The 115343-nt window shown below is 51.2% G+C and carries 96 protein-coding genes, 3 tRNA genes and 1 pseudogene (1 of these 100 running past the window's edge); 76 read left to right on the top strand and 24 right to left on the bottom strand.

What is annotated here, in order from left to right; translation table 11 throughout:
* Positions 1-389, top strand: partial view of a TlpA family protein disulfide reductase gene (locus tag M0651_RS16590; RefSeq protein ID WP_248552847.1) — the 3' portion only. It extends 190 nt beyond the left edge of the window; the window shows 389 of its 579 coding nt (coding positions 191-579); its start codon lies beyond the left edge, outside the window; it ends in the stop codon at positions 387-389.
* A 71-nt stretch (positions 390-460) separates the two neighbouring features.
* Here the strand turns inward: M0651_RS16590 and cimA are convergent, their stop codons facing one another.
* Complete coding sequence (gene cimA / locus M0651_RS16585; RefSeq protein ID WP_248552846.1) at positions 461-2080, bottom strand: citramalate synthase; 1620 nt, start codon at positions 2078-2080, stop codon at positions 461-463.
* 176 nt (positions 2081-2256) lie between these two features.
* On the opposite strand from cimA, the gene M0651_RS16580 reads away from it, so the two are divergent.
* The 4 genes from M0651_RS16580 to M0651_RS16565 all read left to right on the top strand — a co-directional run bounded on the left by M0651_RS16580 (position 2257) and on the right by M0651_RS16565 (position 6506).
* Positions 2257-3594, top strand: a complete 1338-nt coding sequence (locus M0651_RS16580) for a DNA polymerase IV (protein WP_282577958.1) — start codon at positions 2257-2259, stop codon at positions 3592-3594.
* Positions 3595-3716: 122 nt separating this feature from the next.
* Positions 3717-3959 (top strand): ferredoxin, encoded by a 243-nt coding sequence (locus M0651_RS16575; RefSeq protein WP_178021827.1) that lies wholly within the window; start codon positions 3717-3719, stop codon positions 3957-3959.
* Between the two features lie 136 nt (positions 3960-4095).
* Entirely contained in the window at positions 4096-4836 is a 741-nt protein-coding gene (locus M0651_RS16570) for a Bax inhibitor-1/YccA family protein (protein WP_248552845.1), read from the top strand.
* A 230-nt stretch (positions 4837-5066) separates the two neighbouring features.
* Positions 5067-6506, top strand: coding sequence for a L,D-transpeptidase family protein (locus M0651_RS16565; RefSeq protein ID WP_248552844.1), 1440 nt, complete (start codon positions 5067-5069; stop codon positions 6504-6506).
* 1 nt (position 6507) lies between these two features.
* On the opposite strand, the gene M0651_RS24120 is transcribed toward M0651_RS16565, so the two are convergent.
* The gene (locus M0651_RS24120) at positions 6508-6639 is read right to left on the bottom strand and encodes a hypothetical protein (RefSeq protein ID WP_282577957.1); all 132 of its coding nucleotides are present in this window, start codon (positions 6637-6639) and stop codon (positions 6508-6510) included.
* Between the two features lie 196 nt (positions 6640-6835).
* Here M0651_RS24120 and M0651_RS16560 point away from each other — a divergent pair, with 196 nt between their 5' ends.
* From M0651_RS16560 to M0651_RS16535, 6 genes are all read left to right on the top strand, one after another.
* Complete coding sequence (locus M0651_RS16560; protein WP_248552843.1) at positions 6836-7930, top strand: quinone-dependent dihydroorotate dehydrogenase; 1095 nt, start codon at positions 6836-6838, stop codon at positions 7928-7930.
* 50 nt (positions 7931-7980) lie between these two features.
* A complete protein-coding gene (gene yjbM, locus M0651_RS16555; protein WP_248552842.1) occupies positions 7981-8796 on the top strand; it encodes a GTP diphosphokinase in 816 nt (271 codons plus the stop codon).
* On the top strand, positions 8786-9277 hold the full coding sequence (locus M0651_RS16550; RefSeq protein WP_248552841.1) for a DUF309 domain-containing protein: 492 nt from the start codon (positions 8786-8788) through the stop codon (positions 9275-9277). Before yjbM ends, M0651_RS16550 begins: the two co-directional genes overlap by 11 nt.
* Positions 9278-9363: 86 nt before the next feature.
* Positions 9364-10905, top strand: coding sequence for an RsmB/NOP family class I SAM-dependent RNA methyltransferase (locus M0651_RS16545; protein WP_248552840.1), 1542 nt, complete (start codon positions 9364-9366; stop codon positions 10903-10905).
* 1 nt (position 10906) lies between these two features.
* Positions 10907-11680, top strand: coding sequence for a pseudouridine synthase (locus M0651_RS16540; protein WP_248552839.1), 774 nt, complete (start codon positions 10907-10909; stop codon positions 11678-11680).
* A gap of 606 nt (positions 11681-12286) precedes the next feature.
* On the top strand, positions 12287-13099 hold the full coding sequence (locus M0651_RS16535) for a Cof-type HAD-IIB family hydrolase (protein ID WP_248552838.1): 813 nt from the start codon (positions 12287-12289) through the stop codon (positions 13097-13099).
* A 54-nt stretch (positions 13100-13153) separates the two neighbouring features.
* Here the strand turns inward: M0651_RS16535 and M0651_RS16530 are convergent, their stop codons facing one another.
* The 4 genes from M0651_RS16530 to M0651_RS16515 form a co-directional block, all read right to left on the bottom strand.
* Entirely contained in the window at positions 13154-14419 is a 1266-nt protein-coding gene (locus M0651_RS16530) for an MFS transporter (RefSeq protein WP_248552837.1), read from the bottom strand.
* 142 nt (positions 14420-14561) lie between these two features.
* Positions 14562-15146: a DUF2087 domain-containing protein gene (locus M0651_RS16525; RefSeq protein ID WP_248552836.1), complete on the bottom strand. Its 585-nt coding sequence runs from the start codon at positions 15144-15146 to the stop codon at positions 14562-14564.
* Positions 15147-15289: 143 nt separating this feature from the next.
* Positions 15290-15385, bottom strand: coding sequence for a sporulation protein YjcZ (locus M0651_RS16520; RefSeq protein ID WP_193415011.1), 96 nt, complete (start codon positions 15383-15385; stop codon positions 15290-15292).
* A 119-nt stretch (positions 15386-15504) separates the two neighbouring features.
* Complete coding sequence (locus tag M0651_RS16515; protein WP_248552835.1) at positions 15505-16923, bottom strand: RsmB/NOP family class I SAM-dependent RNA methyltransferase; 1419 nt, start codon at positions 16921-16923, stop codon at positions 15505-15507.
* Positions 16924-17107: 184 nt separating this feature from the next.
* Here M0651_RS16515 and M0651_RS16510 point away from each other — a divergent pair, with 184 nt between their 5' ends.
* From M0651_RS16510 to M0651_RS16500, 3 genes are read left to right on the top strand one after another with little or no spacing between them, the layout of a single operon-like run.
* Complete coding sequence (locus M0651_RS16510) at positions 17108-18229, top strand: glycosyltransferase family 4 protein (protein ID WP_248552834.1); 1122 nt, start codon at positions 17108-17110, stop codon at positions 18227-18229.
* A 19-nt stretch (positions 18230-18248) separates the two neighbouring features.
* Entirely contained in the window at positions 18249-19601 is a 1353-nt protein-coding gene (locus tag M0651_RS16505) for a metallophosphoesterase family protein (protein WP_248552833.1), read from the top strand.
* Positions 19598-22795 carry an AAA family ATPase gene (locus tag M0651_RS16500; RefSeq protein ID WP_248552832.1) on the top strand — a complete coding sequence of 1066 codons (3198 nt, stop codon included), beginning with the start codon at positions 19598-19600 and terminating at the stop codon, positions 22793-22795. Before M0651_RS16505 ends, M0651_RS16500 begins: the two co-directional genes overlap by 4 nt.
* 49 nt (positions 22796-22844) lie before the next feature.
* Here the strand turns inward: M0651_RS16500 and M0651_RS16495 are convergent, their stop codons facing one another.
* The gene (locus tag M0651_RS16495) at positions 22845-23891 is read right to left on the bottom strand and encodes a YkvI family membrane protein (protein ID WP_248552831.1); all 1047 of its coding nucleotides are present in this window, start codon (positions 23889-23891) and stop codon (positions 22845-22847) included.
* Between the two features lie 863 nt (positions 23892-24754).
* Here M0651_RS16495 and xpt point away from each other — a divergent pair.
* From xpt to M0651_RS16475, 4 genes are all read left to right on the top strand, one after another.
* Complete coding sequence (gene xpt, locus M0651_RS16490; protein WP_248552830.1) at positions 24755-25327, top strand: xanthine phosphoribosyltransferase; 573 nt, start codon at positions 24755-24757, stop codon at positions 25325-25327.
* A 101-nt stretch (positions 25328-25428) separates the two neighbouring features.
* Complete coding sequence (locus M0651_RS16485; RefSeq protein WP_155605071.1) at positions 25429-25761, top strand: hypothetical protein; 333 nt, start codon at positions 25429-25431, stop codon at positions 25759-25761.
* A 189-nt stretch (positions 25762-25950) separates the two neighbouring features.
* On the top strand, positions 25951-26166 hold the full coding sequence (locus tag M0651_RS16480; protein ID WP_155605072.1) for a hypothetical protein: 216 nt from the start codon (positions 25951-25953) through the stop codon (positions 26164-26166).
* A gap of 66 nt (positions 26167-26232) precedes the next feature.
* Positions 26233-26577 (top strand): carboxymuconolactone decarboxylase family protein, encoded by a 345-nt coding sequence (locus M0651_RS16475; protein ID WP_248552829.1) that lies wholly within the window; start codon positions 26233-26235, stop codon positions 26575-26577.
* Between the two features lie 21 nt (positions 26578-26598).
* Here M0651_RS16475 and M0651_RS16470 read toward each other — a convergent pair whose 3' ends face one another.
* Positions 26599-27030, bottom strand: coding sequence for a YhjD family protein (locus M0651_RS16470; RefSeq protein ID WP_248552828.1), 432 nt, complete (start codon positions 27028-27030; stop codon positions 26599-26601).
* Between the two features lie 161 nt (positions 27031-27191).
* Here M0651_RS16470 and M0651_RS16465 point away from each other — a divergent pair.
* Positions 27192-27276: transfer RNA gene (locus tag M0651_RS16465), tRNA-Leu, on the top strand.
* Positions 27277-27493: 217 nt separating this feature from the next.
* Here the strand turns inward: M0651_RS16465 and M0651_RS16460 are convergent.
* Positions 27494-29815 (bottom strand): helix-turn-helix domain-containing protein, encoded by a 2322-nt coding sequence (locus M0651_RS16460; RefSeq protein WP_248552827.1) that lies wholly within the window; start codon positions 29813-29815, stop codon positions 27494-27496.
* A gap of 134 nt (positions 29816-29949) precedes the next feature.
* Here M0651_RS16460 and M0651_RS16455 point away from each other — a divergent pair, with 134 nt between their 5' ends.
* From M0651_RS16455 to M0651_RS16415, 9 genes and pseudogenes are all read left to right on the top strand, one after another.
* On the top strand, positions 29950-31458 hold the full coding sequence (locus M0651_RS16455; protein ID WP_248552826.1) for an extracellular solute-binding protein: 1509 nt from the start codon (positions 29950-29952) through the stop codon (positions 31456-31458).
* Between the two features lie 118 nt (positions 31459-31576).
* The gene (locus M0651_RS16450; protein WP_248552825.1) at positions 31577-33133 is read left to right on the top strand and encodes an extracellular solute-binding protein; all 1557 of its coding nucleotides are present in this window, start codon (positions 31577-31579) and stop codon (positions 33131-33133) included.
* A 196-nt stretch (positions 33134-33329) separates the two neighbouring features.
* The gene (locus M0651_RS16445; protein WP_372490976.1) at positions 33330-34298 is read left to right on the top strand and encodes an ABC transporter permease; all 969 of its coding nucleotides are present in this window, start codon (positions 33330-33332) and stop codon (positions 34296-34298) included.
* Positions 34298-35173: a carbohydrate ABC transporter permease gene (locus M0651_RS16440; protein ID WP_248552824.1), complete on the top strand. Its 876-nt coding sequence runs from the start codon at positions 34298-34300 to the stop codon at positions 35171-35173. The genes M0651_RS16445 and M0651_RS16440 overlap by 1 nt, the downstream gene beginning before the upstream one ends.
* A gap of 52 nt (positions 35174-35225) precedes the next feature.
* Positions 35226-36353, top strand: a complete 1128-nt coding sequence (locus M0651_RS16435) for a glycoside hydrolase family 88/105 protein (protein WP_248552823.1) — start codon at positions 35226-35228, stop codon at positions 36351-36353.
* Positions 36340-37713, top strand: a complete 1374-nt coding sequence (locus tag M0651_RS16430; RefSeq protein WP_248552822.1) for a glycoside hydrolase family 28 protein — start codon at positions 36340-36342, stop codon at positions 37711-37713. Before M0651_RS16435 ends, M0651_RS16430 begins: the two co-directional genes overlap by 14 nt.
* Positions 37714-37858: 145 nt before the next feature.
* A complete protein-coding gene (locus M0651_RS16425; protein ID WP_248552821.1) occupies positions 37859-39475 on the top strand; it encodes a glycoside hydrolase family 5 protein in 1617 nt (538 codons plus the stop codon).
* A 90-nt stretch (positions 39476-39565) separates the two neighbouring features.
* Positions 39566-39650, top strand: a tRNA-Leu gene (locus M0651_RS16420).
* 110 nt (positions 39651-39760) lie between these two features.
* Positions 39761-40011, top strand: a pseudogene (locus M0651_RS16415) (response regulator); the annotation flags it as partial.
* 92 nt (positions 40012-40103) lie between these two features.
* Here M0651_RS16415 and M0651_RS16410 read toward each other — a convergent pair.
* The gene (locus M0651_RS16410) at positions 40104-40898 is read right to left on the bottom strand and encodes a lipase family protein (RefSeq protein ID WP_248552820.1); all 795 of its coding nucleotides are present in this window, start codon (positions 40896-40898) and stop codon (positions 40104-40106) included.
* A 123-nt stretch (positions 40899-41021) separates the two neighbouring features.
* Between M0651_RS16410 and M0651_RS16405 the strand changes: the two genes are divergently transcribed.
* Positions 41022-41219, top strand: a complete 198-nt coding sequence (locus M0651_RS16405) for a hypothetical protein (protein ID WP_248552819.1) — start codon at positions 41022-41024, stop codon at positions 41217-41219.
* Here M0651_RS16405 and M0651_RS24200 read toward each other — a convergent pair.
* A complete protein-coding gene (locus M0651_RS24200; protein WP_248552818.1) occupies positions 41202-42161 on the bottom strand; it encodes an amidohydrolase family protein in 960 nt (319 codons plus the stop codon). The genes M0651_RS16405 and M0651_RS24200 overlap by 18 nt on opposite strands.
* 82 nt (positions 42162-42243) lie before the next feature.
* On the opposite strand from M0651_RS24200, the gene M0651_RS16395 reads away from it, so the two are divergent.
* The 6 genes from M0651_RS16395 (at position 42244) to M0651_RS16370 (ending at position 49960) form a co-directional block, all read left to right on the top strand.
* Positions 42244-43146: a GNAT family N-acetyltransferase gene (locus M0651_RS16395; protein ID WP_248552817.1), complete on the top strand. Its 903-nt coding sequence runs from the start codon at positions 42244-42246 to the stop codon at positions 43144-43146.
* A gap of 90 nt (positions 43147-43236) precedes the next feature.
* Complete coding sequence (locus tag M0651_RS16390; protein ID WP_248552816.1) at positions 43237-44808, top strand: response regulator transcription factor; 1572 nt, start codon at positions 43237-43239, stop codon at positions 44806-44808.
* Between the two features lie 3 nt (positions 44809-44811).
* On the top strand, positions 44812-46602 hold the full coding sequence (locus M0651_RS16385; RefSeq protein ID WP_248552815.1) for a sensor histidine kinase: 1791 nt from the start codon (positions 44812-44814) through the stop codon (positions 46600-46602).
* A gap of 191 nt (positions 46603-46793) precedes the next feature.
* A complete protein-coding gene (locus tag M0651_RS16380) occupies positions 46794-48146 on the top strand; it encodes an ABC transporter substrate-binding protein (RefSeq protein WP_248552814.1) in 1353 nt (450 codons plus the stop codon).
* Between the two features lie 100 nt (positions 48147-48246).
* The gene (locus tag M0651_RS16375) at positions 48247-49143 is read left to right on the top strand and encodes a carbohydrate ABC transporter permease (protein WP_248552813.1); all 897 of its coding nucleotides are present in this window, start codon (positions 48247-48249) and stop codon (positions 49141-49143) included.
* On the top strand, positions 49136-49960 hold the full coding sequence (locus M0651_RS16370; RefSeq protein WP_248552812.1) for a carbohydrate ABC transporter permease: 825 nt from the start codon (positions 49136-49138) through the stop codon (positions 49958-49960). The genes M0651_RS16375 and M0651_RS16370 overlap by 8 nt, the downstream gene beginning before the upstream one ends.
* A gap of 14 nt (positions 49961-49974) precedes the next feature.
* Here M0651_RS16370 and M0651_RS16365 read toward each other — a convergent pair whose 3' ends face one another.
* Positions 49975-51273 carry an alpha-glucosidase/alpha-galactosidase gene (locus tag M0651_RS16365; RefSeq protein WP_248552811.1) on the bottom strand — a complete coding sequence of 433 codons (1299 nt, stop codon included), beginning with the start codon at positions 51271-51273 and terminating at the stop codon, positions 49975-49977.
* 158 nt (positions 51274-51431) lie between these two features.
* Between M0651_RS16365 and M0651_RS16360 the strand changes: the two genes are divergently transcribed.
* Positions 51432-52298 carry an AraC family transcriptional regulator gene (locus M0651_RS16360; protein ID WP_248552810.1) on the top strand — a complete coding sequence of 289 codons (867 nt, stop codon included), beginning with the start codon at positions 51432-51434 and terminating at the stop codon, positions 52296-52298.
* Positions 52299-52323: 25 nt separating this feature from the next.
* Here M0651_RS16360 and M0651_RS16355 read toward each other — a convergent pair whose 3' ends face one another.
* On the bottom strand, positions 52324-53574 hold the full coding sequence (locus M0651_RS16355) for an anaerobic sulfatase maturase (RefSeq protein ID WP_248552809.1): 1251 nt from the start codon (positions 53572-53574) through the stop codon (positions 52324-52326).
* A 196-nt stretch (positions 53575-53770) separates the two neighbouring features.
* Positions 53771-54961 carry an ROK family protein gene (locus M0651_RS16350; RefSeq protein ID WP_248552808.1) on the bottom strand — a complete coding sequence of 397 codons (1191 nt, stop codon included), beginning with the start codon at positions 54959-54961 and terminating at the stop codon, positions 53771-53773.
* Positions 54962-55238: 277 nt separating this feature from the next.
* Here M0651_RS16350 and M0651_RS16345 point away from each other — a divergent pair, with 277 nt between their 5' ends.
* Together M0651_RS16345 and M0651_RS16340 are read left to right on the top strand one after the other, a co-directional pair.
* Positions 55239-55874, top strand: coding sequence for a chromate transporter (locus M0651_RS16345; protein ID WP_282577956.1), 636 nt, complete (start codon positions 55239-55241; stop codon positions 55872-55874).
* 15 nt (positions 55875-55889) lie between these two features.
* Complete coding sequence (locus M0651_RS16340; protein WP_248552806.1) at positions 55890-56423, top strand: chromate transporter; 534 nt, start codon at positions 55890-55892, stop codon at positions 56421-56423.
* 83 nt (positions 56424-56506) lie between these two features.
* Here M0651_RS16340 and M0651_RS16335 read toward each other — a convergent pair whose 3' ends face one another.
* Positions 56507-58045, bottom strand: coding sequence for a sulfatase family protein (locus tag M0651_RS16335; RefSeq protein WP_248552805.1), 1539 nt, complete (start codon positions 58043-58045; stop codon positions 56507-56509).
* Positions 58046-58171: 126 nt separating this feature from the next.
* On the opposite strand from M0651_RS16335, the gene M0651_RS16330 reads away from it, so the two are divergent.
* From M0651_RS16330 to M0651_RS16290, 9 genes are all read left to right on the top strand, one after another.
* Complete coding sequence (locus M0651_RS16330; protein ID WP_248552857.1) at positions 58172-59026, top strand: AraC family transcriptional regulator; 855 nt, start codon at positions 58172-58174, stop codon at positions 59024-59026.
* A gap of 84 nt (positions 59027-59110) precedes the next feature.
* Entirely contained in the window at positions 59111-60904 is a 1794-nt protein-coding gene (locus M0651_RS16325) for a sensor histidine kinase (RefSeq protein WP_248552804.1), read from the top strand.
* Between the two features lie 3 nt (positions 60905-60907).
* Positions 60908-62506, top strand: a complete 1599-nt coding sequence (locus M0651_RS16320) for a response regulator (RefSeq protein WP_248552803.1) — start codon at positions 60908-60910, stop codon at positions 62504-62506.
* A gap of 124 nt (positions 62507-62630) precedes the next feature.
* Positions 62631-64202, top strand: coding sequence for an extracellular solute-binding protein (locus M0651_RS16315; RefSeq protein WP_248552802.1), 1572 nt, complete (start codon positions 62631-62633; stop codon positions 64200-64202).
* Between the two features lie 33 nt (positions 64203-64235).
* Complete coding sequence (locus M0651_RS16310; protein ID WP_248552801.1) at positions 64236-65195, top strand: ABC transporter permease; 960 nt, start codon at positions 64236-64238, stop codon at positions 65193-65195.
* 15 nt (positions 65196-65210) lie between these two features.
* Positions 65211-66107, top strand: a complete 897-nt coding sequence (locus M0651_RS16305; protein ID WP_248552800.1) for a carbohydrate ABC transporter permease — start codon at positions 65211-65213, stop codon at positions 66105-66107.
* Positions 66108-66127: 20 nt separating this feature from the next.
* Positions 66128-68143: an alpha-L-arabinofuranosidase family protein gene (locus tag M0651_RS16300; protein WP_248552799.1), complete on the top strand. Its 2016-nt coding sequence runs from the start codon at positions 66128-66130 to the stop codon at positions 68141-68143.
* A gap of 14 nt (positions 68144-68157) precedes the next feature.
* Positions 68158-69924 carry a glycoside hydrolase family 2 protein gene (locus M0651_RS16295; RefSeq protein WP_248552798.1) on the top strand — a complete coding sequence of 589 codons (1767 nt, stop codon included), beginning with the start codon at positions 68158-68160 and terminating at the stop codon, positions 69922-69924.
* 181 nt (positions 69925-70105) lie between these two features.
* Positions 70106-70190: transfer RNA gene (locus tag M0651_RS16290), tRNA-Leu, on the top strand.
* Positions 70191-70196: 6 nt separating this feature from the next.
* Here M0651_RS16290 and M0651_RS24110 read toward each other — a convergent pair.
* The 4 genes from M0651_RS24110 to M0651_RS16280 all read right to left on the bottom strand — a co-directional run bounded on the left by M0651_RS24110 (position 70197) and on the right by M0651_RS16280 (position 73101).
* The gene (locus M0651_RS24110; RefSeq protein ID WP_282577955.1) at positions 70197-70403 is read right to left on the bottom strand and encodes a hypothetical protein; all 207 of its coding nucleotides are present in this window, start codon (positions 70401-70403) and stop codon (positions 70197-70199) included.
* A gap of 13 nt (positions 70404-70416) precedes the next feature.
* Entirely contained in the window at positions 70417-71463 is a 1047-nt protein-coding gene (locus tag M0651_RS16285; RefSeq protein WP_282577954.1) for a tyrosine-type recombinase/integrase, read from the bottom strand.
* A 53-nt stretch (positions 71464-71516) separates the two neighbouring features.
* Positions 71517-71714, bottom strand: coding sequence for a helix-turn-helix domain-containing protein (locus M0651_RS24305; protein ID WP_372490978.1), 198 nt, complete (start codon positions 71712-71714; stop codon positions 71517-71519).
* Between the two features lie 733 nt (positions 71715-72447).
* Positions 72448-73101 (bottom strand): GntR family transcriptional regulator, encoded by a 654-nt coding sequence (locus M0651_RS16280; RefSeq protein WP_248552797.1) that lies wholly within the window; start codon positions 73099-73101, stop codon positions 72448-72450.
* A gap of 162 nt (positions 73102-73263) precedes the next feature.
* Here M0651_RS16280 and uxuA point away from each other — a divergent pair, with 162 nt between their 5' ends.
* From uxuA to M0651_RS16265, 3 genes are read left to right on the top strand one after another with little or no spacing between them, the layout of a single operon-like run.
* On the top strand, positions 73264-74340 hold the full coding sequence (gene uxuA / locus M0651_RS16275) for a mannonate dehydratase (protein ID WP_248552796.1): 1077 nt from the start codon (positions 73264-73266) through the stop codon (positions 74338-74340).
* A 4-nt stretch (positions 74341-74344) separates the two neighbouring features.
* On the top strand, positions 74345-75952 hold the full coding sequence (locus tag M0651_RS16270) for a mannitol dehydrogenase family protein (protein WP_248552795.1): 1608 nt from the start codon (positions 74345-74347) through the stop codon (positions 75950-75952).
* Between the two features lie 45 nt (positions 75953-75997).
* Positions 75998-76636 carry a bifunctional 2-keto-4-hydroxyglutarate aldolase/2-keto-3-deoxy-6-phosphogluconate aldolase gene (locus M0651_RS16265; protein WP_248552794.1) on the top strand — a complete coding sequence of 213 codons (639 nt, stop codon included), beginning with the start codon at positions 75998-76000 and terminating at the stop codon, positions 76634-76636.
* 180 nt (positions 76637-76816) lie between these two features.
* Here M0651_RS16265 and M0651_RS16260 read toward each other — a convergent pair whose 3' ends face one another.
* The gene (locus M0651_RS16260) at positions 76817-77692 is read right to left on the bottom strand and encodes an AraC family transcriptional regulator (protein ID WP_248552793.1); all 876 of its coding nucleotides are present in this window, start codon (positions 77690-77692) and stop codon (positions 76817-76819) included.
* A gap of 181 nt (positions 77693-77873) precedes the next feature.
* Here M0651_RS16260 and M0651_RS16255 point away from each other — a divergent pair, with 181 nt between their 5' ends.
* The 3 genes from M0651_RS16255 to M0651_RS24105 are packed head-to-tail and all read left to right on the top strand — an operon-like array spanning position 77874 to position 81668.
* Complete coding sequence (locus tag M0651_RS16255; protein ID WP_248552792.1) at positions 77874-80273, top strand: hypothetical protein; 2400 nt, start codon at positions 77874-77876, stop codon at positions 80271-80273.
* 1 nt (position 80274) lies between these two features.
* Positions 80275-81237, top strand: a complete 963-nt coding sequence (locus M0651_RS16250; RefSeq protein WP_282577953.1) for a glycoside-pentoside-hexuronide (GPH):cation symporter — start codon at positions 80275-80277, stop codon at positions 81235-81237.
* Positions 81219-81668 (top strand): MFS transporter, encoded by a 450-nt coding sequence (locus M0651_RS24105; RefSeq protein ID WP_308195529.1) that lies wholly within the window; start codon positions 81219-81221, stop codon positions 81666-81668. Before M0651_RS16250 ends, M0651_RS24105 begins: the two co-directional genes overlap by 19 nt.
* Positions 81669-81776: 108 nt before the next feature.
* Here the strand turns inward: M0651_RS24105 and M0651_RS16245 are convergent, their stop codons facing one another.
* Positions 81777-82880 carry a GntR family transcriptional regulator gene (locus M0651_RS16245; protein ID WP_248552791.1) on the bottom strand — a complete coding sequence of 368 codons (1104 nt, stop codon included), beginning with the start codon at positions 82878-82880 and terminating at the stop codon, positions 81777-81779.
* A 270-nt stretch (positions 82881-83150) separates the two neighbouring features.
* On the opposite strand from M0651_RS16245, the gene M0651_RS16240 reads away from it, so the two are divergent.
* The 5 genes from M0651_RS16240 to M0651_RS16220 all read left to right on the top strand — a co-directional run bounded on the left by M0651_RS16240 (position 83151) and on the right by M0651_RS16220 (position 88697).
* Positions 83151-84767, top strand: coding sequence for a xylulokinase (locus tag M0651_RS16240; RefSeq protein ID WP_248552790.1), 1617 nt, complete (start codon positions 83151-83153; stop codon positions 84765-84767).
* Position 84768: 1 nt separating this feature from the next.
* On the top strand, positions 84769-85464 hold the full coding sequence (locus M0651_RS16235; protein WP_248552789.1) for an L-ribulose-5-phosphate 4-epimerase: 696 nt from the start codon (positions 84769-84771) through the stop codon (positions 85462-85464).
* Positions 85465-85500: 36 nt separating this feature from the next.
* Complete coding sequence (gene araA, locus M0651_RS16230) at positions 85501-86925, top strand: L-arabinose isomerase (RefSeq protein WP_248552788.1); 1425 nt, start codon at positions 85501-85503, stop codon at positions 86923-86925.
* Positions 86926-86967: 42 nt separating this feature from the next.
* The gene (locus M0651_RS16225; RefSeq protein ID WP_248552787.1) at positions 86968-87222 is read left to right on the top strand and encodes a hypothetical protein; all 255 of its coding nucleotides are present in this window, start codon (positions 86968-86970) and stop codon (positions 87220-87222) included.
* A 203-nt stretch (positions 87223-87425) separates the two neighbouring features.
* Positions 87426-88697, top strand: a complete 1272-nt coding sequence (locus tag M0651_RS16220; RefSeq protein ID WP_248552786.1) for a family 16 glycosylhydrolase — start codon at positions 87426-87428, stop codon at positions 88695-88697.
* Positions 88698-88776: 79 nt separating this feature from the next.
* Here M0651_RS16220 and M0651_RS16215 read toward each other — a convergent pair whose 3' ends face one another.
* Positions 88777-89658, bottom strand: coding sequence for a helix-turn-helix transcriptional regulator (locus tag M0651_RS16215; RefSeq protein ID WP_248552785.1), 882 nt, complete (start codon positions 89656-89658; stop codon positions 88777-88779).
* Positions 89659-89814: 156 nt separating this feature from the next.
* Between M0651_RS16215 and M0651_RS16210 the strand changes: the two genes are divergently transcribed.
* The 15 genes from M0651_RS16210 (at position 89815) to M0651_RS16145 (ending at position 110655) form a co-directional block, all read left to right on the top strand.
* Positions 89815-90861, top strand: coding sequence for a LacI family DNA-binding transcriptional regulator (locus tag M0651_RS16210; RefSeq protein WP_248552784.1), 1047 nt, complete (start codon positions 89815-89817; stop codon positions 90859-90861).
* Positions 90862-90952: 91 nt separating this feature from the next.
* Positions 90953-92530 carry an extracellular solute-binding protein gene (locus tag M0651_RS16205; protein ID WP_248552783.1) on the top strand — a complete coding sequence of 526 codons (1578 nt, stop codon included), beginning with the start codon at positions 90953-90955 and terminating at the stop codon, positions 92528-92530.
* Between the two features lie 51 nt (positions 92531-92581).
* Positions 92582-93484 carry an ABC transporter permease gene (locus M0651_RS16200; protein ID WP_248552782.1) on the top strand — a complete coding sequence of 301 codons (903 nt, stop codon included), beginning with the start codon at positions 92582-92584 and terminating at the stop codon, positions 93482-93484.
* A 316-nt stretch (positions 93485-93800) separates the two neighbouring features.
* Positions 93801-94391 (top strand): carbohydrate ABC transporter permease, encoded by a 591-nt coding sequence (locus M0651_RS16195; protein WP_248552781.1) that lies wholly within the window; start codon positions 93801-93803, stop codon positions 94389-94391.
* Between the two features lie 46 nt (positions 94392-94437).
* On the top strand, positions 94438-96402 hold the full coding sequence (locus M0651_RS16190) for a glycoside hydrolase family 127 protein (RefSeq protein WP_248552780.1): 1965 nt from the start codon (positions 94438-94440) through the stop codon (positions 96400-96402).
* Positions 96403-96567: 165 nt separating this feature from the next.
* Entirely contained in the window at positions 96568-99063 is a 2496-nt protein-coding gene (locus M0651_RS16185; protein WP_248552779.1) for a DUF5695 domain-containing protein, read from the top strand.
* Positions 99064-99154: 91 nt separating this feature from the next.
* Positions 99155-99544, top strand: a complete 390-nt coding sequence (locus tag M0651_RS16180) for a hypothetical protein (protein WP_248552778.1) — start codon at positions 99155-99157, stop codon at positions 99542-99544.
* An 8-nt stretch (positions 99545-99552) separates the two neighbouring features.
* Positions 99553-99894 carry a carbohydrate-binding protein gene (locus M0651_RS24300; RefSeq protein WP_372490974.1) on the top strand — a complete coding sequence of 114 codons (342 nt, stop codon included), beginning with the start codon at positions 99553-99555 and terminating at the stop codon, positions 99892-99894.
* A 319-nt stretch (positions 99895-100213) separates the two neighbouring features.
* Positions 100214-101176, top strand: a complete 963-nt coding sequence (locus tag M0651_RS16175) for a carbohydrate ABC transporter permease (RefSeq protein WP_248552777.1) — start codon at positions 100214-100216, stop codon at positions 101174-101176.
* Positions 101173-102021: a carbohydrate ABC transporter permease gene (locus M0651_RS16170; RefSeq protein WP_248552776.1), complete on the top strand. Its 849-nt coding sequence runs from the start codon at positions 101173-101175 to the stop codon at positions 102019-102021. The genes M0651_RS16175 and M0651_RS16170 overlap by 4 nt, the downstream gene beginning before the upstream one ends.
* 81 nt (positions 102022-102102) lie before the next feature.
* The gene (locus M0651_RS16165; RefSeq protein ID WP_248552775.1) at positions 102103-103854 is read left to right on the top strand and encodes a sensor histidine kinase; all 1752 of its coding nucleotides are present in this window, start codon (positions 102103-102105) and stop codon (positions 103852-103854) included.
* Positions 103832-105130: a response regulator transcription factor gene (locus M0651_RS16160; protein WP_248552774.1), complete on the top strand. Its 1299-nt coding sequence runs from the start codon at positions 103832-103834 to the stop codon at positions 105128-105130. The genes M0651_RS16165 and M0651_RS16160 overlap by 23 nt, the downstream gene beginning before the upstream one ends.
* Positions 105131-105265: 135 nt before the next feature.
* The gene (locus tag M0651_RS16155; protein WP_248552773.1) at positions 105266-106609 is read left to right on the top strand and encodes an ABC transporter substrate-binding protein; all 1344 of its coding nucleotides are present in this window, start codon (positions 105266-105268) and stop codon (positions 106607-106609) included.
* Between the two features lie 91 nt (positions 106610-106700).
* Positions 106701-108764: a glycosyl hydrolase 115 family protein gene (locus tag M0651_RS16150; protein ID WP_248552772.1), complete on the top strand. Its 2064-nt coding sequence runs from the start codon at positions 106701-106703 to the stop codon at positions 108762-108764.
* A 331-nt stretch (positions 108765-109095) separates the two neighbouring features.
* On the top strand, positions 109096-110655 hold the full coding sequence (locus tag M0651_RS16145) for a histidine kinase N-terminal 7TM domain-containing diguanylate cyclase (RefSeq protein WP_248552771.1): 1560 nt from the start codon (positions 109096-109098) through the stop codon (positions 110653-110655).
* Between the two features lie 74 nt (positions 110656-110729).
* On the opposite strand, the gene M0651_RS16140 is transcribed toward M0651_RS16145, so the two are convergent.
* Positions 110730-111635 carry a D-isomer specific 2-hydroxyacid dehydrogenase family protein gene (locus tag M0651_RS16140; RefSeq protein ID WP_248552770.1) on the bottom strand — a complete coding sequence of 302 codons (906 nt, stop codon included), beginning with the start codon at positions 111633-111635 and terminating at the stop codon, positions 110730-110732.
* Between the two features lie 148 nt (positions 111636-111783).
* Between M0651_RS16140 and M0651_RS16135 the strand changes: the two genes are divergently transcribed.
* The gene (locus M0651_RS16135) at positions 111784-112518 is read left to right on the top strand and encodes a phosphotransferase family protein (protein ID WP_248552769.1); all 735 of its coding nucleotides are present in this window, start codon (positions 111784-111786) and stop codon (positions 112516-112518) included.
* On the opposite strand, the gene M0651_RS16130 is transcribed toward M0651_RS16135, so the two are convergent.
* Positions 112515-113123 carry a hypothetical protein gene (locus M0651_RS16130; RefSeq protein WP_248552768.1) on the bottom strand — a complete coding sequence of 203 codons (609 nt, stop codon included), beginning with the start codon at positions 113121-113123 and terminating at the stop codon, positions 112515-112517. The two genes, M0651_RS16135 and M0651_RS16130, sit on opposite strands and share 4 nt — an antisense overlap.
* Positions 113124-113282: 159 nt before the next feature.
* Here M0651_RS16130 and M0651_RS16125 point away from each other — a divergent pair, with 159 nt between their 5' ends.
* Together M0651_RS16125 and M0651_RS16120 are read left to right on the top strand one after the other, a co-directional pair.
* Positions 113283-114242 (top strand): LacI family DNA-binding transcriptional regulator, encoded by a 960-nt coding sequence (locus tag M0651_RS16125; protein ID WP_248552767.1) that lies wholly within the window; start codon positions 113283-113285, stop codon positions 114240-114242.
* Positions 114243-114275: 33 nt separating this feature from the next.
* Entirely contained in the window at positions 114276-115253 is a 978-nt protein-coding gene (locus M0651_RS16120) for an aldo/keto reductase (RefSeq protein WP_248552766.1), read from the top strand.
* Positions 115254-115343: the final 90 nt, after the last annotated feature.

Raw genomic sequence — 115343 nt, 5'->3', positions numbered from 1 at the left:
CTTTACCGGGACTAGACGGGAAAACATACGAGGTTGGAGGCAAGCGGGACAAGGTGCTGCTGCTGAACTTCTGGGCTTCCTGGTGTGATCCGTGCAAGGAAGAAGCGCCTGAGTTAAAGGCATTGGCTGAGAAATATAAAGACTCCCTGGATATTTATGCTGTCAATGTCACGTTATACGATAAGCTGGATGAGGCGAAGGCTTTCGTCAAGGAATATGGCTACACTTTCCCGGTACTGTTGGATGAAAAGGAAGAGGTTTACCGGATGTTTAACGGTATTGCTTTCCCGACCAACGTATTGATCGACGAACAAGGTGTCATCCGCGAGGTAATCGTTGGGGTCATTCCGCCGGAAGAACTGGAAGCCAAAATCAAAAATTTGATTTAACGCAAGAAGGCCCGAATCACCAAGCAGTAGCGGTGGTTCGGGCCTTCATATTATTGCGGCGTTTGTTGGTATCAGTGGTTAACTAATCCCCAACCGGCGGAAGGAATTTCTTCATATCCCTCTCGTTTGGTTTGCCCCAGGAGAGCATATCGAATACTGTCAACGAGCGCTTCCCAGCTGGCTTCGATTACGTTGCTCGAGACGCCGACAGTGTTCCAGGAATTATGGAAATCCTGAGACTCGATCAGCACGCGCACTTTTGAAGCAGTGGCGTCTTTGTCATCGAGTACGCGCACCTTATAATCGGACAAGTGCATGTCTTTCAAGCCGGGATAATACGTGATCAGCGCTTTGCGGAGCGCGTTGTCCAACGCGTTGACCGGACCGTTGCCTTCGGCCGCGGTATAGATGCTTACCCCGTCAATTTTTAGTTTGACGAAGGCTTCGGATACGACCGGCCGGTCGGCCGTTTTCTCTACCAGCATCTTAAACGATTCGAAGATGAAGAGCTCCTTCAAATCTCCGTTAGCCTGGCGCAACAACAATTCGAGGGAAGCGTCTGCGCCTTCGAATTGATATCCCTGATGCTCCAAATCTTTGATTTTGGCGATGACCTGCTTGGTGTCCTCATTTTCTGGATCGAAGTCGATCCCCATCTCCTGGGCTTTGGAGAGGATATTGCTTTGTCCCGCTAATTCAGACACGAGCACACGCTGACGGTTGCCCACGAGTTCGGGAGCGATGTGTTCGTACGTCCGCGAATCACGAAGGATGGCAGAGACATGAATGCCGCCTTTGTGAGCGAACGCGGCGTTACCAACATATGGCTGATTGACCGGCATATGCACGTTGGCAATTTCACTGATGTAGCGGGCGGTGTTGGTGAGTTGCTTCAACCGGTCCGCTTCGAGCACTTCGTAGCCAAGCTTCAGTTGTAGATTCGGTATGATCGAGCAAAGGTTGGCATTGCCGCAGCGCTCGCCGTATCCGTTTATCGTACCCTGGATTTGCGTAGCTCCGGCACGAACGGCGCTCATTGAGTTGGCAACCGCCAGCTCGCAATCGTTATGCGTATGAATGCCCAGTTTAGAGCCTGGGATCGCGCCGGACAACGTGCTGACGATATCGTAGACCTCATGTGGCATCGTGCCGCCGTTCGTATCACACATTACCAGCCAGTCGGCGCCGGCTTCTTCCGCTTTGCGCATAACGGAGAGGGCATATTCAGGGTTGTTCTTATACCCATCAAAGAAATGCTCCGCGTCAAATACAACCTCAAGCCCCTTCCGCTTCAAATAAGCGATGGAATCGTAGATCATGGCGAGGTTCTCTTCCAGAGTCGTCTGAAGGGCGGTGTGGACATGGAAATCCCATGATTTCCCGACCAAGGTCGCCGCCTGAACGCCGGCTTCCACCATTCGATGAAGGTTGGCGTCGTGCTCGGCCAGGCTGTCCTTTCGACGCGTGCTGCCAAAAGCGGTGATCTTGGCCTGCAGGTGCAGTTCCTTGACCCGCTTGAAAAATTCAATGTCTTTTCCGTTACTGCCCGGAATTCCACCTTCAATATAATGGACCCCTAGATGGTCCAGCTTTCTGGCGATCTTCAGCTTGTCGTCCGCCGACAGACTGATGCCCTCGCCTTGAGTGCCGTCGCGCAAGGTGGTGTCGAAGATGGATATTGGCTTTGACATGATTGAAGTATCCCCCTTTGGCAATGTATGAGGGTGGTTAGCTCTCACCGTGTGTTTGGTTTTTAATTAATAATTATAACACTTACATTTTAAATGTAACACGCTTTTTTACGAAATTGGTAGGCTGATATTGACCGTCTTTCTGGGGACGGGTATGCTGAACTTAGGAGTAACGTATGATAAACGAGGGGAAGAAAGTGAAAGATACCGCTGATTTTTACCCTACCCGGGGAAGAGTCATTTTGCATGTCGATATGAACGCGTTTTATTGCTCGGTTCATGAGGCGGAAGAGCCTGACAAATATCGGAACCGATCAACGGCGGTAGCTGGAAGTGTGGAGCTGCGCAAGGGCGTGATTGTTACCTGCTCCTATACCGCGCGCAAAATGGGAGTATCGACAGGGATGACCGTTAGCCAAGGGTTGAAGAAATGTCCCGAGCTCATCGTCATCCAGCCGGACTTCCACTTATATCGCAAGTATTCCAGGGCGTTTATGGATATTGCATATGAATACACGCCGTTGCTTCAGGCCGTCTCCATTGACGAATGTTATCTGGACATCACCGGCTCGAAGCAATTCGGCACCCCGCTTGATATCGCAAACGAAATCCAGCAGCGGATTCGTCAGGAGCTGGGCCTTCCCTGCTCGATTGGCGTTGCCCCGAATAAGCTGCTCGCCAAAATGGCTTCGGATATGAAAAAGCCAAACGGCATAACGGTTCTGCGGATACGTGATGTACCGAATTTGCTCTGGGATAAACCGTGCAGCGATTTGTTTGGTATCGGTCGGAAAACCGCCGATAAGTTAAAATCGTTGCGCATCTATACGATTGGCCAGCTCGCCGCCGCTGAGGAACGAAAGCTGACCGAGCGTTTTGGAGTGGCCGGATCATGGATGAAGCGGGCGGCGAACGGGATCGATGATTCCCCGGTTAACGATGAACGTGAGAAAAACAAGTCGATCGGCCATACGACAACGCTTCCGCGGGATATTAGCCGGATGGAGGATGTGCAGCGAGTGCTGTTGAACGTCGCTGACCAGGTCGCGCGACGGTTACGTCGCCAAAATCTGATGGCGCAAACGATCCAAATTACGATCCGTACCCCGGACATGAAGACGATCACCCGATCGCAGAGCCTGGAGACGGTAACCGAGCAGGCGGAGGAGATTTACCGGGAAGCCTGCGAGTTGTACCGGCGCCATTGGAGTGAAGATAAGCCGGTCCGGCTGCTGGGGATAACCTTGCAAAATCTGGTTCCCAAAGAGGAGTCCGCGCTTCAGTTGGATCTGTTTGATTATGAACGACAGCCTAAAAAGGAGTCGCTAACGCGTACGATGGACATGCTAAGAGACAAGTTCGGTGAGAACGCGGTGCTGACCGCCGGCATGCTGACCGACGATCCGTCTGCATTGATCCGTAATCATCGGATTCGCGGGACTTCACTGCAAACGGATTTCCTTCGCGAGGAGCGTGACGATGACGCGGGCGGCCCTCGTTCCGTCAAGGAATGATCACCTTTTTGAATTGGAATAATACGGAAAACGCATTGAAATTGCTAACTATTTATATTATATTGGTCATGGTGATATAAAAGCACCGGACTCGTACCGTTTATTCAGGAGGCAGATAAGAGATGGCGAAATATACTTGGGTTGAGAAAGACACTTGCATCGCTTGTGGCGCTTGCGGCGCGACAGCACCGGATATCTACGATTACGACGATGAGGGTTTGGCCGAAGTGATTTACGGTGAAGACGGCAATCGCGGAAATACAGAGATTCCGGAAGATTTGTACGACGATCTCCAGGACGCTTGCGACGGCTGCCCGACAGACTCCATCAAAATTGCGGATGAACCGTTTAATAAAGAAGGTTAAACCTTGGAATTACTGGTTCACGGAGCGCCCTACGCCGATTTCGGCGGGGGGCGTTCTTTTTTTTATTCTACCGCGGAGTAGAATGTGATATGATCATAGGAATGAATAAAAATTCATCAAACGAGGTGGTTATTCCTTGATCGGTAGAAGCGGTAATCCTACTCTTCGCGATTCATCCTTTGACCGGCCGGACGCATACTCTGGTATGCAGCAAATGACAATTGAAGGCACGGTCAATAAAGCGTTTATCACGCTGATTATCCTGCTGGGCAGTGCGTTCAGCACGTGGATGCTTTATTTTGACGGTTACAGCGTGGGCGGTATGGCGGTAGCCGGTGCGATTATCGGTATGATCTTGGCCCTGATCGTCAGCTTTGTGCCCCGGACGTCGCCCTATCTGGTTCCTCTTTACGCGATAGCGGAAGGGATGTTCCTCGGAGCGATCTCCGCGACCTATGAGACGCTGTACAACGGGATTATCCTGCAGGCTGCTTTATTGACGATGGCTGTCTTTCTGGCTTTGCTCTTGGCTTACAAGACACGTTTAATTAAAGCAACGGAGAATTTTAAGCTAGGCGTGTTTGCGGCAACTGCGGGGGTCGCGCTGGTGTATCTGGCCAGCTTTATCCTTGGTTTCTTCGGGATTAACATCCCGTATCTGCACAGTAACGACTGGATCGGTATCGGCATTTCATTGGTGATCGTGATCATCGCGGCGCTGAACCTGGTGTTGGACTTTGATTTTATTGAAAGTGGTGCCGAGCGGGGCGCTCCGAAATATATGGAATGGTACGGCGCTTTTGGCTTGATGGTTACACTGGTCTGGTTGTACCTGGAACTTGTTCGCCTGTTGGCGAAGCTGGCAAGCCGCGATTAAAATTGATTCATCTAAAGAGGACAGGGATGGCATGGGGAGAGGGCGACAGCTCGACTCGTTGACTCGTGCTACCCTGTCCTCTCTCTTTACTCGATTATCCCTTTGCTTGCTAGGTATTAAGTCGCAAAATTGCGTAATTGGCGAATATTGGGTTAGAATCCCTGATCTCTTTGCCGATATAAGTAAATATTGGTGAATTCTCGACTCGACTACCTGGCATGGAGGAACTGATGGGGAACTCGGCTTATCTCAAAAAATACGTAGAAAACCACCCGAATAATAAAATGGCCTGGTATCTACTGGGCAAGGAATATGAAGCGAACGGGCAAGCGGGAAAAGCCCACTATTGCTATATCCAGGCGGGCAATGTGTACGAAGCATTCGAATCCAGCAAAATCCCGCTTCCGGAAGAGGTGCTGTCCGGATATAAGGAAGGGCTGATGAAGGAGACGCACCGGCGGGAGAAGCGAAGCCGGTTCCTGCGCAAGCTCAGCCTTGCGCTGTTGATCGCGCTGCTGGTGTGGATTCCATCGGCCCATGCGCCGGGGGATCGGCAGGCCATGGCGCCCGCGCCCGCCGGCGCCGAGCTCGGAGAGGCGCCGGATAAAGCGCCGCCGCTCGCCGAGGATGAGGCGGGCGGCGGTGCGCCGCCGGTGGCGCCGGCCTTCTCGGGGCCGGCGTTCACCGCCATCGGCTACGCCGGCGATCCCGTCGGGACGCAGGCGGAAGCCGTGGGCGGTTTGCTCGCGCTGCAGCGGCAAACCGATTTTAGCCCGCTCCATGCGGCGGCACTTGGCATGGAGCGGGCCGGCGACTGGCTGGTCTGGTCGGACGACCTGCCCGTCGTGTTCGGCTTGGAGAAAAGTCCGGCTGACGGACGGACGACGCTCCAAGCTTATGATCCGGCGGCCTGCGAATGTACGCCGCCGGATCCGGCGGAGCTGAAGCAGCACGCGAAGCAGTGGATTCCGCAGCAGGAATCCCTAGGCGTGCTGGCCTCGGCGATGACCCACTACAAGCAGGCCAAGGGAGCATGGCCATCCAGCCTGCAGGATCTGGCCGGGCCGTATCCCGATAACTGGATTGCCGGGACCGATCCGACGATGGTGCAGGGGTTCGGCCCGCTGCTGGCACAGTTGAATAGGAACGATGCCTCCGCGACGGGAAAAGAGAACGCGAAAGCAGTGCTTGCGGATGGAATGGCTCCGGGGCAGCGGCCGTATTTTGCCGAGCCGTATGAGATTATCGTCGATACACAAGCGCATGTACTGGCTGTGGTTAGTGGGAATGTGATCGTTCGAAGTTATCCGGTTGGCTTGGGCGGTGACAAAACACCGGAGGGCACATTTGTAATTTCCGAGAAAGTGATGAATCCGAATGGAAGGGATAACGGGGAATTTGGCAGCCGCGGCATGCAGCTGTCGGATACGAATTACGCGATTCACGGAACAAATGAGCCAGACAGTATCGGGAAGGATGAGTCTCTGGGATGCATCCGGATGGGGAAGAAGGATGTGGAGGAGCTGTTCGATCTCGTCCCGAAAGGAACGAAGGTGAGGATCGGAAAGGGGATTATCCCGAAGCTGAAAAACGTCCCGGCGGAGCGTTTCGCCTTGGGCGATAGACAGGATCAGACCAATCCCCACCGCACATACCATTGGTTGGACTAGTTTAGGTTACGATCAAAAGGACGGCAGTCACGAGGACGAGCGCGGCTACGATGGAAATCGACCAGATGAGCGCTTTCTTGTTGACTTCGTCCTTTTTTTGCTGGAGTGTAGGCGGTTTGCGTTTGGTTGACATGGATATTTCCCCTCTCTAACCTAGTCTGAAACGATAATAGAGGTGCATTCCCCCTTATTGTAACGGCTTTCATCATAAAATTCCATCACCTTGTTGTGTTGTTCACGTACCGTTTAACTTTTCTTTTCCAACGGAAACGGCTAAACTGATAATAGCAAAATCATGCAAAGCGTCGGATCGGAGTGAACTGAAAAACGTGTTGTATCGTGCATTGGGAAAACCGGTGTTTTTCCGGATGGATCCGGAGAATGCCCATCATCTTGTGATCAATGGATTACATACTGCCGCTGCTATTCCCGGAATGACATCGATGTTGCGCGGGATGTACGGCGTGCCGGAGGCGCCGGAGCTGGCGACGAACTTATTCGGAATTCATTTTCCTTCCCCGGTGGGGTTAGCCGCCGGACTTGATAAAAATGCCGATGCGGTGCCTGGTTTCTCCGCCATCGGATTCGGATTTATGGAAGTTGGCACAGTGACGCCGTTAGGGCAGCCTGGTAACGACCGGCCCCGGTTATTCCGACTGCCTCCCGAGGAAGCGCTGATCAACCGAATGGGGTTCAATAACCGCGGGGCGGAGGCGATGGCGGAGCGCCTGCAAGCGCTAAAAGCTCGTTCGATTCCGGTCGCTGTTAATATTGGGAAAAATAAATCAACGCCAAATGAAGAAGCTTTCCGCGATTATGAGAAATGCATCTCGGCATTATACGAACACGCTGATTTTTTCGTCGTAAACATCAGTTCACCAAATACGCCGGACCTGCGTAAATTGCAGCATGGTGATGAGTTGGCTGCGCTATTGACCGCTGTGATCCATCGGATGGCAGAGGAGGCGGAGCGGCACGGTAAATCGAAGGCAGTGCTGGTCAAAATTGCGCCAGACGTCAGCTTTGACGAATTGGAATACATGGTCGATACGATCCAAAACAGTGGAGTTTCGGGTCTAATTGCCACAAATACGACGTTGTCCCGAGATGGGATTAAGCACAAGAACGCCAAGGAAACCGGGGGCTTAAGCGGTAAACCGCTTGGCGTGCGATCGACGGAGATCATCTCTCGTGTCTATCGGCAAACGGGCGGTCGATTGCCGATCATCGGCTCGGGCGGAATTTTCTCGGCGGAAGATGCCTACGACAAAATCAAGGCCGGCGCCAGCCTGGTTGAAATCTATACCGCGCTGATTTACGAAGGCCCGGAGATCAACCGCAAGCTTCACCGTGGACTGCGGGAGCTGCTGCGGCGGGATGGCTATCGCCATATAACCGAGGCGGTTGGAGCGGACCACCGATAAGCGGGCCGGCTGAAGTGAAGCCGGGGGGACAGAAGACAGGAGGCATAAGGATGGACAGTAGAGATTGGGGAACATTTTTGCTTCCATATGAACAAGCCGTAGAGGAGCTAAAGGTCAAATTCAAGACGATGCGCTCTGAACTGAAGAAACGCGAAGAGTATGCGCCAATCGAATTCGTGACCGGACGTGTCAAGAAAATATCCAGCATTCTGGACAAGGCGAAACGGTATAACGTTGCTCTGGAGGATCTGGAGACCGGGATCGAAGATATCGCCGGCATCCGGATCATGTGTCAGTTCGTGGAGGATATCCGCCGGGTGGCGGAATACATTCGCATGCGCAAGGACCTTAAGGTTCTTTACGAAAAAGACTATATAACCAACTATAAAGAAAGCGGGTATCGCAGCTTTCATATGATTGTGGAATACCCGGTTCAAACCGCGCTGGGACAAAAGGAAGTGCTGGCCGAAATTCAGATCCGCACGCTGGCGATGAATTTCTGGGCGACGATCGAGCATTCTCTGAACTATAAGTACCGGGAAAGCCTGCCGGAGGAGATGCGAGGCCGGCTCAAGAAAGCCGCCGAAGCCGCATTCGTGTTAGATAACGAAATGTCCAGCATCCGCCAGGAAATTTTGGTTGCACAGAAGAGCTTCGAGGATGACTCCAACATCGTATCCTCAACGCTTGCTGCGATTCACCAGCTGTATTTTTACCATCTAGTTTCCGAAGCGATTGAGGCCCAGGAGCGTTTTAACCGATTGTGGGAAACGAAGGACTTCGAGGGTCTGAAGCAGTTGATGGGCGAAGTGAAAGGCCTCATCAAACAGCACAAAAAAGTGGAGGAGCCCGGGGATGAGCTATGAGCCGCTGTTTGTGGCGTACCTTGTATACTTCAATCGAGACCGTGATTACTTCGAATGCCATGAGGTACTCGAGGAGCTGTGGTTGGCTAGGGGACATGATCCGCTGTACAAGGGGCTGCTACAGATTGCTGTTGGCTTGTTCCATGCCCGGCGCGGTAACTTGTCTGGCGGGCGGAAAATGCTGACCTCTGCCTTAGAGCAGCTGACTCCGTATCCGGAGCAGTCGCTTGGCATCGATCTTGGGAAGCTGCGGCGGGAGGCGGAAGCGTACATCCAGGAGCTGGCGAACGAGGGGAACCGGGATTATGTCTTTTACGATCTAACGATCCGTTTGATGGACCCGGAACTGATCCGCATGACGGAAGTGGCGTCGGAGAACATCGCCCCGAATATCCCGCAACGGCGCACGCCGCAGCGCGGTGAGAAGCATGAGGAACGGCAGCAGAAGCTTGCTTTAAGGAGAACACAGCAGCAAGGCTGATCTCAGCCCGTCCCCCGGTGTAGGGGAGACGGGCGTTTTGCGGTAGGAAGCGATAATGACGAATACAAGGAATGGATGGGACAGGCATGGCGGTACAACCACCAAAGGGATTTTTGGAACGCATGAAGGAGCTGCTGGGTGAAGAAGAATATGCTGCTTTTTATGCCTCTTATGATAATCCGCGATTTGCGGGAATCCGTGTCAACACGCTAAAAATTGATTCGGAGGCTTTCAGGGAGGCGGTGCCGTTTGAATTGCGGCCGATTCCCTGGTGCGAGACAGGGTATTACATCGATGAGCAGACGAAGCCGGGTAAACATCCGTATTATCATGCCGGGCTGTATTACATTCAAGAGCCAAGCGCTATGGCGCCAGTGGAACTGCTGGAGGTGACTCCCGGAGAGCATGTGCTTGATCTCTGCGCGGCACCGGGCGGAAAGTCAACCCAAATCGCGGCAAAGCTGCGAGGGAATGGCATGTTGGTTACCAACGATATTAACGCGGAGCGGACCAAAGCCTTGGCCAAGAATATCGAGTTGTACGGCGTACGCAACGCGGTCGTGCTCGGGGAGTCACCGGAGCGGATCGCACGTGCGTTCCCGAATTTTTTTGATAAAATTCTGATCGACGCACCCTGCTCAGGCGAAGGGATGTTCCGGAAAGATGAGGATATGGCCCGGCTGTGGGAACCGGAGTGGATCCGAAAATATGCCGGCATGCAGCGGGATATCTTGCGATCGGCTGCGGCTTTGTTGGCGCCGGGGGGAAGAATGGTATACTCCACCTGTACATTCGCGCCGGAAGAAAACGAGGCAACGATTGCGAATTTCCTGCTGGAGCATCCGGAGTTTCGGGTTGTGCCGCTGCGTCCTAATGACTGCATCTCCCCTGGGCGGCCGGAGTGGTTAGAGTGGCTGGCGGAGCGAGGGGAAGGCCGGGATTATCCGTCGGAAATTGTTGCGCAAACTGCCATGTGCGGCCGACTTTGGCCGCACAAGATGGAGGGCGAGGGACATTTTCTCGCCGTCTTGGAGCGGCAAGGGGAGGGACAACCCCAGGAGGAAGCCGCAGCGTATGGTAACGTCACCTCGGACTGGGAGGGGGGACCCCGCGGCAAACGGGATTCCCGGCAAGGCCATCGGGGTCGCCCGGGAACGGGGCATGATGCCAAAGGCGTAGACGAGCGGGAGCTGCTGGAGAGCTGGCGAGCTTTTTCCCGGGAGCACCTCAGTGAGGCGGAGTTACCTGGGGAGCCGCTGCTGTTTGGAGGCAACGTCTACCTTTCACCGCTGACCAAGGACCGTCTTGACGGCTTGAAGGTTGTCCGGCCTGGCTGGTACGTGGGGAGCGTGAAAAATGGACGTCTTACACCCGGGCAGCCCTTGGCGACAGCCCTGTCTCCATCCGAAGCGGCGAGGGTGCTGGATTTGTCCGCCGCAGACGGCGAGGCAATCCGATATCTGAAGGGAGAAACGCTGCAGGTGGAAGCGGCGAGGATTCGATGCTCGGAGAACGCCGGCCTAAAAGGATATGTGCTTGTCACGGTCGACGGCTATTCGCTGGGGTGGGGCAAATGGCAAGATGGAATGCTGAAGAACGAATATCCCGCTGGCTGGAGGTGGACGTAAGATGAGTACCGGCAAAAAATCACAACGGCTGGATAAAATTCTGGGCCATCTCGGCTACGGAACCCGATCAGAAATCAAAAAGTACGTCAAACAAGGCCGAGTCGCAATCAATGGAGTGGTCGTCAAAGACAGCGGCATCCAGTGCGATCCCGGGACGGATGTCGTGGAGCTGGACGGAGAACGGATTTTTTATCGCGAGTTTGTTTATTTGATGCTGCATAAACCGCCCGGCGTCATCTCAGCAACGGAGGATCGACGGGAGAAGACTGTACTCGATTTGTTACCGACGGATTTTCAAGTGTTCTCGCCGTTCCCCGTCGGCCGGCTGGACAAAGACACAGAGGGCCTGCTGCTGCTGACCAACGACGGCCAGTTGGCTCACGACTTGCTGTCTCCGCGGAAGCATGTCCCCAAAACGTACGAGGCCATCGTCCTCGGGCATGTGGGTGAAGTGGAAGCCGCTCGCTTCCGTGAGGGCGTAGAGCTCGACGACGGCTACGTCACCTTGCCCGCCGAGCTAAAGGTGCTGGAACATAGCAAGGAAGCGGATGGAGCCCATATCTCTCGCATCCAACTGACCATCTCCGAGGGGAAATTCCATCAGGTCAAGCGGATGTTCGAGTCCGTCGGCTCCCGGGTCACGTACCTGAAGCGCCTGTCGATGGGGCCGCTCGTCCTCGACGAGACCTTGCCGCTTGGCGCCTTCCGCGAGTTGACCGATTCCGAGCTGGAGTTGTTGCGTACGTATAAAGGCACTGGTGCTTCAAAAAGCTAACCAGCGGTTCGCTCTACAGTGAGCGATTCCCGAAGGGAGAGCGCCGAGTTTGCTGGTATGAAGCCAAGAAGCACGTTGTAGCCCCAACTAACCAGCGGTTCGCACTACAAGTGAGCGATTCCCGAAGGGAGAGCGCCAGGTTTGCTGGAATGAAGCCAAGAAGCACGTTGTAGCCCCAACTAACCAGCGGTTTGCACAACAGCGAGCGTTTCCCGCAGGGAGAGCGTCTTAACTGCACGAAGTTGAAGGATCTAGGCCGAACGTTGCAGTCACCGCCATGCAGGCGCGCCCGAAGTAGAGCGTGCCCGTAGGGCGACAAGCGGCTTATCGCACGTTTGCCTGCCCAGGTGAGCCGACAGAAGTAGGGATGAGCAGCACGGTTTACCAGGTTAAACGGGAGCGCCTAAAGTAAGACGTACCCGAAGGGGGAAAAGCGTTCCACGCGCCAACTTAAGCGAATCCCCACAGGGGAGAGCGTGCAGGAGCACCTCTTGCACTCCCACGTTCCTCCCCTTTGCGGGAGACCAGAGGGCAGCAGGCCCTCGGGCCCCCTCCCTTACAGTAAGGGAGGGATGGGGAGGGTTGAGTCAAGAAAGGAGACCATACATGAAATACAAACTGATCGCATTAGATGTAGACGGCACGCTGCTCACCGATGACCACGTGTTGACCCCGGGGACAATCGAGACGATTCGAGCCATCGCGGAGCAAGGCACGGAATTCGTGTTGTGCACCGGCCGAGCGCCACGGAGCTCGATCCCCTATATGCGCGAGCTGGGTCTGGAGGGCTACGTGATTTGCCATAACGGGGCAGCTACGGTGGATGTGCGGACCGAGGAGATCGTTCACGAATTCGCATTGAATCCGCACGGGCTAGAGCCGTATATGGAGTATTGCCGCAAGAACAACGTTCATTTTGATGTGAATACCACCTTTGCGCTGTATGTGGAAAATGCGGCCGGGCTCACGAAGGAAGCGCTGGACATGTATCACCAATTCCTGATGGAGCCGGAGGATATGCCAGGCTGGGCTGATTTCAGCAAGCCGATCGTGAAGTTTACTGCCGCCGGCGAAATGGACCAACTGGATCGCGTGTACGCCGACTGGAGCCAGTGGACGCAGGAGTTTAATATGCTGCGCAGCGGCGATTTTTTCATCGACTTAATGCATAAAGAGGCCTCTAAAGGGGCGGCTCTGCAGAAGCTGGCTGAAAAGCGCGGAATCCCGGCCGAAAACGTTATGGCGATCGGCAATTTTTATAACGACTTAACGATGCTCACCTATGCCGGTTTAGGCGTAGCCATGGACAATTCCCCGCTGGATGTGAAAGCGGCGGCTAATGCGGTGACCGCCTCGAACAACGAGGAAGGCGTGAAACAAGCGTTGGTAAAGTATGTATTAGAAGAACAGTTGCGATAAGGAAAAAGCCGAACCTTGAAGGGGTCGGCTTTTTTTTCGTGCGGAGATGTAACATCAGGGGGAGAGTGTGGTCTTCTCGCTATCGGATAAGGAGCGCCGCTCAAAAGTTCTCGGACGGTGCAGCAGCCAGGCAAGGCTGACACTAAGACCGAGCAAAGCGAGGAATACTCCCCCAGTGAGCCCTAAAGCCCTAGGCGTCACCACTTCCAGCATGAACCCGGCGGAGAGCATGGCGATGCCCATCAAGGTATTTTGCAAGGTAGCCAAGCCGCCAAAGAACCGTCCTTGCCATTCGGTTGGAACCAGCTGCATCAGAACCGTTTCGTTACAGGCGTTGCCCACGCTGGTAATGGCTGCCGATAAGGCTAACAGTAGGAGGAGCAGGAGAAACGAAGGCGATTGGCTGATCATCACTTGGAACCCCCCTTCGATCAACACGGTCAGGACAGCGGCCGTCCGCATATAGCGGGCCATTTTGCCGGTGAAACCGGATCCGATCAGCATCCCGGCACCTAGCGCTCCATACAGTAATCCGATGCCGATATCTCCCGTATGGAACACTTCCGCGGCGTATACGCTGATCAGTACATTAAAGATTCCATCCCCGATGGGCCAAATGGCAAACACGATCAACATGATCCGCAAAAAGTAGGATTGGGTGACCAACCGCCGGAGTCCAGCGGTTTGACGGGGCGCGAGTGTCGGCTTCGACTTGTCGGTATCTGGCTCTGCGGCCTCAGGTCGCCCAGCGAGATCAAGGCGGAAGAGCAGCAGGCCGGAGATCAGGAAAGACAAGGCGTTGAGTGCGAAGGACACCTGCCCGCCCACCGCGGCGGCAAGGATACCGCCCGTGACAGATCCTCCGATGAGCACGAAGCCGACCATAGCCTGCTCCAGACTGTTCACCGCCAGCAGATTGTCCCGGCGGACGAGCCGAGGAATCAGCGACATGCGGGCCGGGGCATAGATGGCTTCACCTGCTGATAGGGCAAACGCGCTGACATAGATGATCCAGACATCCCCAGGAGTGCGTACCAGAAGCGGAGTTAGCGCAAAAAACATACGGATGACATCGGTGAAGATCATGATCGTTTTCTTGGAGAAACGGTCGGCGAGCAGTCCGCCCAGCGGTCCGAAGACGAGGTACGGAAACAGGCGGACCGCAAAGGTGATACCGACGGCCAAACCCGAACCGGTCAGCGATAAAAGCAAGCCTAGGATGGCCACTTGGCTGAACCGGTCGCCGATGCCGTTGACCAGTCCGGCTGCAAAAAGACGGCGGTAAGAGGGTTCCTGGCGCAGGATTCGTAAGGAACTCATGGGAAGAAATCACTCCTTTTCAGAGAAGACAACAGTAGTGTTATGTCTATCTAATTAAATAATCATCTAATTTTATGGACAAAAAAAGGCAACGAGGCGATAAGCGATACCTCATTGCTTGACAGGCACAATCCGCTTGCGATTAGGATGAGCTCTTACCCCAAAGCTCCGGCGGGTTTAGCTCGTAGATGTCATTTTCGCGGTACATAAAATGATTCATGATAAACTCACGGCGAATCGTGGCGTAATCCTCGTGGTAATTCAGGATGTATTCGTTAATTTCTTTCTCTTTGTACTTGCGGTGCGGTTCCAACCCTTTGACGAGACGTTCAAGCACGATCAGCTTCTTCTTGCGTTGGGCAGGCAAATGCTTCAAAGTGCCATCCTTGTTGAAGAAGTTATCCAGCACGGCGGCTTTACGCGCCGCTTCTTCGTGTTTGTCCTCGGTTGCCGGGAGCGCCTTGCCGATGTTTAGGATCGCTTGAGCCTGAAGGGTGAGGCTTTTTTCGTTCAAGTAAAAATAGATTGTATTCTTATCCCGGCGCTCATAAACCAAATCTGCTTCTCGCAGCTTGGTCATGTGATGCGTGATCGTTGGCGGCGTGACCCCAAGCTTCCCTGCCAGCGCTTGTCCATGGAGGGGGCCGTTCTGAAGCAAAGCGATTATACGGATGCGGGTGACATCGCCAATCGCTTTATGAAAATTGACCAACCGGTCTAGCTGCATCATTATCCCTCACTAATTCGATATTTATTTAATTAGATGATCGTATTATTCCATGTGCCGGATCGCCTTGTCAAGGGAAGATAAAAAAATAGCGGAGGAATCCAAGCAGGATCCCAGCCGCTTATTACAGGCATGTCATAACATTACACCAGAAGAGTACGGGAAACGATAACGAGCAAGATGAACAGCACCAAAATAGCTCCCGTCGAAGTGAAGCCTCCTCCGTAGATTTCACCCATTGTTATTCCTCCCTTGCGTCAGGATAGGTTTCCCGTTGATCACGAGATAGTGTATTGTATGTCGCCTGGGAGGGCGCGGACTGGACTAACGTCCAAATTAGCTAGATTGGGCGGATAGATTAATGCCGAAGGCCTTTGGGCAAGTGATTCTTCAACTGCCCGCTGCTGGCCTTGCCCCAGCCCAGCGGGTATTGGCCATCGCCGCAGGCGAGGGTCACGAGGTGCCAGCCGCGCAAGGAGGCGGGCACCTCCAGCGTCTCGCCGCGCAGGTAGGCGGCGGCGAGGGGCGAATCCTCGCCCAGCGTCCACAGACGCGGGGCGGCTTCGGCTGCGCCAAGCGCCATGGCCAGCGCGTGGGCCGGTTCAAACCGGCCTTTGCGGACGTCGCCGAGGTGCAGCCCGGCGCGTGGGACCTTCAGGCCGGTCAGGTGTTCCGCCGTCAGCGCCAAGCCGTCGCTGGCCGACAGCAGGTACAGCGCCTCGCCGAACAGGAGCGGGGTGCCTCCGGCGGGAAGCGTGAGGGACGGGAGCTCGTCCGCCGCCCAAGCGCGGAAGCTGTCCAGGGCTGCGACGGCATTTCGCTCCGCTGGGCCGGAGCGGCCCACACGACCGGCGCGTCCGCGTTCGCGTTCGCGTTGGCGTCCGGCACTGTTGGGATCCATTGTGCCGCTCATTTCCACATGATCCCGCTCAATCAGGGCGACGTAATGGCCTTCGCCTTGCTCGCGGTGCGGCCAGATTCGCTTCTCAACAATCAGCCGAAGGAACGAATACTCCGTCAGCAGGCGGGCTATGGTATCCTCGTTCTCTCGGCGGTTAAATGTGCAGGTGGAGTAGGCGAGCCGGCCGCCGGGCTTCAGCATCGCCACGGCATCCTGCAGGATGTCCCATTGTCGGGCGGCGCAGAGCTCCACCGACTCCTGCGACCACTCGCGAATCGCCTCGGGGTCCTTGCGGAACATGCCTTCACCCGAGCAAGGAGCGTCCAGCATAATACGATCGAAGGCGAGCGGAAAACGGGCTGACAGCGCCGGCGGCGCTGCCTGTGTTACGACGGCGTTCCGAATGCCGAGGCGCTCCACGTTTTCGGCCAAAATGCGCGCGCGCTGTGGATGGATCTCGTTACTGATCAGCAAGCCTTGCCCGGCCATTTTAGCGGCGATTTGGGTTGTCTTTCCCCCAGGGGCAGCGGCCAGATCCAGCACGGTTTGACCGGGCTGAGGGTCCAGCAGCTCCACGGCGGACATTGCTGACGGCTCTTGAATATAATAGAGTCCGGCGGCGTGGTAGGGATGTTTACCCGGGCGTGTTGATTCCTCGTAGTAATAGCCCGTCCCGCACCAAGGCACCGGGCGAAAATCAAATAACTCCGCAAGTTTGCTTGCTGCCGTAGAAGCTGGGTTTATTTTCAGCGTATTCAGTCTCAGTCCATAGGCGCGAGGGGCGGCATAGCTTGCGAGAAATGCCTCCGCTTCGGCCGGGCCGAGCATGGCCGTCACCGCTTCCTGATAAGCGGCTGGCAGGGATGGAATGGTCATGATTGCTGCTCCTTCCGAATAAGAAAAAGGCCATCGGAGGCCTGTTCAACTGTACCTCAGCAGTTTAACATATCGCTTTTTATTCTCAAAAGGGGAATGGATGTTCCTTCTTGCCTATGGCATAATGGAAAAAGAAGCGGGTTTTTATCGCAAAATCGTAAAAGACATGCAAAGGAGAACCTCAATGAAACTGCTGCAGGCTTTATTTTTTCCGCCGGAACAGCCCGGGGGCGTATCGTCGATGATTCCGTACCTGCAAGACCGGTTTAATCCTCCTCATTGGGAGATGGAATTATTTTCTCTACCGAAACGGATTCGTTCGAAGGGGAGCGATCCCGTAATTTTTCATACCTTTGATTGGCAGCAGTACGGGGAAAGCCCGATCGTGCAAAAATACGTTCAAACTTACCGCGACTACTTGTGGTGGACGAAGCTACGGTTGAAGCAGCCTTACGATGTGATCCATGCCCATCATCCGATCGCGGGGCTGGCGATGAAAGAAGTGTTCCCGCAAACCCCGGTCATCCAAAGCATCCACTCTAGTTATGAAAAAGAACTCATATTAAACGGCCGCATCCGGGAGAACGGGCCTGAGCACCGGTTCCTTACTTCGCTGTACCGCGAGCTGGAGCATCGCGCCGACCGGCTTTATACCGTCTCGCAATCTTTTGCCGATTACTTGACGCCTTATGTGGACGATGCCGCGGCCATCGGGATTATTCCGAACGGGTTTGATGAGAAGCGGTTTAAGCCGATCCCCCATGATAATGAAGTCGCCCAGTTGGTCACCGTCTGCCGCCTCGTGCCAGCCAAAGGGCTGGATACGTTGCTGCAGGCTTGCGCGGAGTTGAAGAAGCGCGGACACAACTATGTGCTGCATATCATCGGCGACGGACCGATTCGCCAGGAGCTGGAGCAACTGGCGCAGCGTTTGGGCATATACGACGAGACGATTTTTTACGGGTACACGCTGCATCCAGAAGAATTCATGCCATTCTTTGATATCTTTGTACTGCCGTCGCGGGCGGAAGCCTTCGGTTCGGTGTTCGCCGAAGCGGCGCTTTGCAGCCTAGCGCTCGTCGGGACGGAGATCGGCGGGATCGCCGAGCAAATCGAGGACGGCGTGAACGGCCTCCTGGTGCCGCCTGAAGACGCGAAGTCTTTGGCTATAGCGCTGGAGAAGGTCATCCTGGATCCGGATTACCGCTACCAGCTGGCCCGCAGCGGATCGGAGAAGGCCAAAGCCCAGTATTCGTTGAACCGGGTGGTACACGAGCTGAAGAAGCTGTATCTGCAATTCAAATAAGGAAAGAGTTGTTGCACGAATGAAAGCTTTTCGTTTTCTTCACGCGGCCGATTTGCATCTGGATACCCCCTTTTCGGGGATGTCCGGCGTGCCGGATCGGCTGCGCAGGTTATTGCGGGAGTCGACTTTCGCCGCGTTTGACCGGTTGATCCGACTTGCGATCGAGGAAGCCGTTGATTTTATCGTAATCAGCGGGGATATTTACGATGCTTCGGACTCCTCGCTGCGTGCGCAGCTGCGTTTGCGCGAAGGCTGGGACAAGCTGGGGGAGCATGGCATTCCGGTTTATTTGATTCGGGGGAACCATGATCCTTTATCTGGCCGACGACTACGATTGGCGTTGCCCGGGCATGTCTACGAGTTTGGTCCTCGCGCGGAAAGCGTCACCGCGGTCAGGCGGCACGATGGGGAACCGGTAGCGGTGCTGACGGGCTCTTCTTATCCGACCCCGGCGGTGCACGACAATCTGGCTTTGCAGTATCGGCGCGAGCCGGGATCAGCACTTTATCATATCGGGTTGCTGCATGGCAACGTAGACGGTCAAGAGGGGCATGACGCTTACGCGCCGTGCTCGCTCCGCGATCTAGAGGCTTCGGGGTACGATTATTGGGCGCTGGGCCATATCCATAAGCGGCAGATTCTTTGCGAGTCGCCTTGGGTGGTGTACCCCGGCAACATTCAGGGGCGGAGCTTGAAGGAGACCGGTCCGAAGGGATGCTATCTTGTCGAGGTGGCGGAGAACGGGGAAGCCGAGTTATCGTTTCATAGACTCGATCAGGTGTTATGGCAGGAGAGCCGGCTTGCGATCAACGGGTTGACCACTGAGGAAGCGTGGAAAGCGAGCGTGGAGGAGCAGCTGGATGAACTGAGAGAAGCTGAGCCCGGCCGCATAACAGTGGTACGGCTTACGTTTACTGGGCGGGGGCCGCTGCATGGGGTGCTTCAGTCTGGGTCGGAAGCGGCCGAGCTGTTGCAGGAGCTGCGGCGCAAGGAAAGCTTGAAGCTTGAGACGGCTAGTTTGGATACGGATACAGGTGCGGAGAACCTGAGGCTAGGAGAAGGGATCGTATGGCTGGCCGGGTTCAAGCTGGAAACGGGTATGGAGTTGGACCGCGAGAGTCTGCTGGCGGAAGACAGCTTCCTTGGCGAGTTGTTTCGTTTAGGCGAGCAGACGACGGCGGAGCCCGAAGTTGTGGAGGAGCTGGTTCGTGCTGCGTTGGCTCCGCTCTCGGATAACCGCCAGCTGCGGCGTTTGTTGCAGGAACTGGACTCGAAAGCCAAGCAAAATCTGCTGCGCCGGGCCGAGGAGTTGGCGGCGGCCCTGCTGAACGAGGATACGCCGTTGCTAAGGGAAGGGAGAGGCGCTTCATGAAGCTGGAACGTATGCAGATCAGCGGCTTTGGCCGCCTAAACGGGCTGGACGTGGAGCTGCCGGGCCAGGTTACGGTGCTGTATGGTCCCAACGAGGCGGGAAAAAGCACGTTGCTTGGCTTCGTCCGTGCAATGTTGTTCGGCATTCCTTCTCGGGCGCTGGCTGCCGAGCGATATGAGCCGCTGCGGGGCGGAGCGCACGGAGGAGCGCTGACGGTCCTTGGCGACGATGGGGCGCGCTGGCTGATCGAGCGCTACGCACAGCCGCCGGAGGGGCGGAATTTACCTGGTACGCGCGGGGATCGGCTGCGGATTACGCGCAGCAGCGAGAACGGTGAAGTGCGGGAAGCGACGCAGGAGGAGATGCAGCGAGAGCTGCTCGGCGGCATGTCCAAAGCAATGTTCAAGCAGCTGTTCGCCGTGTCGTTGACCGAGCTGCAGGAAGTGGGAGCTTTGCAGTCGGAGGAGCTGAGCCGCTACCTGTTTCACGCCGGTATCGGTGGCGGAGCTGCGGTGCTGCGCGGGGAGAAACGATTAGTCCAGGACATGGACAAGCTGTATCGACCACGCGGGCGGACGCAGGAAATCGCCCAGCTCCTTCAGGCGGTAGAGCGGCTGGAGCGCGAGGCCGAGGCAGCCAAAGCGCTGCTGCCGCGGTACAACGACGCGCTGGAGGAGCTGGAGCGGCTGGCGGGGCAGCTGGCGGAAGCCGAGGCGGCCCGCGCGGCGCAGAGCCGGGAAACGGCTCGCCTGCAGAAAGCTGCGGCCAGCCGGGCCGACTGGCTGCAGCGCGAAGCGATCCGCGCGGAGCTGGCCGCGCTGCCGCCGGTCGCCCGCTTCCCCGCGCAGGGGGCAGCGCGCTGGCGAGCGCTGCAGGCGGAGCGCGAGCGCCTGCAGCTCGAGCGCGGCGAGTGGGTCCGGCGGCGCGAGGCGCTGCAGGCGGAGCTGGCGCGGCATCGCCCGGACGCGGCGATGCTGGCGCAGGAGCCGGCGCTGCGGCAGCTGGCCGGCCGCCTGCCGGGCTACGAGGCCCGGCAGGGCGAGCTCGCGGAGCTGGCAGCGGAAGCTCTCCAGCTTGAGGGGCGGCTGGCCGAGTGCCTGCGCAGCATCAACCCGGCATGGGGCGCGGCGGAGCTGCGCGCTTTTGCCGGGACGGTTGGCGAACGGGAGAGCGTTCGCCGGTTTGCGGCGCGGTTTGCCGCGTACGACAAGGAGATGGAGCTGCTGCGGAGCGAGCGTTCCAAGTTGGAGCGGGCTGCGGCAACCACGGAGAAGACCGGCGCGGCGGCGGTCGCGCGGGTTGAGGCCAGCGCCGCGGAGGGACGGCGGCAGTTCGCGATGCTCGTCCCGCAGCAGCCCAGCGAAATCCGCGCGCTCTGGAGCGAGCTGCGCGGCGAGCTGGACCGCTGGCGGGAAGGCGCGGGCCGGCAGGCATCCGAGCAGCGGGCGGCTGACGCCAGGGCACTGGCCGCGGCGCAGATGCAGGCGCTGTACCGCAAGCTGCTCGCCGGGAGCGGCGCGCTGACGGTGGCGCTGCCCGCCATCCTGTGGCTCACGGCGGATGCGCCGTGGGGCGCCGTAGCAGCGGCAGCCGTGCTGCTCGGCCTGGACGCCGCCCTGGCGCTGGCCGCCTTCCGCGGCGCGCCGTCCGCCAGCGAGCGGCGGCAGCGCCGCGGCTCGGCCGCGTTCAGCGCCGGGGACGGCGCCGGCCCAGGAGCGCGCCTTGGCGCGCTTCTGTCCCAGCTCGTCCGCCATCCGCAAAGCGCCGCGGCCGCTTCCCGGTCGCGCAGCGGGGCCGCCCCTTCGTCCGGTCCTATGGACTGGGACGAAGAGGAGCGGCAGCTGCGCCGGCTGATGGAGGCGTGGCTGCTGTGGGATCAGCGCCACGCCGCGCTTGAGGGAGAGGCGGACGCCGCCCTTAGTCAGGCATCCGCCGTCCGGGACGAGCTCGCGGCCACGGGGCGCGAGTTGTCCTGTCGCGAAGCCGCTTTTGACGAGCTGGCCGGGGAGTGGGAAGCGTGGTTGGCCGAGCGGAGCTTGTCCGCCGATCTGTCCCCGGAAGCGGCTTCAGACGTGTTCCGCTTGGCGGAGCAAGGGCGGGATTGGTTAGCCCGGATCGATGGACTGACGGCGAAGATGGCCGCGCTCCGTGCGGAGAACGGGCAGTTTGAGCAGGAATGCTTGGCCTATGGTAGTGAAGGGAAGTACGATCAAGCTGCTGCGGTTCTGCGCGCGGCATTGGCCCGGCTGGACGGTGCGATCGAAGAGAAAAGCCGACTGGACCAGCTATCCGCCAAGCTGCAACCGCTGGAAGAAGAGGGGCAGCGCTTGGACGATCGCCTGCGGCAGGTGCTTGAATCGGAGCAGATACTGCTCGCCGAAGCCGGTGCTGCAGACGGCGAGGAACTGTTTCGACTGGATGCGGCGAGGGAACGGCGAGATGCTTTGGAACGCGATCTTCGTCAATTGGAGCTGATGATATTCGCCGGACTTGATGAAGCGAAGCGGGACGAGCTGGAGCAGCTCTTGCATACGACGGAGGAGTCGGAGCTGCGGCTGAGGCTGGAGAAGTCAGAACAGGATTTGCAGCAGGCGGAAGCATTGCTCGGGCAACTGCAGGAGAAGCGAGGACGCTTGCTGCAGGAGCAGGAGAATTTAGCATCCCGCTGTCGGCGGGACGATCTTGTGCAGCAACTGGAGGAGCAGCGGGCGGCGTTAAGTGACCGACTTGACCAGTATGCGGTTATGGCCGTTTGCCATGAACTGATCGGCCGCACGCGCCGGGTGTATGAGGAAGAACGGCAGCCTGCGGTGCTGCAGGCGGCTTCGGGATATTTCGCGGAAATGACGGGCGGCACTTACCGTCGTATCGTCATGAAAATGGGGACTCAGGAGTTGATGGCCGAGCATGCGGAGCTCGGACCGCTCGAGAGTACGCTCCTCAGCCGGGGGACAGCGGAGCAGCTGTACTTGGCGATGAGGTTGGCTTTATCCGAAGCCGTGTCGGGGCAAGCTCCGCTGCCGCTGCTGCTGGACGATTTGTTCGTCAACTTCGACGAAGGCCGCCTGGAAGGGGCTTTGTCGGTACTGCGGAAGGTTGCCGATCGCCAGCAAATTATGATGATGACCTGCCATGAACATGTCGTTCGTCGAGTTCAAACGTTGCTTCCGGCAGCGAACATCGTGCGGATGTAGACTATACGCGTAATCGGGGAGCCAAGAGCTGCCTGAGGACCTCCGGGGTTTAACTTCCGGGGGTTTCTTTTTGCCGATATAAGCCCAGCATCAACGCCCATAATAAACTGAACAACCCAAACACGGGATACAACACCGACAGCAGGGAGCTGAAGCCGAACTGGCTGGTGATATAACAGATAAACAGGATCGTGACCGAAATCAGTATGGGGGGGATCTTGATCCGCTGCTGCAGTTGGAGGGTCACACCATAAACATCGGCGACGAAGGTGCTGAAGATTTCCATGAAAATAAGCAGGACATAGACCAACTGGATAGTTGTTCCAAGCTGTTGTGCAATGCTGCCCATCGGGATTTCGTACTGTACGATTCCCGGCATATAGGCCGACAAGGCAAAATGTCCGGCCATTAACATAAAGCCGACACCCAACCCGCCTAGAACGCCGCCCAGAACAATGACACGACGACTTTCGGTGTGACTGCCGATGGGCACGAGCACCGCTTGGGCCATCGACAAGTTAAAGGCGGAATACATCAGCGGCGCCGCCCAGGCGGCGATCATCGCAGCATCGGTATCCATCGTCAAAAACCGGGTTGCTCCCGGCGTACCGGCGGTATTCGTAATAATCGCGAGCGATAGGATCAGCATCATCGGCACAACGATAGAGTTCAGCTGGAGTACCCCGTTGATCCCCCGTCCCAACAGTAGATAGGTGAAAATCAGGGTGATCCATAGGCCTGTCTGATAATGAAGCCCTAAATGCTCCATAAAGACGGAGCCTGCTCCCGCGAGCATTACACTGTTGACGCCGATTAGCACGATCAAAGTGAACAAACTTAGCGCCTGTCCGATCTTTTCGCCGAAGAGACGGCGGTTCAGATCCTCATAGGAAGCGGCTTTGATGTCGCGAGCGAGCAGCATCATTTTGGTTCCGAGCCAAACGAACAGCACGGTCGACAACAGGATGGTCAAGACGCCCCATTTGCCGTACCGGGTGAAAAACTGGAGGATTTCCTGTCCCGTCGCAAACCCGGCGCCCACGACAGTGCCGATATAGGTGAAAGCGATCTGCAGAACTTTTACGGCATTTTTCATGGTTTTCCCCCCGGTTCTTGTGCTATATATAGTACAGGGTATGTTGTCCAAGAACGGGACATGACTTAAACCTAATAAGGTCGTCCAAAAAGTCGTCTTTCGATCACGATGAGGATTCTATGGAGCTTAGCCGACGTCGAATCTTGAATTCAGCCGGGCCTTCCGTGGCTCACGTAGGTCTGCCTACGCTCCGCTACTCAGTCCCTAACTTCATCCAACCTTCTCGGTGCTCGAAAGCCCCCTTTTTGGACATTTATTGAACCGGTCGTCCAAAAAGTCGTCTTTCGATCACGATGAGGATTCTATGGAGCTTAGCCGACGTCGAATCTTGAATTCAGCCGGGCCTTCCGTGGCTCACGTAGGTCTGCCTACGCTCCGCTACTCAGTCCCTAACTTCATCCAACCTTCTCGGTGCTCGAAAGCCCCCTTTTTGGTCATTTATTGAACCGGTCGTCCAAAAAGTCGTCTTTCGATCACGAAGTGGGGGCGTGGGAGCGGATTCTGTAGTCTAACGGAACTCAGAGACGTTATTAGCCCAATTGCGAGGATTTTCAGATTCTAACGGAACGAGGAGCCCTTATTTCGGGGATTTTCCGTGAATTTACCATCATATTAGCCCGATAAGGTCTTTGGGTTCCGTTACAACGGGAAATGCTCGGGAAATAGGAAAATAAGGGCATTACGTTCCGTTAGGATGCGTTATCTCGCGTTACCGTCGTGTTTTCGGACACGATAACGCTGCGTTTCATTGGTTTGAGTTCGGCGTCTGGCCTCGTACGACGGTGCTCGAAAGCCACCTTTTTGTCGTCCCATCCGTCTTGGACAGAACGGAAATAATGATCTTGATCCTTGGAGGAAATCGTATGGAGTTATTAAAACAAAAAATCGTAGAGCAAGGGGTTATCGTCTCGGATCAAGTGCTGAAGCTTGACGGGCTGCTTAACCATCAGGTCGATCCGCAGCTGACGATGCAGATGGGCAAGGAATTCGCCAAGCGGTTTGGCGATCAAGGGGTTACCCGTGTCATTACCGTTGAATCGTCGGGGATTGCCGTGGCGTTTGCCACTGCCTATGAGCTGGGTGTGCCGCTCGTGTTCGCGCGGCGGAAGAAAACGCTGCTTGCCGAGCCGGACATGCTGTGCGAGCGGGTGCCCTCGTTTACGAAAGGCATCGTCACGGACATTCTGGTGTCGCGCGATTTCCTGGGGGAGAACGATCGAGTGCTGTTTATCGACGACATTATCGCCAACGGCGACGCTGCCCGTGGATTGATTCGAATCATCGCCCGATCCGGCGCTGAACTGGTGGGAGCGGGAATCGTCATCGAGAAGTGCTTCCAGCCCGGCGCTCAAGCGATTCGCGAGCAGGGCATCCGGCTCGAAACGCTGGCGCGCATCGCCTCTCTGGAGGGCGGCCGGATTACGTTTGTCGACTAGGACAAATAGGCGAAGAAAAACCAACCAAATTACGGTTAATCCTTTGCAGGCCCCCTTTTTTTCGCTATAATGAGGATTACTAGGGAGAGGAGGCTTAAAGAATGGGGAAAGAATTGGCAGTAGACGCGGAGTTTTTTCTTTCGAAATTGTCCGAAGCGAAGGTTACTTTTGAACGTGCCCTGGATTGCAAACATACCGAGTTTGATGACCTTTATCCCTATATGCTTGAACATCCTCAGTTTTTCTGGTACAAACGCTATGTAGCATGGTCGCAATTGTTGACGATAGCCGGGCTGTGCCAAGAGCTTGATGTGCCCTGGAAGGAAGAGTTCAGTCCGCAACAGGTAGGGTATTTGGAACAAAGAGTCATGTCGGCGAAAGTGCTTGATTTCTGGTTCGAAACGAATGACAGCCGAGAACATGCTTCTCGATAAGAGGGAACTGTACGGTTTACGTATGCGGCCTGATCTATATCCGGTACCGCACCGGTTGCTTTAAGCATCCAATCGTCATCACGAAGTCCCGCTGGTTTGCCGGCGGGGCTTTTTTTGCATGAAGAAGGCTCATGATGGATCTAACCCCCAACTACTGTATAATGAATTCCAGGAGGTGGACGTATACGTATGATTTCAGACGAAACATTGGACCAATACCGGCTGTCTGGGGAAAAGGTTCGCGTCGTACGCGACGGGATTCCGGAGAACGACGTGCGGGGGATTGTAGTGGCCTGGGATGACACGCATGTGTTGATCCGTAAACCGAACCGCAACGTAGTTAAGCTGGATCGTAATTACATTTACCAGCCTGCGAAGGAGCCTCGGATTTCACCGGTGGATTAAGCATATTTTTGACCGGGCGGGACATCGTATTAGTGCGAGTACAATAGCTAGGAAAGGATGTTTCGCATGTCGCAGGTGAGCGAGAAAATACGAGCTTATAAGGACGAAATTAACCGATTCGGCGAAGCCATGCCGAAGGTAACCGAAGCGTACCATGCGTTTACCGGCGAAAGCCTCTCGAATGGTACGCTGGATGCCAAGACCAAGCAGTTGATCGCCCTTGGGATCGCACTTTCGACGAACAACGAAATTTGTACGTTCTACCATGCCGAGGAGGCGAAGTCCAAGGGGGCGACCGATGCGGAGATTCTCGAGACGGTAGCCGTCGCTTCGGCTGCTTTGGCCGGGAATGCATTATCCCAAGGCGTCACCCGGGTGCAGGAAGCTTTGACCGTCCCGCCTGTTCAATAGACTTCTTTGGAGAAGAGAACTTTAAGGAAGCGGATGCGCCTCCTTAAGGTTTCTTTTGTCTGAACGGTCCCGAGGCGAGTTGGGCGCTGGGGCGTTGCCAATTAAATAAGCGCGCATCCGGGAGGACACCTCCCGCTGCAGGCCGGCCCACAAAATCCGCATCTTCCCGTGATACCCACGGCAGCGGTATTCGGCTTGAATTCCGTTCTCATCCTGATGGATCCGTTCGATTTCGATGTTCCGCTCGCGGAATTTACCGTGAATCTCCGATAGAACCAGCGCCACGCGGCGTTCGCCGCCGCGGATGAGGTCGACATAAGCTTCGGGGCTCTTCAGCAGCCCGCTTTGTTCGAGAATTCGAGCATCACGTTGAAACACCTTTTGCAGAAATCCAAGCAGCAACGCGCTCTTAATGAGTGATAATTCCTCTTCCTTGATACCGGGAACTGCCATAGATCAACACCTCTTTATGCGAACTTATGTTCTTATCATACCCCAGGCTCACGTTTTTAATCAAGGGCATATCTTGAAAGTTATACATTGACTTCTCTATGTCGAGCGTGATAAGATCTATCTTGTCGCTGCAAAAGGTGATTTTGCACGATACTCATTTTGCGGTCGTGGCGGAATTGGCAGACGCGCACGGTTCAGGTCCGTGTGGGCTAACCCCCCGTGGAGGTTCGAGTCCTCTCGACCGCATTGATTTATCAGAGGAAAGCTCTTGATTCGCCTAACGGTGGATCAAGAGCTTTTTTTGTTCTTGTACGCAGGAGATCTCGTTGAATATTTATACCAATCCGTTAGGATCCCCCTCTTGTCCGCTGCTTTGCACGATGATCCCCTTTGCTCAGGGAGCAGGGGGAGGGGGCAGAAAATCTATCACCTGAGCATACGGGATAATCATGTAAAACGCCGCCTAAGCAGGATTAGTCGCGGCGGACTCCCGGTATTGCCCCGGTGTCATTCCCTCCACTTTGCGGAAGGAGCGGATGAAATTCTGCGAGTTGTTGTACCGGAGCTTGGCGGCGATTTCCTTGACGGGCATTTCCGTTTCGCACAGCCACCGTTTAGCCATCTTGAACCGGTACATCGTGAGGTATTCGCTGAACGCGTACCCCGTTTCTTTCCGGAAAATGCTGCTGATATAGTTCGCATTGTAATGAAGGCGGGCAGCACAGGCTTCTAAGGTCAGATCCGTGTCGTATTCGTGTTGGATTAAATCGATGATTTTCTCCGAGATGTTCTGGTACTGGGCATCTTGCCGGTTGTTGAAGATGCGGATCATCGGGTGGATGACCGCCGTCCAGAACCAATCTTCGATTTCCGCTTTGGTATGAAGTCCCAGCATTTCTTCAAACAATGAGCCGCCCGTAGGCTGGATTTGATGCAACGCGATTCCCGCTTCCTGCATCATCACCAGCAGATTGTTCAGCAAACGGGTTAGCGGAATCTGATATTCTTGCGGCGAGAGCTCCTGGCTGAACAAGGAATTGAACAGCCGCCCGGTAAGTTCCTTGGCCTTCTCCACCTCCGCCAGCTTGATCGTATCCAGCAAGTCATTTTCTTTGTGCGTCGGGTAATTTACATTCAGCACATGCTTCCCGGAGTTGATGTTTTCGTACTGAATAATGACCCCGGTTCCTAGCTTGATCCGGTATTTCAACGCCTCGATCCCCTCGCGGTAAGCGATGGACAGCTTATGGATGGATTGGAAAGGCAAGCTTAAGCCAATGCTGGCTTGCAGCTTCAGGCACTGATGGATTTCATGCTGCAGATTCTCGGTCCAGGCATACACGGTTTGGTGAAACCAAGCGGGCTCTCCGTCTGGGCTTCCGATCAACGTAACGATGGTCTGGTCCATAATGACCGGAGCGAATCGGCTCTGGGGATCAAGCAGCTCTTCGATGATATTCTGCGCAGCGAACAGCAGCAGGTTGAGGTCCTTCTTGTCGTAAGCCGATTCGTCCGTGAAGTCGAGGGCTAAAGTGAACACCGCCATCGACCTCCAGGTCTCGACTTGCTCGTTGTAGCCGTATTGCTCGAGTTTCTCGAGCAATTGGCGTTTGGTGTAATGACCTTGATACGCTTCGATCAAGGATAAGGTGCGCACTTGTCTAATGTGTTGGTGTACCTCTGTTTCGAGCTGGGATTTGGACTGAAACAGGCGGTGATATTCTTCGCCGATTAACTCAAATTCGTTGGCATGACTTCGGCGGACATCGGTTTTGCGCCGGCCGATCAGATTCAGAAGACGCTCAATCGGCGAGTACATTCGGCGTGAACCAAACCAGGCCAAGCCAATCGACAGCATCAGCATCAACAGGCATACATAGAACGTATAAAGCCCAATCTTCCCCGCCTCCCGGGTAAGGCTGCCAATGGAGGTCACGGAGAGATATACCCATCCGTTCAGCTGCGAACGCAAATAGGTGACGGAATATTCCTGCTTGCCGATGAACGTCTGAAATTGCCCAGCAGGCTGCGCTTCGTCCACGATGAGGGACGTATCTCCCCATCCGGATTCCTCCAACGGCCTGCCGATAAGCGACGGATCCGGGTGCATCAGAATTTGCTGGCGTTCGTTAACGACGATCACACTGTCCGGCAGTTCGCTGTCGGTCGCCACGACATCCTGCAGGCTGCAGGCCGGGATGTTCGCTAATGCCAATCCGTATTTATGCAAATTAGAGACGGGCAGCTTCTTGATTAGGCTGATGCTGTAGCTGCAAGGTGCGGAATCGGCGTTCTCCTCGCTGTAAAACCAGGAGGACGGGGTTATAATCCAGGATGTATCGTCTGGGGTATTCATCAGCCGTTCGAGCCCTTCGCGGTCCTTGTACTCACTCATGCGGTACAAGCCCGAATTCTTCACCATCCAGTCCTGTTGCAGGTTAATCAATACAACATCCTCCAGTTTCGTATCGAAGGATTGCATGTTCCGGATTTCATTTCGCAGATCGTTATAAAGTTTGAAATCGCTTTCAGTTAACGGGTTTTGAAGAGCCCTTTTCAGCACGGTCGAGTTGACCACTTGATTTAAGGTTTGGTTGACAGTCGTTAATTTACGCTCTACATTGGAGTTGATTTGAGAGATCAACTCCATTTTGCTTTGGTTTACATTTTTTTGGATCTCCCGGGTTGAGGTTAAATACGAAAAGGAACCGATAAACAGCACGGGCAGTGTACTCACGGCGATCGTAAAAATCATCAGTTTGCTTAAGAAGCTTAAAGGTTTCACCAAAATCAGCACCTGACCTTATTGATGAGAAGTCGTTATGCTCAAGTGTAAATCGTCTGTCAAATAATAGCAATAATCATCTCGTGAGGCAATAATCATTTTGTATTATTCTTCGATTTGGGGGGCTTTGACGAATGCTTAGTACAAAAAAGGGGATCCGCGGCCTATCCGTGTTTATACTTCTCCTGATCGCCGTTTCCTTGCTGAGCGATTGTATAAACCGGGAAACGAAGCTTAAGGCGACTAGCGAGGATCGGCCTTTTTTATCGATTTTGGCGCCGCTTCACTTTCCACAGCCGCCATCCAAGGAGATTGTTGCGGAGATCGAGGAGAAAACCGATGTACGGTTGGATCTCCGGTGGGTTCCGGAGGGCGTATATACCGACAAAATGATGACTGGGCTGACGACCAACTCCTTAGCTAAGGTCAGCTTTGTGAAATTTTCCGATTATCATCTGGTCAAGAACGCCATTCGCTTGGATGTTTTTTGGGAAATCGGACCTTATTTAGCGGAGTTCCCGAACCTGAGTCAACTGAATCCAGAAATCTTAGATCAAGCTGCGGTTGACGGAAAAATCTACGGGTTGTACACTGAGCGTCCGTCCTCGCGGCAAGGACTCATCTTGCGCAAGGATTGGCTGGACCGTCTCGGCTTAGAGGAACCTCAGACACTAGAAGAGCTCTATGAGGTGCTGAGACAATTTACATACGATGATCCGGACGGTAACGGGAAGCAGGATACACTAGGTATCGTGGACCGAAACGATCTGGTTTACGGTATTTTTAAGACGTTAAGCTCCTATTTCGGAACCCCGAACAATTGGAAAATCGAAGAAGACCGAGTGATTCCGGAATTTATGACGGACGAATACATGAATACGATGAAGTATGTGAAGAGGTTGTATGATGAGAAGCTGATCAACCTGGATTTTCCACTCACGAGCAAAGAAGTGCAGCGAGACCGGTTCATTCGCGGCGAAGCGGGTGTGCTGATCGGGAGCATGACCGATGTGCAACGCCTCTCCATTGAGGCTCGTGCGATGAACCCAGACGCTGATTTTGCCCTGGTCAACCGAATTAAAGGCCCGTACGGCTACAAGGTATGGTCGATTCCTAATTTCAACGGACTTTATTTGTTTTCGAAGAAAATGATCCCAACGGAGCAGGATTTAAGGGTCGCGCTTGGGTTCTTCGACCGGACGATGGATAAGGATGTCGCCAATCTGATGATGTATGGCTTGGAAGGTAGACACTACAAGACGGAGAACGGGAAGGTCATCCTGCCGGAGGAAACCTCGCAACTGCGTGTTAACGAGGTGAATCCGCTTTATTCGCTGATGATTGCGGATATCAGTAACCCTAATCTGATGGATGTCGAGCAGAAAGAGCATTTGACCCAAATCGCCGAACAACTCAGTAAAGACAACGAGGCATTTTTGGTTGACGATCCAACGGTCCGGCTCAGCTCGCCGACGTATGACGAGAAGAGCGCGGAGCTGTCAACGATCATCAGCGATGCCACATACCATTACATCCTCGGACGCATCGACGCCGAAGGGTTCCAGCAAGAGATTGAGCGATGGAAGCAAAGCGGGGGGCAAGCGGTCATCCAAGAGTTCGAGGAAGCCTTATCACACCCATAATCATTTGTTCAGGTTCGCCGCTTGGCGTAGCCGTTATGAGGAAATGATTGTTTCCGTTATGCCATTGTGACGGTACCGTGGAATTGTAAGCAATCCAAACCATGGGAGGTCCAAAGGTATGAAGAAACAATCATTCATCCTCATCCTGACTGCACTATTATCACTTAGCGTTGTGCTGGCTGGTTGTGGAAGCGCTAACAATAAAGGGAGCGGCAGCCCTGCGGCAACAGAACCTGCTGCGTCCACCGCGGACAACGGCGGGAACGCGCCTGCAGAGGCGGAGAAACCGACTGAAATTACGATTATGCTGCCGTTAAATACGTCGGAAACTCCACCGGATACGATCAAGACCGAGCTGGAGAAGTTGACGGATACGAAGCTGACTTATCAGTTTTTCCCGGCGGACACGTATGAAGAAAAGCTGAACACCTCGTTTGCCACAGGCTCCCTGCCCCAAGTGACCTACCTCAAAAACCAGACCACGTTTATTCAAATGAAAGAAGCGATCAAGGACGGGCAGTTTTGGGAAATTGGTCCTTACATGAGCGAATTCCCGAACCTTAATAAATTGAAGCCGGAGATCCTTAATAACACGAAGGTGGAGGGGAAGCTGTACTCCCTCTATATCGGTAGACCGCTGGCGCGCCAAGGAATCATTTACCGCAAAGATTGGGCGGATAAGCTAGGGTTATCTGCACCGGCCAATGTCGATGAATTGTTCGAAATGGCCAAAGCGTTTACAGAGAAGGACCCGGACGGTAATGGCCAAAAGGATACGACGGGCCTCGCGGACCGGAACGAGCTGGTCTACGGCGCATTCAAGACGGTATCCGCCTGGTTCGGCACGCCGAACAACTGGGGCGAGCAGGACGGTCAGCTTCAGCCGGAATTTATGTTCCCGCAATACATCGATACGATGGATTTCTTCAAGGAGCTGCGGGATAACGGCTTCATGAACCAAGACTTTGCGGCGACAAGCAAAACCGATGCCGTCAATATGTTTACAAGCGGGAAGGCCGGTCTCTACATCGGCGGATCCATGCAGGATATCGATTCGCTGAACAAGGATTTGATTAAGAACGTGCCGGATGCCGTACTCGATACGCACAGCATGGTTGCCGGACCAGACGGCGGATTCGCTCAATGGATGATTCCGGGGTACAACAATATCATTTTGTTCCCCAAATCGGCAGTCAAGGATGAAGCGGAGCTCAAGAAGATCCTTGCGTTCTTTGACAAGATGATGACGCCTGAAGTAGCTAATTTGATGTACTGGGGCATTGAAGGCACACATTATACCGTTGTGGAAGGCAAAGCCAAGGTTTCGGACGATAAGGAATTGATCGAGCGCGAGGTGAAGCCGTTCAAGGACAGCGTCATCGGGGAAGCTGAAACGAATGGCATGTACGAAAGCTACAATACGCTGCCGGGCCGAATCCATGCCGAAGAGTTAATCAAGGAAAACGTGAAGGTAGGTGTTCCGGATCCGACTGCGGCGCTGGATTCGCAAACCTTTACGGATAAAGGCGTAGAGCTGCAGCAATTGATTACGGATGCCACCTATCAATATATTTACGGTCAAATCGACAAGGTCGGCTTCGAGAAAGCGGTCGAGCAATGGAAGAGCCGGGGCGGTTCGAAGATTATCGAGGAATATAACGCGGCCATTAATTAAAATTCAAAAAGTCAGGTTTTCAGGATCAAGAAGGTTGGATGAAGCTAGGGCCTGAGTAGCGGAGCGTACTTTAGAGTACGTGAGCAACGGAGGGCCCGGCTGAATTCAAGATTCGACGCCGAATTTACGTCTTGAACTCCTTCGTCATGGAAAGATGAACTTTTTGAAGGACCTCATTGGAGAGAGGAAGATACGTATGCAAGAAGCGACCGCTCCGTCCTCCGTCACGCCGAAGATTCCGCCCGGGAGACGCATGAAGACCGGACATCTCCGCAAGCGACTTTGGAGAAATAAATGGCTTTACCTGATGTTACTGCCCGGTGTGTTGTATTTCATCATCTTCAAATATTTCCCGATGTACGGGTTGATCATTTCCTTTCAGGACTACAAGCCGTATGACGGAATCACGGGCAGCGAATGGGTGGGATTGGAGCATTTCAGACGGCTGTTTACCGAGCCGGATTTTATGGTCATTTTGAAAAACACGGTGATCTTGTTTGCGCTGAACCTGTTCATCTACTTCCCGGTACCGATCATCTTGGCATTGATGTTGAACGAGCTCAGGGGCCACTTCTTCAAGAGGTTGTTCCAGACGTTCGTTTACTTGCCGCACTTTATGTCCTGGGTCATTATCGTATCGATTACTTACGTGATGGTGACGATGGACGGCGGGATCATCAACGAGCTGTTGGTGTACTTTGGGCTTGAGAAAATCAATTTCTTGCTGAATCCCGATTGGTTTCGTCCGATGTACATCCTGCAAGTCATTTGGAGGGAGGCCGGTTGGGGAACGATCATTTATCTGGCCGGCATGGCGGCCATTGATCCGGGATTGTATGAGGCGGCACGGATGGATGGAGCCGGTCGGATGCGCCAGGTGTGGCATATTACGTTACCGTCGATCCGGGGCGTGATTATTACGCTGTTTATTTTGAAAATCGGGCATGTGCTGGATCTGGGCTTTGAGCATGTCTATCTGCTGCTCAACTCCATGAACCGGCAAGTCGCGGAGATCATCGATACGTATGTGTATACCGCGGGGCTAAGGCAAGGCCAATACAGCTACAGCACGGCGATCGGCTTCTTCAAGTCCGTTATTGGGCTGATCCTAGTGATGCTGGTAAATAAGCTATCCAAGAAAATCGGGGAGGAGGGCGTGTACTGATGGTGGAGGACCGATCTGTCAGCGGCAGGATTTATGCTGCCATCAATTTTACGCTGCTGGCCATCATTGCGCTGATTACCGTGTTGCCTTTCGTTCATGTTGTGGCCGGTTCGTTTACGACGAACGCCGAGCTGGCAGCCAATAAATTCGTGCTGATTCCTAAAGTGTGGAGCCTGGAAGCCTATCGATTCATTTTCTCGACCAATACGATCTTTAAGGCGATGGGCGTCTCAATAGGCGTGACGCTGATTGGCACGGTGTTCAGCATGTTGCTGACGGCGCTGATGGCTTATGGGCTGGCCCGTAAGGACCTCGATGGCCGAAGAACGATCAACTTCCTGGTCGTCTTCACGATGTTGTTCAACGGTGGACTGATTCCCACGTTTCTGGTCGTCAAGGAGCTGGGGATGATTGACACGTTCGCCTCCCTGATTATTCCGTCCTCGATCAGCGCGTTTAATATGATCATTCTAAAGAACTTCTTCCAGAATATTCCGGAGGGCTTGGAGGAATCGGCGCGGATCGATGGCTGTAACGACTTCGGGATCCTGTTCAAAATCGTCCTGCCGCTGTCCATGCCGGCGATCGCAACGATCTCCTTGTTCTATGCGGTCACGTACTGGAATACGTACATGTCGGCGATTTTGTATCTCAACGACAGCGCGAAATGGCCGATCCAGGTGCTCCTGCGGCAAATCGTCGTACTGGCGAGCGGACTGGACCATAGTGCCGAGCTGGATGGGACGGTGCCGCCGCCGGATCAGACGATTAAGATGGCGGTGATCGTGGTTGCAACCCTGCCGATCTTGCTCGTGTATCCGTATCTGCAGAAGCATTTTGCCAAAGGGGCATTGCTGGGGTCGATGAAGGGATAGGGTGCGTTATTCAATCTAGGCAATCCAATTCTGAGACGGAAGGAGCTTGGGAATGACGATGCATGGTTCGGACACTCCGCTTGCATGGGCGAGGAAGGCTTGCGATTCGCTGATGGACATTTATGCCGACGCGGGAAGCTTGCCTCCCGCGCATCGTTGGCATTACCATCAAGGCGTCTTTCTATGCGGCATGGAGCAGCTGTGGGAGGTCGCTCGGGAGGAGAAGTACATCAGGTACATTCAACAATATGTTGATGACCTGGTGGATGAGCAGGGCAACTTGGTTTTTGCCCGCGATGAGCTGGATGCCGTACAGGCCGGATTGCTTCTGTTCACGCTATATGAACAGACCGGGGCGGCCAAGTACCGGATTGCGGCTAACAAGCTGAGAAACCTGCTGCTGACGCTGAATCGTACGTCCGAAGGCGGTTATTGGCACAAGGATAAGTATCCGTATCAAATGTGGCTCGACGGGTTGTATATGGCGGGTGTGTTTTCGCTGAAATATGCGAACGCGTTCGGAGAAACGGGCCTACGAGCGGAAGTGCTCCGACAGGAGAAGCTGATGCGGAAATACATGCGAGACGATAAGTCTGGCTTGCTGTACCACGCCTGGGATGAGAGCCGGCGGATGCCTTGGGCTGATCATGAAACCGGATGTTCTCCGGAATTTTGGAGCCGTTCCCTTGGCTGGTATGGCCTGGCACTGGCTCAATTCCTGGATTTGCTGCCGGAAGAGGAACCGGGGAGGAAGGAACTTGCGGGAGCATTATCCGGTTTCGTGGACGCGCTAATCCGTTATCAAGACAAGGAGAGCGGGCTATGGTACCAGGTCGTCGATAAAGGCAACCGGTCGGATAACTGGCTGGAAACGTCGGGCTCCTGCTTGTTTGTATATACCTTGGCCCAGGCGGTGCAGCAGGGCATCGCCGGAGCGGAAGCGAGGCAAGCCGCGATGCGGGGTTACGAAGGTCTAATTCGGGTCGTGGAGTGGGATGAGCAAGGCCGATTGGTGGTGCCGGACATCTGTATAGGTACATCTGCCGGCGACTATGACCATTACGCCGCTCGCCCAAAAGTGAAAAACGATCTGCACGGAGTCGGCGCATTCGTGATGGCCTGCACTCAAATGAATACATTCCTTAGCAGAATGGAGAATCAAGCCGATGTGCATGTATAATATCGCCGATTATGGTGCGGTGAAGGACAGCGGTACTCCGGCAACCGCGGCCATAGCCGCTGCAATCGCGGCCGCAAGCGAAGCCGGTGGAGGCAAGGTGATCGTGCCTGCCGGGACATTCTTGACGGGGGCGATCTTCCTGCAGAGCCATGTCGAGCTGAGGCTGAGTCCCGGGGCGGTGTTATCCTTCAGCGCTAACCCGGACGATTATCCGGTGGTGAAATCCAGGTGGGAAGGAGTTCAAAGAGAGGTTCATGCCTCCTGCATTTACGGGGAGGATCTCGAGAATGTATCCGTAACGGGAAGCGGCTGCCTGCAGGGGAACGGGCAGCCTTGGTGGGAGAAGCACCGAAACTGCCCGGAGGAGCTTCGGTATCCGCGTCCCAAGCTGATTAGCTTCGACCGCTGCCGGAGGGTGACGATCAAGGATGTAACGATGGCCGATTCCCCTAGCTGGACGGTAAACACGATTCGCTGCAGCGACGTGACGATCGACAATGTATCGATCTTGAATCCGGCGGATTCGCCCAATACGGATGGGATTAATCCGGAATCCTGCTCGAATGTGCGAATCAGCAACTGTCATATCGATGTTGGGGACGATTGTATCGCTATTAAGGCTGGGACGGAAGAGACGGCGGAACGAGTTCCCTGCGAGAACATTACGATCACAAATTGTACGATGATTCATGGTCATGGCGGCGTTGTCATTGGGAGTGAGATGAGCGGGAATATCCGGAACGTGACGATCTCAAATTGCGTCTTCCAACAAACGAACCGAGGCATCCGGCTCAAGTCTCGGCGCGGTCGCGGCGGTATCGTCGAAGACATCCGGGTCAGCAACATCGTCATGGAGAATGTGATTTGTCCGTTTATCCTGAATCTGTATTATTTCTGTGGACCCCGCGGTAAGGAGCAATATGTGTGGGACAAAAATCCCTATCCGGTCACGGACGAGACTCCGCATTTTCGCCGGATTCATTTCTCCGACATCACTGCGCGTGAGGTTCATGCCTCTGCCGGGTTTCTGTACGGCTTAGCGGAACAGTACATTTCGGAAATCACCTTCGATCACATCGAGATTTCGATGGCGAAGGAGGCGATTCCTGGCCGCCCCGCGATGATGGCCGGGATTGAGGATATGTTGCGGCGGGGTTTCTATTTAGGCAATGTGCGGGAGGTTCGATTTAACCAGGTATCGATCGAAAATCACGAAGGACCAGCCTTTTATATCGAGAATGGGGAGGATATCGAACTGACGGCTTGCCGCTCGAAGAGGACCGCCAAGTCGGAGAAACTGGTTGAGCAAGTGACCCTCCCAACGTATAAAGCAAGCTTCTCTGGGGAGCAGCCGGAGTAACCGAAGCAAAGGAGTAGGTGCACGTTTTTCGGGTCGCGGGTCACAAATATCGGGATGGCGATAGCTCGAAGGCATCGGATGTTATAATGGTTCCGATTCATCGATCTATTCAAGATTACCGATAAGCAGCGGGAGGAGACTAACGATGCACGAAAAAACGGATCGCTCGCGGGTGAAAGGTTATCTCCGCGCAGAGGGAACAAAAATCGTAAACGGCGAGGGAGAGGAAATCCTGCTCACAGGCTGGGGACTGGGAAACTGGTTGCTGTGCGAGGGGTACATGTGGTTGTCCCATAACCCTCGGTTCGACCGCCCACGGCGAATTGAAGCGGTCATTCAAGAAGCGGCCGGAAGTTCTTATTCCGAACAGTTTTGGAAGCGTTTCCGGGAAAACTACGTGACTCGCGAGGATATTCGGCTGATGGCGGAACAGGGCTACAATTCGGTACGCATCCCATTCGGGTGGCGGATTCTGATGGAGGACGAGCCGGGCATTTGCTGGAAAGAGGACGGTTTCGCGTTGATCGATCGCTGTCTGGATTGGTGCGAGGAGTTTGGTCTCTATGCTTTCTTGGACTTGCATGGTGCGCCCGGCGGGCAGACCGGAGCCAACATCGACGACTCGATTGATGATTTCCCTCGCCTGTTCACCGACGAGGACAGCTGGAACAAAGGGATCGAGCTGTGGAAGGAGCTCGCCCGACGGTACCGTGACCGCTGGATCGTAGGCGGCTACGACCTGTTAAACGAGCCGGTCCGACCAGGTCTGATGGAGGGTAAACACGAAGACTTCCTCGTCCGGCGATTAGCCACGTTTTATGAGGAAGCAATTGCAGCGATCCGAGACATCGACGACCGGCATATGCTCTCCGTGGAAGGGCATCATTGGGCTACGAATACAGCCGTCTTTTATAAACGTTATGACCCCAACATGGTGATTCATTTCCATCGGTACGCCTGCAGGCCCGGTAAAGAGGCTTACGACGAGTTCCTTGCGTATTCTGAGGCGCTGGATCTGCCTTTATGGTTAGGTGAAACCGGGGAGAACGACCTGGAATGGTTTGCTGCGATGTATCCGCTGGCCTTGTCGCTGGGAATCGGCTACAATTTATGGCCATGGAAGAAGATGGAGCGCGCTACTTCGCCATATACCGTGAACAAGCCCGATGGCTGGGATGAGTTTCTCGCATACGCCGAAGGAGGTGCGCGGCCAAGCTATGAACGCGTGCAGCAAATTCTTGATCAGTATATGGATAACATCAAGGTGGAGAATTGCACCCCCCGCCCGGAGGTAACGGCGGCGGTCTTTCGCAAGCCGGGCTGCCGGGTTCGCGGCACGGATTTCGACGAACTGCCGGGGAGAGGCATCTCTTTCAGCGGAGCCCGCGCAGAAGGGAACCTCTATAAGTATCGGGCTCAAACGGGAATGAAAATCGTACCGATTGTAGACGAACCCCAAACGAAGAAGTTTGGGTTCGACAGCGGCTGGCAGAACCTCGCTTTGGAGTTAACGGACGGCGAATTTGCGGCTTACTCCTTTCGCGAGATCGAAGCGGGGCATACGGTGACGCTGGAGCTGATTTGCAAGGACGCTGCGCTCGTAACTGTCCTGCAGGATGGGGCGGAGAGCGCGCGCATGACGCTCTCCCCAGGCAATGATCTGTGCCGCGTGAGCGGTGAGTTGGCTTCTTCTGCCACGAGCATGCTGGTTGTGAGCGTACAGGGTGGACGTATCGATTTGCATTCCATCATGGTGGAGTAAAAAGGGGTTGACTCTTTTCGCGGCGCATGATATTTTATATCTTGTCGCCGCGAAAATTGGGTTAAGGCTTTCGCGGATTACAGACGCCAAGCGGTCGTGGCGGAATTGGCAGACGCGCACGGTTCAGGTCCGTGTGGGCTAACCCCCCGTGGAGGTTCGAGTCCTCTCGACCGCATTCATGAAACAGAAAAAAGCTCTTGAATTCTCGTGTAGAATTCGAGGGCTTTTTTATATACTCACGCTATAATGGAACAAAGTTAAGCATGCAATGGGGGTGAGGCAGGAATGTTTCGTTTGCTGGCTTTATCGTTTAAAGCCAATATCGAATTCGAGATTGAAGGGTTCCCCTCCGGAGAATCGTTAGTGTCCCACTATGAACAGGGGAAACCGCCGTTCCATATTCTCATATTGGATGTGGAGATGAGCGGGATCAACGGGATTGCCGTCGCCCGGAGAATCAGGGAGCTTCAGCATCTGGATGAGCAAATCATTTTTTGACGAGTTATCCTAAATACATGGTGGAGAGCTTTGAGGTGCACTCGTCAATCATTAGCCAGAAGCTTGCCTTCAAACTGCCGGCCGGAGGGAAAATCGTGTTTGGCGGGCAACCCGGAGAAGTATTCCGCATTCATCTGAGCAAATCCGGATCCGGGCAAAATGAGGGGCTCACGGAAGATAAATAATCGTTGTATGTCGAGTCTAGCTTTGCCAGCTCTGCGAAATAGCTGCCGATGACATGATTGGAGGATAACGAGGTGTCGGCGAAGTACAGAGGGCAGGAAGCGGAGACATGACGGTAATAGTAGGTTTGTTCTTGTTTTGGCAGCTTGAAAATCGTCGGCGGAATGTGCGTCACGGCGTCGAATTCATTGTGAATTCGATAACTGTTCGGGACGTGCTGCGTAAAGGAGTTAACGAAATTCGGATCTCCGACACGAGGCGACCCAAACGTAAACAGGATGGGCACGCGTTGCGTATTCGCAGCGATGTCCATCGCACACAACGTTGCCAGCGCGGCCCCAAGGCTATGGCCCGTTAGATATAACGTCTTCTCCTCCGGCAGCTTACGCAGCGCAGAGTGAATCTGTCGTCGGGCCGAGGCATAAATACCGGTAAATCCCCGGTGTGTGGCGCCGGCATCCTTGGCCCACTTGAACTTCTGCTGCGTAGCGATAGCATCGGCAATCCAGTTGGACGTCGAGCTGGTGCCCCGAAAGGCGATCACGATCTCGTCCGGCGATTGCCATATAAATCCGAAGCGCTCCCATAGACCGAACAAGGACTTGGCTTCGAGGGTATCGTACAGTGAATAAGGCGGCGGGAGGACAAACGTACCGTCTGGATTCGTGAATTGCGCGTAGGTCTGGCCGCAGACTGCCGCTAAGAACAACGCGCGCTGAACTTGAGCCTGGTTTAATTCCATGTTCCATCCCCCTTCGCCTTCCTGATTTCAATATATTAAGAGCGAAGATGGAAGATGCTATAGTGCGCGAATGGACCAGGCTGATTATAATAGGGACAACGACTTCTTTAGGAAGGTGATTGTATGGCATGGTTAATCCTAGTCATCCTTTTGATTTTGGCGTTTGCTTTGATCGCGACGATAAGAATCGGGCAATCGCAAAGCAACCGGGAAGAGAATCCCCGTTACACCCAACAAACCGGCCGGAATTGGCTGCGGTTGGGCGTGATGTATGCCATTGGTGTTCTTGCCGTTGTGTTGATCTTAATGATGTTTATGTAGGGAGCCGACATAACCTAACCCGGTCTCCCGGATGTGATCGAGTTCCTCCGCAGTCATTAGCCCAGATTGGTACAAGTTTAGGTATTCTTGTGAGACGCTTTGGTTGAAGATCAACAGATCATCCGTGTTTATCGTAACGAGGACCCCGTAATCGTAAAGTTTGCGCAGAGGATGACTCGCGTAGCTGTCTGCTAAGCGCAGCAGGATGTTGCTCGTTGGACAGACATTTAACCGGATGTGATGATCAGCCAGCCAATTCATCACGGTGACGGATCGTGCCGCCGCGATGCCGTGGTGAACCTCATCCAGTTCCAACTCCTCCACAGCTTCCTGAACATCGTCCGGTGTGCCAAACTCCCCGACATGCGCTCTTAGCTTTAGCCCCGCTGCCTTGGCCATTTGGTAAATCGGCTTGAAATGGCGGATCGGCTGGGCAAATTCATCATTGCAAATGTCGATAGAAGCAAACCAACGATAAGCCAATACCTCATCCATCTCGATTAAAATATCCTCGATCCGGCTTTCCCTGCCTAATGACAGCTCAGGGAAAAACGACGTGCCGGGAGCAAAACATCTATGCAGTTCATCTATGATTCCCATAAACGTCTTCATCCCGCCTAAGGCGGAGATTTCATCGAGGCCGAAACTAAGTGCCAACACCTCGATCCGGTCGGCATGCGCCTGGGCGAACGAAGCTTCGATCCGTTTTAAATAACCTTGGAGGCCGCGGCAATGGATTTTGATGTTGGACTCGAACCAGGCTTGCATATCCCGGAGAGAGTCGAAAGGCCGGCCGGGGGGCTCGATTTTGGCACCGGACCAGGCTTCAATGTAGGAAATATTGCCGCCGCGTCCAGCATGACTATGCAAATCGCTTTTCGGTATGCGTTTCAATTCATCCAGGGCGTTAAGATGTAATGCCTCAATAAAAGATAGGCTCACCCACACCACCTCCATCCTAGTTAACGATATCCTAGCATAGCGCCTCATTTATTTCTATTAATATCTGAAGGGAGAATCCAACATGAACATTCGAATTTTGTCCTTAAGTCCGGAGTGGATGGAGGACTTTAAGAGCTATTGCCGCAAGTATCGCCAGGAGGTAGACGACTCCTTCTTGTATGAAGAGGATTTGGCTGACTTCCAAATTCATGAGGAGCATCCGACTTACCTTGCTGTCAATGAGGAGGAGAAACTGGTCGGCGCGGCTTCGATTATCGCCGATACTTACCAGCGAAAGGGGCAGCAGGCGCGATTCCGCATTTTGCACAGTGAAACCGGGGATATGGACGTTTACAACCGTTTGCTTGCTGAAATCGTGAAGCATGGTGAGGGCTTGGCGAAGATGTTTATCTTTGTGCCGTCGGTCAATCCCGGACTGATGGAGATCGTTGCGCAGCTTGGCTTCCAGGTGGAAAGGTATTCCTTCCTGCTGGTGAATGAGCCGCTGACCCCCGCGCCATATAACCTGCCGGAAGGCTATAGCTTCCGTGCGTTTCGCCCTGGGGAAGACGAGGAAGCTTGGTGCGTCGTGCGGAATGCTGGATTTGCCCAACTGAAAGGCAGCCAAACGCCAATTACGCCGGACATGGTGGCGAAATATCCCGGTGAATCGGATTATCTGAACGGTGGTATGCAGTTCTTGATTTATGAGAATCGGCCGGTCGGCATTGTACGTTGTGCGGACGACGAGTACTTGGATGCGCCGATCATGAATATCGGTCCCCTTGCGCTTCTCCCAGAATACCAAGGGAAGGGACTGGGCCGCCTGCTGCTGCGCCGGGCGTTGGAGTTTGGCCGGGAAACCGGATATAGCCGGGTCATCCTGTGCGTTAACGCGGAAAATGAACGGGCCAAAGCGTTATATCTTCAGGAAGGATTTAATGAAGCGGAGTATGCGGTGAATTACCGGCTGGATCTGCAGTGACGCGAAGCGGCGGGAGACCGCCGTTTCGTTCTTTTGTGTAAACGCTAACATTGCGAGTTGAACCTGATTGGATCCAAGGGGGATATGGACATGAGTGAGCTATGCCGGATATTGATCGTTGATGATGAGCTGCTGGTGCGGCAGGGAATTAAACATCATTTGGACTGGGAGCAGCATGGGTTCCGGATTGTCGGCGAAGCCGCAAACGGCAGAGAAGCGCTGGAACTGATGGAACCGTTGTCACCTCATATCGTGATTACGGATATCGTCATGCCGGTGATGGATGGAGAGGAATTTACTCGCGTGCTGAAAGCCCGCTATCCGCAGGTAGAGGTGGTCGTGCTGAGCAGCTTCGGGGAATTCGAGTATGTACGTTCCACGTTTCAAAGCGGTGTGGCGGACTATATCCTCAAGCCCAAGCTGGAGACAGAGGAGCTCTTGCAGGTGCTGCAAAGAACCGCCCGCAAAATTCCTGGACTTGCCATTGGGGAAACAGAACGCGGGGGGGTGCCGCTGGATCGTCTGCTTGAGAGGTTGATCGACGGATACGAACCGGATGAGGGGGATGGACGGGATCAACGGTTGTTAGAGGCTTTTCCTTATGATCGGTTTCTACTGACCGGTACGGATGCCAGCGAAATTGCGGGGAAACCGGAGGGGTATCTTTCCGGTCTTGCGGCAGGGTTGGAGAGCCGATTGTCTGAGCTGAATTTTCCGTTGCGAATACATAACATTTATGTCGAAGGGGGAGGACAGCTGCTGCTGTTGCTGAATTATCCCGGTCAGCACAGGGCTGAAGTGACCGACGCCGTGTGCGGGTACGCGCTGGCCAAAGCAGCGGTGATGCCGGAAACGACATGGGCTATCGGCAGCGAATTTGCGGGGCTGCGCGATTTGGGGAACGCGTACCGGGAAGAGTGGCTGAAGCTGCTGGGACTCCGGTTTTATTTTCCAGGAAAAACGATCCTGCAAGTCGATGAGCTGCCCCCGGCCACCGCGCTTCCCACCTTTGAGATGAAGGAATTGATGTTGGGAATCAAGAAGGGGCAGGCGGAGGAAGTATTCGAGAGATTGCGAGGGCTCGCCGCCGAAGCGGCCGGGAGTTATCGGCAAACGCCGTTTGAGTTCAAATCGTTCCTGGGGAACGCCGTATTCCACGTGACGATTGCGGCTCTGGAGTTCCACCGCGAAGCGAAGGAGCTGGAAGCATCGAAATTCACCTATTTTAAAATGATTGATGAAGCGCGGAACGTAGCCGATGCTTTACAGGCGTTCCACGCTTTCTTAAAAGAAGCGGAAGCACGGGTATCGGCCCGTGTCCCGCTGCCCGGCGACGGCAACATGAAGCTGCTGCTTGAATACATCGATGAGCATTATGGCGAACCGCTTTCTTTAAGTTCACTCAGCCGACATTTTCACTTTAATCCGTCTTATTTGTCGAGCTATTTCTCCACTCACAACGATGAGGGATTTAGCGAATATTTAAATCGGATCCGTATCGCCAAGGCGATGGAGCTTCTCCGTTCCGACGTGTTGCCGATTTCGGAGATCGGCGGTCAAGTGGGCTACTCGGATCCCAGTTATTTCACCAAGGTGTTCAAAAAGCAAACGGGGTTGTCGCCGCGGGAATATCGCCGGCAGCAGCTCGCCAAGAGGGGATAACGGATGAATTGGATCGAGAAATTTCGCAGCAGCCACCTCATCTCCAAGCTGTTCGTCGTCATGACGGTAAGCATCGTCGCGGTGTGTCTGCTCACCTCGCTGATTACGATCCGCATGGCGGAGCGGTTGTTTGCCGAAACGTTCAGCATCACCAACGGGAAAGTTCTGAACCAGATCAACACCGGGATGGAGTCGTTTAACGATTCCGTCGTTAACGCCGTCACCTTTGCCTCGCAAAGCGGTTCGGTGAAAACGTACTTGACCGGCGGGGACACGAACTCGGTGGCGATGTCGAAGGTGTATTATCGTATGGCGGAGCAGATGGAGCAAACTGCGTCCAATCTCGGCGCTTACGATGTGGCGGTCACCATCATTGGGGTGAACGGGCGCAGTTACTCAACCGACTCGAGTTACTGGCCGGTGACGTCTCAGGAGCTTGCCGACGACCCGTTGACCCGTCACACCGCTGCGGAGCCGCGGCGGGTGTTGTATCAATATGACGAGCGGGACGGCAAAGCAGGTAAAGAGCGATTTATCATCGCCTCCAAAGCGTTGGTGGACCGTACGGGCGGCCTCAGCTACGGTATGCTATATATCGCGATTCGAGAGACGGAATTTCGACGGTTCTTCGCCAACTTTACCAGTAGCGGAAACGATGTGCTCGTGCTTGACCCAACCGGTGTTGTCGTCTCCAGCAACCGCACGGAGCTGATTGGCGGCAAGTCGCCTGAACTCCTTCAGGATGTCGAGACGCTGAAGCGCGACCAGTTGGACTACTTAAATGGGACGGCATTTGGGAAGGAAGCGATCATTCTAGCGAATGACCTGCCGCCCTACCGCTTGTATCTCGTGAACTTGATTGACCGGCAATACACCGCCGGGCAGATCATCAACATTCGCCAAGTAGCCTTGATCTGCTTGGTCATCATTGGAGCTGCGCTGCTCCTTGTGTTCGTGATTTCCCGCCGGCTAACGCTGTCGCTGACACGTCTCGTCCGGCTGATGTCGACGATCACAAAAAAGGATTTCCGCAACTACATCTCGGTCAGCGGCAGTTACGAAGTCAAAGAGCTGAGCAAAGCGTTTAATTACATGCTAGACGAGCTAAATGATTATGTTCACAAGCTGCTGGAAACGCAGAAGGAGCAGCGGAACGCCGAGCTGGCCGCATTGCAGCGGCAGATCAACCCGCATTTCCTATACAATACCTTAGCTTCGATCAAGCTGCTGGTCCAGAAGGGCAGCAAGGAAACCGCGGCCGAGACGATTAATGCGCTGATCTCCCTGCTGCAGAATACGATCAGCAATGCCAACGAAACAATCACGATTGAGCAAGAGCTCGAGAACCTGAGAAACTACGTATTTATCAATCAAGTCCGTTATGGCGACCGGATCAAGGTGAGTTATTTCGTATCTCCAGACTGTATCCGGTGCGAGCTGCCCAAGCTGATTTTGCAGCCCTTTATCGAAAACGCCTTTTTCCATGCTTTTAACGTCAAAACCGAAGGAACCATTTACATCTTGATCTCGAAAACAGAGCATTCCCTTGTTTGCGAAGTGGCGGACAACGGGGACGGTATGGAACTCGACCCAAACGAGTGGGTTCCGGATCATCCGAAAAGCCGAAGCCAGCTGTTAACAGGCATTGGTATTCAAAATGTGAATCACCGGATTAAACTGTTATACGGGGAGTCCTACGGCGTTCGCATCACCAGCGTGAAGCGAGAAGGGACGCAAATCCGCATCGTGCTTCCGCTGATCGAGGAATCAGAGGTAACCGGAGATGCGGTCTAAAGATTTTGCTATTTTCCAAAAAAAAGACCAGTTTCGCCTTGCAGGTTACTCGATATGGACAATAAAAACACCAAAGCGCACAAAGATATTCCTAACGGGTCGTTCCGCCGCAATGCTATCCTAAAAACGATAAAAGGAAGCGCTTTCTTGGAAAGGTGCTGCCGATCACGATAACAGGGGGATGAACCGAAATGAGAAAAAGCTTGATGCTGTTGATGCTCAGTTTAGTGCTGACGCTGGTGGTGTCCGCTTGTTCCGGGGGTTCCGGAACCGCTGGCAATTCCGGCAATTCGGGGAGTACGGGGGACACGACGGGTTCGACTGCAGGGAACGGCGGGGACGGCTCGAAAGGCGCCCAGGAGATCACCGTTTGGGCCTGGGATCCGAACTTTAATATCGCCGCATTGAATCTGGCCAAAGAAAGATTTGAAGCGAAGCATACCGACATCAAAGTGAACATCGTAGAATACGCGCAGGACGACATCGTCCAGAAGCTGAACACTGGGCTCAACTCAGGGACGACCAAGGGATTGCCGAACATCGTGCTGATCGAAGATTATCGGGCGCAAAATTTCTTGCAGGCTTATCCCGATTCGTTCCGCGATATGTCTGATCTCATCAAACCGGAGGATTTTGCAGAGTACAAGATCGGACCAACGAGTTATAACGGCAAGCAATACGGCGTTCCGTTCGATTCCGGGGCTACGGCGCTTTACGTGCGGACGGATTATCTGGAGCAAGCGGGATATACCGTAGATGACGTGACTAATATCGATTGGAACAAGTACATCGAGATCGGTAGGAAGGTCAAGGAAGTCACGGGCAAGGATATGCTGACCCAGGATCCCAATGATATTGGGCTGATCCGCGTGATGGCGCAGTCGGCAGGAACGTGGTATTTGAAGGAAGATGGGAAGACGCCGAATCTGGCGGACAATCCGGTAATCAAGGAAGCGCTCGAAACGTATAAAGCGATGTTCGACGCCAATATCGTGAAATTGAATTCGGACTGGAGTCAATTCTTGGCGGCGTTTAATAACGGGGACGTTGCGTCGGTCCCAACCGGCAACTGGATTACGCCGTCCGTCAAAGCGGAGGCTACCCAATCCGGTAAATGGGCGGTTGTGCCAACGCCGAAGCTGGCGTATAGCGCTTCATCGGTGAACGCCTCCAACCTGGGCGGCAGCTCATGGTATGTGATGAATATGGATGGTCAGGACGCGGCTGCAAATTTTCTGGCCGAGACTTTTGGCTCTGATAGCGAGTTATATTCCCTGTTGTTGGAGAAAATCGGTGCGATTGGCTCGCTGAAGGCTGCATCCAGCGGAGCGGCTTACGATAAAGCTGATGAGTTCTTTGGTGGTCAGAAGATTTACGCCGATTTCGCGAAATGGACCGAAGAGGTGCCCAAGGTCAATTACGGCTTGCATACCTACGCAATCGATGACATTCTGGCCATTGAAATCCAGAACTATTTGAACGGCAAAGACGTGGACAGCGTCATCCGCGACGCCCAGGCTCAAGCCGAATCTCAGCTGCAATAAGCATAACGGAATGAACCGACGATAACCTTGGGCTGTTCCCAGTTCAAGGTTTTTCGGTTCCAGGCGGCTTGCTAACTACGAAGAGAAGGAGATGAAATCGATGAGAGCATCCGGGCCTGCGTTACGCTTACGCTGGAAAGCTTCCCTTGTCGGCTGGTCGTTTGTCGTGGTCGCTGTGCTGATGATCACGCTGTTTTATTTTTACCCGATGATCCAAGCTCTGCTCCTGTCGCTGCAAACCGGAACGGGTTCGAACCTGACCTTTAACGGGCTCGGGAACTACCGGCGGTTGTTTACAGACTCCATGTTCCTGACGGCGGTCAAAAATACGTTTATTTACCTGATCGTGCAGGTGCCAATCATGGTGCTGCTGGCGCTGGTGCTGTCGGTCGTGCTAAACGATCGGACTTTGAAGTGGAAGGGGTTCTTCCGCACGGCGATATTCCTACCCTGTATCACGTCGCTGGTCGCCTATTCGGTTATTTTTAAATACCTGTTTGCGGGCGATGGACTGGTTAACCTGCTCCTGCTGCATCTGCACCTTATCTCCGAACCAATCCCGTGGATTACGGATCCGTTTTGGGCGAAGGTGACGATTATTATTGCAATAACCTGGCGGTGGACGGGGTATAACATGATCTTTTACCTGTCGGGGATTCAAAATATCGAGCCCTCGATCTACGAAGCGGCCCGTATCGACGGGGCCACGGCGGTAAAGCAGTTTTTCCGGATCACGATTCCGCTCTTGAAGCCGATCATTCTGTTTACTTCGATTACCTCGACGATCGGCACGCTGCAGCTGTTTGACGAGGTCATGAACATTACGCAGGGTGGACCGGGGAACGCGAGCTCGACGATCTCGCAATACATTTACAATTTGTCCTTCAAATACGCAGCGAATTTCGGTTATGCGGCGACGGTATCATATTCCATCGTGGTGATGATTGTCATCTTGTCCATTGTACAATTTAAAGTGGCAGGTGATCGCGATGCTTAGGGCCAAACGGATATCCATGTACGTATTTCTTGCGGTGGCGGCGTTTGTTTCGATTTTTCCGTTTCTATGGATCATCGTGAGCTCAACGAACCCGTCGGTCGACGTCACCCGAGGCAAGCTGCTGCCAGGCTCCTATTTCATGGTGAACCTGCGCAGCCTGCTGAATTCCATCGATATGCTGAATGCGCTGAAGAACTCGTTGACCGTCTCGGTCTCCACGACGCTGCTCGCCTTGCTGATCGCTTCGCTGGCCGGATACGGCTTCGAGATTTACCGCAGCAAGGCGAAGGACGTCGTATTTAACGTGCTGCTGCTGTCGATGATGCTGCCGTTTGCGGCGTTGATGGTGCCGCTGTATCGCATGTTCGGGCGGATCACCAACCTGGTGCCCTTGATCGGCATCGATACGCTGGCCGCGGTCGTACTGCCGACGATGACGACGGCGTTTCTGATCTTCTTCTTCCGTCAGAGCACTAAAATGTTCCCGAAGGAGCTGCTGGAAGCGGGCCGGATCGACGGTTTATCCGAGCTGGGGATGTTCTTCCGCGTCTACGTGCCTACGATGAAAACGACATACGCAGCGGCGGCAATCATCACGTTTATGAGCAGCTGGAACAACTACATGTGGCCGCTGATCGTGCTGCAAACGCCGCAGAAGCAAACGGTGCCTTTGCTGATCTCCACGCTGGGCTCCAGCTATTCGCCGGACTACGGGCTGATCATGCTGGCAATCGTCATTTCGACGCTCCCGACGGCCATCGTTTTCTTCGTGATGCAGAAGCATTTTGTGGCCGGGATGATCGGGTCGGTCAAATAACGCGAGAATCGCTATTACTGATAAGTTGGAAGCCAATCCCCGTGCGCTTCGATTAAGTCATCGCACATCGCGATGATGTCGTCGATGGACAGCTCGGCGGAGGTGTGCGGATCCAGCATGGCGGCATGGTAGATATGCTCCTTCTTGCGGGTGATCGCCGCTTCAATCGTCAGAAGCTGGGTATTGATGTTCGTCCGGTTTAAGGCGGCACATTGCGGCGGCAGATTTCCTACATAGGTAGGAGTTACGCCGCTGGCATCCACAAGGCAGGGGACTTCCACGCAGGCTTCGGCCGGAAGGTTCGGAATCAGCCCCGTATTCATCACGTTGCCGCCGATTTTGAACGGGACGTTGGTTTCAATAGCTTCCATAATATACGAAGCGTATTCGTGCGAGCGCTCGTGCTTCAGTTCACGATTGCCGACAAGTTCCTCGCGCATGCGCTCCCAATTGGAGATTTGCTCGATGCAGCGGCGCGGGTATTCATCCAGCGGAATTTGAAAACGGTCGATCAGCTCAGGATAGTTCCGCTTGATGAAATAAGGATGATATTCGGCATTATGCTCGGACGATTCGGTGATGTAGTAGCCGAATTTCAGCATCATTTCGAACCGGACCATGTCATGATGCGGTTGCTGCTGCTTCTCGGCCGCGCGGCGCTTAATCTCCGGGTACAGATCGACTCCATCCCGGGTTACCTCCAGCAACCAGGCCATATGGTTGATGCCGGCGATTTTCGCTTGAACTCCGGTTTTGTCCATCCCTAAGCTGTCGAACAAACCAGGGATGCAGGCCTGAACGCTGTGGCAGAGACCCACGGTACGGACTTGGCCGTACGTATTCATCACGTTGGTTAATACAGCCATCGGGTTCGTGTAATTTAGGAATAAGGCGTCCGGGCACACTTCACGGATATCAGCCGCAAAGTCCAGCATCACGGGAATCGTCCGCAGATTGCGGAAAACCCCGCCAATCCCCACCGTATCGGCGATCGTCTGGCGCAGCCCGTATTTCTTGGGAATCTCGAAATCCGTAATGGTGCATGGATCGTACCCGCCGACTTGGATGGCGTTGATGACATATTTCGCGCCTTTCAGCGCTTCCTTCCGGTCAGTATAAGCCTTCACGACACATGTACTGCCGCTGCTGTGCTTCAAATGGTTTAGCATGTTCTCCGAATCTTTGAGCCGCTGCAGGTCGATGTCGAACAAGGCCAGCTCAAAGCCCTGCAAGGCTGGAGTTTGCATGCAATCGCCCAGCACATTTTTGGCGAAAACCGTACTTCCTGCCCCGATAAATGTAATTTTGGACATGTTAGATCGCCTCCTTTTTCCTCCTCAATATAGCGCTCTAGCTGTAAGAAAGGTATGGAGGAATGGAAGGCAAGTATGGAGGAATGTTGTATTTTGGTCTGCCATCCCTTACGCTAGGGAAGCAGGCCAAAACGCTTTTCAGGGGGTCGTAATCCGTGATGAATCCCGAACATGATTGGTTTGAAGTGTATATGAACCCCGATGACCGGGAGCGGGACGTGACCGTCTTGTTCAGCGGGCAAGGCCGGCCTCATCCGAACCATCGGATCGGGCCGTCCGTGCATGACTATTTTTTGCTGCATACGGTGTTTGAAGGGAAGGGAACGTATACCTGGGGAGGGCGCATTTATTCCTGCGGGCCGGGGGACACCTTCGTCATTTTTCCGAACGGCTTGTTCACTTATGAAGCGGATTCCCGGTACCCGTGGCATTACGCATGGGTCGCGTTAAAAGGTCCAAGTGTCCTTCGGCAGTTAAAGGACGTCGGCATCACGCCGGACAAACCGGTGGTAGGCTCCGGGGAACCGGAGCAACTACGCAAGCTCTATGCTCGGCTTCGCTCCTCGTTCCGCCAGACCGATCACCCGCAGTTGGAGAGTCTGGAGGCGGTGGGTTGGATGACGCTGTTGTTCCACCAGTTTGGAGTAGCGAACCGGGAACATTTGCCCCGTTCCGCCGCGAAGGAGCCGGCAATGATCGACCGGCAGGTGGAGCAGGCGATTCGCTGGTTCCAGCTGCAATATTCGCAACAGATCGGCATCGAGGAGTTGTCCAGGAACCTCGGCTATCACCGCGCTCATTTGTTTAACGCCTTTAAAGCGCGGACAGGGCTGTCGCCGAAGCAGTATCTGACTAAGATCCGAATCGATAAAGCGAAGGAGCTGCTTGCCGGCCCGTTAACGATCGACCAAATCGCATCCTCCGTCGGCTTTAACGATGCGTTGTACTTCTCTCGGCAGTTTAAGAAATCCACCGGGATGTCCCCCAGTGAGTATCGCAGCGGGGGCGGGAGGGGATTGAAGTGAAGCTAGACTAGCTGCAAATGAGCGCTTATAGGGCGGCACAGCACGCCTTATGTTTCTTGCCGCTTCCACACGGACAAGGCTCGTTACGCCCCGGTGTTTTGCCGCCATACTCATGCTGCAAATGAAGGGAGTACAGTTCCCGGCGCATCCGTTGGCTCATTTCCAGCACGCACTCATGGGCATAGGCATAAATCTGCTTATAACTTTGGCAGAAGTAATCAGGGCCTACCTGATGGTCTTCCGGGTTCCATTTGCGATTCCGGGGACACCCACCATAGCAAAGGCGTTGCCATTCGCAGGTACGGCAAGGATCCGGCAGGGTGGGTTTCATCTGGTGAAAACGCGCGAAATTAGGGTGGGACAGCATCTCTGAGATGGAACTGCTGGCGACATTCCCCACAGACCATTGCTTGTGAATAAAGAAGTCGCAGGGAAAAGCCTCCCCATTTTGCTCTAATACCAGACTTGTCGGGCACGCAGCCCGATGCACGCAATGCTCCGCTTCCCGATTCATATAAACGCCGAGCATATTATCAAAGAAGCGGATGGATACCTCCGGATTACCGTCGTTATACCACTCGTCGAAAATTTCACACAGGAAGTCGCCATACTCTTGCGGTGTAATTTCATACTCGCCGGGTTGGTCTACCTGCTGGGAGCGGAAATCCATACAGGGGATAAACTGCACAAAATTGAAACCGTTCTCACGATAAAAAGCCATTAACGTCTTGGCTTGATCTACGTTCCCCTTGTGGATCACCGTCAAAATGTTGAAATCGACTTGATGCTTCCGCAAATGCCCAATTCCCGCCATCGCCCGATCAAAGCTTCCCTTGCCGGCGGCATTGACCCGCCGGGAATCATGGATTTCCTTCGGCCCGTCCAGGCTGACGCCGATCAGAAACTGATAGGTTCTGAAAAAGGCCGCCCAGCGATCGTCAACCAACGTGGCATTGGTTTGCAGGGAATTGCTGATGATCGTATGCGGCGGGGCATGCAAGGCCTGACGATAAACGACTTCTTGGAAGAAATCAAGGCCAGCCAACAGCGGCTCTCCACCTTGCCAGGCAAACGTCGCGGCGCCTTGGCTGTACTGCATGTAATCTTTGATAAATTTATCTAATAAGGCCGAATCGATTCGGTTGATTTTGGGTCCGGGTTTCCCTCCGCAGGTGCTGTAGTAACAGTAGTCGCAAGCCAGATTGCAATCTTCCGATACGGTTTTCCACATCACGCCGAGGTTCTCTTGCCCCTGGATTGCGCAGGCTCCCGACATTCCTTCTCCTCCTGTCCTTGTTTACCACAAAGATAGCACCCTATTTGGTTTGTGTCAAAATAATAAAAAGTAATGGATCGGAAACGTAATTCTTTGTTTAACTCCCGTCAATTCTCCTCTACTTTATATCAAAATGGATATAAGTATAGTGTCCTCGCACAAAAAAGAGGCGTTATACAACCAACGCCTCCTCCTGTTAATCTCTGTTCCAACTTTGCATCATCATCACAGCCGCACCGGTAGCCACGGCTTCATCCGTTAGCAAGCCTTGCGTAAACACCGGACTGTACTCGGGATAGTGATAGGTATTCTTCTTCGCGATCTCGAGCGTTGCGTCAAAGACGAGCGGATGGGCGCTGATGAGCGGGCCGCCTAGAATCACGTATTCGGGATGGAGCGCATTAATCAGGTTGGCTAGTCCAATCCCCAGGTAAGCGGCGGTTTCCGTAAATTGCTCTTTCACCAGCGCATCGTCTTTCCTCAGGGCATCAACCAGTGTGGAAAAATTAACGAGCTCCGGCGCCATGCCGGACAGGATACTGCTGCGTCCGATTTTCAGTTGGGTGCGTACCCTTTCTTCGAGCGCGGGCACGGATACGAAAGCTTCCAGCGCTCCATAGTTCCCTTTATTTCGCAGCCTTGGGCCATTCGCCTGGATAATCATTTGGCCGATCGCACCTTCCGTATCTGCGGCGCCGCGGAGAATACGGCCTCCGGACATGGCGGCCGAACGGATATTTACGCCGGAATGGACATATAAGGCGTGCTCGATGGTTTCGGAGCGAAGCGCCCAATGTTCACCGATCAGCGCGGTATTGGCTCCATTATCGAGCTTCGCCGGAATGCCCAGCCGCTCCTCGAGCATGGTGCAGATCGGGACGTGCCTCCAGGCCGAGGAAGGGAATAACTCCGGTTCAAGAATGAGGCCTTGCCGTTGATCCAAGGGGCCTACGGCTCCAATGCCAATGCCTAATACGTCTTCAGGCGAGAGGCCATGTTCGTGCAGAAACTGCTTGGCTGCTACCGTGACGTTGTTAACCAATTGGTGGGGCGTCATCTCAGCATCCATTTTCCAGCGGGTCAAGGATAACGTGTTCAGATGCATGTCATACAAACCCAGGACAGAGTAAATCCGGGAGATTTCCAAGCCAAACAGATACCGGTAGGTTGGATTGGTTTGGAACAATATCGGTTTCCGGCCTCCGGTGGAGTGCCCCAGCCCGGAGACAACAATCAAGCCTTGGGTAGTCATCTCTTCCAGCAACCGCGTCATACTGCTGCTGGTGAGTGGAAAATGATTTAATAAATCCGCCTTCGAAACAGTCCCGAGATAAGAGATTCGATCGTATACCTGTTTCTTTATCGAAGGGTTGGAATGCGTGATCATAAGAACGGCTCTCCATTTCCAAGCTATTTAGTCGGGATATAGTAAAGTATATCGTTAACCCCCGGGGATTACCAGTTAATTTCATCCGAATAATCAACATAATTCCATTATGAAATAAACACGGGCGATAACGGGGTTATATCTCCGTGAAATGAACCTATTTAATTAAATTATCACACACTTCATTATAACTTTAATCCAAAATGAAATAAACATGATATAATCCAAGTACAGGTAGATAAAGGGACATCAGGAGAGAAGTGAGGGTGAGACTGAAATGAATGCTGCTTTTATACAACGGATGAAACGGATTGGGCAAATCTTTACGGTTTTTTTGAAAATCGGTCCCTCTACGTTTGGGGGAGGGTATGCGATGATCGCCACAATCGAACAAGAAATCGTTCATCGCAAAGCTTGGATGAGCAAGGAGGAAATGGGCGACATGGTATCGATTTCCGGATCCGCGCCCGGCGGCGTTGCCGTCAATTCGGCCGCTTTTATCGGCTATCGCTTAGGCGGGTGGCTCGGAGCCATCGCCGCCGTCATCGCGATTACGTTGCCTACGTTCCTGATCGTTTTTCTCCTTAGTGCACTCAGTGCGATGTTTAAAGATAACATGAAGGTCGCGGCGGCTTTGAAAGGCATTCATGCGGCTGTCGTTGCTTTGATTATGGTGGCGGCCGTCAAAATGTGGAAGTCATCAGTGCTGGATACGGCAACGCTGGTGATTACGATATTGACCGTCACGTTGCTGTTACTAACTGGCATTCACTCGCTTTATTTGATCCTGGGCGGACCGCTTGCCGGGATTCTCATCGTCTATATGAAGAAAAAATGCGGTTTGACCGTACAGACGGAGAAGGGGCAGGGCGAACCGGAACGGGAGCTACACTTCCCCGAGTACTACATTTAAAGGAGGACAGGTTCAATGGTTTGGCAGTTATTTTGGGTATTTGTCAAAATCGGGCTGATGTCCTTTGGCGGCGGATATGCGGTATTAACGCTGATTCAACGGGAAGTGGCCGCCAGGAACTGGGTCGATCCCGGTGAATTTCAGGAGATCGTAGCATTGGCCGGCATGGCGCCGGGCTCCATCGCCACGAATGCAGCCACGCTGATCGGTTATGCAGAAGGGGGGATCGCGGGGGCTATTGCGGCTACGGTCGGCATCATTCTCCCCTCCCTCCTCATCGTTGTCGTTTTGACTGCTTGTTTTCTCAGGCTGCAAGGCAACGATTGGATTCGTTCCTCCTTTTATGGGCTACGTCCGATTGTAACGGGTTTGATCATTTACGCCGCGATTCACTTTGGGTTTAGCGGGCGCACCTATCCGCTGCAAAGCTGGTCAATGGCAGGAACGCTGCTGATCACCGGCGGCTGCCTTCTCCTGGTTAGCAAATATAAGGTTCATCCTTTTGCAGTGATCTTGCTGTCTGCAGCTGCGGGGATCATTCTATTCTAGCTTGGTAAATTACCACACAACAAAGGTTGCTCTCGATAATGGAGCAACCTTTGTTGAGTAAAATAGGGTGTTACTATACTCCGCTAAGCATGATGAATTCGGGGCATCGGCATCGGTTCCTTGCCAAGCTCAGCCCAAGTGTATTTGAGCAGAAGCTCCGTCTTCAACCGTTCACAGCTTGGTTCATTCCATAAGTTATAAAGTTCTTCAGGATCTTCTTTCAAATCAAATATTTCTCCGTATGTCTGATTGTAGTACACGGTGATTTTATATCGCTCATCGACGTAGGTTTTTTGATGAATCGTCGTGGGTTCATGCCGGAACTCGCAAATGACATGTTCTCGCGCTTGATCCTGGCGGCCGAGCCACACGTCCTTCTGGTCGACCCCGGTCATCGTCCGCGGAATCGGCAAGCCGCAGAAGGAGAGGAAGGTCGGTGCCAGATCCACCAAGGATTGCAACGCATCCGAATACCGTCCGGCGGGAACCTGCCCTGGGTACCTGACGATGAACGGCAGCTTGATCAAATCCTCGTAATGAAATCCACCCTTCGCCTGTAACCCGTGCTGGCCAAAGAAGTGGCCGTGATCCGTCGTAAATACGACCAGGGTGTTCTCCGCCAGCCCTAATGCATCCAGCTTATCCAGGATGCGTCCTATATATTTGTCCATTAAGCTGATCATGCCATAATAAACCGCAACCAGCTTCTTCCTGTCGTAGTCCGTAAGCCGCCGCTTTGCTCCGTATTCGTAGTAATGATGGGAACGGTAGCCATGGATGCCAAAACCCGTTTCCATCAGTGAAGAGAAATCCGGATTTTCCTCTTGGGTCAAGCCGAAGTGCGGCGGATTCCGATCATGTTCACCCGGCGTGATCGACGGGATCGTCAACTGCTCCGGATCATACATCGTATCCCAAGGCTCCGGTGCCAAATATTCGGGGTGAGGATCGAAGAAGCTGGCCCATAGGAAGAACGGATCCCCCGTTTTGCGATGCTCCTCCAGACGAGCGTTTGTCCGTTCCGCGATCCACGTATTGTAATGATATTTTTCCGGAATGGGCCATTTGTAGGTTTGCGTAGGGTCCATCGTGCCGGTGGGGGGCAAGAAGTAGTCCCGCCAATTGGTGCACCCTTGTTCTTCCAGCCATAGAGCATAATGTTGCCCAACGTGAGCTTCGTTGGTATGGTTGCGCGCCAGCTCAACGTGATCAAAGCCGTAAAACGGCCCCTGGTTCTCCCGCCAATAGTTTAAATCCTGCAGAAGCGGATAAGCCTCCTTTGAGTCGTATTCGGGCGTGGATTTCAAAGGCTGGAAATGCGCTTTGCCGATTAATGAGGTTTGATAACCGGCTTCCATAAAATCTTCACCTACGGTATGACGGTCCTCTAATAACTTCGTTCCGAGCGTCCAGGCTCCGTGCTGACTGGGATACATGCCGGTGATCATCGAAGACCGGCTTGGCGTACAGGTTGGGTTCGGGCAATAGGCCCGGCCAAACGTCGTCCCTTCCCGGGTCAGGCGGTCCAAATTCGGCGTGGAGATTTCGGGTTGAAACGCACCGATGGTGTTCCAATGCTGCTGATCGCTGGTAATTAGTAAAATGTTAGGTCTACTAGACAAATTTAATCCCCTCCTATTATGATAATATTGATTAAATCGGAATTTTTAAATGTCGTTCTGTTACATTCTGTTTGTCATTTTGTTATCTTTAAAGAAAAACAGGTAGAAAGGGGGATATGCGGAATGATGTTGGAGTATGAGCATGAATATGCCGAGTTTCTATATTACACGCCCGGATATACGGATAAGGAAGCGCAGCTGTGGCCCGTACGGGCAGGGCGAAACATAGCCAAACCTCATTATCAAGTGGGGCCCAAGCGGATTGAGTGTTATAGCCTCCATTTCGTATTAGAAGGAAGCGTATGCTTGGAATTTGACGGGAAACGAGTGGAATTGCACGCCAATGACCTGTTCTGTCTATTTCCTGGACGAACTTATTTTTATCATGCGGCAGCTGCAGATCAGCCGCTGAAAATGAATTGGCTCGCCTTGGACGGCAGCCGCGTCAAGTCGCTGATGAAGCTCGCAGGCCTGTCGCCGGAGAGACCGTTCGGGAGAGGGATTGTTACTTTGCAGGCGCGGGAGCGGCTGGGCGGCACGATTGAGAAATTATCAAACCTCGAGCGCTGGAATCCGGCGGCTTCCCTGGAGCTTCAAGGGAGCATATGCCGATTGCTGGCCGAGTTGTCCCCTGAGATGGCAACGGCCGAGACCTCCGAGCCTTCGGGTTGGATTCGGGAGTGCATGGAGTTTATGGACCTTCATGCGACGGAAGGCATTTCCGTGCAACAGGTGGCGGCTTTTGCAGGGGTACACCGCTCGTATTTTTCCAATGTGTTCACCAGTCAGATCGGGATCTCTCCGCAAAAATATCTGCAAAAGATTCGAATGGAGAAGGCCCATCGGCTGGTCATCGAAACAGAGGCTTCCGTCACGGAGATCGCCTTGTCTTTGGGGTATCCCAACCTCTACACGTTTACCCGGGCCTTCAAGATTTATTACAAAATGTCTCCGTTGGCTATGCGGAACAGTAGAACTTAACGGGAGCATTAAGCTTGGTGAGATCTGTTTATCGTAAGCGCTTACCTTTCGGTAAACAGATTCGGACTAATAGGAGGATAAGTTATGCTGCTGGCTGCGTTGCGCAAATGGATTTCACCGAAACTTGGTATACAGGGGAAGATATTTATCGCTTTTGGGCTATTGACGCTTCTGGCCATCGTCTCCGTGACTAGCATCATCTACGTCAACATGCGCGATACGATCAAAAGGAACGCGATCACCTCTGTATCGGACAGCATCCGGCAGGCTGACGAGTCCTTGAACGTCATGCTCAAGGAGATCGACCGCTTAAATACGGTGGTCGTGACCAACAAAAATACGGTGATCGATACGGTTTTGAGCCCAAACGAAGAAATCAGCTACGAATGGTTTCAAGAGCAAAAGCGGATCACCGAGTTTCTGTCCGGATTGATCGATTACAAACCATATATTTCCCGTATCGCCGTTGTTGGCCTGAACGGGAAAGTATTCTTCTCGGGAGGCCCCTGGATTGACCGTACATTCCTGGATACGGATATGATGGATTTTATGCTAAAGAAAGGAGACCGTCATGCGTATTTCAAAGAGTCGGATACATCGGAGGCGATATCCGTTGGGCGTGTCCTCCGTTATAACCGGGAGACAATCGGCGTCGTGATCGTTGATTTGAATTATGATTTCATCCGAAAAACCTACGGTGTAAAACCCACGGCCGACAGTATTTTATACGTTCTGGATGAGCAGAAACAGCTGATTTATCAGTCCGATTCTGCGCCGTCTTCGGTGTCTGGCGATTTGGTCGGAGCCGTTTATGGTATCGAAGAACCGCCCAGTACAGGAGAAACCACGGAGCAAGCAATTGACGGAAAACGCTATATCGTCGTCAGTCGTAAGTCCGAGTATACCGGTTGGACGACACGTGCGCTGATTCCGCTCGATTCTTTGCTTAGCGAATCCGAGAAAATCCGCAACCTTATGGTGGAGGTGTCCGTTGTCGTTTTTATTATTTTTCTGATTGGATCACTACAAATGTCCTCTCGAACTACCCTCCATATCCGTCGTTTGAAAACGATGATGATGCGGGTCAAGGATGGAAACCTTGATTTCCCGCGGACGGAAATCAATACCAAAGATGAGATTGGCGATTTATACCGGGTATTTATCAGCATGGTAGATGAATTGAAACGTCTGATGGAAGGGATCCGAAGGAGTGAGCAGGCCAAACGGGAAGCGGAGCTCACCGCGTTGCAGGCTCAAATAAGGCCCCATTTTCTCTATAATTCACTAAATACGATCAAGTACCTAGCGAAGTTAAACGGTGTCCCTAATATCGAGGAGGTATCCGGGGCATTGGTCGAGTTGATGCGAGGTGTGCTTGGGAATTCCGGGGAGTTCCTTACGCTGCGTGAAGAACTTGGTTACGTATCCAGTTACGTTGCCATTGCCAAATACAAGTTTCTCGAACCGATTCCAGTTCATGTTCAGATAGAGGATGATGAATTGTTGGAGTGTCAGGTTTTGAAACTTACGTTGCAACCCATTGTGGAGAATGCGCTTATGCACGGTTTCGGTCCGTCGGCGCATGGGGGATTATTGCTGATTCGCGTTTTCGAAGAAGACGGGGATCTGAAGATCGAAGTGATGGATAACGGTAAAGGCATGAGCAAGCAGAGTATGGAAGCGTTGATGGTTGTAAACGAAGAGGCTCCTACTCGTTTCAGCGGCATGGGTGTTCGTAACGTGCACGAGCGGATCCAACGGGTGTTCGGTGAGCCCTACGGGATAAAACTCTATAGTGAAGAGGGGTTGTATACGAAAGTGGAGGTTCGATTTCCGCGAACCGAAGACCTGGGAACTCGATCTGTAAAAGGGGGCTAGGCCATGTATCAAGTATTGTTAGTTGACGATGAACCTCTCGTACATCACCATCTCCGAACGGTGTCGGAATGGCGAACCCATGGCTTCGAACTTTGCGGCGAGGCCTTTGAGGGGGAAGCGGCACTTCAGATGATCGATCGACTTCGGCCCCATATCGTCATTCTGGACGTCAATATGCAAGGCATGAACGGTGTGGAGCTAAACCGGACGATCCATATGCGCTATCCTTCCGTTAAAACGATCATGCTAAGCAGCTACGACGACTACGACTATGTCCGCGAGTGTTTGAAGAATGGGGCGGTCGATTATTTGTTGAAACATCGTTTGGACGCGGATCAGCTAATTGGCGTATTGAGGAAGGCGGTCCGTGAAATGGAAGAGGATCAGGAAGATCACAAACGGACGCTTGGAGGTCTTACAGAATTTCGCGAACTCCTCGCGCAACTCATGCGAGGGAAGTCCGGAGCGGTCAAGGAGCTGCAGGAATATGCCCGACAGAGTGGACGGTTTCAGGATACGGTATGTTACACCGTGGCAGCGATGCAAATTTCTTCTTTCTTGCTGCTGACGGAATCCCGCAGCGACGTCCAGACAAATCGACTGGTGCAGCAGGCCATTGATCTTATGCAACAGACCCTAGGGGATCAACCGGAGCGTACCGTGACTTACGTGGAAAATGGACGTATGGCCGTCTTGTTTACGTTTCGGGAACGTAGTGAGCAGGTAGCTTCAAGCGAGACGGTAAGGCTGATGAGCCATCTTCGGCATTCCCTGGAACTGTTTATGAATTTGAAATGCACGTACGCCGTTGGCCACGTCTGCTCTAGCTTGTCCAAGCTTGAGGCAAGTTACCGTACCGCCGAGCAGGCGCTTGACGCTTGCCAGTCTCTACCTTCGGCAGGCGGACAAACCGAACGAGTGTCCCTGACGATTGAAGAACAGAAGCAACTCCTTCTCTCTATGGAAAATCTGGATCGGGGAGGCGTACGGGAAGTGATTGCCTCCGCGTTCAAAGGTCTTCGCCAACAGCCGGTCCATGCCCAAGGGGTGCAACTAATCGTTCGCGAGTTACTGTCCATAGGGGAGAAGGCTACTCGAAAGTGGTGGGCTCCTCATTCGGGCGGTGACAAAGTGGATACGTACGGTCTTTCGGCGCGTGAGGATTTGGGACGAATCGGCAGTGTAGACGGTTTAGAACAATGGCTTTATTCCTATTACGAGGATCTACTTGACCGGTTAAAGCGAGAGCGTGCGGCCGGTCACCATTCACGTCATGTATCGCAAGTAATCCTTCTAATTCTGGAGAAATATCCGAGCTACATCACGTTGGAGCTTGCGGCAGGAGCAATCGGACTTAATCCTTCGTATCTCTGTCGGATTTTCAAAGAGGAGACAGGGATGACGTTCTCGGAATATGTGAACCGGATTCGGATTGACGCCAGTTGCAAGTTGTTGGAAAGCGGACGGTATTCGGTCAAGCAGGTAAGTGTGCAGGTGGGATTCAGCACCTATAACTATTTTTTTAAAGTGTTCAAGGAGTGGACCGGCATGACCCCCCAAGCCTATGTACAGAAAATTAGGCCCTCAGATTCCGTAAAATAAATGGAGTATGTGGTCAAAATTGTGGAATTTGGCGTATGGGCGGATCGACTATAATGAATTCACAACAAGGTAAACGCTTACAAAAACAACCGCTTTGCCAATCACGAAGGAGGTCATGCAAAAGATGCGAAAACAATGGGGGATAGCCACAATCAGCACGATGCTGATTGCTGCGTTGGTGCTAGGGGGGTGCGGATCTGGCTCCGGCACAAAGAATAACGCTGCTTCTAATGGAGAAGGGGTAGCCGAGGTCAGCAAGGACGGCTTCCCGATCGTGCAGGAGCCGGTCAAATTGAAGATGTTCACCCGGATTGCCCCGGTCAATGGGCCGTTTAAGGACATGCCGGTGTTTCAAGATTACGAGAAAATGAGCAATGTTCAAGTCGAATTCATCGAGGCGCCGACAGACGGTTTCCAGGAGAAGAAGAATCTACTGTTCGCCTCGAACGAGTTACCTGACGTCATGTATCGATCGGGCATTTCACCTTTAGAAGCGGTTCGTTACGGTTCTGGGGGACAACTGATTCCTCTTGAAAATATGATCGAAGAGTATGCTCCGAACTTCAATAAGTTGATGGAACAATACCCCGAGATTCGAGCATCCATTACTACACCGGAGGGCCATATTTATACGCTACCCGGCATTGTTACCTTGGGATCGGCCCGCACAGACAAGATATGGATCAATCAAGCCTGGCTGAAAAAGTTGAACCTGAAGGAACCGCAAACTCTTGATGATTTGTATGAAGTGCTTGTAGCTTTCCGTGATCAGGATCCGAACGGGAACGGAAAGCAGGATGAACTTCCGCTGACTGCCCGCAAAGGCCTCCCTATCGTGGTTCTAATGAGCGGGGCTTTCGGACTTGACCAACAATTTGGCTACAACATAAACATTGTTGGCGACAAGGTTGAGATCTGGATGGGCAACGAGCGTAATAAAGAACTGCTAATGTTCCTGAACAAGCTGTACACGGAGAAACTTCTGGATCCAGAGCTGTTCTCTCATACGGAAGCGCAATTTTTGGCAAAGCAAGGAACAGGTAATACTGGAGTGTTCTTTGATCAGACCAACAACAATTTCCTGCCGATTGCGGGTCAATACACCGGCCTTGCACCGTTTGAAGGGCCGCACGGCGACCGACTTCAAAGCCAGGGTGCACCGGTTCCGCGCGACCAGGGGGCGTTCGCCATTACCTCGGTGAATAAATATCCGGAAGTGTCTATGCGCTGGATCGACTATTTCTACAGTGACGAAGGCTCTACGCTGCTAAGATTCGGCCGGGAAGGTGAGCACTACGAATTGGTTGATGGAATCCCCACTTACAAGCCGGAATATTCCACAGCCGAGACGCAACCGAAGATTACACCATATGCCGGTGGTGGGGCGCCTCACCTGATCAGTGATTATGTAGCTTCTTACATTAATCCGCCCCAGGTGCAGGAAGCACAGAAGAAGATGGACCCTTTCATGCCAAAAATTCGTTATGCTGCTCCGATGTTCGACGAAGCAACGGCTCAAAAGGTGAACACGCTTCGCAACGATATCGACAAGTACTATGAAGAGCAGAGCACGAAATTCATTGCCGGTGCGTTGTCTTTCGATAAGTGGGGAGAATTCCAGGCAACCCTGAAAAAGATGAACATTGAAGAACTGCAACAAATCTATCAAGAAGCTTATGACAAAATGGAGAAATAAGGCGGATCCTCTATGGAATAGGAGTGGATGTTCATGAAGAACGCAGAAATCCATGAGACTGCCGCGGCTGCCAAGTTCCGATCGGAACGGGGCAGCCGCCTCATCAAGCAGATCGTTAAGAGATACGATTTGTATCTCATGCTGCTGCTGCCGATCGCATGGTATTTGTTGTTCCATTACGGCCCCCTCTACGGGCTGCAGATCGCATTCAAAAATTTCAACCCGGGCAAAGGAATCCTAGGCAGCAGTTGGGTGGGATTTGATAATTTCCAACGTTTCTTCGATTCGTACTACTTTTGGAGACTGCTCTGGAATACGCTGTCTATCAATCTGTTCTCCCTGATCCTTGCTTTCCCGATTCCAATATTACTTGCCCTTCTCATTAACGAGATTAAAAGCAAATCCTACAGCAAGCTGCTGCAAAACATCACCTATATCCCGCACTTTATTTCGGTTGTCGTTATCGTCGGAATCTTAACCGTGCTACTGTCTACCAACGGCCCGATCAATATGTTGATCCAAGCCTTGGGTGGATCGGAGATTCGCTTCATGGAATCGGCCGGATGGTTTAAGACGATCTTTATCGGCTCAAACATTTGGCAGAACATGGGGTGGCAATCGATTATCTATATCGCAGCGCTGAGCGGAATTAATCCGCAGCTGTATGAAGCAGCCAAGATGGACGGCGCCTCTCGGATGCGGCGAATCTGGCACGTCTCTCTTCCGGGCATCGTCCCCGTCATCGTCATCCTTCTCATTCTGGATATCGGGCAATTCATGAACATCGGGTTTGAGAAAATTTTGCTCATGCAAAACAACTTGAATCTCGAGGCGAGCGATGTGATTTCCACGTTTGTGTACACGACCGGGATTTTGAAGGGCGAATACAGCTATACGGCCGCGATCGGGTTATTTAATTCCTTGATTAACTTAACTTTGCTGTTGTTGGTGAACCGGTTCGCGCGCAAAACGTCGGAGACGAGCCTGTGGTAATGGAGGGGACGAATCATGGCTAAAGAGGTAGTGACAAAAGGTCCATCGGACGAACGATGGTTCGATGTTATCGTATATTTGATCGCTGCGGTGATCATTCTCATCGTGCTTTATCCTTTGTTATTTGTAGTCAGTGCATCGTTCAGCGACCCGGCGAGGGTGCTGAACGGAGAAGTATGGCTGTTACCGAAGGGAGTAACCCTTGAAGCTTACAACAATATTTTGCACAACGATCAGATTTGGACCGGCTACCGCAACTCCATTTTTTACACTGTTGTTGGTACGCTCATCAATATCGTTATGACGTTATTGGCGGCTTACCCGTTATCACGCCCGGATTTGCCCGGACGTAAAGGATTGATGTTGATCATTACCCTGACGATGTTTTTCAGCGGCGGGCTGATTCCCAGCTACCTGCTCGTAAAGAGTCTCGGAATGGTTGATACGATGTGGGCCCTGATCATTCCGGGAGCGATATCCACTTACAATTTGATCGTCATGAGAACGTATTTCCAATCCAGCATCCCATGGGAGCTGCAGGAGGCGGCGCATATCGACGGATGCTCTAACTGGCGGCTGCTGGTTAGCATTATCCTACCGCTGTCTAAGCCGATTTTGGCGGTTATGGTTTTGTTCTACGCGGTTGGCCACTGGAATGCATTCTTCAATGCGCTGATCTATATTCGTAGCGAGCATTTATACCCGCTCCAGCTGGTGCTGCGGGAAATCCTGATGATTAGCCAGTCTACGGGCGTTGACGGCGGCAACGTTGGGATGGAAGAGAAAATCCTTCTGTCCGAGAGTATTAAATTTGCCGTAATTATTGTCTCCAGTCTGCCAGTTCTGGTCATGTACCCTTTTGTGCAGCGGCATTTCGTCAAAGGTGTCATGATCGGCTCAATTAAAGGATAAGCGAGAACGGAGGTAAACGATTGATGAATAAGGCGACAATTACTATCGACGGCAGCCAAGCAAGCGAGCACCAAATTAACCCTTACTTGTTTGGACATTTCGTTGAAGACATCCGGGATCATATGGAAGCGATGCTGGCTTTTCCGCTGAAAGACATGGATTTTGAGAGCGAGGCGGAAGGGAAGGCGGAGGTGTCGGGGAAGTGGTATCCCTACACGAACGGACGCAATACCAAGTATGCGCTGGAAGCTCCAGCGCCTAAGCACTCGGGACGCGCCCAGCGCATCCGAATCCACAGCGATGATGAAGCCTTTGCGGGGATTGCTCAGAAGCTTGCACTCAAAGGGCCGATTCGCTATTCGGTCAAGCTGATCGTCCGGGCCTCGATCGAGCTTGCCTATGTGATTGTTGAAGTCGTAGATCGAATCAGTCAAGAACGGTTAGGTCTGGAGCGAATAGAGCTTAACGGTCACAACTGGCGGGAATACGATGTGATGTTGACGATCAAAAGGGATTGCGCCGATGCGGAATTCCGAATTTATGTGCCTGCCGAGCATCCAAGATGGCAAGACAGCGTATCCACCGGCATGCTCTGGATCGACCATATCTCCTTGCTTCCGGAGGATCATATCGGGTTCGTGAAGCGGGAAGTTGTTGAAATGACAAAGGATTTAAATGCCGGGATGATGAGGTTGGCCGGTAACTATATCAGCGCGTATCACTTTGAGCATGGCATCGGACCGGTCCTTGAACGTCCGGTCATGTATAACGAGGCGTGGGGCGGCTGGACGAGCAAATATTTCGGGACGGATGAATTTATCCGCTTTTGCCGGGAGTTGCAGGTCGAACCGCTGATTTGCGTCAATGACGGTTCTGGGACACCAGCGGAAGCTGCACAGTGGATTGAATATTGCAATGGAGACGCGGATACGCCGATGGGGGCGGTACGCGCCGCCAATGGACACACTGAACCCTACAATGTGAAGTATTGGGAGATCGGCAACGAGGTATGGGGGGCTTGGCAGGTAGGAACGTGTACAGCCGAAGATTTCGCCCGGCGAACGGTATCCTTTATCGAAGCCATGAAGGCGGCCGACCCTACGATTGTGATCTTAGTCTGCGGACATACCGATCAAGCCTGGAACAAGGCAGTGCTTGAGATCGCCGGCGATCGGATCGATTACTTGACCTTGCATTTGTATCACGGGTACAACCGATTTGCGATGGACCGCAGAACCCCGGCGGAAGAGCGTTATAAGGCGATCGCCAGCTTCCCGGAATGGACGAAACACAATATCGAGGAGACAAGAGAGCAAATCTTGGCGCATCCGAAACACAGCCATGTGAAGCTGGCAATTACCGAATACAACACGATGTATTATCCCAATAACGTCAGAAAAGGATTGCCGGATGAGCATACGCTGGGCGCAGCGGTTGCCAATGCGGCCAATCTAAACGAAATGCTGCGTGCAAGCGATCTGGTACACATCGGCAGCTTCTCCGATTTGGTGAACGGTTGGCTTGGGGGATGCATCCGGGTGGGCGATTATTACGCGGATCAATATTGCGGCAAGATGCAGGGGTGGAGCGGACACCCGCTCACCGTTTACGGAACCCCAACTTATGAAGTCATGAAGCTTTATGCGGGGCGGAACATATCACGCTTGCTGCATGTGCGCGCCGAATGCGGCACCTTCGCCGTACAATCGAACAAGTCGGCTCCGATCAACCTGGATGCCCTGCCAGATCTGGATGTGGTGGCCTGCACTAATGAAGAAGGCAGCGTGATCACGGTCTTTATCGTAAACCGGAGCTTGCATGAAGTGACGGCCACTCTTGATTTGCGCGGACTTGAGGCTTCGGAAGGAACCTTGCTTCATGTTATTACGGGAGATTCCGAGCAGGATGTGAACACCGTCTTTGAGCCGGATCGGATCACCAGCCAAAGGAGCGTTGTCCCGTTTGAGGCTTGGAAGGCCGGATATCCGCTTCGCCCTTCATCCATCCATGCACTGGAAATAAGAACGAACCCGTAAACAGGAGGCAAGACATGACAACCAAGGGCTATATGAAAGATTATCCAAGACCGCAGTTCGTCCGGAAGGAGTGGATGAACCTAAACGGCGAATGGGACTTCCGATTTGACGATCAGAACGTCGGAGAAGCCGAGAAATGGCAGGAACATCTGGCGGGAACGCATAAAATTAAGGTACCTTTTACGTACGAAACCAAGGCAAGCGGCATCGGCGTGGAGGAATTCCATGCGCAGGTGTGGTACAGCAGGCGGGTGACGATCCCGAAGGAAGCAGCAGGAAAGCGAGTGATCCTGCACTTTCAGGCGGTGGATTATCTCGCCAAGGTATGGGTGAACGGGGAACTGGCGGGCGGACACCAGGGGGCATACGCGGCATTTTCACTTGATATCACGCCTTACCTGACCTTTGGGGCGGATAATGTCATTACGCTCAAAGCGGAGGACAGTAATGACTGCACCCAACCCCGAGGCAAGCAGCGTTGGACGAAAAACAACTTCGAGTGCTTCTATGTCCAAAGCACGGGCATTTGGCAGACGGTCTGGCTGGAGTACGTGGCGGAGCAAAGGCTGGATTCGGTAAAAATCACCCCTGATCTGGATCGCGCCAAAGTGTCGTTGGATTACCGGGTGCAAGGCCTGGAGACCGCGGCGGGGAGCTTGAGACTCGAAGCCATCGTGACCCTGAAGGATCACCATGTAAAGACGGTCAGCCTGGCGATTGATCGGCCTCGTTTAAGCGTGGAGGTCGACCTGGTGCATGAAGCGAACGGGCCGTGGAAAAGAAGCTTCTGGTCGCCAAATCAGCCGAATCTCTATGATGTGGAATTTGTGCTGTATAGGGATGAGATCGTGGTGGATCGCGTGTTCTCCTATTTTGGCATGCGAAAGATTTCAATCGAAAATGGCAAGGTCCTGCTCAACAATGTGCCGATCTACCAGAGATTGATGCTGGATCAAGGCTATTGGCCGGACAGTCACTTGACGCCGCCAAGCGAGGAGGCGTTGATTGCCGATATCGACGCCATGCTGGAGATGGGTTATAACGGCGTGCGCAAGCATATGAAAATCGAAGATGCCCGTTTTCTGTATTGGTGTGACGTGAAAGGGCTTCTGGTCTGGTCGGAAATGGCGGCAACGTTCGAATTTCACGATGATGCGGTGGTGAACTTTACGAAGGAATGGCTGGAAATCGTCCACCAGCTATATAATCATCCGAGCATTATCACCTGGGTGCCGTTTAATGAGTCATGGGGAATTCCTTATATTTTGCATGATCCAAGACAGCAGAAATTTACGGAAAGCATCTACTATCTAACCAAGTCGATTGACCCGCACCGCCCGGTGATTACCAATGACGGATGGGAGCACACGATCTCGGATATTCTTACGCTGCATGACTATGTCGAGACGGGAGAGGGCTTCCTGAAACGGTATGCAGGGAACAAGGACCCGATCGTCCACAAGGAAACGACCTGCAACCAATGGAAATATGCATTGGCCGAAGGCTACGAGTACAAAGGTCAACCCATCATGATCACCGAATTTGGCGGGATTGCTTTCGAGTCGGAGAAAGGCTGGGGTTACGGGCATCAGGTACAGACGGATGAAGAGTTTCTGGAGCGCTTCGACGGCCTGATTCAGGCGATCAAACAGGTGGATTATATTTGCGGCTTCTGCTATACGCAGCTTACCGACGTGCAGCAGGAAATCAACGGATTGCTTACAGAGGATCGGAAGCCGAAATTCCCAATGGAGCAAATTCGACAGATTAATTTAAGATAGTCTTGTATAGGAGGAGAAGCCCATCCCTGTGAAATCGAGCGGATCAAGCGACAAGGGGTCCGATCTAGGGGAGGGCTTCATCCTCATACGTTTAGACTGATTTGAGTTTCTTATTGACTCTTCGGAAGATAAGTGATATTATATACTTCGTTGCTGCAAAACAATGCATCAACCGAAAAACGCGGTCGTGGCGGAATTGGCAGACGCGCACGGTTCAGGTCCGTGTGGGCTAACCCCCCGTGGAGGTTCGAGTCCTCTCGACCGCATTCAATTTAACAATGAACGAGCTCTTGAGTTTCCTGTAGCGGAGATTCAGGAGCTTTTTGCATATTCGTAATTTGCAAGGTATCGCTCATCACTTGAGCCGAAGAAAGCTTTGAGCTGTATTCAAGATGGACATAAATGTTAGCGGTCGTGGAATAATGGCTATGCCCTAACCAGGCCTGAATTTCCTTCAAGCTGACACCGTTCGCAAGCAATAAGCTGGCACAACTATGCCGAAGATCGTGAAATCGAATCCGCCGTAAATTTCAGGACGAGCGGAAAATGTTGAGTAATATAACCCGGCTTAATTCGCTCTCCCAGCTTATTGATGTAAATGTAGTCCTGATATTGGTTACTGTAAGAGTCCTTGTACAAAGCTCGATTCGCTTGTTGCTCTTCCAGCAGCCTGAGTAGCAACTCCAGGAAGACAGGGACGAGTGGCAAAGTGCGGTAACTCGATTTGTTCTTAGCCCGGTCTTTCGCCACAATGATTTGCTTGCCTTCATAAGATACAGGGATAACGGTGTGCTTGATGGTAATGGTCTGATGCTGAAAGTTGATGGCGTCCCATTTGAGCCCGACAATTTCACTTCGCCGCAATCCATAAAAAGCTGCCAGAACCGGATCGCCTTTCACAACTTCGAACAAATCGTTCAGCTCATCACTCGTATAGTGGCTTCCGATAAATAGGTTCTTCTTGAGCCGCTTGACTTTGTCTGCGGGGTTCGAAGGGATCATGTCCATTTCAAATGCATGTTGCAGCGCCTGGCGGATATTGGCATGATAGTGCAGTACGGTGTTCGTGGTCAGGCCAAATTTTTTCAAGACATACTGATAAAAATCGTGCAGGTGTTTGGGTTGCAGTTCCTTTAAATAAATTCCTTTTTCTCTGAAGTACGGGAGGATTCTGGTGTTAACAGCAAAACTATAAGCCAAGTGGGTGGTGATCTCAACCTGATATTTTATCATTTCAAGCCATTCCACTATGAAGTCAGCGAATAAAATGTCGTCCTTTTCCACTTCTTCACTTTCTGTACGCTCATCTGTCTGCTCGGTTTTTTCTTCAGCAACCATCTCTTCGTCATTTTTTAGATTGGCTTCTGAGGGAGGTGCAAAATTTTTGCGTGCCTCGAGCAACATGACCTCCGCTTTTTTCTTGTTGCCTTTTACCGAAAGTTTGGTAGGAATCCATTTGCTTTTTCTTTTTCCGTCATCTTTGTAGTTCAGACCGATATAAAAAAGACCCTTCTTTTCTTGTAGGTGGCCTGCTACCATATTTGAAAATATCCCTCCTTGGTTAACAGCCCGATCTCCTACCATTGACACTGTTAATATACCATAGTGCAGAAAATAGATCGATGCACTAAAGCATCACAGTGTGAAATGGAAGGATCAGTCATTATGCTGTGAAGGTAGGAAATGATATTGGCTTTGGGGATTTTGTAAGCTCTGCCGATTCTGAAATGTTTAATTTTGTTTTCATGCAGGAGCTTGTAAGCCGATTTAGTGCTGACGCCACCGAGCATTTCCATAGTTGCGGAACATTGACAACATCAGGGTAGTTTTGAAACATCAGTTTGAAAAGATCAGGCGGGCACATTATCCAATTTTCCTTTCTTAGGAAATATTTTTATGTAGGAAAATGGTGAAATGAGAGTAACTAAGAAATCATGTTGAAATGGAAGCGTAATGAATGCCTGTTCCAAGCAGCAGGTGGTGAGCCTGCATCATAACTCCGGATTATCCGAAGCTCCCCCTCATCCGAACGGGCTACCCCCAATGCGGTAAAGCTGGCCGGGTAGAAGTATCATTATCCCTCACACCGAGTCATCGCGATTCAACCCACCATAGATTGATTTCAGCCAGTAGTTGGTCGCTCTTGTCTTTGTTAAGACCGTCATGGCGATACTGCTTTGTCGCTTCTGCTAGTAACAGTGGTAGAGGAATGTACTTGAAACAGCATATGAGACTGTCAATGAACATTAAGAACAGGGATTGGAAGACTTCTAATCAAATCTTCTATGAATATAAATGGGGAACAGCGTTAAAAAAGCAACATGGAGTCAGCTAAAGTACAATCTTTTTTGTGGAATATATATCTATTATGCGGGGAAAAGATGGTTTTTATATATTAATTGGAGAGAGTAGCACATTTGAACCAACAAAAAGAGGTTAATAAGCACCAATAAGTTAACGGTGCTTATTACTTCTTTCTTCAACTTTAAATTATTTTCCAAATAATAATCAGTGATTTTCAGGTTAAGCCTTAATATATTCCGAAAAATTTTCCTGTAAGTACATTGAATTAATATCCTCTCTCAGATGATGATGGATAAGTTCGTCTAGTTTATCCATTTCCTTATGTATCATGAGCTCGAGAATGGTCTGATGCTCTTTATGGATTTCCACCAGTTTTTCCTTTCTTAACATATGCAGTCTGCGGTATCTGGCGTAGTGGACGTTGGACTGCTGAAGCAAATTCCATAGGAACTCCCGACCGGCGAGTCGAAACAGAGATTGGTGAAAGGTATCATCCAGGCCTAGAAATCGTTCGCTGTCTTCGTCCTCATGGATGACAGCTAGCTGTTTGTCCAGGATCCGCTTGAGTTCATGCACGCCTTTGGGCAGGAGGCGAGAAGATAAATCTTTGATGATTTCTTTTTCGAGCACGCTACGCAAATAAATGATCTGTTCGACCGACTCCAAATCAATATAGGAAACGAGGTTGCCTTTTTTGGGATAGACATCGATATAGGATTCCAAGCTCAGCTGTTTCAGCACATCGCGCAGCGGGGTCCTTGAGATCCGGAAACGTTCGGACAGGGCAGTCTCGCTTAGAATGGTACCGGGTTTAAGCTTCAAAGTGAGGATTTCATTTTTGAGTGAATGTTTAATTTCTTCTTTAATCGACATTTTTACTCCTGCTTTGTTTTTTAACTAGTATACATCAAGTTATTTGATAAGAGAAGTTTCTAATCAAAAAATGGCGTATTGACAACTAAATGGACGTATTTTATGATCGAGTAAATCTTGTATACAAGATCGATTTGATCACATTATGGGAGGGTTCTTGAAATGAATATGACTTGGCGATGGTATGGGGAAGGGAACGACAACATTACGCTTGACCATATTCGGCAAATTCCCGGCGTTATGGGAATCGTCTGGTCCTTGCATGACAAAGTGGCCGGGGAAGTATGGGAAATGGAACGAATTCAGGAAGTGGCGGATCAGATCACAAGCAAAGGCTTCAGCACCGCGGTCGTGGAGAGCGTCAACGTTCATGATGATATCAAAATCGGCTTGCCGACCCGCGACAAGTATATCGATATCTATATCGACACCATCCGCAAGTTATCCAAGGTTGGTGTTAAGGTGATCTGCTATAATTTCATGCCGGTTTTTGACTGGACGCGTACGGAACTGTACAAGGAACTCCCCGACGGTTCGAACGCGCTCTTTTATGAAAAGGCTGCCATTACGAACAATCCGCGAGAGATGGTAGATCGGATTTTGAAAGGCGCCGGTGAATTCACGATGCCGGGCTGGGAACCAGAGCGGCTGGCGAAGCTGGATGAGTTGTTCGCCGCCTACGTGGACGTGACGGAAGAGAAGTTATTCGAAAACTTAAAGTACTTTCTGGAGCGCATTATTCCGGTTTGCGAAGAAGTGGACATCAAAATGGCGATTCACCCTGACGATCCGGCCTGGCCAATCTTCAGTCTGCCGCGCATCATTCGCAGCCGCGATACAATCCGCCGCATGCTGGACGCTGTGGACAGCCCATACAACGGCCTGACCTTCTGCACGGGTTCGCTTGGAACGAACCCCGAGAACGATCTGCCGGCAATGATCCGCGAGTTCCATGACCGCATTCACTTTGCGCATATCCGTAATGTAAAAGTATTCGACAATGGCGACTTTATCGAGGTGTCTCACCGCGGTCGTGATGGCAGCGTAGATGTGGCGGAAGTTGTGAAAGCTTATCACGAGAACGACTTCACCGGTTACGTGCGCCCCGATCACGGGCGTCATTTATGGGGAGAAGAGAAAAACTGCCGTCCAGGTTATGGACTTTATGACCGGGCGCTGGGCATCATGTATTTGCTGGGCGTATGGGACAGCTTGGAAAAGGCGAAGGAGGCGAAATAACAGAATGCTTCGCTTGTCTTTAGACAGTATTTCCGATGAATCGGCCTGGACGGCTGCAGGCGTGGAGCTTCCTAAGTTTGATATCGCGCAAGTGACAAAGAATACATGTTCAAAGCCGGAATGGGTTCACTTCGGTGCGGGAAACATCTTCCGGGGATTTGTGGCGAATGCTCATCAAAAGCTGCTGGACAGCGGCAAAGCGGATACCGGCATTATCGCGGCGGAGTCGTTTGATTTTGAGATGATCGACAAGGTCTACAAGCCTTATGACAATCTGACACTGCTGGTTCTGATGAATGCCCGCGGCGAATTTCAGAAGAAAGTGGTCGCAAGCATTGTCGAAGTGATTACGGCGGACAAGAATCGGGAAGAGGATTACAGCCGCCTAACCGACATTTTCGAGAATCCGAGCCTGCAAATGGCCAGTTTCACCATTACGGAAAAAGGATATTCTCTGACTGGTGTGGATGACCGGTACCTCGGCATCGTGGAGAAGGATATTGAATCGGGCCCCGTCCAGCCGTCTCACGTGATGAGCATTGTCACTTCGCTGGCTTACCGCCGTTATTTGAAAGGCAGATATCCGATGACTTTTGTTAGCATGGATAACTGCTCCCATAACGGTGACAAGCTGAAGCATGCCGTCTTAACGATAGCGAAAGAGTGGGCAATGAGAGATTTGGTCGAAACGGGCTTCGTCGACTACCTTGAAGATGAACATAAAATTGCGTTTCCGGTATCCATGATCGATAAAATTACGCCGCGTCCGTCGGAAACGGTGCAGGCTGCGCTGTTGGAGCAAGGGATCGGAGAAATGGATGTGATCGTTACCTCCAAGAACACCTATACCGCACCTTTCGTGAATGCGGAAATCAGCGAATACCTGGTGATCGAGGACAAGTTTACGAACGGTCGTCCACGGCTGGAAGAAGCGGGGATTATATTTACGGACAGAGATACCGTAAACAAAGTCGAAACGATGAAAGTCACGACCTGCCTGAATCCACTCCACACTGCACTCGCCGTATCCGGTTGTCTTCTCGGTTACAACTTGATTGCGGACGAGATGAAGGACGACACGCTGCGCAAATTCGTGGAAACGATCGGCTACGTTGAGGGACTGCCGGTCGCGGTAGATCCCGGCATTCTGAATCCCAAGCAGTTCCTGAACGAAGTGCTGCAGGAACGCTTCTCGAATCCGTTCATTCCCGATACGCCGCAGCGGATCGCGACCGATACCTCACAGAAAGTGGGGATTCGTTTTGGTGAAACGATCAAATCGTACATTCGCCGGGAAGACCTTGATCTGATCAACCTAACGGCCATCCCGCTGGCGATTGCCGTCTGGTGCCGTTACCTAGTAGGCGTGGATGATGAAGGCAAAGCGTTCGCTTTGAGTCCGGATCCGCTGTTGGATACGCTGCAAGGATATTTGGCAGGGGTGAAGCTGGGGGATAAACCATCATGCGTACGTGCCATTATCCAGGATGAGAACATATTCGGAGTTCAGTTGTACGAAATTGGTCTTGGCGAGAAAATTGAAGGCATGTTCTTTGAAATGATGGCGGGTCCGGGGGCGGTAAGCCAAACCTTGAAGAAGTATTTGAAATAAGTAGGGGTAAAGGAGAAAAAATATAAGGAAGAGAGGAGCAGAAGGATGAAAAAGCTGAAGGTTCTAGGTAGTCTAGTCGAGTGCGGTGTCGTGGCGGTCATTCGGGCGGAGGATGCGGATGAGGCTTACAACATGTCTGCTGCCTGCATTGAAGGCGGCCTAATAAATATTGAAGTCACTTTTACGACTCCCCGCGCCGAGGATGCGATATGCCGACTGGTTACAGAACTTGGCGATAAAGCGGTCATCGGAGCAGGAACTGTGCTTGATCCGGTAACAGCTCGAATCGCGATTCTTGCCGGCGCCGAATTTGTGGTGAGTCCATCCTTTGATCAGGAGACGGCACAAATCTGTAACTTGTACGGCATTCCATATATGCCTGGTGTATTGACGCTAGGAGAGGTTAAGGAGGCTTTGAAGTTCGGGGTCGACGTTCTTAAGTTGTTTCCGGGGAGTGCCTTTGCTCCAGATTTCGTGAAGGCGATTAAAGGTCCTATGCCTCACGTAAGCATTATGCCAACTGGCGGCGTTGATCTTGAAAATATGGGGCAATGGATCCAAGCAGGTGCGCTGGCCGTAGGAATCGGAAGTAATCTGACAGCACCAGCGAAGCAGGGAAGCTACGATAAAATTACCGAACTTGCTTCTGCCTATGTGGCCAAGTACCGACTAGTCAGAAGCTAAAACAACTAAGTCGCCTAAAGCCGTAAGCAGCGGATTTTCCACTTTGGCGGCCTCTCTAAGCTCCTCGATAAGCTGAATGTGGATATAGCTGAACCTGGCTATCTATATTGAATGAATACAAACAGGCGTGTTCGGATACGCATTTGCGGTCACCGGACACGCCTGTCTTCCGTCATCATTCTAATGATTGCCTATATGATTCTTTCGATATTGAAGCGGCGATATATCGTATTTTTGCTTGAATAATCTTGAAAAATAAGGAACCCAATTATAGCCGCAAAGCTCAGCAATTTTTTGTATGGGGAAATCCGTTTTGAGCAACAGATTTTTAGCTCTTTCCAACCTGTATTCTTTTAAATATTCCATCGGTGTATATCCGTAATACTGTTTTAAGTATTTGGCGAGTGTATTCTCATGCAGGTTGAATTTAGCAACTAAAGTGTCATTCGTAATCTCTTTATCAAAGTTTCCGCGAATAAATTGTTCTACCTTTTCTGCGATGACTACGCTCATATCTTTTGCATGATTTTGCCCGTCCAAAAGATTTAATAGTGAAAAGAAACGTTGTTGAATATCCCAAAAGGTTATATTGGTATCTTTCTTTGTTGTATTAACCAGCATATCCTGTATTTTTTGGTAAATGTCATCGGCATCAACGAGTTTGCCTTTTTTGGAAAGATGAATGGTATGAAATTTATTATGAAAGTGAAGCGAAGGAATGGGAATATTGGATTCCAGCTGTCTTGCCTGATTGCTTTGTTCGTAATTGCCGGTGGTGTAAAAGTGAATCCAATAGAATTTTGTTATTTCATCCGTTGGTTTTAATGGATAATGATGCTTATTGGGCAATAAGACCAACATTTCATTTTTTCTAACCGCATATTCCGTGCCTTCTTCGCCCAAGTACAAAGCTCCTTCTTTAACGATGATAATATCGAAATATTCCAGGTTCTTTCTGTCGGGATGCCAGGTGCCAATGTCAAACTCGGTAAAGTTTCCTTCGATAAAGATAGGAAAAGGCGGAACGGCAATAGATATGATCAAATCATCGCACATTTAAAGCTCCCTCCAAAACGGTTTCGTTAATATCCTCAAAAGTGAAAATGTATAAAAAGGTATTGTAATCGTTTATTTAACTATTATCGTTTTCATTATATTATAGTAAGCGATTACAGTAATCGTTTCAATAAATATCAGTGATTTATTTGCTTAGATAAAAAAAAGGGGAGGTTGCTGGATGGAAAACCAAAAATTTATGATAGAGTTTTGTCCAAATGGAAATGTATCAAAATTAATCTTGAAGAATGATCCTCACAAGATGAATTGGGTTATCGATAAGAGCTATTTGGAAAAAGTGCATTATGACGATAAAGGAAAACTGTTCGGTAATTTCAGTCTTTCTATAAATGGAAAAAATCATAGCAGCCATAAAATGAATGCAAAATTAATCCAATCTAAAGAATTGACAACGGTAACATACGTTTGCGATGAGGTGGAGCTTCTTTTCAAATATGATTTGAGCCAGTCGGCGGATTCATTATTTTGGACGATTGAATTGAATAATCGCACAGATCGTGATATTTATGTCTCCGATTTTGGAGTTTGGTCCTCATTGGCTTATGTCATGTATCGCATTAATGATTTGAATATTCAAACCAATCATTCAACAGCCATTTTCCCATCTGTTTCAAAAAGCTTTACCAAATTGGCATGTGTGAGAAGAAGCAATCATGCGCCACATCTGGGGATCTACCAGTTAAACGGCGAGACTAAATCGGTAGGAACCTATTGTCAATATGAGAATCTATTCTTTGAAAACGTTTCCCCGTCATTGGACGGCATTTTATTTCATCAATTAGTTTTTGCGGGCGGATATCCTGAAGGATTTGCCAACTCCGATTGGATCTATTCCAAAGATGGATTTTCAATAAAAGCGAAGGAACAAAAGGATTGGCGATTTGCCTTTGAGGCATTTGATGATCAAGATCATTTTTATCAAGTCGGCAAGAAATATGGACATCCGGTGTATCATTTCGAACCGCTTGCCATAACCAAGCAGCCCTATGATTTCTCTTTCAGCCTGCCTGCCGATATTTCTCTGCGCGATGCTTACGTTGAATATAAGGATCTCAATGAAACCTGCAAGATGCTGAATATTATGTCGAATATGAATCAAACAGGGAGCGATTATCAGGCCACTTTAATTTTTGAGGAACCCGGGGAACATAAAATCTTAATCGAACTGGATAACGGGAAAATGGATAGCGTGATTATCAATGTGATGAAACCTATACAGAACATTTTCACCAACAGGGCACGATACATCAGCAATGTACTCTATAGCGGCCCCGAGGGTAACACACCGTATTCATATTCTCCGGTCTCCAATCAAGGAGAATCATTAGGAAAATTGAGTTTTGTCTTGAAGAAGAATTTGTTGGGTAACGATCCCGATATTTCGGAGGTGCAGAAGGTAGAGGAGAGTTGTGTCCTTTACATTCGACCTAAATGGTTTGTGAATGGCGACTTTTTAAAGCCTGCCTTCCTTTACGGCGATTTCTATCGATGCATGGATTTCGAATATATCGGTCATGTTTTCTATTTGTTATCGCGGTTTGACCAAAGCGTGTTAAAGTACAACAACCCCGACACTTATCTAGAGTGGGCGGCGGAAGTATTCAGATTGCGCGTAAATCCGGATTTGCATCACACCGTTAGAGGGAAGGAAGAAGCCCGAATGTTGGGGACGTTCTCCTTATATATCGACGGTTTGTTAGATGAGATGAAAAAGCGAGGATTAACTGACAAATATCATGAAATACATGCATTATGGTCCGACATCGCCGCAAATGTCGCAAAAGACAGTGATATCTATAAGGCCGCAGTAACCGAACATTTTTACGATAACGCCGGGTTTGGCCCGGCAGCGGGCGCATTGGCAAGTTCCGGGCATATCGAAGCCGCCCAAAAGTATGGAGAATTGTTGCTTGCCAACATCGGCTTCTCCAATGATTTTAGAGCACAAAACCCGGATCGCTGGTGGGAAGCGCTATCGTATATGATTCACTCCTTGTGGGGAGGGTTAACTGCTGCCGCCACGCTTAAAGTATACGAAAAATTGCATGATACCCGCTTTTTGAAGGCCGCTTACAGAGCTACTGCAGGTATTTTATACTGCTATGATACGGAGGCGAAAGCAACTGACAAGAGATTGAATACCGGCGAGGCGGCGTCGACCTATAGCGTTGCCGGGCCGAATATGAATCGTCCCGATTTATCAAGAAACCGGTTCGGACAATCCACCTTTTATCGAGATGGAGGCATTTTCTCGAAACTGTTCAGTAAAGAAGAAGAAACCTCCGACTGGGATATGGGAGAGGAACTTGCGGCATACCTTGATGGATTTGGCAAAAAGACCTTTCTATATGAAGAAGACAATCAGATAAAGGTAATTAACGGCTGTATTGAATATACCGATCAGGGACTTTTAATTCGTAGTTATGCTCCATACCCGACAGAGTACCATTTTTATGACGCGGATTCCCATTTTATTTCTCAATCTGGAGAAATCGAGAGAGAGGTTCTTTATGCAGAAGGCCGCTTTATCAGTTTAAAAAAGGCGCAGGAGGTAAGATAAAATGGAAAATGTACTAAAGAAGTCCGCAAAAATAAAAGACACCGATTCAAAGTCAGAGAAATTATCATTGAAGCGGATATTAGCTTTCGCCAGTACTGATACGGCAGGGAACTTGCTCTACTGTACCTTGACGAGTTACATCATGTATTTTTATACGGATGTATTTGGAATTTCGGTAGCGGCAACAGGCATGATTTTGCTTATAGCGCGATTTGTCGATGCGCTGGACGCCCCAATTTGGGGAATTGTTATCGACCATACGCGTACCCGATGGGGACAAAGCCGCCCCTACTGGTTATGGCTTTCTGTTCCTTTTGGCATTTCCGTTTTTCTGGCTTTTCTGGTTCCGGATCTATCCACAAGTGCAAAAACGATTTATGCCTTGGTGACTTATATTGTAGCCGGTATTATATACACGGGGATTAGTGCTTCCATGTCGTCTGCCCTCCCCAATTTGACCTACGATTCCGATGAACGAGTCCGCTTGAATTCCTGGAGAAGCAATGGAGGAATGATCGGTTATCTGATTACGGCTTCGTTTGCGCTTCCAATGGTTGACTTCTTCGGAGGAGGCAATGACAAATTGGGATTTAGTATGACGGTGGGGATTTTCGCAGTCGCAGCTATCCTGCTTCTTCTTTTCGCCTTTAGCGGAACCAAGGAAATCGGGATCACCGAGAAAGCCAAATCCATTTCTATTCGCGAGAGCTTCCGTGCCATTAAAGGGAATTGGCCTTGGATTACATTAGTTTTAGTATTCATTTTCTACTGGTTAGGGAATACAGCCAGAGCGTCGACCGTGATCTATTATAGTGAGTATAATTTGGGACACAAAAATTTGGCTTCTATTTTAAATGGTCTTGTAGTTGTCCAAATGGTTTCAATAACCGTGCTGCCCTATCTGGTTAAACGTTTTATAAAGTCTCATACACACAAATTATCGGATTGTCATTGGCGGCTTTAGGCCAAATCATCATCGGGTTCGCCGGAAGCAACATTACGTTGATTGTGATCGGATGGACATTAGCTTCACTGGGTACGGGGATAGCGGTTACTTTGCCTTTTGCCATGCTTTCGGATACCGTCGACTACGGCGAGTGGAAGAGTGGAATCAGAGCCAGCGGATTTTTGACTGCGGTCGGCATTTCTTTCTGCATTAAGTTGGGTGCCGGCTTAGGAAGCTTTATTCCTTCGTTAATCTTGGATTCTGCAGGTTATGTGGCAAATGCGACACAGACGCCTCAAGCATTGGCAGCCATCAAGTTTTGCTTTACCTGGCTGCCGGCGATTTTCTTTGCAATCGGAGCCATCATTATGTTGAAATATGTAAAGTATGAAAAAAATGAAGGCAAGATTAGACAGGAATTGGAAGAGAGATTGAAATCAGATAATTAATAGTTGGATTTCAATATCAAAGTATACAAAGGTTTTCATTATGAGTGCCCCGCCTCCTTTGGTTAGGATGGAAAATGTGAAACGTTGTTGGGGTAATCAGGGCCGGCATCATTCAGGATGCCGGCCCTTACATATATTTGCTACCGTCTCGCCTTCAATTAACACGGGTAGGTAATAGGTGCTGTTCGGTAAATCCTTCTTTCCTTGCAGTTTCTTAATGATCCAGTCCGCTGCATCGCGTCCCATTTGCTCTTGCGGGTGGGTCAGTGTCGTGAGTTTGATGTTCGCATTTTTGGCGATATAAGAATTGTCCTGGCCAATAATCGATAATTCGTCCGGGATTAATATGCCAAGCTGTCTGCATCCATTAACGACTTCCAACCCCACTTCATCGTTGTAGCAAACGATGGCCGTCAAATCATCCCGGTTTTCATGGAGGAACTTTTTCAAAGCGGCGGATAAATCCGGCTTGGTCTCCGTATCGTAAGAGAGCACCTGCTCCGGGCGAAATCTTAATTTCGCTTCTCCAAGAGCCTTGATATACCCCTTCATGCGATACTTTCCTTGCAAATCATCCATCTTGGAAATAATTCCAATCTGGGTGTGCCCTTTGGAAATCAGTTCTTTGGTTGCAAGGTAGCTCGATTGCACGTCGTCAAGACAAAAGAAAGGGACCTCCAATTCTTCATAATAGGCATTGATCATGATGAAGGGAACGTCCTGTTCCTTGAACGACAGGTAATAAGCGATATTGGGGTTGTATAAATTGCTTTTCGTCGGTTCGATAATCAAGCCGTCTACGCCATAGGACAACATCATTTCCAGAGCTTTTTTTTCCTGCGCGACATCATTATTGGTACTGGCCAACAGCAGCGAATAGTTATCTTCGTTCAATCGCCCTTCAATTCCGCGGATAATCGAAGGGAAAATGTAGTCCGAAATATAAGTGGTGATGACCCCGATCGTTTTCTTATTGGAATTCCCGGCGGATTTGGAGCGGTATTGGCCGCTGACGTATGTGCCGGACCCCTTTTCGCTTCTCAAGAACCCCTCGTTCGACAATTCCAAAATGGCTTTCCGAACCGTCTGGCGGCTCACTTGGTATTTGTCCTGCAAAGCCGATTCCGTAGGGATTTGTTCCCCCACTCCGTAAATTCCCGAGAGAATATTGCTCTTTATATCCCCAATGATCACCTGATATTTTGGCTTCATTTAACCCACTTCTTTCATGTTCTCGCGCACTAATTGATTTATGCCGAATAGTTGTATGTACAGATTTTAGCATGATTTTGCATGAATGAAAATCCTAATAAAAGCTACAGGGAGAAGGGTCAAAGTTGTTGTGGTGATAGTTGTATGCATATATAACTGTTAACATTGACAAATGTACGTACAAAAAATATACTAAGTCTGTCAGTAAGGAAAGCGTATTCTTTCGAATATAGATATGAAAACTGTGTCGGAGAGGGGAATTACGTGATCATGAATCATATAGACGTGAAACAAGCGATTGCCAATGGGGAAACATCTCTGGGAATCGAATTCGGATCCACTCGCATTAAAGCGGTGCTGATTGATCGGCGTTTTGAAACGATTGCATCCGGAAGCTATGAATGGGAAAACCTCCTGAAAGACGGATATTGGACGTACAACTTGACGGATATCATCACAGGGATGCAAGAAGCTTATCGTGAAATGAAGCAGGAAGTCGAACGGCAATTTGGAATCACCCTTCGAACTACTGGTTCTATCGGGTTTTCCGGAATGATGCATGGGTATATGGCTTTTGACCACACGGGCGAGCTGCTTGTTCCGTTTCGGACCTGGCGTAATTCGACAACCGGCGCCGCGGCTAAAGCATTAACGGATAAATTCCGGTTCAACATTCCTGAACGGTGGAGCATTGCTCATCTTTATCAAGCCATTTTAAACGAAGAACCACATGTCCCTCGGATCGATTATCTAACGACTTTATCCGGATACATTCACTGGCTGTTGACCGGTAACAAGACGATTGGCATCGGAGATGCTTCGGGCATGTTCCCGATTGATGAATCCATACGCAATTATAATGAATTGATGCTCAAGCAATTTGATGAACTCGTTGCCGCCAAAGGTTACCCGTGGAAGCTTAAAGATATTCTTCCCGAAGTCCGTATCTCAGGCGAGCAGGCAGGCCAATTGACTGAATCCGGAGCCAAGCTTCTGGATGTATCGCAAAGCTTGCAACCTGGCATTCCGCTTTGTCCTCCGGAAGGAGATGCGGGAACAGGGATGGTTGCAACGAATAGCGTGAGGAAACGTACCGGGAATATCTCCGTTGGAACTTCCGTTTTCGCCATGATTGTATTGGAGCGAGAATTTTCCAAGGTATACCCGGAAATCGATTTGGTGACGACGCCAAACGGCAGTCCGGTCGGCATGGTCCACGCCAACAACTGTTCAAGCGATATCAACGCCTGGCTGGGGTTGTTCCGCGAGTTTTACGAGGCTATGGGGCAACAAGCCGATACGAATCAAATTTTCAGTGTGCTGCTGCTTAAAGCCTTGGAAGCGGATCCCGACGGCGGAGGATTGCTTAGCTATGGTTATTTCTCCGGGGAAAATATCACCGGATTGGATAAAGGTAGGCCGTTGTTTGTCCGCTCTCCGGAGAGCCATTTCAATTTGGCCAATTTCATGCGGACGCATCTTTTTACCTCTTTTGGTGCCTTGAAAATCGGCATGGATATTCTGACAAAGGAAGAAGACGTAGCCATCGATAAAGTTCTAGCCCATGGCGGTCTTTTTAAAACCCCTGTGGTCGGACAGAAGATTGTCGCGGCAGCACTGAATGTTCCGGTTTCAGTGATGGCCACCGCCGGCGAAGGAGGGGCATGGGGCATGGCGATTTTGGCCTCGTACATGATAAACATAGATCAGCAGGAAAGCCTGGAAGATTTTCTTGACCACAAGGTTTTTAAAGACGTCCAGGCGCAGGAAATGGTTCCGGATGGAGTGGACGTTAAAGGTTTCGAAGTGTTTACCGACCGTTACAAAAAAGGCCTGGCGATTGAGCGGGCCGCTGTAGATCATCTGGAGGAGAACTGGAGGGGTTGACATGCTGGAGCAACTGAAGGAAGAAGTATACCAGGCGAATGTGGATTTGCCTAAACACGGACTCGTGAAATTCACGTGGGGAAATGTGAGCGCCGTTGACCGGGAAAGCGGGTTTTTCGTTATCAAACCTAGCGGCGTCAGTTATGAAGCGATGAAGCCCGGCGATATGGTGGTTGTCGATTTGGATGGAAATGTAGTCGAAGGAGAGATGAGGCCTTCATCGGATACGGCGACTCACGCCGTTTTGTATAAACATTTTGCGGAAATCGGCGGCATCGTGCACACGCATTCCACCTGGGCGACCGTTTGGGCGCAAGCGGGCCTTGATGTGCCCGTGATGGGGACTACGCATGCAGACACCTTCTATGGTCCCGTACCCTGTGCCCGTTTCCTAACTCAAGAGGAGATTGACCGCGGTTACGAAGCGGAAACCGGCCGTGTCATCATCGAAACCTTTGAGGAGCGCGGGCTGGACGTGATGGCTATTCCCGGTATCTTGCTTCATGGCCATGCGCCGTTTACCTGGGGGAAAGATGCAAAATCGGCGGTTGTGAACAGCGTTGTTTTGGAAGAGGTTTGTAAAATGAATTTATTTGCCCGGGAACTCAATCATTTTGCCGAAGAACTGCCGCAGCGTATTCTGGATAAGCATTATCTGCGGAAGCATGAAAAAAACGCCTATTACGGGCAGAAATAATCCCTATTATTCAATAATGAAAAGAGGATGATCAGGATGTCAACAGCAGGAACAAAGCAGTTTTGGTTTGTCGTAGGTTCGCAGCATCTATATGGGGAAGAAGCGCTCTCGGAAGTCAAAGCCCACGCGCAAACGATGACGGATGCGTTAAATCAAAGCGGTGTTTTACCCTATCCGCTGGTATTGCAGGACTTGGCTGTAAGTGCGGATAAGATCACAAGCATCATGAAAGAAGTCAACTATCGCGACGAGGTTGCCGGCGTCATCACCTGGATGCACACCTTCTCACCGGCAAAAATGTGGATTCGCGGAACGAAATTGCTGCAAAAGCCGTTGCTTCATCTCGCAACACAGTTCAATGAAAGCATTCCTTGGGCGACCATTGACATGGACTTCATGAACCTGAACCAGGCAGCCCATGGCGACCGTGAATATGGATTTATCAATGCCCGTTTGAAGAAGCAAAATAAAATTGTTGTAGGGTATTGGGGACGCCCGGAAGTGCAGCGGCAAATTGCTGACTGGATGGACGTAGCGGTTGCTTATAACGAAAGCTTCAATATCAAGGTCGCCCGTTTTGGCGATAACATGCGCAATGTTGCGGTTACCGAAGGGGATAAGGTGGAAGCGCAAATTCAATTCGGATGGACCGTAGACTACTTTGGGATCGGAGACCTCGTTCAATACGTGAATGCCGTTACGGAGGAAGAGATCGACGCTTTGTTTGCGGAATACGCAGAGCTTTATGAATTTGATTATGGCACTTACAGCAAGGAAGCTTGGGAGGCCAGCGTAAAAGTACAAGCAAGCTATGAAATCGCTCTTAAGCGTTTCCTTGATAAGGGCGATTATAACGCCTTCACGTCGAATTTCGAAGATTTGCATGGGATGAAACAGCTTCCTGGTCTTGCCGTCCAGCGTTTGATGGCCCAAGGATACGGTTTTGCCGGTGAAGGAGACTGGAAGACGGCAGCGCTCGATCGCTTGCTTAAAGTGATGAGCCATAACCAATCCACCGGCTTCATGGAGGATTATACCTATGAGATGGCAAGAGGTCAGGAAGCCATCCTTCAATCCCATATGCTTGAGGTAGATCCGACTTTGGCAAGCAACAAGCCGAAAATCATCGTTTCTCCGCTAGGCATCGGTGATCGTGAAGATCCGGCGCGCTTAGTATTTGACGGCAAAGCGGGAGACGGCGTGGTGGTTTCCATGGCAGACTTTGGTACGCATTATAAGCTCTTGATCAATGAGGTTACTGCCTTTGAGCCGACGGTCCCGGCTCCAAAACTTCCGGTGGCCCGCGTGCTTTGGAACGTAAAGCCAAACTTCCAGGATGGAGTTAAAGCCTGGATTGAAAACGGCGGCGGCCACCATACCGTTGTGTCATTGAATTTAACGACGGAGCAAATTGTGACCTATGCCAAGCTGGTTGACTTGGAATATGTAATTATCAAATAAAGTCTGATCGTTCCCGGCTGTATATTCAACAGGAGTTCGGCATTGCGCCGAACTCCTGTTGTTTTAAGTGGGTCGCTTTCCGAATTACGTCAATCGGGTTCTCCGGTATTGGCACAGCATGAAATGGTCAATGTGATGCTTCTGCGTATTCACCATAGCGGGCATTCGGCTGAGATTTCAAAAGAAAGATTAGCACTAGTGGATGAAGGAATTCACTTTTATAAGAAAATCCGTAAACTAGGTGATCTGCATCAAACGGGCAACAAAGCTCTTAAAGTTCCTTCGGTGGAGATTTAAGGGCTTTTTGCATGTCCCCAAATTTGCAAGGTATTGCTCGTGACAACGATTGCATCCAGGGAATAGATCCCCAGAGCGCCGAGTTGTTCATTCTAAAGTGAAAGAAATGTGTTCGATTCTCTACTACTCAGTTGATATACTTCCATTTAGTATACGAAATGTAAGCGATAACAAAAAAACGGTAAAAAGGAGATGTATCGCGTATGAAGAAAGTGATCTTGTTCGCCTTGACGCTCCTGCTTGCGGCTAGTACGGCCTCCTTTTCAACAAAGCAAACGGCATTTGCCGCGGATACCCCGGCGAATCCCATTGACAAGCCGGGGTGGGTGCTGACCAAACATGACGAATTCAATGGAACGACGTTGGACACAAGCTTATGGGTTACCAGATATCTGGGCTTCAGAACCTCTACTGACCGAGGGAACGCGGATTATGATTTCAAAGACGGAAGCATCGTACTTAGAGTTACGGACAGAACACCGACTTATTACAGCAGCGGAGACCCAATGAAGGTGTCCAGCTTGCAAACGGCACAAGGCGACTTCCACCAAGGAAGCTATACCAAGCATCATAATGAACCTTATGCTTCGAAGTTTTCTCAGAAGTACGGCTATTTCGAAATCCGCGCAAAAGGCCAAGCCGACCGTTCCGGGCACTCGGCATTCTGGTTGAATACGGATGATCCAAGTATCTATCCGCAATCCACGCGAAATACGAAAAATCAATTGGAAATCGACGTTTTCGAGAATTTTAGACGCAACCAGTACCGGTTCAACCTATACAACCCGATGAATGCGGGGATTGGCAACACGAATGGCGGTACGTATTCATTTGACTTCTCCGCAGATTTCCATATTTATGCGATGGAGTGGTCACCGGAATATGTGAAATACTACGTGGACAATCAACTCGTCAAGCAATTGGACGCCAGCAATCTCGTCGACAAGCCGATGTTCGTCTACTTGTCTCTTTACGTCAATACCTGGGGCGGAGATTCTTCGCCAACGTATCCTGCCGAATTCACAATCGATTATTTCAGAGCCTACCAAAAAGCAGATCAGGTAGATGTGAAGCAAGAAGCCGAAAATTTGCCGATTGTGCTTTCCTCAGGGGTAACGAAGGAGAACTGGAATGACGGGGCCAGCGGTGGTGGATGGGTGAAAGTTCTATCCGACTCCACAAACGACTATGCGGAGTTCACAGCAAATGTCCCTTCCCCGGGAGCCTACCAAGTAATCACCGGATATCGAAGCGGATCGGCCAGAGGAACGGCCCAGTTATCCATCAACGGCCAAACTCACGGTTCAGCGATTGATATGTACGGATCTTCGGCCACTTACAAAGAAGCCCAGATTACGGTGAATTTTGGTAGTGCAGGCGATAAAAAATTCAGATACACCGTAACCGGTAAAAATGCAAGCAGTACGGACTACCAGCTCGGCATCGATTATATTAGGCTGGTTAAAGTCAATTAATCGGCGGCCCCCTGATCCGAACATGTTGCAATGGTATCTCAAGCGTCCGAAGAGGTAGAGAAATGGAACGACTTTGGCATTAAAACCTGGCGTATTTTCTGCGATATTCGCGGGGAGTTACGCCTTCTGTTTTTCGAAAGCTGTTCGAAAAGGTAGAAAATTCCATCCCTACTTCCTCGGCCACTTTTTCTATCGGATAGTCTGTATTGAGCAGTATTTTCTTTGACGCTTCAATCCTGAAGTGATTTAAATATTCCAGAGGTGTTAATCCGTAATGTTTTTGCATGCAACGAGCCATATAATTAGGATGAAAATTCAACTCTTGCTTTAATATGGAATTAGTTATCGTCCGATGATAGTTATTACGGATGAATTGTACAACCATCTCTGCTACATGTATGGCGGTAAGGTCTTGCGGAAGGGTCTGTTCACAGTCCAAATACTGCAGAAGTTGCTGGAATGTGGTCTGTTGAGCCCATGCAGCAATTGTACGTGGTTCTTCCTGAAGCCGGGTAAGTTCTTTTATATACTCTAAAACTTTTTCTGACATCCGTGAATATTTCGGGATGGAAATTGGGCTAATGAAGCTGCTCGGCATACCATGAATGCTGTGCTGACTTTTTAAATATTGCAAATTCCTCATATAATCTGACATGCTGTCATGCTCTGCCCAAACACCAACTGTATTGAAATGAACCCAAAGTATGGACGTCTCTTCTCTACAATCTTCTACACCGTAATGGTAGAGATCCGGCCGTAGTATCAATACTTCGTTTTCTCCTACCGCCCATTTGTTGCTTTCCTCGCCGATAAAAAGCTTTCCTTTCACCACGGCGACGATATCAAAACAACCCATATGATATCGATTAATATGCTTTTCTCCGATTGCGTAATGTTCCCTTCCACATCCAATGAAATAAGGTATGGGCGGAGACATAAAGTTAAGCACCATATGTTCCATAAACAATCCCCCATTAGGGTGAAATATAAAAAAATAGGTTGTGATTCAACGTGGTTTTACCTATTCCATAGTATTATAATTCAAACAAATCCTAAAATAAACCGCTTTCAAAAGTGGTGGGGAGTGAATGGAAAATAAAAAAATTAAGAGGGAAGTATGAATACGATAAAAGAGATCGCCGCTTTAGCCAAAGTTTCTCCGGCCACCGTTTCAAATGTGCTTAACAATCGAAATGATCAGGTGAGCTCGGAGACGCGGGAGAAAATTCTGGAGATTATTCGAGAAACGAACTTCAAGCCTAACCGAATTGCTAAAAGTCTTAGAGTAAATCGAACTCATACCATTGGAGTCATCGCAGAAGATATTACAGTATTCAACACGCCGTCTATTATAAACGGCATTAATGCTTTTTCCGAGCAAAACAATTATCGCATTATCTTAAACGATTTAGGGCTGAATGAAAAAATGGGGCATAACTTTTCGGAAATTACCCGATTCAAGAAAACGATCGATGGCTCATTGGCTGCTTTGTTAAGCTTTCAAGTCGACGGCATTATTTATGTAGGTCTGCATCCGCGGGATGTAACAGGTGTTTTACCTCTCGTAGATAAACCTGTTCTTTACGTTGGTTGTTATGCGGAAAACCAGATTTCGGTCAATTACGACGACAAATCGGCCTTTTACAAAGCAACCAAGACCTTAATCGATTTAGGACATGATCGAATTGCTTTAATAGCCGGCCCCTCTGATTCCCTTGCAGCAGAGTCAAGACTAGCGGGCTATAAAGCTGCCCTCGAAAATCAGGACATGTTATATCGTGATGAATTCGTTGTCACAGGCGATTGGGGTTTCGAGTCTGGTCATAAACTTGGCAAATTACTGGTCGATTCCGATAAGCTCCCAACGGCCATTTTGGCCATGAACGATTTGATGGCTATAGGCGCAGTCAATGCCATTCAGGCTTCAGGCTTGAAGGTACCCGACGATATCTCCGTAATCGGCTTTGATAATAGAGAGTTTTGCCAATATACCAAACCCAGTTTGACTACCGTGCAGTTGCCTTTGTATGAAATGGGATATATGGCAGCCAGTACTCTTATTGCTTTAGTCGACAATGAAGATATAAACCGTGGCATAGAATTGCCCTGCGATTTGATCGCACGAGATTCGGCGGGTCTGCACCATGACTACAAATACAATTAGATATCTTTTGAGGAGGTGGTGTGAGTTTCTTTCGATGGTTTTAAGGATACTAGGAAGCGCATGACGAAAAAAAAAAGGGAGGTTTTTGAAAATGAAGTTTTCAAAAGTTGCTGCAATGTTTGGTTGTACTGTCTTATTGTTCACCTCTATCGTAGGTTGCTCGTCCGGTAATAATAAAGAAAAAGCTGAAAGTGTTCCTGGAAACGAACAGTCATCAAAACCGATGGAGTTGGAAGCATGGGTCAGTAATGAACAAATTAAGAGCGACGCTTATTTCTTTCAGGAAATCGAAAAAGCTTTTGATGTGAAGATAAACGTGGAAATGCGTGGTACAGGAGCACAGGATTATATAGATAAACTTAACGTACAGATCTCTAGTGGGGACGTACCGGATTGGATCAACGATCAGGCGATAACTGTAAATATGTTTGATAATTACGTCAAGCAAGGCGTACTGGCTGAAATTCCTGTCGATATGATTAAAGAAAACATGCCGAATTATATGGAATGGGTTCAAAAATACGATAACATCTTTCAGGGATCCGCATTTTCATTATTTCAGCGGGATGGCAAAAACTATACCATTCCGGTCGCATATCCGGATTTGGCTCAATTTTGCGTGATGTATTACCGCCAGGATTGGCTTGACGGAATTGGCGCAAAAGTACCGGAAACCTTGCCGGAGTTGGAAGAAGTTCTAGTTAAGTTTAAAGATAAATACAACGCAGGATATTTAGGCATTACGAGTGATCCGACATGGGCATTTAGTCCAATTTACGGTGCCTATGGAATCTATCCGGGAATGTGGACGGAAAAAGACGGAAAAATCGTTCGCGGCGAAGTTGAACCGCAGATGAAAGATGCGCTTACCTTGTTAAATAAATGGTACAAGATGGGCCTAATTGATCCGGAATGGGTAACGCTTGATTTTGATAGAGCGATCAATAAAGTGGTCAGTTCCAAGGTCGGGGTGACCTGGCAAAATATTTATGCAGGTCAGGAAGAAACCGGAGCTTATGCCCCGCTAAAAAATATCGATGCTCAGGCTGAGTGGGCCCAAGCTTTAGGACCAAAGGGACCTAATGGAGATTCGGGAATTATGCAATTCAACCCGATTCCCGGCGTGGGAATTATGTTCGGCAAACATATGGAAAAAGATCCGGAAAAAATGAAAAAATATTTGCAAATCTTTGATCAGGTCAATACCGACATGAGCTGGCTTGAAAAAAGAGCTTACGGCGAAGAAGGAACGCACTTCAAAAAAGAAAATGGCGAATACGCATGGCTGTCTCCTTACGATAAACCCGATGAAAGACAGAAGGTAGGGATTGTACCGGAAATCCGTTTCCCGTCTCTCGAATCTCCGTTCTATGACACGGAGAAAGAAACGCTTCTGACGTTCCCTACGAACGTGGAAAGAGAATATAAACAGAACGCCCAGGCAGCTGCAAGTGGGAAATATGATATTCTCGCACTGTTCCCTAAGCCTAAATGGGAAGAGGTTAGCGAAAAACTGACTACATTGACGAATAAAGCAATTATCGACTTCATATCAGGGAAACGTCCAATTTCGGAATTTGATGACTATGTTGCGGAATGGAAAAAGCAAGGCGGCGATAAAGCCCTTCAGGAAGCCCAGAATATATATGATACCGCATTCAAGAAATAAAGAGGGAGGGGGTCCTCCCCTCCTCATCCTCTTCGGAAAAGAGTGAGACGAGTGGCTACTAAATCGTTTAAGAACTATCTTCCGTTATTTTTTATGCTCATTCCCGGCATTATTTATTTTGTCTTGTTTTGCTACGTTCCCATGTTAGGTATTGTCATCGCATTCAAGGACTATCATTTAATGGAAGGTATTGCAGACAGTCCATGGGTCGGTATGAAATATTTCAACCAGTTGTTTTCGGATCCTTATTTTTACACGGTACTTAAAAATACGTTGTTGATCAGCTTGATGAAATTGTTTTTCGGGTTTCCGATGCCCATTTTGTTCGCCGTCCTCCTAAATGAGATTCGTTTGGCAAAATTCAAAAGGTTTGTCCAGACCGCATCCTATCTTCCTCACTTTATTTCCTGGATTGCGCTGGCTGGCATATTGGAGTCCATTCTTTCTCTGGATGGGACTGTGAATTCTATTTTTGCCTTTATTGGACTTGACCCGATTATGTTTTTGTCAGAACCCGGTTACTTCAGGGCCGTCTTGGTCATTTCGGATATTTGGAAAGAATTCGGGTGGGGAGCAATTATTTATTTTGCGGCTATTGCGGGAGTTGACAACAGCCTGCATGAGGCCGCAGCGATTGACGGCGCTACGCGTCTGCAGCGGATCCGGTACATTACCTTGCCGGGTATCGCGTTCATGGTCGTTATTATGTTGATCTTATCTATGGCCAATATTCTTAATGCCGGTTTCGACCAGATCTTCAACCTGTATAACAGCGCCGTTATGGAAGTATCGGATATTGTTGACACTTATATGTACAGAGTAGGGATCCAGCAGGTTCAGTATAGTCTGTCCACAGCCCTCGGTATTTTTAAATCCGTCGTCGCGTTGGTTCTAATTGTCGTTACGAACCGCTTGGCGAAAAAACTAGACAGTGATTACAGTACTTTATGGTAAATCCCTGGAGGTCAAATATATGAGAAGAAACTCTTCCTTAGGCGACTATATATTCGAAGTATTTAATTATGTTGTGATGGCCCTTCTTTTGATTGTAACCCTGTTTCCTTTTTGGAACCAGGCACTCATCTCTCTTAGTTCGCGAGAGCATTTATATTCACTAGGGACGCTCTGGTATCCGAAGAGTTTCAATTTTGACAGTTATATTGCTATTTTTCATTATGATGCGATATGGCGTGGATATTGGAACACGATTGTCCGGACAGTGCTAGGCACGGCTCTCAGTATACTATTTACGGCACTGACAGCGTATCCCTTGGCGAAAAGCAAGCTTCCTATTAATAAACCGATTACCTTCTTCATTTTGTTTACCATGCTGTTTAGCGGCGGATTAATTCCGAGCTACCTGTTGATTAAAGGGCTGGGTCTTATGAATTCGATCTGGGCGCTGATCCTTCCCGGATTGATCGGTCCTGTGAACGTTTTTATCATTCGCAATTATTTCCGGTCGCTGCCAGTGGAGTTGGAGGAATCGGCGGTTATAGATGGGGCGAGTCACCTGAAGATTTTCTTTCGGATATCCCTTCCATTGTCGGCTCCTATCCTGGCCACCGTTGCGCTTTGGGTCGGAGTAGCTCATTGGCAGGCTTGGTATGATGTGTTCCTGTATATAACAGATACCAAGAAGTGGGTGCTTCAGTCCGTTATCCGCAGAATCCTGATTGAGAATCGACCGCAGGATTTACTGGGGGCAGCTACGCAAGTATTTGGGGAAACTAATGCAGTAGATCCTCGGCAGATGGAGGCGGCGGTCGTCATGATTTCGATTTTGCCGATGCTATTCATCTATCCGTTCTTGCAGAGGTATTTCGTTACAGGGTTGGTCCATGGCGCCGTTAAAGGTTAAAAAGAAATAAAAATACGATAATTATTTTAGCTGGAGGTATTGAAAGATGACTCATACTGTATGCAAAACCAATATCTTGCCATTAACCGATGTGCAAATTCGCGATCCGTTCTGGTCCGAATATATCAATCTAATAAGACAAGTTGTTGTTCCTTACCAATGGGATGCTCTGAATGACCGTATTGCTGAAGCAGAACCGAGTCATGCGATTCAAAATTTTAAAATCGCGGCAGGCGAGGCGGAAGGCGAATTTTACGGCATGGTGTTCCAGGATAGCGACGTGGCAAAGTGGTTGGAAGCGGTCGGCTATCTGTTGGCTACGGAAAGAGATCCCGAAATAGAACGGATTGCCGATGGTGTTATTGAAATCATTGCGAAAGCCCAGCAGGATGACGGGTATCTGAACACCTATTATACGCTTAAAGAGCCAGGTAAACGTTGGACCAATCTAGCGGAATGCCATGAACTGTATTGTGCCGGTCATATGATAGAAGGTGCAGTCGCTTATTATCAAGCAACCGGAAAACGAAAGATTCTGGATGTGGTATGCAAATTTGCCGACTATATTGACAGTGTGTTCGGTACCGAGCCGGGCAAATTGAGGGGATACGACGGCCATCAGGAAATTGAGCTGGCGCTGATGAGGCTGTATGAAGCAACCGGTAATGAAAGATATCTTAAATTGAGCCGTTACTTCCTGGAAGAAAGGGGGAGGGAGCCGCATTTTTACGATATTGAATATGAAAAACGGGGCAAGACGACCCATTTCGGTCCCTGGATCATCAACGACAAATCCTACAGTCAGGCCCACAAACCGATCCATGAGCAGGATAAGGCTGTCGGTCATGCTGTTCGCTTCGTCTACATGTGTACGGGGATGGCGCATTTGGCCGCTGTAACGGGGGATGCCGAGATGCTGGAATCGTGCAAAAGACTCTGGGACAATATGGTGTCTAGACAAATGTACATTACCGGAGGAATCGGTTCCCAAAGCCATGGCGAAGCTTTCAGTGTTGATTATGACCTGCCGAACGATACAGTCTACGCGGAGACATGCGCTTCCATCGGCCTGATGTTCTTCGCTCATCGCATGTTGCAACTGGAGCCGAACAGCCGCTATGCGGACGTCATGGAAAGAGCCCTTTACAATACGGTGATTGGCGGAATGTCTCTCGATGGAAAGAGCTTTTTCTATGTCAATCCGCTTGAGGTCCATCCGCATGCGTGTGGAGCAAACCACATTTATGAACATGTCAAACCAGTTCGGCAAGGCTGGTTTGGATGCGCCTGCTGTCCGCCGAACGTAGCCAGAACGCTGGCATCACTTGGTCAATATATCTACACGGTGAATCAGAATACCGTTTACGCTCATTTGTATGTAAGCGGAGAAGCGAAAATGGTGTTGAGCGAAAATCAAGTCGTCTTGAGCCAGGAATCCAATTACCCTTGGAGCGGGGATATTCGTTTTACTGTACAGACAGAGAAAGAAACCGCGTTTACGATGGCATTGCGTATTCCGGATTGGTGCGAGGAAGCCGAGCTTTCTATAAATGGCATTAATAAGCCGCTGGATGGCATTGTAGTCAACGGATACGCGATGATTGAAGGGACGTGGAAGCAAGGGGATACAATCAAGCTGCATCTCTCCATGCCGGTTCTTCGAATGAAAGGTCATCCGCTTGTTCGTCAAACCGCTGGAAAGGTCGCCATTCAGCGCGGGCCATTAGTATACTGCCTGGAGGAAGCGGACAACGAGGCCGGTTTATACCAGTTTCTGCTTCCTAGGGAAGCAGAACTGCATGTGCAGGAAGACCCATCCCTTTTCGGCGGAATTTATGTAGTTACGGCTGAAGGAAGAAAGGAGAAGTTTACTGACTGGGGTGAATCTTTATATAAAAGGAATACAGATGCGGAGACGGAGCCTGCATCCCTGAAGTTTATCCCTTATTACGCTTGGGCTAATAGAGGTTTGGGCGAAATGCGGGTTTGGGTCCGAGAGGTTCATTCTTAATATAACGGATTGCCCTGATCAAGTTTGTTTCAGGGCAATTTTTTCAAAGGAATTGGGGAAACCGTGAATTCAGGAATCTTTAATTGATAAGGGGAGAGAAAAAATATGAACTCAAACAGGGTAACGGAAAACAAAGATATTATCCTGGAGAATGACACCTTTTTCTTGAGATTTGACGCGGAGCGCGGGGGCTTCGTCTCTCTTAAAAACAAAAAGGATATTTATCAAACCGAATACCTGGTGGACCCGTCCGAGTTTCCCGAGATGGACGTTCCGGATGCCAAGTGGTTCGGTCATGTCGTCACCAGATACCGTATCGGGGAAAGCGCATGGATGGTTGGCAACTCGGGACCTTCGGCGGACGTTCGATCAATCCGGCTCAATGGGAACAAATTGGAGGTTGCCTATCAAGGGGATTCTTCACATGAAGAGGGGCTTAAGCACTTTGATCTAAGCATGGAATATGTTCTAGCGGAAAAAGGCTTTCATTGGAACATGACCTTTGCCAACCGTTCGGATAAAGGAATTGCATTTGATTACATTGGAATCCCGCTTCTATTCAACCAGATTTTCAGGGGGGATTCTCAATATAAATATGAACAGAATGTACTGCGACATACTTGTATAGCGGGTGAGGGCTCCTATATCTATTGGGCGCGGTCCAATGGTGTCCCGCCTTGCCTGGTCATGCTTGCGGGCGAGAAGACCGGGCTCTCTGGAATCGATTTGGAAAGAAAACAGAATATAAAGACAGATCCGGAAAAAGGGGTTCCATTTGGTAGTTACGGAACGTTTAACGAAAGCTGGGAAGGGCTTGTTACCGTCATTCTCAAGGGAAGCTCAACCCTGCAATTAACCCCCGGAGAGAGCGTTACGTACAGCTTCACGCTGGACTGGGCCGACAGCTTTGCCGATATCAGCAGGCTCGCTTTTGAGAACGGCTTGGTAGAAGTCGAGGTTTTGCCGGGCATGGTAGTTCCCGACGATGATCGGGCAACGCTACTGCTGCGGTCCCAAAAGGAAGTTCATTCCCTTGAGCCTTCCTTTCCTGGCCGAACGCATATCACGTATGAAGGAGAACGAGAAAACGGATATAGCGTTTATTCCATAGGTTTTCAAAGCTTGGGCGTCAATGATATTACCATCCATTATGGGGATGGCGAACAAATGGTACTACAGTTTTTTTGCGTGGAGAACATCGAAAAGTTGATAGACAAACATGCGGCTTTTATCGCAGACAACCATTTTGAAACCAATCCCGAAGATCCTTGTTATCATGGCTTGCTAATGTGGGATATGACGTTGAATAGCAGGATTAATTCAACCTGCAATCCGTATAGGGATGATTGGTGGGCTGGCGGGAGCGATGAGATCGGACTGGTCAGCGGATTGTTCCTTTCAGAAAAAAATGTTTACAGACCGGTGGAGTCCCAATTGAAAGTGCTCGAAGCTTATCTCTCTGATTTCGTTGAGAATCGGCTTACAGAGCAGCCCGGATACCGGGTGCACAGGATGGTGCCTTGGTTCGTGATGTTTGATCCATGGAAAGGTTATGGGGCTGATGATGTTTGGAGGGCCTTTAATTATGTTCATGTGATTAATACTTATTTTAATATGTACCGAATTCAAAAGGGATATTGCATTCAATATCTAAAACCGGCAACGTATTACCTTGACAAAGCCTATCGTTACACGAAGGCCATGTTCTCCTACTGGATGTTCCCGGAGGGCGTTGGCTCCACGGAGTATGGAAATATGGGAGAACTAACAATCCCGTTGTATCTGGCCGATGCGCTTGCCTCGGAGGGAATGTCCGAGGAAGCAGAAGGGATTCGCGAGATTTCCACCTCAAAATCCTCTTTTTTTCAGAAGGAGGCCTATCCTTTCGGGTCTGAAATGGCTTATGACTCCACAGCCTATGAAGCAGTCTATGCTTACGCGAAGAGCATTGACGACCAACAAACCATGGAGAAAGCAGTGCTGGCGTCCTTTGGAAATCGGGGCCACCAGCCGCAGTGGTACTACTATAATACCGATCTTCGAGCACACGGGGAAACGTTTTGGAACGTGAGTTACATGACCCAGTTGGGCGGGTGGACCATGTACGATTACTCCTTAAATGTAGGGATGGGAGATTATGAACTGATCAAGTCCGCATATGCCTCCTATCTGGCGGGTTGGTCATTAATCAACTCCGGATATTGGGATGAAGATCCGAAAAAGTTGGGGAGCTCCTGCTGGGTTCTGCATACCGGGCAGGAAGACAGCAAGGAGATTGTGCCTGGGAAAGTGCCCTTAATTAAAAAAGCCTGGCAGATTTCTGGGGAAAGCGGACTTGGTTACTTTGCGGGTTTGAAAATGGCTTCTTCCGTGATTATTGAACACCCCATTCTTGGATTATACGGATTTGGCTGTGATGTCAAGGTGGATGGCAGTGTCTGGACGATTCGCCCCCGAGACGGACTACGGATGCGAGTCCACGATACAGTGAACGATTGGAGCATTGAGATGGACCGAAGTTCCATTATCGAACTTAAAATAGACTTATCCAAAAGGAACTTGCGGATAAGTACGGCAAATGATGGGATTGATGTGTCAGAGGCGAATATCTGCCTGAAGTCGGAAAGGCCATGGTATCTGGTTATCGATCGTGAACATTGAGTTTTATGCGCCGAAATCATACGGAAAGGAGGTAAACGGGGAAAGAAGAGTGGCGAGATCTTTTTGAAAATTATTTTGAGGAGGTTTTAATGTGAAAAGAGCCAAAATAGCAAGGATTTCGGCGATGCTAAGTTTCATTATGGTGTTCATAAATGGTGTGATTTCTGTATCACCTGCTTATGCAGCTACAAATCTTACCGTCGATTTGTCCAGTGTCATTGGCCCTGTTACACATGCTGCAGGCGGTTCATTGTACGGCATTGATGTAAGTCAACCTGACAATGCCCTTATCATTCCGTTACATGCAAAAACTTACTCCAACCCAGCAATGTCCGGCCCAGGAGCTCATCGACCGGAGGGCGATGGCGTGCCGGTTGCTCAAAGAATCGCCAATACGGACAGTAAAGTAACTCTGCGCCTTGCAGACATGAATCCCAATTGGTACGACTTCCCTGGCTGGCCGGATGGTATGATAAGATAACATCGTTGGTGAATGAAGTTCGATCGCTGGGCCTTCATAATATTTACGGATACGAAGTGTGGAATGAACCGGAGAACAATTCCTGGCATGGGAAATACGTTGCCAGCATGGAGTCCTCTAATAGTTACGTTGACTTCTTTGTAAATGTCCCGACGGCTAAAACATATACGATGACGATCGGTTATGCAAATGGATCGGGATCTAACGCAACACAAAACCTTTGTTACAATGGTTTGCCATGTTCAACAGTGACGTACCCACCAACAGAAGGTTGGGGGATATTCAATACTGTTAACGTCAATGTAAACCTTACAACAGGCGATAATATTATTAGATTAGCATCACTCTGAACTAGTTTCAAAACATAAACCGTAAGCGCATAACGAACCTTAATTTTTCTGTCGACTTTAGTCATTGTTGCATCAGCGAATTTTCTTCACATTATGAGTTCGGCAAAACGGGGGTAGCAAAATAATAAGCGACCTGAGGCGTTAAAATCGTCTCAGGTCTTTTTTGTTATTGAAAGGAGTCAGCCCTCAATGGAGCAAATGGTCCCCACAATTGATAAATAGTGAAAGAAACGTATTCATTCCCCTCCTTCAAGCTTCGGGAAGCGCAATTTATAATGAAGGAAAAGTTCCGACACAAGGAAGATAGGAGCAGACTTTTATGAACAATACCGCTGTAAACTCAACGCCTGCGGGTTCCTTGAAAGACGTGCCGCGCGTCAAGAAGCGCGCGAAGCGCTGGGAATCGCCGATTGCCGGCTACCTTTTTTTATCCCCCTGGCTCATCGGATTTTTCCTGTTAACCCTGGGGCCTATGGTGATGTCCATCTATTACTCTTTCACCGACTACTCGCTGCTTGCCGCTCCGAATTGGGTAGGGCTGCAGAATTATAAGGAAATTTTCACCCAGGACGATGTCTTTCCGTCTTCGCTGCGGATTACGATCAATTTCGTGTTGTTTACGGTGCCGCTGCGCCTGATGTTCGCGCTCGCCATCGCCATGCTGCTGAACCGGAAAATTAAAGGAATTTCGTTCTACCGTACCATGGTATACTTTCCGTCCCTGATCGGGACAAGTATCGCGGTCTCCATTCTCTGGAAAAATATCTTCAGCCGCAACGGGTTTATCAACGACTTTCTCGGGCTGTTCGGCATCAAGGGTCCATCCTGGATCGCCGATCCCAAATATGCGTTGGGCACGCTGATCCTGCTGATGGTTTGGCAGTTCGGCTCTTCCATGATTATTTTTCTGGCAGGGCTTAAGCAAATTCCGACGGATTTGTATGAGGCTTCTTCGGTGGATGGAGCCGGCAAGTTCCGGCAATTTGTTTCCATTACGTTGCCGATGCTTTCACCTATCATTTTGTTCAACTCGGTTCAGACGTTAATCAATACGTTCCAAATGTTTACCCAGGCGTTTGTCATTACCAATGGAGGACCGGTCAAATCGACCTTTGTGTACGTTATGTACCTGTATGAAGAGGCATTTACCAAGTTCCATATGGGTTACGCCTCTGCGTTGGCCTGGATTTTGCTGGTGTTGATCGGTTTGTTTGCCGCCGTGTTGTTCGGCTCTTCGAGATTCTGGGTGTTCTATGAAAATGAAGGGGGCAAGAGATCATGAATTCGAGCAAACTAAGCAAACGGGTCATTCCCCATCTTTCTCTCCTCGTCATTAGTTTGATTATGATGTATCCGATCTTTTGGTGGGTAGGGGCCTCTTTAAAAAGCAATGAAGAGATGAGCTCGGTCAATCTATTTCCGAAAAATCCCCGGTGGTCGAACTTCTCCGAAGGGTGGGTGTCGGTGCCGAACTTCAACTTCGGGCACTTTTATTTGAATAACTTCGTTCTGATCGGAGGTGTTTTGTTCACCACGATCGTGGCCTGCAGCCTGGTCGCCTTCGCTTTTTCCAGGCTCGATTTCCCGCTGCGCAAGATCTGGTTTGCCATCATGCTGGTCACGCTCATGTTGCCCACGCAAGTTACGATCGTTCCGCAATATGTCATGTTCAGCGAGTGGGGCTGGATCAATACGTATCTGCCGTTTTACATTCCCCACTTGCTGGCGGGCGGCATCGGAGGTCCGTTCTTCATCTACCTGCTGGTGCAATTCATGCGCTCCGTGCCTAAAGAGCTGGATGAAGCCGCCAAGATCGACGGCTGCTCCTGGTTTGGCATTTACTGGAGAATTATGCTTCCGCTCGTCAAGCCGGCCTTGATTACCGTGGCGATCTATTGTTTCCTCTGGAACTGGGATGATTTCTTTGGACAGATGCTCTATATTAATAGTATTGACAAGTACACGGTCAATTTGGCGCTGAAGCTGTTTATCGACTCGCAGGGAAGCGTTCCTTGGGGACAATTACTGGCGATGTCGCTCGTATCCATTGTTCCGTCCGTGCTGATTTTCTTCCTGGCGCAGAAGCATTTTGTGGAAGGGGCATCGGCCGGAGCGTTAAAGGGTTAAATGGATGTGATAGCTTAAAAATGAAAAGCTGCGAGCAATCGCAGCTTTTCTGTGCCTTGTTGCCGCAGGGAGGAATTTCGAATGCGCTTTAACCCATTTAAAACGATGCGGATCGATGTGGTATTCTTTTTCGGCTTTGCTCTGATCGTCGTCATTTTGGTAGGGCTTATCGTCAGCTTTAGTTATATAAACGGCTCCAAGGAAATTGCGGACAATACGTCCTATTACCAGCAGAAGTTATTAATTGAGTTGAATAAAAAGCTGAATACCCACTTGGAGGATATTGAACAGAGCTCCAATACGGCCGCGCAGAACTTCAGCGACCTGTACGAGCAGAGACTGAACGGGAGCACTTACGATCAGATGAAAGTCCAGAGCATGATCCGCTCCCAGTTGAACAACTACGTGTTTGGTATGCCGATGCTTCATTCCATCGAGGTTTACTCCGATCTAAGGCCATCCTACACGCTGCAGGATTTTGTTCAGTTTATGCCCCTGAATCAGATGGAAACGGAAGCGTGGTACGGTGATCTTCGAGATTCCGATTATGCCTGGCTTAGCCAGCGAACCATAAAAACCAATAAAGGAGACACTTCGGTCATTAGCTTTGCGCGAAAAGTCTATAACCGTTTTAACCGGTCGTTTGCCGTGATCGTATTTAATGTGCCGGTTTCGGAATTTCAAGCTTTGATTACCACCGAGGACAGCCGCTCCAATCTGGCGTTGCTGGACGATACGGGCAAGCTGATTACGCATAAGGAGAATGCCGAGTTTTTCCTGGAGAACGAAGCCGAAATCAAGGCGCAGCTTGACGCCCGGACCACAGGCTCCAAGCGAACGGGCGATGAATTTCTAGTCTGGGCCTCGTCTCCGGATTCGCAGTGGTCTTTGGCAGAAATCACCTCATGGAAACGACTGACGGCCGGCAGTTTGCGCCAATCACAAATTTTTCTGGCATGGGGCATTGTCACGATCCTGTTGATCCTGGTATTGGCCGTATTTTTGTCGCGACGTTTTGTCAAGCCAATCGCTCTTTTGCTAAAGGCCATGAATAACTTTTCGCTTAGCCGGCGCATTCCGCTACCGAAGGATTACAAGAATGAGTTCGGGCACCTGTTTCAAGGATACGAGAAGCTGACTTACCGCATCGAGGAACTGTACGACAGTCTGAGACGGCAGCACGAGGAGCAGCGGGCGGCGGAAATCAAGGCCTTGCAGATGATGATTAATCCCCACTTCCTATACAATTCGCTGGATCAGGTGAACTGGATGGCCATTGAGGCTTCGCAGCCGAAGATCAGCAAGATGTTGTCGCATTTGGCCAGCTTTTTGCGCGGCGCTTTGACGGACAGCGACAGTTTGGTGCCGCTTCCTGAGGAGGCAGAGCATATCGAAAGCTATTTGGCGTTTCAGAAAATACGCTGGGAGGACAGGCTGGAATACCGATTTGATATTTCCGACGAAGCCAAAGCGCTGTATGTGCCCAAAATGCTGCTGCAGCCTTTCATCGAGAATGCCTTCATTCATGGTTTTCATGGCAAACGGCAGGCCTCGCTGTTGATTGAGGCCCGTGTTCGGGAAGAACGGCTGCAGCTTCGGATTGCGGATAACGGCCGCCAGGTCAGGGGAGATTGGGCGGTAAACCGCAGCGCCAAAGGAGGTTATGGGCTGCGGAATGTGCGCGAGCGCATAGAAGCCATGTTCGGCAACGACTTCGGCTTTACGTTGGAGAATTCGCCGGAAGGCGGAACGCAGGCGATGATTCGTTTGCCGATACTGGATTTATCGTCATGCAAGGGAGGAATCACAAATGTGGAAGATAGTCATTATTGACGACGATTTTCAAGTGGTCAACGGTTTGCGCAAAGCGATCCCCTGGGAGGAGCTGGATGCGGAATTCGCCGGTGAGGCTATTGACGGAGAAGCCGGGCTCAAGTTGATCGATGAAATGAATCCGGATATCGTACTAACCGATATTTATATGCCGGTCATGAACGGAATCCAAATGATCGAGGAGTTGAAGCTCCGTAATTTTGGCGGCCGTTTCGTCATCTTGAGCGGGTATAACGATTTCGAATATGCAAGGACGGCGCTTCGCCTGGGAGTGGACGATTATTTGACCAAGCCGGTCACGCTGGATCAAATTCATAACGTGCTGCTCTCCGCCATTGAGAAGTTAGAAGAAACTTATTTAAACAGGTTGGGGAATCATCAGGCGTCCTCGGCGGCGGGAGGCGGAGCGAGGGAGCAAACGAGGGAAGAACTACTGCTGGCGACGCTGAACGGCTGGGGGGTTACCGGCGACATTCCGGCTTCCATGCTTCTGGATACAACCTGCAAAAATAGGATTCTTGTCATGGAAGTGTTGTGGAACAAGCGCACCCGAAACCTCTCGCTGGCCGATTGGAATCTGTTTAAATTTGCCGTATCCAATATCGTCGCTGAAGTGCTCGGCGAACAATGGCCGGATGCCGTCTTCGTATGGCTGTTTGGCAACCATGCCGCATTGCTGCTTCCCTCTCAGGAGGAAGAAAGCGAGGAGGAGAATTCACAAAACGCGGAGCGACTGGGCCGCCTGATCATTGACAATGTGCGGACCTTTCTCGGCCTTGAAAGCCGTATAGGATTAGGACGAAACAAACGCGGCTGGGAAGGGATTAAAGTATCGGCCGACGAGGCGATGCAGAAGCTGTTGGAGACGGCGGAGCCGGGAGCGGGCGGCAGGATGGGCCCGGATCATGATGGCCCCGGCATCGCCAAAGCGCAGCTTCCGCCGATTCAGGAGAAACACCGGAAAGCGGTACAATTCATGATCGATTACATTCACAAGCATTATGCCGAGGATCTCACTTTGGAGCAACTCGCTTCGCAGTTGTATATTTCTAAAAATTATTTAAACCAGCTGTTCAAAAAGGTAACCGGGGAGACTTTTACCAACTATGTCATCCGCGTGCGGATCGAGCGGGCGAAGGCTTTATTGCTTGAAGGGAACCATCTGATTTACGAGGTGTCGGAAATGGTCGGTTACCAGAACGTTCCTTACTTCAGCACGCTTTTTAAAAAGTATTGCGGCGTTAGTCCCAGCGAGATGATGAAGTTTAGATCCTAGAATGCCAGGTCCACTGATAAATAATGAAAGATTTGAGTTCATTACTCTTCTATACGCTACCGAAAGTGAATGCTACGATTTAGCTATCACATATTAATATTGTTGGCTGAGTCCGACAAAAGGGGGAAATAAGAAATGCGTTGGTTCGTTAAAAAAAGCAGTTTTGTAATCGCTTTAATTGTGCTGGCCGTCGGGATTTCCGCTTGCGGTAATGGCGGAAACAACTCGGCATCGCCTAATAACGGGGGGAATGCATCCGCACCGGAGTCTTCCGCAACCGATGGAAATGCCGGCGCGGATGCGCCGGTAACGCTGACCATCGCCTGGTGGGGTTCACAGGCCCGGCACGATGCTACTCTGAAGGCGCTCGATCAATACAAGGCGCTGCATCCAAACGTGACCTTCCAAACCCAGTTCTCCGGCTGGGATGGATATTTCGACAAGCTTGCGGTACAATATTCAGCCAAGAAAGCGCCGGATATTATTCAGATGGATGCCGCTTATATCAATGATTATGCAGGCAGGGGCCTGTTGGGCGATCTAAAGGATCTCAACGTATCCGATATTGACCCAAAAACCGTGGACAGCGGCAAAGTGAACGACGTATTGTATGCCATTCCGACCGGGGTTGCCGCGCTTGGTATGGTTTACGATAAAACCGTGGTGGAGAAGCTTGGTCTTGAAGCGCCGGACTTCGGCTGGACCTGGGATGACTTCTACGCCTTCGGCGAGGCGGCTAAAGCAAAGCTTGGAGACGATAAGTATGTGTACGTTGACCAAAGCGCCGACCTGGTCGACTATACCGCCTACCAATACAGCATGGGCAAAGGCTATATCTATGATGCGGACGGCAATCTCAGCATCGACAAGGACACCTGGATCAATTATATGACAAAAATGGGCGAGCTGCGAGATAAGGGCATCTTGACACCTGCGGATATTACGACAACGGACAAAGAGCTTGATCCGCAGCAGGACAGCGTCATTAACGGCAATGCCATTGCGCGTCATCTGTTCTCCAACCAGGTCGGCTCGATCGATGCGCTGAAGCCGGGCGCTTTTGGGTTTGCCTCCATGCCGTACGGCTCGGAAGCCGGCGGTTGGCTGAAGCCAAGCATGTTTTGGAGCGTAAACGCCCAATCCCCGCATCAGGCAGAAGCGATCAAGTTCATCGATTGGTTAATCAACGATCAGGAGGCCGGCAAGACGCTTGGTTTGACGCGCGGCACGCCGGTCAGCAACAAAGTGCTTGAGGCGTTGACTCCAACCTTTAGCGAAGCGGATCAAATTTCGACCGATTTCCTGAACAAAGTGACGCCGGACGCCCAGAAATTTATCAACGATCCGCAAGGCTGGGGAAATTTTAAAAATGACTACAAAACTATCGTCGAGGAGTTGCAGTATAAGCAATCCACGCCTGACAAAGCTTATGAGAAATTAATGAAGCTGGCGGAGGAGTACGCGGCTGAAGCGAAGTAAGCTCGAAAGTGAAACCGGTCGGCGTTCGCCGGCCGGTTTTTTGAAATGTATGGCGACTATTCATTGAAGGGCGCCGGGAGAGGAAACAGATATGAATCCAGTTACGAAATGGCAAATGAAAGGCGAGACGCCATATGATCTGCGGTTGCCGCTAACACCGCCGATTGTACATGCCTGGCGCATGATTGCCAGAGATCATGAAGCGGTTTTTGGGTTGCCTCCGGCCTTGACGGCAGACGATGCTGTCGTCATACGATACGCTGGCGACGAGGACGGATGTCCGGAATGGCCCGAAGCTTTTTGCTTCCGGTTCGACACAGGCGGTGACGATCCAGTGTTGCATATTGTCGGCCGGGACGAATTGGGCGTTGTCTACGGCATGCTGCACTTCAGCCGTTGGATCCTTGGCGTTGATCCTTTCTGGTTTTGGGCGGAACTCCCTCCGATCAGACGCCAGGTTGTGAGCGTTCCCTGCGTAAACTATGACAGTTCGAAGCCCAGAGTACGTTACCGGGGATGGTTCGTCAACGACGAGGTATGCCTGATCGGGTGGAAGGAAGTCTATCCGCCCGGGGAAGAGGTGTGGCTTCCTGTCTTTGAGGCGCTTCTTCGCTGCGGAGGCAACATGGTGATCCCGGGAACGGATTTGCCACGAACCGGCATTCATCACAAGCTGGCAGCCGAAATGGGACTGTGGATTACCCATCACCATGCGGAACCGCTTGGCGCCGAGATGTTCCTGCGTGCCTATCCGGGTAAACAGGCTAGTTATCAGGAGTCCCCCGAGTTGTTTAAGCGTCTCTGGGAGGAAGCGATCCAGCGCCAGAAGGACGAGAAGATCGTCTGGGTGCTGTCTTTCCGCGGGCAAGGCGACAAGCCTTTCTGGGAGAACGATCCCCGCTTTGATACGCCGGCGAAACGCGGGGAGTTGATCTCGCGCGTCGTCCGTAAGCAATTTGACATGATTGCCCGGCATGTGGAGAAGCCGATCTGCTGCATGGCGATGTACGGCGAAATCGCGGAGTTGTATAAGGAAGGCCACATTTGTGTTCCCGAAGGGGTCATAAAGGTTTGGGCCGACAACGGTTACGGCAAAATGGTCTCCCGGCGTCATGGCAACCTAAACCTGCGCGTACCGGCGCTGCCCGCTCCGGAAGACAGCGGAGCAAACGGCGTGTACTATCATGTCACGTTCCATGATCTTCAAGCCTCCAATCATCTGACCATGTTCCCTTCCGCGGCGGAATTGATCGCGGAAGAGTTGGAACGGGCCTTATCCGCCGGTGCGGACGAATACTTGCTGGTCAATTCGGGAAATCTGTTGCAGCATCTCTGGCCGCTTGATCTGGTTTCGAAACTCTGGATCGATGGCAAGGCTGATGCCGGGGATCAACTGTGCTATTTTACGGAACGAATGTACACCTCCTATCAGGCGGACATTGCGCGCTTATACCTGGACTATGCCGAATGCACGATTCCTTACGGACCTAACCCGGATGACCGGGCCGGCGAGGAGTTTTACCATCACCCGGCCAGACAAATCATGGGGCACTGGTTGCACGGGAAGAAGGTTTGCAATGAAAGTCTGATCTGGGCAGCCGGCGGCGGTTCTTTTTCAGAGCAGGTACGCTGGTTCCAGGAGCAGGCGGTGAAAGCCGCTCCGGGCTGGGATGAACTTAAGCAGCGGTGTTTACGGCTTCTTCAAGTCCTGCCGGCCGCAGAGGCCAAGCGCCTCCGCCATCAATTGCTGGTGCAGATCGAACTGCATCGGAGCGGCTGCCTGGGACTTGCCGCCATCTGCAAGGCTTATGCGACATTTGACGCGGGAAACTATCCGCTGAGCTTCGTGCAAGCTTCCGAAGCGGTATGGCATTACCGCGAAAGCGAACGTGCCCTAAGGGAAGCGGAGGAGGGGCAGTGGGAACATTTTTACCGCGCGGATTGGCTGACCAATGTCGCCAATACGCTCGACCATGCCGAAACCGTACGTAAATTCGTGCGTATCCAGGGGGACAGTCCGGATATGTTCCTGTGGTATAAGGAGTATCTGATGCCCGAAACCGAAAAGCATATTTATCTTGAAAACACGCACCGCAATCCTTTGCCCGATGATGAATTGGCCAAACGACTGAAAGATTTGCTGGCAGCAGAATAGGGGTAGTCTAACGGCAGTCAATACATTCAAGTACCGGAACCCGAGTAACTAGAGCTAAACCGAATAAGTGAGATAAAAGGGATCTTCAGCGTGAGCTACTAAACTGGTACCCATACACTGGACACTTATAAAATGTGTTTAGTTGTATGGGTACCTTTTTCTATACTGAAGTTAACATTAGGGGGCGGACAAGATGGGGAGAAAGTATTTTAATCCAATGGTCGGCAAAATAGGTCTATCGCCTTAAAAAAGATTTCTATCCGGTGAGACTTCCTGTACAATCAAAGTTAGCAAAATTTGCGATTATTCAAGGACATGGAGAACGATTGAGATGGGATCGGAAATCAACGTATATATTACGCTCGTCGCTACTTCGGGCGTGCTGAATTTTTTTCTGGGTATTTACGCTTTTGCTCATCGAACAAGCATCCCTTATGCGCGCACCTTCCTGATCTATAACGCCGCCTTGGCCATTTACATTTTCGGATTCGCTTTCGAGCTATCCAGCGACTCGCTGGAAGAGATCAAGCGGTGGATCGTCGTGGAGTATATCGGGATGCCTGCCTCCGCAGTATTAAGCTTGCTGCTCGTTTTCCGCTACCTGGGCAGGAACGTTTCGCGCAAGATGGTTGCGGCGATGTTCATCATTCCCGTGATTACGTTGTTTCTGGTCGCCACGAATGACGTTCACCATCTTTTTTACAAAGACATCTATATCCGGGAATCCTCACCGGTGCCGCTGGTCGACATTGATATCGGGGAATGGTATATCGTTCACGGTGCCTACACTTTCGGCTGCCTGCTCGGCGGTTTGGTGGTGCTGCTGCGCCGCTGGAGGCATACGAAAAAGATGTACCGTATCCAGCACGCGACATTAATCGTTTCGCAAGTGATCCCGATGCTGGCCGCCTTCCTGTATTTGATGGGAGCCACGCCGTGGGGAATGGACCCCGTTCCGATGGTGCTGTGCCTGACTTCCGCGATGTATATCTGGGCGATCGTCTCCTCGCGCATGCTGACGATCGTGCCGATCGCCAAGGAAAGCCTGTTCGAAAGCATGCGGGAAGGGGTTATCGTCCTTGACGGCGCGCACCGTATCGTTGATTATAACCGGGCGTTGTCAGGGCTGCTGCCGAGGGTAAGTCATCGAACGATCGGCAAAACGTTGTTCGAAGCATGGCCGGAGCTGACGGGGGAGGCGTTCCCCTTCGTCCATTCCGTCGACGGCATGGAGGAGGAACTGCACTGGAAAACCGCCGCCGGCCCGATCACCTGTCTGATCCGATCCTCGCCCGTCATCAGCAAAGGCGGCGACGCACTAGGGACGCTGCTGCTGTTGATCGACATTACGGAGCAAAAGCGGCTGCAGGACCAGCTCCAAAATTTGGCCTTCCTGGACGGATTGACAGGGGTCCCGAACCGGAGACGGTTTCTCGCTCAAGGCAAAGAGATGTTGGAAAAGGCGATGGCGGCCGGGAAGCCGTTTGCCGTCATTTTGTTCGATATCGATTATTTCAAGCGGATCAACGATAAATACGGGCATGAGACGGGGGACCGGGCGCTCGTGCACGTTACCGAGGTATGCCGCCGCATCCTGCCGCCGGGGGCGTTGTTCGCCCGTTACGGCGGGGAAGAATTCGCGGTAGGCATGCCGGATGCCGCGATCGGGGAAGCGGTCGAATGGGCCGAACGGCTGCGTTCGGCCTTGAGCGCCGAGCCGCTTCTAACCGGGACCGATTCTATCGGCATCACGGCCAGCTTTGGCGTAGCCCCTTCGCTTGTTGACGGTGATACGCTGGAATCGCTGCTTCGGGACGCGGACGCCGCCCTATACGATTCGAAGCGGAATGGCCGAAATGCGGTCAGTCTGGTAGCAGCCGCGAAGGAATAGACCTTGCCTAATGCGCTGCTGCAAGAACAACAGCCTCGCATCTCGCTCTTCGGAGCGGTTGCGGGGCTGTTTTTTTATTGACTTGCGTTTAGATAACTCGTTAAATTATCCAATACCTTGCGAGATAACCTTCCTCTGGCTTCCCGGGTGAAACCTGAGACTTTAGCAGTATAGATGATTTGGGGGTAGCGGTGAAGCTCTGTTTTGAACTCCCCGGCAGCATCCGCATCAAAGATCGCGTAGTTCCCGCTCTCCCGGATCCACTCCCGAAAAGCGGCAGCTTCAAAAGGCGCTCCGAGGGAGGTGTTCACCAGAATTTTGCCGTGCCCCAAAGCGGCGAATTCATCGGGCCCGAGGAGATGGGTGTTTCTGGGCAAGTGCATGGAGATGATCTCCGAGGTTTGCAGCAGCTCACGAAGTGAAGCATATTCAAACCCTGCCTGTTCGGATTCCGGTTTACGGCTCCGGCTGAAATACTGGACGCGCATGCCAAAAGCGGAAGCCCGATGCGCCAAGATCTGGCCGGTCGCCCCCATCCCGATGATGCCCAGCTTGCGCTGCTGTAGCTCGACCGGTTCGCTTAGCCATTGGTGCGGGCCCAAACCTTTGAGCAAGCGGATAAGCTCGCTCATGACGAATTCGGCAACCCCTTCATCACCATAATCGCGGACTCCCCGGACCTCGATGCCATGCGCTCTCGCCGCAGCGATATCGACGTTGGCCGATCGCTCGTCATACAGGCTGCAGCACATGCCGATATAGCGGATCGAGGGGTAGCTTGCAATCACTTCGCGATCGATTTTCGTTCGCCAAGATACAAGTACGCAATCCGCATCTTGGATTCTTTCCATTACCTCGTCTTTGTTTTGCGGATCCTGGTCAAACCGGATGATCGGTTGTTTCGAAAACTTTTGCAATTCTTCCAAAGCCCAAGCTTCGAGCCCGACGTTGTCCACGCAGGTAATTTGATTGAATTTCATCTCTGGAGAACCTCCTTAACCCGGCATCTTAGGCACATCACATGCTTGTTTTCTACTATATCACGAAGTGTCGGTATGGATGAGGGATTCTTCCGTCTGGAGCCAGGGTGAACTGTGATAAAATCGAAGTAATCTAGGAGGGATGAGCATGGAGTTGGATCAGCAAGTCGGAAAGGGCAACACGGCGCAAATTTATTTGCACGAAGGGAAAATCTATAAACTATTTCATCGGGGATTACCGCACGACGAGGCTAGCCGCGAAGCCGAGAAGCAGCGATGGGCTCGCGACTGCGGGCTGCCGGTACCGAAGGTGCTCGGTCTTGAGCCGATCGACGGGCAGCAGGCGATCGTGATGGAGTACGTTCCCGGCCCGACTTTGGGGGAACGGATCCGGCGCGAGCCAGGGAAAGTGGCCGATTACCTCAGCCAGGCCGCGGAGATGCAAATTCGGATCCACGGGGCGGAAGCTGCCTCTTGGCCGGCAATGACGGAGCGGCTCGCGCATAAGATCGCGGCCTCTGGTTTAACTCTTCGGCAGCAAGATGATCTGCTGCGCCGATTGCAGGATCAGCCGGAAGGGACCCGGCTTTGTCACGGCGATTTCCATGTACATAACCTCATTCAGGCCGATACGGGGCTGTATGTTATCGACTGGGTGGATTCGACGAGAGGGGATGTCCGGGCGGACGTCTGCCGATCCTATTTGCTATATTATGAGTTGTCCAAAGAAATCGCCGATCTCTACCTGCAACTCTATTGCGAGAAAAGCCGGTTCTCCAAGGACGAGATCCTGTCTTGGCTGCCCATCCTTGCGGGAGCGAGATTATCGGAAAACGTATCGCCGCAAGCGGCGGAAACGTGGCACAAGCTGATTTCCCGCTAAACGCGCATGTCGGAAATCCCTAGGAAACCACATTCCTGTACGACCTCTAAGAGAATATCGGCCAGACGGCAGCCCTTCCAGAGCAGGTCGGCGGCATCAAACGGAGCAGGGCCGATCGGGGGGAACCAGTCCTCGGGTTCATCCGCCTCTAACAAGGAGTGCCAACCTACGAGGGGACCGCTCGGCTTCAGCTTATCGCACCCTTTTGATCTGTCCGCAGCTTCTGCGATGGTCCGCAGTTCCGGAGTGTGCGGCGATACGGCTTCGTCTGGTACCAATGGAACCATTGCGGCTTCCTCCATGAAGGATAAGATCTGCTTCTCCTCTAGAGTAGAGACGAATTTCACCATCACCGCGGCTTCCCCCATACGGCGCAACACGCCAGCCGCATCGTCACTGAACCCCGATACTACAAGGAGCCGGAAGGCGAGCAGTGAGTTATGGAACCGGGTTAACCCATGCAGAGAAGCATAAGCCTGAGCGTTCTGCGGCACCGGCAACTCCAGCAATATTGTTCCCAACCTATCGGCGGATTGCTCCAAGCGCTTCAGCCAGTCTGCGTGGCCCCGCTCCATTTCCGCTAAAGTATCCTCGTCAATGAACATCACTTCTTCACCTCAAATAATTCCTTCTTCACCTGATGCCACATTAAAGGATGAAACGCATTTCAAGTCAACCCTTTCTTTTGCATTTGCACTGTTTGCGGTAAAGTGGTATTCATGAAGCCAAACCGCGTATAATTTGGGGGAGGAGACCAAGATGACATGGCAAATATAAAGGAGATCGCCAAGCTGGCAGGCGTGTCGGTATCTACGGTGTCTAGAGTGATCAATGAGTACCCGTACGTGAGCCCGGAGAAGAGAGAAGCCGTCAAGCGAGCGATGGAGGCAGCCAATTACGAGCGAAATATTAACGCCGTCCATTTAAGCCGGGGCAAAACGAATCTGATCGGCGTGGTTGTTCCTTCCATCCGCCGTCCTTACTATGGGATGCTGGTGGACGGCATCGCGGACGAGGCAATGAAGGACAACTACAAACTGGTGTTTATCCAGACCGATTACGAGGTCGAACGTGAGCTGGATGCGCTGATGATGCTGAAGCTGAAGCAGATTGACGGATTGATCATCGGATCCCGGGCGTGTGAATGGGAGGTTGTCGAGGAGTATGCGAAGTACGGCCCGATTACAGTGCTGGAGGATGGCCGGGGCCGAAACGTCTCGTCTATTTACTTCGACCATTACGGTAGTTTTACCCGGGCGCTAACTTATTTATGGGATAGAGGGCATCAGAAGATCGGATATTGCCTTGCTCGTAAATCCAGCCCGAACAGTTTAAAACGAACTGCTGCTTATCGGGATTTCCTTGCTGCCCGGCATCAGGATTACCAACCGGATTATGCCTTTTATGACTGCGCTCTGCTGGAAGACGGGGAATGGATTATGGAACGGATCTTGTGCATGGAGGATCCGCCAACCGCGCTGCTGGTGACCAGCGATCAGGTTGCCGCCGGTATTTTGGCATATTGCACGGAGCACGGCGTTCAAGTTCCGGACGAGCTGGCCATCGTTGGTTTCGATAACCAGCCGATCGCCAAAATGCTGAATATGACAACGTTTGAGATTCCGCTCGAGGAGATCGGCCGGCAATTGTTCTGCCAAATCCATGAGAAGAACCCTGCTCATATGGAAATTCCCTTACACCTCATCGAGCGGTCAACCGTATAAGCACGCTATTGAATCTCGAAAGGAGTAATGAACATGGAATATGTGAAGCTGGGACGTACCGGACTTGAGGTATCGCGTATTTGTCTGGGGTGCATGAGCTACGGACAACCGGACCGCGGGCCGCATCCCTGGTCGTTGAATGAGGAGCAAAGCCGTCCGTTTATCCGCAAGGCCCTTGAGCTGGGCATTAACTTTTTTGATACGGCCAACGTGTACTCCGACGGGACCAGTGAAGAAATCGTAGGACAGGCACTCCGAGAGTTCGCCAACCGCGACGAGATCGTAATCGCCACGAAGGTCCACGGGCGTATGCACCCTGGCCCCAACGGCGCAGGTTTGTCGCGCAAAGCGATCCTGGCGGAAATTGACCATAGCCTTAAACGGCTGGGGACGGATTACGTCGATTTATATCAGATTCACCGCTGGGATCCCACTACGCCGATCGAAGAAACGATGGAAGCGCTCCATGATGTGCTGAAGGCAGGGAAAGCCCGTTATATCGGGGCTTCCTCGATGTATGCCTGGCAATTTCTCAAAGCGCTTCATACCGCTGAGCGGCACGGATGGACCCGATTTGTCTCCATGCAAAACTACTTGAACCTGCTGTACCGCGAGGAAGAACGTGAGATGCTGCCGCTGTGCGAAGCGGAGAACATCGGTGTCATTCCTTGGAGTCCGCTGGCTCGCGGCCGCTTAACCCGCGATTGGGATGAACAAAGCGAGCGTTCGCAAACCGACCTGTTCGGCCAACGTCTGTACGCGCCTATGGCGGAAGCTGACCGCAAGGTGGTCGAGCGTGTGGCTGAGGTCGCGGCTCAGCGCGGGGTGCCGCGTGCGCAAGTCGCCTTGGCCTGGGTGCTGCAGAAATCCCCGGTCACCGCGCCGATAGTGGGTGCGACCAAACCGCATCATCTCGAGGATGCGGTTGCCGCGGTGTCCCTCCGGTTAACCCAGGAGGAAATCATTCGACTGGAAGAGCCTTATGTAGCACATCCCGTGCTGGGGATGTAACGAGTTTTTGCCCGTGGATGGCGAAGACAGACAACGGCATAGCTCAAGTAAAACCAGCCCTTACCGCTTGGCGGTGGGGCTGGTTTTTGG

It is taken from the genome of Paenibacillus mellifer, from assembly GCF_023195895.1.
In the GTDB taxonomy this organism is placed as follows: domain Bacteria; phylum Bacillota; class Bacilli; order Paenibacillales; family Paenibacillaceae; genus Fontibacillus; species Fontibacillus mellifer.
This window is presented reverse-complemented; position numbering and strand designations above follow the sequence as displayed.

Coding starts and splice junctions, on each gene's coding strand:
- cimA (WP_248552846.1), bottom strand. CDS start 2,080: ATGTCAAAGCCAATATCCATCTTCGACACCACCTTGCGCGACGGCACT.
- M0651_RS16580 (WP_282577958.1), top strand. CDS start 2,257: ATGATAAACGAGGGGAAGAAAGTGAAAGATACCGCTGATTTTTACCCT.
- M0651_RS16575 (WP_178021827.1), top strand. CDS start 3,717: ATGGCGAAATATACTTGGGTTGAGAAAGACACTTGCATCGCTTGTGGC.
- M0651_RS16565 (WP_248552844.1), top strand. CDS start 5,067: ATGGGGAACTCGGCTTATCTCAAAAAATACGTAGAAAACCACCCGAAT.
- M0651_RS24120 (WP_282577957.1), bottom strand. CDS start 6,639: ATGTCAACCAAACGCAAACCGCCTACACTCCAGCAAAAAAAGGACGAA.
- yjbM (WP_248552842.1), top strand. CDS start 7,981: ATGGACAGTAGAGATTGGGGAACATTTTTGCTTCCATATGAACAAGCC.
- M0651_RS16550 (WP_248552841.1), top strand. CDS start 8,786: ATGAGCTATGAGCCGCTGTTTGTGGCGTACCTTGTATACTTCAATCGA.
- M0651_RS16545 (WP_248552840.1), top strand. CDS start 9,364: ATGGCGGTACAACCACCAAAGGGATTTTTGGAACGCATGAAGGAGCTG.
- M0651_RS16540 (WP_248552839.1), top strand. CDS start 10,907: ATGAGTACCGGCAAAAAATCACAACGGCTGGATAAAATTCTGGGCCAT.
- M0651_RS16535 (WP_248552838.1), top strand. CDS start 12,287: ATGAAATACAAACTGATCGCATTAGATGTAGACGGCACGCTGCTCACC.
- M0651_RS16530 (WP_248552837.1), bottom strand. CDS start 14,419: ATGAGTTCCTTACGAATCCTGCGCCAGGAACCCTCTTACCGCCGTCTT.
- M0651_RS16525 (WP_248552836.1), bottom strand. CDS start 15,146: ATGCAGCTAGACCGGTTGGTCAATTTTCATAAAGCGATTGGCGATGTC.
- M0651_RS16520 (WP_193415011.1), bottom strand. CDS start 15,385: ATGGGTGAAATCTACGGAGGAGGCTTCACTTCGACGGGAGCTATTTTG.
- M0651_RS16515 (WP_248552835.1), bottom strand. CDS start 16,923: ATGACCATTCCATCCCTGCCAGCCGCTTATCAGGAAGCGGTGACGGCC.
- M0651_RS16510 (WP_248552834.1), top strand. CDS start 17,108: ATGAAACTGCTGCAGGCTTTATTTTTTCCGCCGGAACAGCCCGGGGGC.
- M0651_RS16505 (WP_248552833.1), top strand. CDS start 18,249: ATGAAAGCTTTTCGTTTTCTTCACGCGGCCGATTTGCATCTGGATACC.
- M0651_RS16500 (WP_248552832.1), top strand. CDS start 19,598: ATGAAGCTGGAACGTATGCAGATCAGCGGCTTTGGCCGCCTAAACGGG.
- M0651_RS16495 (WP_248552831.1), bottom strand. CDS start 23,891: ATGAAAAATGCCGTAAAAGTTCTGCAGATCGCTTTCACCTATATCGGC.
- xpt (WP_248552830.1), top strand. CDS start 24,755: ATGGAGTTATTAAAACAAAAAATCGTAGAGCAAGGGGTTATCGTCTCG.
- M0651_RS16485 (WP_155605071.1), top strand. CDS start 25,429: ATGGGGAAAGAATTGGCAGTAGACGCGGAGTTTTTTCTTTCGAAATTG.
- M0651_RS16480 (WP_155605072.1), top strand. CDS start 25,951: ATGATTTCAGACGAAACATTGGACCAATACCGGCTGTCTGGGGAAAAG.
- M0651_RS16475 (WP_248552829.1), top strand. CDS start 26,233: ATGTCGCAGGTGAGCGAGAAAATACGAGCTTATAAGGACGAAATTAAC.
- M0651_RS16470 (WP_248552828.1), bottom strand. CDS start 27,030: ATGGCAGTTCCCGGTATCAAGGAAGAGGAATTATCACTCATTAAGAGC.
- M0651_RS16455 (WP_248552826.1), top strand. CDS start 29,950: ATGCTTAGTACAAAAAAGGGGATCCGCGGCCTATCCGTGTTTATACTT.
- M0651_RS16450 (WP_248552825.1), top strand. CDS start 31,577: ATGAAGAAACAATCATTCATCCTCATCCTGACTGCACTATTATCACTT.
- M0651_RS16445 (WP_372490976.1), top strand. CDS start 33,330: ATGCAAGAAGCGACCGCTCCGTCCTCCGTCACGCCGAAGATTCCGCCC.
- M0651_RS16440 (WP_248552824.1), top strand. CDS start 34,298: ATGGTGGAGGACCGATCTGTCAGCGGCAGGATTTATGCTGCCATCAAT.
- M0651_RS16435 (WP_248552823.1), top strand. CDS start 35,226: ATGACGATGCATGGTTCGGACACTCCGCTTGCATGGGCGAGGAAGGCT.
- M0651_RS16430 (WP_248552822.1), top strand. CDS start 36,340: ATGTGCATGTATAATATCGCCGATTATGGTGCGGTGAAGGACAGCGGT.
- M0651_RS16425 (WP_248552821.1), top strand. CDS start 37,859: ATGCACGAAAAAACGGATCGCTCGCGGGTGAAAGGTTATCTCCGCGCA.
- M0651_RS16410 (WP_248552820.1), bottom strand. CDS start 40,898: ATGGAATTAAACCAGGCTCAAGTTCAGCGCGCGTTGTTCTTAGCGGCA.
- M0651_RS16405 (WP_248552819.1), top strand. CDS start 41,022: ATGGCATGGTTAATCCTAGTCATCCTTTTGATTTTGGCGTTTGCTTTG.
- M0651_RS16395 (WP_248552817.1), top strand. CDS start 42,244: ATGAACATTCGAATTTTGTCCTTAAGTCCGGAGTGGATGGAGGACTTT.
- M0651_RS16390 (WP_248552816.1), top strand. CDS start 43,237: ATGAGTGAGCTATGCCGGATATTGATCGTTGATGATGAGCTGCTGGTG.
- M0651_RS16385 (WP_248552815.1), top strand. CDS start 44,812: ATGAATTGGATCGAGAAATTTCGCAGCAGCCACCTCATCTCCAAGCTG.
- M0651_RS16380 (WP_248552814.1), top strand. CDS start 46,794: ATGAGAAAAAGCTTGATGCTGTTGATGCTCAGTTTAGTGCTGACGCTG.
- M0651_RS16375 (WP_248552813.1), top strand. CDS start 48,247: ATGAGAGCATCCGGGCCTGCGTTACGCTTACGCTGGAAAGCTTCCCTT.
- M0651_RS16370 (WP_248552812.1), top strand. CDS start 49,136: ATGCTTAGGGCCAAACGGATATCCATGTACGTATTTCTTGCGGTGGCG.
- M0651_RS16365 (WP_248552811.1), bottom strand. CDS start 51,273: ATGTCCAAAATTACATTTATCGGGGCAGGAAGTACGGTTTTCGCCAAA.
- M0651_RS16360 (WP_248552810.1), top strand. CDS start 51,432: ATGAATCCCGAACATGATTGGTTTGAAGTGTATATGAACCCCGATGAC.
- M0651_RS16355 (WP_248552809.1), bottom strand. CDS start 53,574: ATGTCGGGAGCCTGCGCAATCCAGGGGCAAGAGAACCTCGGCGTGATG.
- M0651_RS16350 (WP_248552808.1), bottom strand. CDS start 54,961: ATGATCACGCATTCCAACCCTTCGATAAAGAAACAGGTATACGATCGA.
- M0651_RS16345 (WP_282577956.1), top strand. CDS start 55,239: ATGAATGCTGCTTTTATACAACGGATGAAACGGATTGGGCAAATCTTT.
- M0651_RS16340 (WP_248552806.1), top strand. CDS start 55,890: ATGGTTTGGCAGTTATTTTGGGTATTTGTCAAAATCGGGCTGATGTCC.
- M0651_RS16330 (WP_248552857.1), top strand. CDS start 58,172: ATGTTGGAGTATGAGCATGAATATGCCGAGTTTCTATATTACACGCCC.
- M0651_RS16325 (WP_248552804.1), top strand. CDS start 59,111: ATGCTGCTGGCTGCGTTGCGCAAATGGATTTCACCGAAACTTGGTATA.
- M0651_RS16320 (WP_248552803.1), top strand. CDS start 60,908: ATGTATCAAGTATTGTTAGTTGACGATGAACCTCTCGTACATCACCAT.
- M0651_RS16315 (WP_248552802.1), top strand. CDS start 62,631: ATGCGAAAACAATGGGGGATAGCCACAATCAGCACGATGCTGATTGCT.
- M0651_RS16310 (WP_248552801.1), top strand. CDS start 64,236: ATGAAGAACGCAGAAATCCATGAGACTGCCGCGGCTGCCAAGTTCCGA.
- M0651_RS16305 (WP_248552800.1), top strand. CDS start 65,211: ATGGCTAAAGAGGTAGTGACAAAAGGTCCATCGGACGAACGATGGTTC.
- M0651_RS16295 (WP_248552798.1), top strand. CDS start 68,158: ATGACAACCAAGGGCTATATGAAAGATTATCCAAGACCGCAGTTCGTC.
- M0651_RS16285 (WP_282577954.1), bottom strand. CDS start 71,463: ATGGTAGCAGGCCACCTACAAGAAAAGAAGGGTCTTTTTTATATCGGT.
- M0651_RS24305 (WP_372490978.1), bottom strand. CDS start 71,714: ATGCTCGGTGGCGTCAGCACTAAATCGGCTTACAAGCTCCTGCATGAA.
- M0651_RS16280 (WP_248552797.1), bottom strand. CDS start 73,101: ATGTCGATTAAAGAAGAAATTAAACATTCACTCAAAAATGAAATCCTC.
- uxuA (WP_248552796.1), top strand. CDS start 73,264: ATGAATATGACTTGGCGATGGTATGGGGAAGGGAACGACAACATTACG.
- M0651_RS16270 (WP_248552795.1), top strand. CDS start 74,345: ATGCTTCGCTTGTCTTTAGACAGTATTTCCGATGAATCGGCCTGGACG.
- M0651_RS16265 (WP_248552794.1), top strand. CDS start 75,998: ATGAAAAAGCTGAAGGTTCTAGGTAGTCTAGTCGAGTGCGGTGTCGTG.
- M0651_RS16260 (WP_248552793.1), bottom strand. CDS start 77,692: ATGTGCGATGATTTGATCATATCTATTGCCGTTCCGCCTTTTCCTATC.
- M0651_RS16255 (WP_248552792.1), top strand. CDS start 77,874: ATGGAAAACCAAAAATTTATGATAGAGTTTTGTCCAAATGGAAATGTA.
- M0651_RS16250 (WP_282577953.1), top strand. CDS start 80,275: ATGGAAAATGTACTAAAGAAGTCCGCAAAAATAAAAGACACCGATTCA.
- M0651_RS16245 (WP_248552791.1), bottom strand. CDS start 82,880: ATGAAGCCAAAATATCAGGTGATCATTGGGGATATAAAGAGCAATATT.
- M0651_RS16240 (WP_248552790.1), top strand. CDS start 83,151: ATGAATCATATAGACGTGAAACAAGCGATTGCCAATGGGGAAACATCT.
- M0651_RS16235 (WP_248552789.1), top strand. CDS start 84,769: ATGCTGGAGCAACTGAAGGAAGAAGTATACCAGGCGAATGTGGATTTG.
- araA (WP_248552788.1), top strand. CDS start 85,501: ATGTCAACAGCAGGAACAAAGCAGTTTTGGTTTGTCGTAGGTTCGCAG.
- M0651_RS16220 (WP_248552786.1), top strand. CDS start 87,426: ATGAAGAAAGTGATCTTGTTCGCCTTGACGCTCCTGCTTGCGGCTAGT.
- M0651_RS16215 (WP_248552785.1), bottom strand. CDS start 89,658: ATGGAACATATGGTGCTTAACTTTATGTCTCCGCCCATACCTTATTTC.
- M0651_RS16210 (WP_248552784.1), top strand. CDS start 89,815: ATGAATACGATAAAAGAGATCGCCGCTTTAGCCAAAGTTTCTCCGGCC.
- M0651_RS16205 (WP_248552783.1), top strand. CDS start 90,953: ATGAAGTTTTCAAAAGTTGCTGCAATGTTTGGTTGTACTGTCTTATTG.
- M0651_RS16190 (WP_248552780.1), top strand. CDS start 94,438: ATGACTCATACTGTATGCAAAACCAATATCTTGCCATTAACCGATGTG.
- M0651_RS16175 (WP_248552777.1), top strand. CDS start 100,214: ATGAACAATACCGCTGTAAACTCAACGCCTGCGGGTTCCTTGAAAGAC.
- M0651_RS16170 (WP_248552776.1), top strand. CDS start 101,173: ATGAATTCGAGCAAACTAAGCAAACGGGTCATTCCCCATCTTTCTCTC.
- M0651_RS16165 (WP_248552775.1), top strand. CDS start 102,103: ATGCGCTTTAACCCATTTAAAACGATGCGGATCGATGTGGTATTCTTT.
- M0651_RS16160 (WP_248552774.1), top strand. CDS start 103,832: ATGTGGAAGATAGTCATTATTGACGACGATTTTCAAGTGGTCAACGGT.
- M0651_RS16155 (WP_248552773.1), top strand. CDS start 105,266: ATGCGTTGGTTCGTTAAAAAAAGCAGTTTTGTAATCGCTTTAATTGTG.
- M0651_RS16150 (WP_248552772.1), top strand. CDS start 106,701: ATGAATCCAGTTACGAAATGGCAAATGAAAGGCGAGACGCCATATGAT.
- M0651_RS16145 (WP_248552771.1), top strand. CDS start 109,096: ATGGGATCGGAAATCAACGTATATATTACGCTCGTCGCTACTTCGGGC.
- M0651_RS16140 (WP_248552770.1), bottom strand. CDS start 111,635: ATGAAATTCAATCAAATTACCTGCGTGGACAACGTCGGGCTCGAAGCT.
- M0651_RS16135 (WP_248552769.1), top strand. CDS start 111,784: ATGGAGTTGGATCAGCAAGTCGGAAAGGGCAACACGGCGCAAATTTAT.
- M0651_RS16130 (WP_248552768.1), bottom strand. CDS start 113,123: ATGTTCATTGACGAGGATACTTTAGCGGAAATGGAGCGGGGCCACGCA.
- M0651_RS16125 (WP_248552767.1), top strand. CDS start 113,283: ATGGCAAATATAAAGGAGATCGCCAAGCTGGCAGGCGTGTCGGTATCT.
- M0651_RS16120 (WP_248552766.1), top strand. CDS start 114,276: ATGGAATATGTGAAGCTGGGACGTACCGGACTTGAGGTATCGCGTATT.